This window comes from Janthinobacterium sp. EB271-G4-3-2 (genome assembly GCF_020858035.1).
Taxonomy (GTDB): Bacteria; Pseudomonadota; Gammaproteobacteria; order Burkholderiales; family Burkholderiaceae_D; genus Janthinobacterium; species Janthinobacterium aestuarii.
The window spans coordinates 57,672-172,023 of sequence record NZ_JACYMG010000013.1 but is presented as its reverse complement, the minus strand read 5'-3'; the positions used below and the strand labels follow the sequence as shown (position 1 = coordinate 172,023).

Below are 114,352 nucleotides of genomic sequence, written 5' to 3'. Positions count from 1 at the left end.
CGACGGTTTCGTGCTCGACGGCGAGAAAAGCGTCGTCATCCATGGCGCCCAGGCCGGCGCGCTGATCGTCTCGGCGCGCAGCTGCGGTAGCCAGAGCGATACGGACGGCATTTCGCTGTTCTTCGTGCCTGTCGACGCGCCCGGCGTTTCCGTGCGCGACTACCGCACCATCGACGGCCAGCGCGCCGCCACGGTCACCCTCGTGCAAGTGGTGCTGGGGCAAGACGCCCTCATCGGCCAGGCGGGGCAGGGCTGGCCCGTGCTCGACGCGGCAGTGGATTACGGCGCCGCCTTGCTGTGCGCGGAAGCCGTGGGCGCCATGGACGCCATCTTTGCCGCCACGCTCGAATATTTAAAAACGCGCCAGCAGTTCGGCGCGCCGATCGGCAAGTTCCAGGCCTTGCAGCACCGCATGGCCGACATGTTCATCCATCTGGAGCAGGCGCGCTCGATGGCCATGCTGGCTGCCGCCAAGGCCGACAGCGACGATGCGGTTGAACGCCGCCGCACGGTCTCGGCCGCCAAGGCGAGGGTGGGACTGGCCGCCACTTTTGTCGGCCAGCAAGCCGTGCAATTGCATGGCGGCATGGGCGTCACGGACGAATTGCCCGCCGCCCACCATTTCAAGCGCCTCTCCATGATCGCCCTGACCCTGGGCGACGTGGAGCACCATATCGAGCGCTTTATCGCCCAGCCGGGCTTTTTGCCGACGGAGACCGCATGACCGCATCGCCTGCCATCACCCCGAAACACTGGTATTTCGAAGACTTTACGCAAGGCCTGGAAATCGACCTGGGCCAGCGCCATGTGACGGAAAGGGAAATCATCGCCTTTGCCACGGATTTCGACCCGCAGCCATTTCACGTCGACCATGACGCCGCCGAAAAGACCATCTTCAAGGGCGTCATCGCCAGCGGCTGGCATACGTGCGGCATGATGATGCGCCTGGTGGTGGATAACCTGCTCAAGCATTCGTCCAGCATGGGCTCGCCCGGCCTGGACAGCATCCGCTGGCTCAAGCCCGTGCGCGCGGGCGATACCTTGCAGCTGACTTACCAGGTCAAGGAAGTGCGCCCATCGAGCAGCAAGCCGGACCGCGGCATCGTCATTTCCGTGTGGAGCGTGCGCAACCAGCATGGCGAAGTGGTGACCACCGTCGAAGGCATGGGCATGTTCGGCCGCCGTCCGGCCGGAGAGCACCATGCGTGATATCGCCGGCATCGCCGGTTTTCAGGCCTTGGCGGGGCAGCACGTGGCCGTCTCCGACTGGCTCACCATCACCCAGCGGCGCATCGACACCTTTGCCGACGCCACGGACGACCATCAGTGGATCCACGTCGATACGGAACGTTGCGCACGCGAGTCGCCGTACGGCTGCACCGTGGCGCACGGTTTCCTGACCTTGTCGCTGCTGCCCGCCATGTTGCAGGGAGCATTGCACATGGCAGGCATTCGCATGGCCATCAACTACGGCTTGAATAAGGTGCGCTTTCCCGCGCCCGTGCCCGTGGGCAGCCGCCTGCGCGCGCGGCTCGACATCCTTTCCGTCGACGACTTGCCGGAAGGGGCGCAAGTGAACTGGGCCGTCACCATGGAGCGCGAAGGCGACACGAAACCCGTGTGCGTGGCGGAATTCCTGATGCGCTGCTATCCCTGAGCGGCAAACTGAGCCCATCGTAGGTCGGCGTAGGTCGGCTTGGCCCGCAGGGCGTAAGCCGACGCAGGTGCGCGCGCCCCTTCTTTACTCCCCCTCCGACGCGCAATATCTGTCCCGCCCCGTATGCTTGGCGCGGTACAGCAGGGCGTCGGCGGCGCGGATCAGGGCGCTGGGGTCCATGCCTTCCGTGGGCATGACGCTGGCCACGCCCAGACTGACGGTGACGTGCGGGCCGGCGCTCGACCTGGCGTGGGGAATTTCCAGCGCGCGCACTTCCTCGAGGATGCGCTGGGCCACCACTTCGGCGCCGTCGCGTGTTTCCTGCGGCAGCAGGATGATGAATTCCTCGCCGCCGTAGCGCGCCAGCAGGTCGGGCGGGCGCACGGCGCAGCGGCGCAGGGCGGCGCTTACCTGCTGCAGGCACAGGTCGCCCGCCTGGTGGCCATACGTGTCGTTGTAATCCTTGAAGTGGTCGATATCGGCCATGATGAGGGCCATCGGCATGCCGTCGCGCGCGCAGCGCCGCCATTCGCTGTCCATCGTGTCGTTGAAGCTGCGCCGGTTGGCCACGCCCGTCAGCGAGTCCGTCAGCGACAGTTCGCGCATGGCGTCGGCCTGCCGCTTGATGGTCAGCTGGCTGCGCACGCGGGCCCGCACGACGGCCGCGTTGAACGGTTTGGTGATGAAATCGACGGCGCCCGCTTCCAGCGCCCGCGTTTCGTCTTCGGGCTGGTTCAGGGCAGTGACGAAGATGACGGGAATGGCGCTGAGGATGGCCGACTCGCGCAGCGCATTGCAGACGGCATAGCCATCCATGCCGGGCATGACGGCGTCGAGCAGGATCAGGTCCGGCAGTTGATTGTGCGCGATTTCCAGCGCCTTCTCGCCGCTCAGGGCGAACAGCACGTCGTGTTCCTCGCGCAGCAGCTGGTGCAGGATCTGGATGTTTTCCATGGCGTCATCGACGATGAGGATGCGCCCGTTCATGGCAAGGTTGGTCCAGCTCACTTGTTTTCCTCTCGTTTCAGCTGATCGAGCACGAGTTTTTCCGCTGCGGAAAAATTCAGCGTTTCAATCGCGTTGGCCAGCGCCAGGGCCGTTTCCCGGTCCGACTGTTGCAGGGCGGGGTGCAGGACGTGGAACTGGGCCAGTGCCTTCAGGTTATTGTTGCGGATCAGCACGAGCAGCTCGGCCAGGCCGGCGCGCAGGTCGACCGGTGCGCCGCCGGGCGTGGCCTGGGCCTGCTGCCCGCGCCGCGGTGGCGAGGGCAGGGTGCGCGCCGCATCGATGACTTCGGCCATCGCCAGTTCCAGCTGTTCCAGCAGGGCGGCCGTAGCGTGCGATCGCCCTGTTTTCAGCGTTTTCTCCGTCTCGGCGGCCAAGCTGGCGACATGGGCCGCGCCCAGGTTGGCCGCCACGCCGCAGACGCGGTGCAGCAGTTGCGCCGCCTGCGGCGTCTGGCCATCGGCCAGCAGGCGCCGGGTTTCCTCGACGGCGTCGCCCTGCGAATTTTCAAAGCGCTTGAGCAGCGCCAGGAAGGCGCCGTAATCGCCGCCGAAGCGGTGCAGGGCGGCAGCCAGGTCGATGCCGGCTATCGAGGCCGGCATTTCCAGCACCTCAGTGGCGGTGCCGCCTGGCTGCGCGGCACCGCCGCCGCCACTGTGGGGCGCCGGCACCAGGCGGGTCAGGGTCTCGATCATGTCGTCGACGTCGATGGGCTTGGCCACGTGCGCATTCATGCCGCTGGAAATCGCGCGCAGGCGGTCCTCGTCCATGGCATTGGCCGTCATGGCGACGATGGGCAAGTCCGGCAAGCCCAGCGCGCGGATGGCCAGGGTGGCGTCGTAGCCATTCATGACGGGCATCTGCAAATCCATCAGCACCACGTCCCACGCTTGCGGGCTGTGCGCCAGCATGTCGACGGCCAGCCTGCCGTTGGTGGCCACGGCCACGTGCGCGCCCGAATGCAGCAGGATGTACTGCGCCACTTCCTGGTTGATTTCATTGTCCTCCACCAGCAAAACGCGCATGCCTTCCAGCAAGCCCGACAGGGGCGTGGACACGGGCAGCATGGATGGCGCGCTGCGGCCATTGCGTCCATCCCGCACGGCGGTGACGGCCGCCAGCAGGCGCGCCGGGGTGGCCGGTTTCGAGACGATGCCGGCCAGCATCAGGCTGTCGGCCAGGCGTTCGAGGTTTTCGCTATCCTGGTCGGCCACCAGCATGATCACGGGCGGCAGCACCAGGTGTTCGTCGGTGCGTGCCTCGGTGATCATGGAAATGCCATCCATGCCCGGCATGGCCGCGTCCAGCAGCACGAGATCGGCCGCCGGTTCGCCGCTGGCCTGGGCACGCAGCAGGGCCAGGCCGGCCACGCCGCTGTCGGCGCTGCGGCTGCGCCAGCCCTGTGCCGCGCACCAGTCTTCCAGCATGGCGCGCACGCTGGCGTTGTCGTCGATGATCAGCAGCGACAGCGCCCTGGACGCGCCCTTGCCGCGCGGCTCGGGCGGCGGCGCCACCTTGTCGAAGCGGCAGCTGAAGCGGAAGTCGGAACCCTGGCCCAGCGTGCTTTTCACGCTGAGTTGGCCACCCATCAATTCCACCATGCGCCGGCAGATGGCCAGCCCCAGTCCCGTGCCGCCGTATTTGCGGCTGGTGCCGCTGTCGCCCTGGGAAAACGCGTCGAAGATGTGTTCCTGCTCGGCCGCGCCGATGCCGATGCCCGTGTCGCGCACGGAAAACTCGAGCGTGGCGCTGGCAGCATCCTCGGCCGCCATGGTGATGGCCAGCACCACTTCGCCATGCGAAGTGAACTTGACGGCGTTGCCCATCAGGTTGATCAGGATCTGTTCCACGCGCAGGGCGTCGCCGATCAGTTCGTCCGGCACGCCGGGGTCGAGCACGAACACGGGCTCCACGCCGCGCGCCCAGGCGCTGCTGGCCAGCAGCACGCCGACGCTGCCCAGCATGCGTTCGAGCTGGAAGCGGCGCTGTTCCAGCACCATTTGTCCCGCCTCGATCTTGGAAAAATCGAGCACGTCGTTGACGATATGCAGCAGCGACTGCGTGGCCATCTGGATCTTGCCCACATAGCTGCGCTCGCGCCGTTCCAGCGGCGACTCTTCCAGCAGGCGCGCCAGGCCGATGATGGCGTTCATCGGCGTGCGGATTTCATGGCTCATGTTGGCGACGAATTCGCTCTTCGCCGTGCTGGCCGCCTCGGCCTTGTCGCGCGCGCGCACCATTTGCTCGTTCAGTTCTTGCAGGCGCAATTCCGTGCGCTTGAGTTCGGACACGTCCGAGGCCAGCACGAAGAAGCCGCGCACGCCGCCGCCGTCGTCGAGGTCGGGAATGTAATTGGTCCACGTATGGCACACTTTGCCCGTGGGGTCGGGCAGGTCGCGCTCGAAGCTTTGCGGCCGGCCCGCCAGCACGCCCTCGACGTGGGGTGCGTACACGTCGAACAGTTCCTGTCCCAGCAATTCGCTCATGTGGATGCCGGCCAGCTCGGCGCTGCTGCGGCCAAACCATTCATTGTAGAAATTATTGGCGAAGCGGCAACGCAGATCGGCGCCCCAGTACGACACCATGCCGGGCAGGTTGTCCGTGACGGTGCGGATGAAGCGCTCGCTCTGTTCCAGGCGCAAGGTGGTGGCGTGCAGCACCTCGGTGGCGCGCTTGCGTTCCGTGATGTCGATCGATACCCCCAGCACATGGCTGGCGCGCCCCGCGTCGTCGCGCAACACCACCTTGCGCGTGGTGAAGTGGCGCGTCGTGCCGTCGGCCGTGTTGATCGCCTCCTGTTCGATTTCCACCATCTGCCCCGTGGCCAGCAGCTTGCGATCGGCGCTGACGAAGGCGGACGCCTGCTGCGGCGGGAAGAAATCATGGTCGGTCTTGCCCAGCAATTGCTCGCGCGAGCGTCCCAGGGTCAGTTCCGCGTGGCGGTTGATCATTTCAAAGCTCAGCTTGTCGGCGCGCTTGACGAAGACCATGGCCGGAATGTTTTCGATGATGGTGCCGAACAGGTGTTTCGAACGGCGGAACTCCGCTTCGCTGCGCTTGCGCTCGCTAATGTCCAGCCACAGGCCCGATACGCCCAGCAATTGCTGCTCTGGGCCGAAGATCGGGTGAAACGAGACGATCCAGTGACTCGGATGCTCGCGCTGCCGCCCGCCATGGCCTTGCAATTCGAGGTCGACGATGGGCGTTCCCGTATCCAGCACCTGGCGCACGCAGCGTTCGACCTGCACGCGCACGGCGTCGTCGAACTGCATGGCGCCCACGGGCTGGCCCAGATGCTGCGCCACGCTGGCCCCGCTGATGGCGGCCAGGTAGTGGTTGATCATGACGATGCGCAAGTCCAGGCCCACGAACAGCATGCCGATGGGCGCCGTCGCGTACACGGTTTCCAGCAGGCACGTGGATTTTTCCAAGGCCAGCGTGCGTTCGGCCACCAGGCTTTCGAGCTGCGTGCGGTGGCGCCGCAAGTCGCGTTCCAGCGCGCCCAGGGCGCCTGCCATGTCGGCCGATTCGCGGTCCGTGTGGCGGTGCGAGAGCAAGGGCTTGCCCTGCGCCAGCGCGTGGATCTGCTGTGTCAGCTCCTGCAGGGTGCGGGCCAGGCGGCCGCCCACGCGCCAGGCCAGGGCAAAGCCGGCACCGAGCAGCAGGGCCAGGATCAGGGAACCGGTGACCACCGAGCCCAGCAGGGCTTCGGCCACCGTGCTGGTGCGCATGGTGACGGCCACCGTCCAGGCGTCGTCCGGCGCGCGGCGAAAGCCCGTATACACGTCGAGGCCTTCCAGGGTGGCATGGCGCAGCACGCCTTCGCGCGCCTGGCGTATCTGCTCGAGCAGGGGCGCCGCGGTGCGCCGGCCCACATAGCGCTGCGGCGCCAGGGTGCGCGCCACATTGATGCCATCGGCATTGACGATGGCCGCGCCCAGGTAGGTGGGCAGGTGCAGCTCGCGCAGCAGCAGGGGCAGGTAGTCGGACGGATACAGCGCCGTCAGCACATAGGCGGCACCCTTGTCACGTGGTAATGGTTGGTTCAGGGCCAGCCGCGGCACCTCGTCCGGCGCGATGAGCAAACTGGTCAGCCGTGGCTTGCCGGAGTCGCGCGTGCGCTCCATGCTGGCGGCCCATTTCTGCGGCAAGGGGGGCGGCGCCTGGCTGGCGGGCAGGGCTGTATTGACCAGCTGGCGTCCCTTGGTGTCGGAGATGATGAAGGCGCTGACGGCCAGGCCTGGCTGCAGCAGGCTGCCGGCCAGGGCGCGCAGGGCGCCGATGTCGTCGGCTTGCAGGGCGGGCGAGGCGGCCAGGATGCGCGCGGCCATCTGCGCGCCGCTCAAGTCGCGTTCGACGGCGGCCGTGACGGCGCGCGCCGCCTGCGCCGTTTCGCTGACGACATGGTCGCGTTCGCGCGTGTAGCTTTGCGCCACGAGCAGGAGAAACACGAGGGCCGTCGGAATGACCCAGGCAAGCACCAGCCATGAAATTCTTGAGCGTATCGAAGGCAAATCTTGCACCCGGAAAGCTCCCAGAATGGATGAGTCGACAGGCAGGCTCACGCTGGCGCTGGCTGACCTTGAATGAAAAGATGCTAGACGAAATTGATTGTTCTGACAAGCCTAGTTTCTGGAATGGAAAAAAGGTTGCGCAAGGCATACAGAAGAGGGGGACGCCCATCCCGCCATGGCGGCGGGATGGCAAGGCGGCTTACGGGACGACGGTCAGCACGTCGACATCGATTTCCGGGCTTTCCATGAAATCTTTTTCCACTTCGCCACGGATTTCCACGCGGGTCTTGGCGTCGATCTTGCGGTTCATGAAGACCTTGTCGTCGATGTCCACGCGGATTTCCGCCGTGCCGTCGGAAAACGTATATTTCTCGTTGCCCACTTTGCGCAGCAGGTTGCCACGCAGCACGACGGCCTGGTCGTCGACGGGATTTTTCAGGATGGCGGCCACATTGGCGGGCGCGGCCGGGCCGGTCGTCGGTCCCACGTATTGGGCTTGCGCGCTGCCGGCCAGCGCGGCGCAGGCGGCCAGGGAGACGATGAGTGTGCGGTGCAGTGACATGGTATTCCTTCGATAGTGACTGGTGGCTCAGAAAAATACGGCGGTGCGGGGAATGATAGCACCGGCATTGCCATAGGGCATGTTCGCCCGGACGCCGCCCGTGCTGGCCACGCCATCGTCGAGTTTGCTGTCGATCTGCTCGGCGTAGCTTTCGGGCAGGTTGTCGAAACGGATGCCGTTGCCGGCCCGGCCGCCCACTTCGTCGTTGTACAGGTAGACGGCACCGCCCTGGGCGCTGGTCATGAATTGCGAGGTGCCGTTGAACGAGCCGGTGATGAAGCCGCCCAGCGCAAGGTGCTGCGGCGCCAGGGTGAATTCGCGCGGCTGGCCGTCGCCGATCTGGCCATCGCCATTGCCGTTGCCGGCCGAATTGGGCACGTGCACGGTGCCCTGGATATCGTCGCCGGGCAGGGCGCGGAACTTGTCCTGGTAGGCGTTGACGGCGGCCGTCAGCGCATTCGACTGCTGGATGATGTTTTTCACCTTGGCGCTGTCGATCAAGCCTTGTCCCTTGAGCACGCCGCCGAGCAGCAAGCCGATGATGACCAGGACGATGGCGATTTCTACGAGCGTAAAGCCGTGCTGGCGGCGTGGGAGCATGGGATTTCCTTGGAAAAAAGTGCTGGTGCTTGGTATGGCAGCTTCAGGATCGCAGTTTACTGCAAATGGTGCCGCGCGCGCAGGGCATTTCGGACGGTGGCTCATGGCGCCGCCTTTTTCTTTTGGGCCAGTTCGTCGAGCTTGCGCGCGAGGAAAGCGAGCTCGTGCGGGTCGCTGATCTGGCCGCTGGCGATCAGCCCGCCGATCACCAGGCGGGCGCCGTCGAGCTGGTCCATGTCTTCCAGGATGAACGCTTCCATCTCGCGTACCCACGGCGGCACGTGCGGCCCAGTCGCCAGCTGGCGCAGAGCGCGGGCATAGCCGAGCGCCAGCGGCAGGTCGTGCAGCTGGTGCTTCGCCACCAGCACCGCCTGCGCCATGGCGGGCCAGCGCTGCTGCGGGTCGGCAGCGAAGCTGGCGGCGACAAAGGCCAGCATGCGCCGCGCGCGCTGTGGATCTGCCACGCCCGCGTACACTTCGCCGGCCGCCACCAGCGCGTAGCGGCTGCGCGGATCGAGCGTTTGCGCTGTTTCCAGCCAGCCGGCCAGGCGGTCATAGTCGAGTTCGCGCCACGGCAGGCTGACGCCGGGCTGGTCCTCGAACGACTGCAGGTACAGCAGCATGGCCTTCGACATGGCCAGCGGTTCGCCCAGGCTGGCCAGGCGCGCCACGCCAGCCGGCGGCGCGGCGGGCAGGGGCCGCGCCTGTGCCGGTGAGTGCTGCTGCGCCAGGCGCCAGCCCAGCTGCAGCAGCAGGCAGGCCGCCAGCAGCCAGCACAGGGGGCGCGGCACGCTGCTCCAGGGACGCTGGGCGGCGGCCATCAAATGTTCCTGCGGTAAAAATCGCACAGCGCGCAACTGGCCAGCAAGGCCACATAGATGGCCGTTTGCGCCGCCACGCCGGCCAGGGCTTGCCAGTCGCCGGTCGCGTACAGCAGCCACTCCGTGCGCGTAAAGGCGTCGAGGCGGGGCAGCAGCAGGGCCAGCACGTCGATGGCGCCGGCCGTGGCCCGCTGCGGCCATGACTCGCCCGCCTGGGGGCCGTGCGCCAGCAGTTGCAGGCTGCCCAGCATGCGCGCCAGTACATAGAAGCCGCCGGTGGCGGCCAGCGCCGGCAGGGCCTGCTGCAGGCTGGCCGCGCACAGCAGGCTGAAGGCGGCGACGATCCACAGTTCGCCCAGCAGGGACAGGGCCCACAGCGCGCTTTGCGCGGGCGCGGCGAACAGCGCCATCAACAGGCCGAACAGCACGGCGGGCACGGCCGCCAGCGTCCCGTAGCCCAGCAGTTTGCCCAGCAGGTAGGCCGCGCGCGGCATGGGCAGAGCCAGCAGCAATTCGAGGCCCCGGTCGGCCGCTTCGCGCGCCATGCTGGTGATGATGAACGTGGCCAGCAGGAAGACGCTGGCCAGGCGCAAGGCGGCGGCCAGCAGGGACGCCTGCACGGCGCCGCTTTCCGTCAGCGCCAGTTGCTGCAGGAAGCCGGCCAGGCCGGCGCAAGCGCAGGCCACCAGCACGAACAGCCACGGCAGGCGGCTGCGCAGCGCTTCGAGCAGCGTGTAGCGGGCGATGGTGAGGGCGGGCCGGAGCATGGGCATCAGCGGGGCAGTCTTTGCGCCGCCACCATGCGGTTGAACAGGATGTTGGGCGACAGCCAGACGATGATATCGTCGAACTCGCCGCCGGGCTGCTGCGGGCCGCTGGCGGCGCGGCTGATGACGGTGGTGGCGTTCGATGCATTGTTGCGCTCGTCGACATTGTTGCCGAAAGGCACAGCCTGGCGCTGGCCCTGCACGCCTGTGGCGCCGAAGCCGTTTTTCCCATGCGACATGATCATGGCGGGGATGTCCCGCAAGGCCGTCGCCTGCAGCAGCGCGCCGCCGTTGCGCGTGACGATGCTGATGTCGCGCGGCGTGCCCAGGTCGAACTGCTGCTCGCTGTCGCTGAAGGCCGGCGTGACGCTGTAGCGGAACAGATTGTTCCAGCTGTCGCCCGGAAGCAGCCCCAGGGTGGCCCAGGGCAGGAAACCGGCGCGTTTTTCGCCCGTGCAGCGCGCGCCGCGCCGGTCTTCCAGGCCGCTCGTGGCGGAAATGGCGGGACACGGCAGATAGCCGTAGCGCAGCGCGTAGCCCGTCAGCGCTTCCTTCGCCTCATTGAGCGCCTGCTGCGTCTCGGCCACCTTGCGCTGTTCCAGTTGCACCGTCAACGGCGTGACCAGGCCGCCTATCATCAGGCCGACGATGACGAGCACGATGGCGATCTCGATCAGGGAAAAGCCGCCCTGGCGGCGTGGATGGAGGGCGCTCATGGCAGGTTGCGCGCGGCGCGCATGCGTTGGTACAGGGCAGGCAAGGTAATCCAGGTGAGCATGTCGTCAAAGGCGCCGCCGGGCAGCGTGGCAAGGTCGGTGGCGGGGCGGGTGATGAAGCTGCGGCTGGCGCTGTCGTTGGCCGCTTCATCGATATTGCCGCGCGCCATATTGATCTGCGGCACGCCGCTGGCGGCCGTGCCATAGTGATCCTTGCCTTGCGAGAACAGCACGACGGGCAGGCATTGGGCGCTGACGTCGCACTGCTCCTGTCCCGCCACGAAGGAGATGGCGCCGCGGCCGTCGCGCGTGACAACGACTCTGTTGGCGACGGCGGAAAACGAGACGATGGGCGCGCGCGCCATTTCCGGCGTGACGCTGTAGCGCAGCAGCTTGCCCCAGGCATCAAGGCCATCCACGCCCAGCGCCACCCACGGCAAAAAGCCGCTGCATTCGGCGTCGTTGGCGCAGTCGGCGGCCCGTTCGCGCCCGTCGAGGGCGGAGGCGGCCGGACGGGGCAGGCGGCCATTGGTCGCCGCAAAGCCCAGCAAGGCGTCGCGCGCCTGCGCCAGGGTGGCCAGGGTGCGCTGCTGGCGTTCGGCTTCGCCCGTGTTGCGCCCGAAGGCGCTGATCAGCAGGCTGGCCGTGCCCAGGCCCAGCACGGCCACCAGCAGCAACAGGGCGGCGCCGCGCTGGCGACGAAGTTGGCGATGCGGTTGGCGAGGCGTCATGGCGGCGCCTCGGTGACCGTGCCGCTGGCCGGATCGTAGCGCTGGCCGGGTTTGAGCAGCAGCACCTGGCCGTTCGACAGGCGCAAGGTCAGGGTGCCGGGCGTGCCCGACTTGTCGCGCGCGAGATGGTTGTGCGGCTCGTTCTGCGCTTCCTGGTTCAGCCAGACGGTGGTGCGGCCGCTGCTGCGCTGTACCACGCCATTCAATTCCACCGGTGGGGCGGGCGGCGGTGGCGGCGGCGGGGACGGGGGGGGCGCCAGGGCCGGATCGGGCGCCGGCGGGCCGTAGCGCTGCGCGTCGAGCTGGGCGCGCTGCTCGGGCGACAGGAACAACCGCCCCAGCTGCGGTGGCTGCGCCTGCGCCGTGAGCGCGGCGCCAGCCAGCAGCACGCTGAGGACGAGGGCGCGCAGGAGGAGGGGGCGCAGGACGAGGGGGCGCAGGACGAGGGGGCGCTTCATGGCCGCCCCGGCACGGGCGTGCTGCCCAGGGTCAGCCACAGCAGCTCGCATTCGGCGCCCAGGGCGGGCGCCATGGCGCCCGTAGCGATTGCGTTGCCTGTGCCTGGACTCGCGCCGGCCGCGGCATGCCGCTTGAGCGTGCAATCCTGCACGGCGAAATAGCCGGCCTGGCGCAAATCGTCCAGCAGGTTCAGCAAATCCATCTCGTGCAGCAAATCCATCTGCAGGCGCATGCGGCTGCCGCGCAGCTGATATTGTCCCATCACCATGGGCAATGGCACTTGCAGCCCTTGCTGCGGGCTGATGTCATAGCTGATCGGCAGCAGTTTGCGCTGTTCCTGGCTGCGGCGGATGGCGTCGATCCAGGCGAGGCGGTTTTCCTCGCCGATCAGGCCGCGCTGGCGCAAGGCGAGGAATCGCGGTTCGTAGGCGCGGATTTCCTGCTTCTCCGCCTCCACGTGGTTGAACAGCATGGCGGCCGCCGAACGCGTGCGCTGGGCCAGGTCCAGTTGCTGCGCCTCGCGCTCGCGGTAGGCGATGCTCAGGCTCAGCAGCACCAGGCCGGCCAGCATGGTCAGGGTAAAGCACAGCAAGGCGCGGCGTATCAGGTGCAGTTCGCCCAGCCAGGCGGGCAGGGCGCGCGCGGGCGTGCCGGTCCGTTGCATGCCGGGCAGGGGCGGCTGTTTGACGGGGCCGCTCATGGCTGCCACGCAAGCAAGAGGGTGAAGCGGGCCTGGCTGGCTGGCGCCGGCACGGCGCTCTTGCCGGACAGGGCCGCGCTGGGGCGCAGGTCGAGCGGCGTTTCCTCGATCGTCACCTGCAAGCCCGGCTGGCGCGCCAGGGTTTGCGCGAAGGCCGTGATGGCGGCCAGGGCCGCGCGGTAATCGTTGTTCGGCATGGCCACGTCCGCTTCCAGGCGCAGCGCCTGCGGCGGCGCGACGGGAATGCCGGCCATGGCGCTGCCGGTCGGCCCGCCCGTACCTTGCTGCTGCTGTTGCGGCGGCTGATTGCCGGCCGCGCGTGCGGGCGCCTGGCCCGCATGCCAGTGCAGCTGGCCGAGCGCCACCTGCGGCGCCTGGTCCAGCGCGGCGCTCAGCATGCCCAGCAGCCGGCCCGGCTCCGGCGCCTGGCTGGCGATCATGTGACCGAGGGTCACGGCCACTTTCATGTTCTGCGTCTTGGCCGGCGCCGGCGGCTGGGTCGACATGACGCTGCGGTAACGCTCCTGATAGGTCGCCGTTTCCTGCGCCAGGCGTTTGATGGCGGCCCCGTCGGCTATGCCGCCAAGCAAGTTAATCGCGCACCACAGGGCTGCCGACGCGCCGATCAGCGTGCTGGCGCCATACAGCGTCTTGCGCGCGCGCTGGAAGTGGTAATAGCGGGCCAGCGCGCCTGGCGGATAGTGGCTGGGCGGCGGATGCTTGCCCAGCAAGGTCAGCAGCAATTCATCGGCCAGCGCCGGCGTCCGGCGCAAGCCCACCCGTTCGCCGGCCAGCTGCAGGTCGATGAAGTGATACGCCACTTCGACGCCGTTATCGCACAGCAGTTCGAGCTTGGAGATCTGCGCGGCCGGCGCCAGGATGACGGTATTCAAGACGTCGCCGCGCGCCAGCATGCGCGTGCTGGTAAGAAATTGCCGCGTCTTTTCCGTTTCCAGCGCAATATTCACGGCCACGCCATCGAGCGCGATGGTGGCCGTCTGGCGCGAAAAGCGCAGCTGGCCCTTTTCATAGTAACTTTGCCGCAAGCCGCCCGACTGCTGCGTCACGAGCAGCAAGTGTTCATGCGCGATCGACAGTTTTTTGACCAGCGCGATACTGAGCAGGCTGGTCGAATAAATGCCGGCCACGGGCACGCGCAAGTGCTCGAGCGCCTCCGTCCACGGCTGCAGCAAGGATGGGTTGGTCAGCGCGAAGAACAGCACCTGGTCGTCGTGGCGGCCCGTGCTTTCACGGCCCAGCAAGGTGCTGCCCCGGTACGGCGTGTCGCGGTGCAATTGCTGCTTGCGCCGCTCCAGCAAGGCACGGCCCGCCTTGCCGCGCACGTGGGGCAGCAGCTGGCGCTGGAAATCTTCCTCGATCAAGTCCGTCAGCAGGTAGGCGGGCACGTCGAGGCGGTGCGCCTGCGGGTCTTCCAGCCACGCGGCGAAACCGTCCAGCCCGGCCGCGCTGGCGGGAAAGGCCTGGCCCGGGCCCAGCACGCCATGGTCCCAGTCGTAGGCGCACAGGGCGTCGCTGGTGATGTAGAGTAATTGTTTGCGGAACACGGCGGTCTCAGGTCTCGGGTCTCAAGTTTTAATCGTGCTGATGGTGTCGTAGATCGGCCCCAGCACCGACAGCATGATCCAGCCCAGCAGCAGGCCCAGGATGACCGTCATGGTCGGCTCGATCATGGCTTGCACTTTTTCAATCAATTCCTTCACTTCGCGGTTGTAAAAGTAACTGACATTGCGCAAGGCCGTGTCCAGCGAGCCCGTGGCCTCGCCCACCTTCAGCATGCGGATCACCAGCGGCGGGAAGATGCCCGTGTGCTGGAAGGCGGCCGTCACGCCATGCCCCTCGCTGATCAGCTGGGCGGCGCGGCGCAGGCCGGCCGCCACCACCTGGTTGCCGGCGATGCCTTCGGACAGGCGGATGCATTCGAGTATCGTGATGCCGGAAGCATACATCAGGGCGAAAAACGTGGCGAAGCGGGCCAGGATGATCTTGTGCAGCACGGGTCCGACCAGCCACAGCCGCAGCTTCAAGCCGTCCCAGGCATAGCGGGCCGCCTCGCTGCGGCGGATGAGCGCGCGCAGCCCGAAGAACAGCAGCACGGGCAAGGCCAGCAGCACATACCAGTATGCGATGAAGACATTCGACACGGCAATCAGCACGCGCGTGTGCAGCGGCAGCTCGCCGCCCATGTTGCGAATGAACGCCGTCAGCTGGGGCACCAGATAAATCATCAGGAAAAACGTCACGGCCGCCACGACGATGGCGACGATGACCGGGTACATGATGATCTTGCGCGTTTGCGACGCCAGCTCGTCCTGCCATTTCAGACTTTCGGAGAGGTTCTTGAAGACTTCGGCGATCTTGCCGCTCTGTTCACCCGCCAGTATCAGGCTGGTGAACGTGGCGTCGAAGATGTCGCCATGCTGGGCCAGCGCGCCCGACAGGGGCAGGCCGCCCTCGATGCTTTCGATCAGATCCGTGACGACTTCGCGCAGGCGTGGGTGGTCCGTGCTTTCGCGCAAGTCGTTCAAACCGTCCAGAATGGGGACGCCCGCGCCCGTCAATTGCTCCATGTGGAAGCAGAAATTGATCAGATCGCGGCGGTGGATGACCCGCTTGCCCAGCAGCACCAGATACTGGCCCGTGATCTTGCAGTCGATCAAGTCGAGCTGCATGCGGTGCAGGCGCGCTTCCAGATCCGGCACGTTGGCCGCCTCCATGCTGCCGGGAATCAATGTGCCGGCGGCATCCATGGCGCGGTAGACATATTGCGCCATCAGGCCAGCCTTTCCGTCAGGTCGACCACGCGGCCCACTTCTTCCAGGGTGGTGACGCCTTCCATCACGCGGCGCATGCCGTCGTCGACGAGGCCCTTGAAGCCGGCCGTGCGCGCCGCGTTCTTCAATTCGCGGCTACTGGCGCGGCGGGCCGTCAATTCATCGAGTTCGGCCGTCATCTTGAGGATTTCCATGATGGCCAGGCGGCCCTTGTAACCTTGATGCGCGCAGCGCTCGCAGCCGACGGCGCGGCAGATGGACACGGGAGCATCGTCTATTGCCAGGCCCAGCAGGCGTCGCTCGACGTCGTCGGCGATCGCGGTTTCCTTGCAATGCGGACACAATCGACGCACGAGGCGCTGCGCCACGATGCCGATGATGTTGCCGGCCATGATGTCGGGCAGGATGCCGATATCGAGCAGGCGCGAGATGGAGCCGATGGACGAGTTCGTGTGCAGGGTGGAATACACCTGGTGGCCCGTCATGGCGGCGGCAAAGGCCATTTCCGCCGTTTCGCGGTCGCGGATCTCGCCAACCAAGATGATGTCCGGGTCTTGCCGCATCATCGAGCGGATGCCGTCGGCAAAGCCCAGCTTGACGGATTCGTTGACGGAGGTCTGGCGTATCATGTTCATCGGATACTCGACCGGGTCCTCCAGCGTCATGATGTTGACGCTTTCCGTATTGATGTGATTGATGATCGAATACAGGGTCGTGGTCTTGCCGCTGCCCGTCGGGCCCGTCACGAGGATCACGCCGTCGGGCCGCGCGATCATCAGTTTCAGCAAGTTCAGTTCCGCCTCGGCCAGGCCCAGGGCATCGAGCGGCACGATGCCTTTCTGGCGGTCCAGCACGCGCAGCACGAAGTTTTCGCCATGCGTGGTGGGCTGCGCCGAGGCGCGAAAGTCGATTTGTCGCCCGGAAAACTTGATGCTGATGCGTCCATCCTGCGGCGCGCGCGCCTCGGCGATATTCATGTTCGACATCACCTTCAGGCGCACGGCCATGGCCGGCCAGTACGATTTGTGCAGGCTGCGGATTTGCCGCAGGATGCCATCGATGCGGTAGCGGATGCGCAGGAACGACTGTTCCGGTTCGAAATGGATGTCCGAGGCGCCGTTTTGCACGGCATCGGCCAGCAGCGCATCGATCAGGCGCACCATGGGCTGGCTGTACTCGTCCGACGGCGAGGCCATGCTTTGATAGCTGACTTCGCCCGTTTCGATTTCGTGCAGGATGCCGTCGATCGACAATTCAAAGCCATAGTACTGGTCGATGGCGCGCGAAATATCGGACTCGTTGACGAGCACTGTGGAAATCGTGATGCCTTTGACCAGCATGGCGCTGATCTGGTCGAGCGCGACGATGTTGCTGGTGTCGGCCATGGCCAGGATCAGATTGTCCGCCTGCCGTTCATACACGATGGGGAACACGCGGTAGCGCTTGGCGACGTCCTTCGGGATCAGTTTCAGGGCGATGGCGTCGACCACCAGGCTCGACAAGTCCGCGCTGACCTGTTTCAGGTTTTCGCTGAGCGCCTCGCGCACGGTCGCTTCCGTAACGAAACCCAGGGTGATCAGCAGCTTGCCCAGCGGTTCGCTGCTGCGCCGCTGCTCGATCAGGGCGATGCGCAGCTGGTCTTCGCTGATCACGCCTTTCTGGATCAGCAATTTGCCCAGCGGAAGTTTTGCCTGTTCTGCCATTAATGCTTATTCCTGACGGGGGGGGATGGTGGCCGGCTCGGCCGCGGGTGCCGCCGCCGGCGCGGGGGCCGCCAGTTCGCGCAAGCGCGTTTGCACGACGGCCTGGTCGAACGCGGCCGGCGTGGTGTGCGCCAGGGTCAAGGCGCGCTGGTAATAGGTGGCGGCCAGTTTCGGCTGGTTCAGCCGGTCCAGGCCCACGGCCAGGTTGAAGGCGTAATCGGGATTGCCGGGCGCGGCGCTGTAGGCGCGGAAAAATTGCTGCTGCGCTTCATTCCAGCGGCGCTGCTTGGCGTACACATTGCCCAGGGCAAACAGCACGGGGCCGCTGTCGGGGGTACGCGCCAGGATGGCTTTCAGTTTTGCCTCGCTCTGCACGACGTCGCCCTGGCGCAGGCCGATCAGGCCGGCCAGCGCTACGCCATCATCGGGATTGATTTCCAGCAAACGCACGTACAGCGACGCCGCCTGAGCGCCCTGGTTTTCGCGCTGGGCCACGGCAGCCAGGCCCAGCAAGGCGTCGCGGTTGTTGGCGTCCTGCCGCAGCACGCTTTCATATTGCTGGCGTGCCGCGCCCAGCTGGCCTCCGTTAAAGGCCTGGTAGGCTTGCTGCACGCCGGGGTTGATCTGCGGCGCCGTATCGTTGCGTACAACCTGGATCTGGCTGTTGTCGGGCGCGGCCACCGGTGGCAGGCTGGGCGGCGCAGGCGGCTGCAGTTGCGCCAGCTGGGCGGCCACGGCCGCTTGCGCGGCGGCCTGTATCATCGCCTGCTGTTCCGCCGCGCCGGCCGGCTGGCGCTGTTCGCGCGGCATGTCCTGCGGCAACGGTGCGGGGGCATCCGGCAGGACGCCGCCGGCCCCGGGCAACACCACGATGGGACCGGCAACGCCGGCCGTGCCCGGGGCGTCCGTCAGCGGCATGGGCACGCCGGGCAGGTTGGCGCCCGCGCCGGGGCTGCTGCTGGCGCGCCAGTACCAGTAGGCCATGGAACCCGCCACCAGCAGCAGGATCGCCAGCAGCACGGCCAGGCGCACGGTGGCCGGGTCGACGCTGATGGGACCGGTGGGACCTTTCGGCGGCGGATTGCTGCGGCTGGCGCGCGGCTTGGCGGGCGGCGGTTCCGGACGGGCGCGCGGTGGCTCGGGGGGCGGGCCGGCTTGCGGAGCGGGCTGGACGCTGCTCGGCTCGGGCTGCGGCGCGGGAGCGTCCGTCAGCGGTTCCAGGCGCAAGGTGCTTGCCGGCTGCACGGGCGATGGCGCAACTGGCGCCGGACGGGGCGGCAGGGCGTCGGCCGGCGCCAGTTCCAGCACCTGGTCGTAGGCTTCGGACGGCTTTTCCAGTTCCTCGTCGGAAAGGCTGTTCTGCTTGGCGCGCTCGGCTTTCTTGAGCGCCTGCATCAGCAAGCTCATGGGACGTCTCCCTGCAGGCGCGCCTGCGGCTGGACGGCGGGCGCCGGCGGGCCATCCGTGTACGGCTGGCTGTTGAGCTGCGCCTGGCCGGGCAGCAGATAACGGTAATCGCGGTAATCGCCCTCGACGCTGGCATCCTTGACCACGACGGGGCGCATGAAGATCACCAGTTCCGTCTTGCTGCTTGCCTCGTTACGATAGGTAAACAAATTGCCGACCAGGGGCAGGCTGGACAGGCCGGGCACGCCATCCTTGGCATTGTCGACGGAGTCCTGCATCAGGCCGCCCATCACGGCGATCTGGCCATTGCCCACTTTCATGATCGATTCCAGCTCGCGCGCCTGGATCACGGGCACGCGGCTGATCACGGCTGCCAGGGCCGGATTCGGGTCTTGCACGTAGCCGACGATGCGCGTGATGGTGGGGCGCACATTCAAGGTCACTTCGTCGCTCTCGGAAATCTGCGGCGTGACGCTCATGACGAAGCCGACGGGCACCGTTTCCAGTTTCGACTCATACGTTGCCGGCGTGGTGATGGTGCCCGTGGAGCTGATCACGGCGGGCGTCACCTTGATGGTGAAGAAGACATTGTTGTCGACCACCTTCAGCATGGCCGTTTGATTGTTGAGCACGCTGATCTTCGGACTGGACAGTACTTTCACCTTGCCGAACGATTCGAGCAGCTGGATGGTCGTGCTGAAACTGTCCTTCAGATAATTGAGCACGAAGATGCCGGGCGTGGCGCCGGGCGTGACGCCGCTGCTGAGCGCCTGGGTGCCCACTTGCTTCTGCGTCAGGCTCAGGCTGCCCGTCAGGCGCGACCAGTTGATGCCTTGCTGGTATTCATTGCTCAGGCGCACTTCGATGATGGTTGCCTCGATGAGCACCTGGCGCTTGGCGCTGTGCAATACCGCATCGAGGAATTCGGCGATCTTTTCATGCTGCCGCCCCGTGGCCCGCACGGCGATCAAGCCGCCTTCCACGTTGACGACGACGGACGAGGGACTGCCCTTGTTGGCCAGTTTCAGCAGCGGCATGCCGTTCGCGTCGAGCGGCTGGGACGGGGGCGCGTTGGCGTTGCCCTGCTGCTGGCCTGGCGCATACTGGCCGCCGGTCTGCATCGGCGCCTGGCTGCCATATTGATTGCCGGCCTGATTTTGCTGCTGGCCAGGCTGGCCTTGCTGCCCCTGCTGCCCTTGTTGTCCCTGCTGCCCTTGCTGTCCTTGTTGACCGGGCATGCTCGTCAATTGCTGGTTCAGCTGCGCCAGCGGGTCCACCTGCACGTCGTTGAGCGTGGTCTCGCGCAGCAGGTCGCGGATATTCTTTTCCAGGCTGTACCAGAAATTATTTTCCGAACGATTGACGACCAGGGTGGTCGAGTTGTTGTTGCCGCCGCTGCCGCTGGCGCCGCCTTGCGTGCCGCCGACGGGGTTGCTGGCGCTGTTCGACCCGCCGCCCGCCGTGGAAATTTGTGTGGCGATATTCACGCTGCTGTTGGTGCTGCGCGCCATGTTGACGTAATCGACCTTGTAATTGCGCCATACGGGCGCATCGGGCAGCACCGTCAGGTTCTTGCCATCGATTTCGTAGCGCATATCGACTTGCTTGCCGATACGCGTCAGCAGTTGCGGCAGGGTCTGGTTCAGCGCATTCAGGGTGACGCTGCCTTCGATCTGCGGGTGGATGTCGACATTCATTCCCGCGTCGCGCGCCAGCGCAAACAGCAGCGATTGCACGGGCACCTTGTGCACGGTGACGCTGTAGGTTTCCACTTTGGGCGCAGGCAGGGGCGCGGCCAGCGCGCTGCTTTGCTGCACCGGTTCGGGAATGCCGCCGACTGGGCGGGGAGGGGCATTGATGTGGGCAGGCGACAGCGGCGTTTGATGCGTGGCGCAGCCGGACAGCACGGTGCCGCAGGCGAGGGCGACCCAGGAGGCCAGCACAGGAATAGGGTGTTGATTCATGAAAAGTTCGCCCTTTGAGTCGTGTTGTGCTTTTGCAATTTTACCCAGCATGATCGCTTAAAAGCAATCGGCTATGCGGGCCCCGGAGGCAATATACCGAAATAAAGTCAGGGGGCGCCACGCCCCGTGTGTGCCGGTGCCGTGGCATTAATTTCCGTGCGGATACTGCCTATGTCATTCAGCAATATTTTCTGTGACGACGTTGGGGCCAGTCTGGCCCAAACGGCTTCGGCGCTGGCCCGGTCGGCGAAGCTGCCGTAGACGATGTCCAGGCGCCCGGCGGCGCTCGCGGACGCCGCGCCAGGCAGGCGAAACACGTGGAGGTCGCGCAAGCCGATGGCTTGCTGCGCCTGCTGCAGGAAAGTTTCCGCCGCGGCCGTTTCCGTGGCGGGCAAGCTGGTGATGTGCAGCACCAGTTGCCGCGGTCCTTGCCGTGCCAGCCAGTCGCGCGATTCGGCCAGCTTGCTGTCGAGCAGCGTCGACGGCGTTGGCGGCGGCGCGCGCGGGACCGCTGCCAGGGCCGGGATCGCCGCTCTCGTCCCCGGCGTCAGCCATTGCCACAGCAGCGCAGCGGCCAGCAGCAGCATCAGTGCGCTCAAGGCGCCCGCCACCAGCTTGCCCGCATGCCAGGGCGGGCGGTGAAATGGGCTGTCGGCAATGGCCAGGCGCACGTGGCGCGCGCCGATTTCCTGCGCATCGTCCGCAAACGCGGCCAGCAAGGCCTTGTCGGCCAGGATATTGATCCTGCGTACGATGCCTTGCGCCGCACGCGCCAGCCGGCGCAGCGCGGCCGGTGTGAAAATGAGCGGCGCCGTGCGGCCGGCGGCGGCCAGGCGGCAGGCCAGATAATCGTTCAGCAACGCTTGCGGCAGGCGCGGCACGGTGAAACTGTGGGTGATGCGCTCCTTCAATTGGCGGAACTGGGGCAAGTCCAGCGTGTGCTGCAATTCCGGCTGGCCAAACAGGACGATCTGCAGCAGCTTGTGGCTGGCCGTTTCCAGGTTCGTCAGCAGGCGCAGCGCTTCCAGGGTGGCGCCCGGCATGGCTTGCGCTTCTTCGGCCAGCAGCACCACCTGGCGCCCCGCCGCATGCCGGGCGATCAGCTCGCCATGCAGGGCGCGCAGCACGGCATCGGCGCGGCAGTCGTCCAGTTCCAGGCCCAGTTCGGCGGCGATGGCGTGCAGGACTTCGTCCGGCTCCAGGCGGGGATTGAGCAAATACAGCACGTCGACCTGTGGCGGCAGGCGCTCGGCCAGCATACGGCACAGCATGGTCTTGCCGCTGCCTACTTCGCCCGTCAGCTTGATGATGCCTTCGCCTTGCGTGACGGCATACAGCAGCGCATCGAGCAGTTCGCCTCGTGTATTGCCCGTATAAAAGAAGGCCGGGTCCGGCGTGATGCCGAACGGCGCCGTGCGCAAGCCGAAATGGCGCAGATACATGCCGTGCGGCGATGGCGCGTAGTGGCTGGAAACCTGCGTGTCGGCGTTCATGTCGCGATGCAATTGAGGAAGGCCTGCTCCAGGCTGGCGTCTTCCGCGCCGCCATGGCGGGCGCGGCATTCGGCGGGCGTGCCCGTAAATACGATGCGGCCCGCATGCAGGATGGCCATGCGGTCGCACAATTCTTCCACGTCGGCCAGCGCATGCGAAGTGAGCAGGGCGCCGCGGCCCTGCGCCCGCGCTTGCCGCAGCACTTGCTTGAACTGCGCGCGCGCTTTCGGGTCGAGTCCGCTCATCGGTTCATCGAGCACCAGTTGCCGCTTGCCCGACAGCAGGCAGGCGGCCAGCCCCAGTTTCTGCATCATGCCTTTCGAATATGCGCGCGCGGGGCGCAGCAGGGCGTCCGGCGCCAAGTCCAGCGCATCCAGGGCTTGCCGCACGGCTTGCGCATCGGGGTGTGCATCGTGCAGGCGCGACAGGTAGCGCAGGAAGTCGCCGCCCGTCAGGTAATAAGGCGCCTGGAAACGTTCCGGCAGAAACGACAGCGGCTGGCGCGCCGCGCCGTGCCGGTGCGGCTGGCCGAAGATGGCGATGTCGCCACGCTCCGGTGTGCAAAAGTCCAGCAGGCATTTCAGCAGGCTTGTCTTGCCCGCGCCATTCACGCCGACCAGGCCGAACAGTTCGCCCGCGCGCACCCGCAGGTCGACGCCGCGCAGCACGGCGCTGCCCGCCAGTTGCAGATGCACGTTGTGGAACTCGATGGCGCAGGCATTCATAGGGGCAATGGTCGGCAGGGAAGGCGGTGAACGACCGCCATTATTGCCATGGGCGCAGGTGGGCGGCAAGCGTTTCCTTGCAGTGTGTTGAAATGCGCAAAAATCAAACGTTGGAATGTATTTTCTTTAAGAAACAACAGGTTCTGGAATAAAATACCCCCGCGCGCCGCTGGCGTGTATCGTCTGTGGAATTTGTTTGTCGAGGAGCATGCAATGGCAAGGCCAGAGAAAGTCCGGCTCGGTGAAATTTTGGTGCAGCAGAAATTGCTGACGGAAGAACAGTTGGGCCAGGCCTTGACGGAACAGAAGCGTTCGGGACGCAAGCTGGGCCGCGTTTTTGTCGAGCACGGCTTCGTCACGGAAGAGCAGATTTCGGGCGCGCTGGCGCGCCAGCTCGACATTCCCTACATCAACCTGAAGTTTTTCAACATCAATCCCGAACTGGTGCGGCTGCTGCCGGAAACCCAGGCGCGCCGTTTCCGCGCGCTGGTGCTGGAAGACCGCCGCGAAGGCTTGCTGGTCGGCATGTCCGATCCCACCGACCTGTTCGCGTACGATGAAATTTCCCGCCTGGTCAAGCGCCAGATCGAACTGGCTGTCGTCAATGAAACGGAGGTGCTGGCCGCCATCGACCGCATCTACCGCCGCACGGAAGATATTTCGACCCTGACGCGCGAGCTGGAGCAGGACCTGGGCGACGTGTCCGTCGACTTCGGCGCGCTGGCCGCCAATCCGGGCCTGGAAGAGGCGCCCATCGTCAAGCTGCTGCAATCCGTGTTCGAGGATGCCACGCAGGTGCGCGCTTCGGACATCCACATCGAGCCGCAGGAAGGCCGGCTGCAGATCCGTTTCCGCATCGACGGCGTGCTGCACCTGCAGACGGAAGCGGACAGCAAGATCGCCAGTTCGCTGGCGCTGCGTCTGAAACTGATGTCGGACCTCGATATTTCCGAGAAGCGCCTGCCGCAGGATGGCCGTTTCGCCATCCGCGTGAAAAACCAGCGCATCGACGTGCGTATTTCCACCATGCCCACGCAGTATGGCGAATCGGTCGTGATGCGCTTGCTGAATCAGGGCGGCACGACCTTGCGCCTGGACGCCATCGGCATGCCGCCTGCGCTGGTGGCGCAGTTCCGCGCCATCGTCAGCCGCCCGAACGGCCTCGTGCTGGTGACGGGGCCGACCGGCAGCGGCAAGACGACGACCTTGTATTGCGCCTTGTCCGAACTCAATTCGGTGGAAAAAAAGCTCATCACGGTGGAAGACCCCGTCGAGTACCGCTTGCCCGGCATTAACCAGGTGCAAGTGAACGACAAGATCGAGCTGAACTTTGCCAGGGTGCTGCGCTCGGCCTTGCGGCAAGATCCCGACATTGTGCTCGTCGGCGAGATGCGCGACCAGGAAACGGCGCAAATCGGCCTGCGCGCCGCCATGACGGGTCACTTGGTGCTGTCGACCCTGCATACGAACGACGCCATCAGCACGCCGCTGCGCCTGATGGACATGGGCGTGCCCCGCTACATGGTGGGCAGCTCGCTGCAAGCCGTGCTGGCGCAGCGCCTGGTGCGCGTGATCTGCGAAAGCTGCAGCACGCCGTACCAGCCCACGCCGAACGAATACGAATGGCTGCGCCTGGAACTGGGCGAGCTGGTCGAGCGCAACCAGTATTTCCACGGCAAGGGCTGTTCGCATTGCAACGGCATGGGTTACCGGGGCCGCACGGGCGTGTACGAATTGCTGGAAATCACGCGCGCCGTGGCCGACGCCGCCAACCATGCCGACCCGTCGCACTTCATGAAGGTGGCGACGGCGCAGATGGCGGGCGAAACCTTGCGCCGCCACGCCGTGCAGCTGGTGGTACAGGGCCGCACGACGGTGATGGAAGCGATGCGCATCAGCAACCAGAGCGAGGATTGAGGTGCCGTTTTTCTCCTACAAGGCACGTAGCGCCAGCGGCGAACTGCTGACCGGCGTGATGGAAGGCGCAGACAGCGGCGCCGTGGCCGACCAGTTGATGGCGGGCGGCAGCACGCCCGTCGATATCAGCGCGACGAAACAGACGGTGACGAAGGCCGGCGCCAACCAGCTGGGCTGGTGGGCCAGGCTGACCGAGAAAAAAGTCACGCCCATGGACGTGCAGCTGTTCAGCCGCCAGCTGTACACCCTGCTCAAGGCGGGCGTGCCCATCATGCGCGGCCTGGCCGGCTTGCAGGAGTCCGCCATCAGCCCCGCGTTCGGACGCATCATCAAGGATGTGCGCGAATCGCTCGACGCGGGCCGCGAACTGTCGGCCGCCATGGCGCGCCATCCCACGATCTTCACGCCGTTTTACTTGTCGATGGTGCGCGTGGGCGAAATGACGGGGCGCCTCGACGAAGTGTTTTTGCGCCTGTTCAACCACCTGGAATTCGACCGCGACATGCGCGCGCGCGTGAAAACGGCGACGCGCTACCCGACCTTCGTCGTCTTCGCCATGCTCGCCGCCATGATCGTGGTGAATATCTTCGTCATTCCCCAGTTCGAGAAGGTATTCGCCAGCTTCCACGCGGAACTGCCCCTGATGACGCGCATCCTGATCGGCACCTCGCGCTTCACGGTGACGTACTGGCCCATCCTGCTGATGCTGGGCGTGGGCGGCTTTTTCGGCTGGCGCGCCTGGCTGCGCACGAAAGAGGGTTTATATAAATGGGACCGCGCCAAGCTGCGCCTGCCGATCGCCGGCAAGATCATCCTGAAGGGCACGATGGCCCGCTTTGCGCGCAGTTTCGCCTTGTCGAGCACGAGCGGCGTGCCCATCGTGCAGGCACTGACGGTGGTGTCGCAAACGGTCGACAATACTTACCTGAGCGCGCGCGTGGAGCAGATGCGCGACGGCGTCGAACGGGGCGAAAGCATCTTGCGCACCTCGGTGGCGGCCGGCGTCTTCACGCCCGTGGTGCTGCAGATGATCGCCGTGGGCGAGGAATCCGGTTCGCTCGACGACCTGATGGACGAGATCGCGGACATGTACGAACGCGAAGTCGACTATGAATTGAAGACCCTGTCGGCGCAGATCGAGCCGATCTTGATCGTCTTCCTCGGTGCCATGGTGCTGGTGCTGGCGCTGGGCATCTTCCTGCCGATCTGGGATCTGGGCCGGGCGGCCCTGCACTGATGGCACAACCGTTCCGCCAGCGCGGTTTCACCCTGTTCGAGCTGGCGGTGGTGGCGGGCGTGTTCGCCATCCTGGTGGCGGTATTGTTGAACCGGGTCGGCTATTACCAGCAGCAGGCGCAGCAGGTGGCCGTGGCGCAGATGCTCGGTATCTTGCGCACGAGCTTGCGGGTGCAGGTGCTGCAGCTGTACCTGGCCGACCAGCGCGCAAAGATGCCGGCGCTGGCGCGGCAAAACCCGTTCGACTGGCTGGCCGACAAGCCAGCCAACTATCTGGGCGAGTTCGCGCAGCCGGACCTTGCAAAATTACCAGCGGGGAATTGGTTGTACGACAAAAAAGAACAAAAAATTATCTATTTGTTTAGTAATGGCAATATTTTTCCGACTACAAGGGTTGATTCAGTGAAATTTAATGTAACCTTGCCGGGTGCGGATGCCGATCTTGGCAAGCTCGCCCGGGAGCCCGATATCGTGGTGTGGAAATCGCCGGACCCGGCAGCCAACTGACGCGCTTTCTGGTCCGGTGCGGCGACAGTTTCATGGCGTTGGTTTTGATGTTTTTATTTGATTTTGGAGAGCAAGAATGAACAAGTCTTTACGTAGTATGAAAAGCGGCGCCCAGGCAGGTTTTACCCTGATCGAACTGATCGTCGTCATCGTGATCCTCGGCATCCTGGCGGCGACGGCGATTCCTAAATTTATCGACATGTCGACTGATGCGCGCATTGCCAAGATGAATGCGGCGGTAGGCGCCATGAAGGCAGGTGCGGCGCTGTACCATGCGCAGTGGCTGGTCAAGGGTTCCGTCGATACGCCGAAGGTGCAGATGGAAGGCAAGGAGATCGAGGGTGCATTTGGCTACCCGACAACTGCCGGTATTATCGAGGCGGCTGGCTTGACCGATCCTGATTACAAGTTTTCCGGTGGTGTAGTGACGCCTGATGCAACGCGTACAGGGTGCAAGGTTACCTATGTCGCCCCTACTGCTGCAGGTGGAGCACCGATCATTACGCCCGCTCTGGCGACTGCAGATTGTAAATAATTTGTACTGACTTGCAAGGATGACCAGGTAATACTCGGCCTTCCTTGCGCACCACCAGCCCAACCCCAGGCGCCAGCCCGTTGGGCTTTTTTACGGGCCATCCATTGCAGCAGCCACCGACAGTTTTTCCGCATCGTCAAGCAGGGCCGCCAGGCCGCCTGCGGCGTTCGGCTGCGCGCGGCTTCACCTTGATCGAGCTGGTGGCCGTGCTGGTGCTGGCGGGCTTGCTGGCGACCTTTGCCGTCAACCGGTTTTTCCAGCGCGACACGTTCGACGCGCGCGGTTTTGCCGACCAGGTGACGAATATCGTGCGCTACGGGCAAAAGCTGGCGGTGGCGCAAAACCGTGCCGTGTTTGTCAGCATCGATACCAATAAGGTGGCCCTGTGCTTCGACGCCGGCTGCAGCGATGCGCAGAAGGTGGTGCCGCCGACGGGCAGCAACAGCGGCAGCAAGGAGACGCTGCAGCATTGCCTGGCTAGCAATTGGCTGTGCGAAGGCCGTCCTTCCGGCGTTACCATGTCCACCGATCCCGTCAAGTCGGCAAGTTTTTATTTCGACGCGCTGGGCCAGCCGTATGCGCTGGCCAATGTGTTTCCTGACGCATCGACCTTCCCGGGCCCGCTGCAAATCAGCATCCAGAGCAACGGCCTGACGCGTACCGTCACGGTTGAGGGGGAGACCGGCTATGTCCATTAGCCAGCATCGCCGGCGTGAACGTGGCGTGACCCTGATCGAACTGGTGCTGTTCATCGTCATCGTCGGCCTGGCTTCGGCCGCCATCCTGGGCGTGATGAGCCTGACGACGCAACACAGCGCCGACCCGCAGCTGCGCAAGCAGGCGCTGGCGATTGCCGAAAGCATGCTGGAAGAAATCCAGTTGGCGCGATTTACCTATTGCGATCCGCAAGACCCTGCCGCGGAAACGGCCGCCAACCCCGCCGGCTGCGCCATCCCGGAAGTGGCCGGACAAGAGGCGGGCGGCGCGGGGCGTCCTTTCGACAACGTCAACGATTACGTGGGCGCGTATGGCGCGGCCACGGCTTACACGACGGATGCGCAGGGCGCCGTCTGGGCCGCCGGCTCCCCCCAGGCATATGTTGCATCGGTAACGATCACTCCCGTAGCCCTGAATGGCTTGCCTGCCACGGAAGGCCTGCGTATCCAGGTGGTCGTGCCGTATGCCGACCAGCAGGTCGTGCTCGACGGCTATCGCGTGCGCTATGCGCCGAACAGTATTCCATGAAAAATTTCCTCAACGCCCAGCGCCGTTCGCGCGGCTTTACCCTCGTCGAGATGGTCATCGTGATCGTCATCACGGGCATCATCGGCGCCATGGTCGCCGTCTTCATCCGTGTGCCGGTGCAAGGCTATATCGACACCACCGCGCGCGCGGCGCTGGCCGACACGGCCGATACGGCGGCGCGCCGCCTGACGCGCGACGTGCGCCTGGCCCTGCCCAACAGCGTGCGCGTGACGGGCGGCGGCCAGTTCCTGGAATTGCTGCTGACGAAGACGGGCGGGCGCTACCTGAGCGACAGCGATCCGGCCGGCCTGGGCACTGTGCTGAGTTTCGATACTCCTCCCGCCGCCGGCGTTCCGGCGAGTTTCACCGTCGTCGGCGCCATGCCCGCCAATGGGCTGGGCGCGCGCCAGGCGATCAGCGTGGGCGACCAGATCGTCGTCTACAACCTGGGCGGAGCTTACGCGCCGAACAATGCCTATTTCTGCAGCGCGGCAAACGGCTGCAACCGCGCGCCCGTGACGGGCGTGGCCGGCAGTGTCGTCACGCTCGGCAGCTATCCTTTCACGACGGCGCCCGCGCCGCTGCCGTCGCCGTCGAACCGTTTCCAGGTGGTGTCGACGCCCGTCACCTATGCCTGCAATCTGACGGACGGCACCTTGACCCGTTACGACGGCTATGTGATCCAGGCTGCCCAGCCGGCTGTGGAAGGCACCGCGCCGCTGGAGGCGAAGAAAGGAGCCCTGCTGGCGCGCCAGGTGACGGCGTGCGCTTTCAGCTATACGGTGCTGGCCAATGTGCAGCGGGGCCTGGTGAATATCAGCCTGAGCCTGGGCGCGGCGAACAGCAATACGGGCGTGCTGCGCCTGGTGCAACAGGTGCAGGCGAGGAATACGCCATGACGCGCTTGCTGCGCCACCGCGCGCGCCGCATGCGCGGTTTCAGCCTCGTCACGGCCATTTTCCTGCTCGTGGTGCTGGCCGCGCTGGCGGCCGTGATGGTGAATATGTCCACCTTCCAGCAGACGGAATCGGCGCTGGACGTGCAGGGCGTGCGCGCCGAGCAGGCCGCCCGCGCCGGCCTTGAATGGGGTTTGCAGCGGCAGATCCGCGCCGGCCTGACCGCCGGTGCGGCGTGCATCGGCGCCACCACGTTCAGTTTGCCACCTGGCACGACCCTGTCGGCGTTCAGCGTCAGCGTGCAATGCAACACGGCCACGGGGCCCGGCACCTTGGCCAGCTGGACCATCACGGCCACCGCTTGCAACCAGCCTGGGCCTGCCGGCTGCCCGAACGCGGGCAATAACCCCGATTACGTCCAGCGCCGCCTGCAAGCCGTGTTGTCGCAGTAAGGTCAACTGCGTGAAAAAAAGATCGCTAATTTATTGTTTTTACACAATAAAGTTGGCTTCATGAATTAAAATTGGCTGGATGCATTAACTGCGCGACAAGATCGGGCAGGCACTTACACTGGATAGTTCGCATGGGTTTATTCGCAAGAGCAAAGAAGTACGATGGCTGGCTGGCCACGGCGTTCGGCCGCGAGGGCGTCAGCGCTGTCGTTGTCGAGCGTCCCGCCGGCGGCATGCCGCGCGTGCTGCGTGCCAGCTATCAGGCGGCCGCACGGCCGGCGCCGGCCGAGGTGCTGGAAAAACTGGGCAAGGAACTGCAGGCCCCATCGCGCCACTGCACCAGCGTGCTGGCCGGCGGCGAATACCAGCTGCTGTCGCTGGAAGCGCCGGCCGTGCCGCGCGAGGAGTTGAAGACGGCCGTGGGCTGGCGCCTGAAGGACATGCTGGACTTTCCCCTGGCCGACGCCACCATCGACGTGTTCGACATTCCCGGCGATCCGAACGGCACCCAGCGGGGCAGCAGCGTGTTTGCCGTCGCCGCGCGCAACAGCGCCGTGTCGCGGCGCCAGGCGCAGTACGCCGAATGCAAGGTCGGCCTGTCCGTGATCGATATCCCCGAAATGGCGCAGCGGAATATCGCCACCTTGCTGGAAACGCCGGGACGCGGCATCGCCGTGCTGTTTTTCGATGGCGACGGCGGCTTGCTGACCATGAGTTTCAATGGCGAGCTGTACCAGGCGCGCCGCATCGATGTGACCCTGGCGCAATTGCAGTCGCCCGATGCCAGCCAGTACTACGATCGCGTCACCTTGGAACTGCAGCGCTCGTTCGACCACTTCGACCGCCAGTTCCACTTCATTTCGCTCTCGCGCCTGATGCTGATGACGGGCGCCAGCGATGGCTTGCACGCCTACCTGGCGGACAATCTCTACATGCCCGTCGAGCAGCTGGACCTGGCCGCCGTGCTGGACTTGTCGCAGGCCGCCGAATTGCGCGACCCCGCCATGCAGGCGCGCTACTTCCTGGCCATCGGCGCGGCCTTGCGCGAGCTTGGCCCGCACCCGGGCAAGCATGAAGGGAAGGGCGCATGAGCCAGCAGATCAATCTGTTCAATCCCCGGTTTGAACTGAAAAAACACCATATGTCGGCGAGCACGGCCGGCCTGGGCCTGAGCGCGCTGGCGCTCGTCTTGCTGGTCCTGGGCGTGCTGGCCGGGCAGGCAATGGCCGGCCTGGAACAGCGCGAAGCGGGCGTCAAGGCGGCGCTGGCGCAAGTCGAGGCGAAGCGCGACCAGATTTTGCGCGATTACCCGCCACGCAAGAAAGATCCGGCCCTGGCGCAGGAACTGGCCGCCGTCGAGGCGCAGCGCCAGTTGCTGCAAGACGCGGCTAGCATGCTGGACAGCGGCAAGCTGGGCAATACTCTCGGCTATGCCGGCTATTTTCGCGCGCTGGCGCAGGCCAGGGTCGAAGGCGTATGGCTGACGGGCGTGGACATCGCCGGCGCCGGCAATGACTTCGGCTTGCAGGGCCGCGCCTTGCACGCGTCGCTGCTGCCCGCGTACATCACGCGCCTGGGCCAGCAGGAAGTACTCAAAGGCAAGAGCTTCGCCAGCCTCGACATCAGCCAGCCCGAGCAGCCGGCCGTGGCCGAGGGCAAGGCGGCCAGCCTGCCTTACGTCGCGTTCAGCCTGCGGTCGGCGGAGCGTGCCGCCACGCCGCCCAAACCTGTTGCGGGAGGAACACGCTGATGCTGCCCTTGCTGAAAAAATGGGCCGCCGCCTTCGACGCCCTCAGCCTGCGCGAGCGGCTGATGGTGTTTGGCGCCGCTGCGGCCGCCATCCTGTTCGTATTTTATTTCATGAGCCTCAATCCCTTGCTGGCGAAGCACGCAGCGCTGGAAGCGAGCATTGCGCAAAAGCAAAGCCTGTTGACCGCGACGAACAAGGAAATCGAGCTGACCATGCTCGCCCATGCCACCGATCCCGACAAGGAAGCGCGCGCGCGCCTGCTGGCCCTGCAGGCGGAAACGGCATCCCTGGCGCAGGCGCTGCGCGAGAAGCAGCATGGCCTGGTGGCGCCCGAGCGCATGGTTACCTTGCTTGAGCACCTGCTGCGCCGGCACGCGGGATTGCGCCTGGTGTCGCTGAAAACCTTGCCCGGCAGCGCAGTCGGCGCACATCAGGCTGAAACCGCGAACGGCGATGCGGCGGCCAAGGCGGATGCCGCCAAGGCGCCGGCCCCGGCGCCGTTGCTGCACCAGCATGGCGTGGAAGTGGTGCTGCAAGGCAGCTATGCGGACATGCTGCAATACATGCAGGCGCTGCAAGCGATGCCGACGCGCGTCTTCTGGGGCGCCGCCCACCTCGATGCGGCCACTTACCCAAGCGCCACCCTGACCCTGACTTTACATACCCTCAGCATGGACGACACATGGATCGCACTCTGACCTTTGGTCCCGCGCTGCTGGCGCCTTTGCTCATGCTGAACCTGGCATGGCCGGGCGCGCAGGCGCAGGCGCTCGACGATCCGACGCGTCCGCCCGCGGCCCTGTGGGCGCCCGCCAGCGCCGCGCCCGTCGTTGCGGCCCGGCCTCAGCTGCAATCGGTGCTCATTTCCACCCAGCCGGGCGGACGCCGCCTGGCCGTCATCGATGGCCAGACGGTCAAGGTTGGCAGCAAGGTGGGCGACGCCGTGGTGACGGAAATCCACGACACGGCAGTGCTGTTGCGGCGTGGCAAATCACTGGAAACCTTCAAGCTGTACCCGAGCAGCAAGACCGATAACAAGGCCGATCGCAAGACCGATAGCAAGACCGGCAGCAAGCAGGAGTAGAAGAAGTGGCCAAGCAACTCAATCAACACAAGGCGAGCATGTTCAAGATCAGTACGATGGCGGCTGTCATCAGCGTCAGCCTGGGCCTGGGCGGCTGCAATGTCGCGCCCGTCAAGCGCGACACCTACAATGCGATCACCGATGCCGTCAAGGGCGCGGCGGCCACCACGGCGCCAGCGGCCCAGCCCGATGCCGTGGAAGCGGCGCTGCTGCCGCCCGTGGCGGCCCTGGCCCAGCAATTGCCAAAGGCCCGCGCCGCGCTCGACGAGCGCTTCAACGTGGCTTTCAACAATGTGCCGGCGCGCCAGTTCTTCACTTCCATCGTGGCCGGCACGCGCTACAACATGCTGGTCCATCCCGACATCGGCGGCACGATTTCCGCCAACCTGAAGGACGTGACCCTGTTCCAGGCGCTCGACGCCGTGCGCGAACTGTATGGCTACGATTACAAGGTCGAGGGCACGCAGATCTACATCAAGCCCTTGACCATGCAGACGCGTCTGTTCCACGTCAATTACCTGACGGGCGCGCGCCGCGGCAGTTCGAACTTGCGCGTCTCGTCGACGTCCGTGGGTTCGGTGGGCTCGACCAATTCGGGCGGTTCGGGCAGCAATAACAGCCAGGGCAATAACCAGGGCAACAACCAGAATAACGAGCAGAACCAGCAAACCAATGGCGGCCAGGGCGGCCGCACCCTGGACAGCAGCAACCTGACCACCTCGTCCACGGCAGATTTCTGGCCGGAATTGAGAGCGGCGCTGGAAGCTATCGTCGGCAGCACCGAAGGCGGGCGGCAAGTGGTGCTGAGTCCGCAGTCGGGCGTGATCGTCATCCGCGCCATGCCGGAAGAGTTGCGCAATGTCGACATGTACCTGAAGGCCACGCAATTGTCCGTCGACCGCCAGGTCATCCTGGAAGCGAAAATCCTCGAAGTCGAGCTCAACGACAACACGCAGACGGGCATCAACTGGGCCTCGTTCGCCTCGATCAAGAGCGGTCACACGAACCGCATCTCGACCGGCTTCATCCAGCCGGGCGGCACCCTGGCGCCGCTGCCGTTCAACGGCGGCCAGCCGCCCAACATGACCACCGGCAATGGCTTGACGGCCAGCAGCGGCTTTGGCCTCAGTTCGGCGGCGACCTCGGCCGGTTCCATGTTCGGCCTGGCTTTCCAGACAGCCAATTTCGCCGCCATGATTTCCTTCCTGGAATCGCAAGGCTCCGTGCACGTGCTGTCGAGTCCGCGTATCGCCACCATGAACAACCAGAAGGCCGTGCTGAAGATCGGCACGGACGAGTTTTACGTGACGGGCGTGTCGACCACCACCAACACCACGGCCAGCGGCGCCACCACCAGCCCCAACGTGACCTTGCAACCGTTCTTTTCCGGCGTGGTGCTGGACGTGACGCCGCAGATCGATGCGGACGGCAACATCATCCTGCACGTGCATCCGTCCGTCAGCCAGGTGTCGACCATCAGCAAGGAGATCGACCTGGGCAGCGCCGGTTCGCTGAAACTGCCGCTGGCCGCCTCGAGCACGTCCGAAATGGACAGCATGGTGCGCAGCCAGGATGGCCGCATCGTCGCCATCGGCGGCCTGATGCGCCAGGCTACGACGGCGGACCGCTCGCAAGTGCCGGGCGCGGGCGATCTTCCAGTGCTGGGTGCGCTGTTCCGCAACACGGGGCAGGTGATCCAGAAGCGCGAGCTGGTGGTGCTGATCAAGCCGACCATCGTCGATGGCGCCAACAGCTGGAACGAGGACTTGCTCGATTCGGGCAAGCGCATCGAGGCGCTCGACCCGCGCCGACCGTCGGAGCGGCGCTAAATGTACCAGGCCCATTTCGGCTTGCGCGAGGCGCCGTTCGGCCTCACGCCCGATACCAGTTTCTTCTTCAACGGCCCGCAGTCGCAAAAGGCGCTCAATACCTTGCTGGTGGCGGCGCGCAATGGCGAGGGCTTCATCAAGATCACTGGCGAAGTGGGTACCGGCAAGACTTTTCTTTGCCGCAAGTTCATGCAATCGCTGGGGCCGGATTTCGTCACGGCCTACATCCCGAATCCGAACTTGCCGCCCCGTTCGCTGATCCTGGCGCTGGCGGACGACCTCGATGTATTGCTGGAGAAAGATGCTGATCAGCATCAGTTGCTCAAGTCCCTCAACCTGCGCCTGCTCAACCTGGCGGCGCAGGGCAAGCGCGTGCTGCTGTGCCTGGACGAAGCGCAGGCGATTCCCGTCGACAGCCTCGAAGCGCTGCGCCTGCTGACGAATCTGGAAACGGAAAAGCGCAAGCTGCTGCAAATCGTGCTGTTCGGCCAGCCGGAACTCGACGTCAAGCTGGCCCTGCCGGAAATCCGCCAGCTGGCACAGCGCATCACCTTTCACTACCACCTGGGTCCCTTGTCGCGCGACGACGTGGATTTCTATGTGGCGCACCGCCTGCGCGTGGCCGGCTTCGATGGTGCGCGCCTGTTCAGCCGTGGCGGCGTGCGCAAGCTGTACCAGGCTTCCGGCGGCATCCCGCGCCTGATCAACATCATGGCGCACAAGGCGCTGATGGTGGCGTATGGCGAAGGCCGGCAGCAGGTGAGCGGCCGCCACGTGGCGCTGGCCGCCAGCGATACCCTGGCCAGCAAGCCGCGCTTCTGGCAAAAGCCCTGGCCATGGCTGGCCGGCGCCGGCGTGCTGGCCGCCGCCTGCGGCGTGAGCTGGACTTTATTGAACCGATGACGAAGATGAGCCTGTAGATGAGCCTGATTAACAAGATGTTGCAAGACCTCGATGCGCGCGGCACCCCCGATGGACGCGGCGACGCGGCCGGCATCCGCTCCGTGCCCGAACGCGAGCGGGGCCTGCCGCGCGCGCTCGTCTTCGGCGGCGCTGCCGGCCTGACGGCCGCCGCCATCGCCCTGGGCTGGGTCTACCTGAAGCGCCCGGCCGTGCCGCCCATGCTGGTCAATGTGGCCAGTACGCCTGGTCTGGCTCCGGCACCGGCGCCGGTGCCTGTCGTTGCACCGGCTCCCGTGGTGACGGCACCAGTTGCGCCCGTCGTGGCGGCGGAACCCGAGCCCGTGTTCCAGGCCGAGGAAGTTACCCCCGCGCCAGCCAAGGCGCGGCCCGCCGAATTGCGCCGCATCGCGGAAAAAGCCGCCAAGCCTGCCGCTGGGCCCGTGGTAAAAACGCCGGCACCGGCCGCCAGCGAGCGCATCATCGACGGCAAGCACGTCACTGCGCAGCAGCGCGTGGAGAATGAATACCGGCGCGCGCTGGCCCAGTTGCAGGATGGCCGCGTCTCCGAAGCGTTGCCCGGTTTGCAGCAGACCCTGCAGCTGGACCCGCGCCACCAGGGCGCGCGCGAAACCCTGGTGCGTCTGCTGCTCGAAGCGCAGCGCCCCGACGAGGCGGCCCGCCAGTTGCAGCTGAGCCTGGCATTGGACCCGAAACAGCCGGCGCAAGCGATGATGCTGGCCCGTCTGCAGCTGGACAAGGCCAACGGCGGCGCGGCCGCCCTCGAAACTCTCACGCGCAGCTTGCCGTACGCGACCGACAACGGCGAATACCACGCCTTCCTGGCCGGCGTGCTGCAGCGCGAGCAGCGCTACCGCGAAGCATCGGAACATTATCAGCAGGCCCTGCAGACGGCGCCCGACAACAGCGTCTGGTGGATGGGCCTGGGCATCGCCTTGCAAGCGGACAACCACCCAGCCCAGGCGCGCCAGGCGTTCGAGCGGGCCAAGGGCTTGCAAACCCTGTCGCCGCAATTGCACGCGTTTGTCGAGCGCAAGCTGGTGCAGCTGACGGCGGCTGCGGCGAAGTAACGTTTACCTCCATGAAAGAGACCATCTTGAAGCCTTTCAGTCTGCTCGTCGTCCTTTGCTGTCTGGCCAGCAGCGTGCTGGCCGCCCCCGCCGGCACGCCTGCCAGCTACGTTCTTGAGAATACGGAAGTGCGCGACATCCGTGCGCAAGCCCTGAAACGCGATTACCAGCTCTATGTCGCCTTGCCCGATTCCTATCGGCAGGGGAATAAACGCTACCCGGTGCTGTTCGTCGTCGACGCCAATTACTCGTTCGCCATCGTGCGCAATATCGCGCAGCGCCTGAACAAGCATGCGGGGATGGAAGAAGTCGTGGTGGTCGGCCTGTCGTACGCCAACGGCGATGGCGGGGTGTACAGCCGCCGCCGCGACTACACGCCCACCACGCCGCGCAAGCACGATTACCGCTCGGACATGCCGGGGCGCCAACCGGCGTTCGGCGAAGCGAAGGCGTATGGCCAGTTCATCTCGGGCGAGGTGTTTCCCTTTATCGCCAGTAACTATCGCGTGAACATGCAGCGCAAGGTCTTCATCGGCCATTCCTACGGCAGCCTGCTGGGTCTGCAATTTTTGCTGACGGAACCACGCACTTTCGAGCACTACATCCTCGGCAGCCCGTCGCTGTGGTACGACGCCGGCGTCATGTTCGACCGCGAGCAGGCGTATGCCGCCAGCCACAAGGACTTGCCCGCGTCCGTGTTCTTCGGCATCGGCGGCCTGGAAAAGCTGGCGGCTGGCAAGAAGCGTTCGCGTTTGGAGGAAGAGGCCGACATGCTGGCCGACTTGCGCGAGTTCGATGGCAAGCTGAAATCGCACAAGTACCCGGGCCTGAAGACGCGCTTGCGCGTGTTCGAGGATGAAGACCATGCGAGCGTGTTTCCCTTTGTCCTGACGCATGGATTGCGGGCCTACCTGAAGTCGCCGGGCAAATAATTGGCAGCATCCCGTCCGGGCGGCAAGCCTGCGATGGGGGCGCTAAAACGGCGTTTCAGCACCCCGATCAAGCCGCCTGTCGCAATGGCAGGCGGCAGAAAACGGCGGCGGGTTAGCATACATGTGGATATCCGCGTCATGGCTATCCACAGGCGAGCGTTCGATCCTGAGGAGGCCAGGCAGAGATCGGATGCTTCTCAATGACCTCGATCAGGATGACATACGCATGAAATTATATCTTTCACACATTTTTACGACCTGCCTGCTGGGCGCCTTGGGCGCGATGGGTGGCGCGCAGGCGGCTCCCGCCGACGCCGAACTGCTGGCCCTGGCGCAGCGCCATGCGCAGGCCCAGAGCAGCTTCGATCAAGCCACATTGAAAGCCATTACGGCCGAGAATTATGTGGAAATATCGCCGGTCGGCGAGGTGGACGGGCGTGAAAAAATGCTCTCCTTCTATGCGCCGGAGCAGAAGCGGCCGAGCCCTCAAGTTCAGGTCGATGAGCCGGTGGTGCGTATTTTTGGCGATACGGCGCTCATCTCGGCACGGCTGTCCTACCGCGTCAACCAGGAAGGAACTGCCCGCACCTTCGCCATGCGCGCCGGGTATGTCGCCCAGCTTGTCGACAAGCAATGGCTGCTCGTCAGCGCACAGTACACGGGCATCCGTCCGCCGAAACCGTGAAATAACATTGTGCGGGGCTGGCCAGCCAGACTACAGCCGCGCCTCATCCCCCCACACATGCCGCATGCTGAAGCGTACGCCCGCATCATCTTCGTGCAGCGACGAAACGATGGCGAACTGGCTGTCGCCCGTGTCGCGCGGCGTCATTTGCGATAGCTGGGCGGCGGCCAGCGGCGCGCCCAGCGGGTCGCTGAGTGGATGCACGTGGCCGGCGCCCCGTTGCGTGACGACGCCCAGTTCGCCGCTGCGCAGGCGCACCAGAGTGCCCGGTGGATATTTTCCCAGCAGGTTGACGAACTGTTCTCCCAGCAGCGGATCGATGGGCACGCCCTGGTCGAGGAAGATGTGCCGCAGCGCCTGGTCGGGCACGATGGAGCGCCGGTAGTTGCGCGCGGAAACGCGGGCGCAATAGCGGTCCGCCAGGCCGATCAGCTTGGCATTTTGCAGGATTTCATCGGCCGTGCGCCCCTGCGGGTAGCCGCTGCCGTCGTCGTTTTCATGGTGCAGCAGCACACAACTGAGCCACTCCTCGTCGTCGACACCGGCGCAACGCAACAGTTCCGTGCTTTCCTGTGGATGCTGGCGCACGATGCGCATTTCTTCGTCATTCAGGGGGCCGCGCCGGTCCTGGAAGCTGTCGTGGTGGCGCAGCATGCCCACGTTCATCGTCAGCGCGGCCGCGCCGATCAACAATAATTCATCGTGGGACTTGTGCATGCTGCGTCCCACCAGCATGGCCAGCAAGGCCGTTTCGATGCAGTGGCGCACGGCGTAGCTGCCGGCGATCTGGTTGAGCAGGATGCTGGCCAGGGCGATATCGGCATCGTGTTCGAGCGCGCGCAGCAGTTCGCGGGCGATGTCGCGCACGTCGCGCTCGGCATTGTTTTCGCTGCGCAAGGCCAGCAGCAAGCGTTCCAGGCGCTGCGCCGCTTCGTTGAGCAGACGCAAGACGGACGGCTGGTCCGGTGCGCCCACGTACAGGCCCAGCTGCATTAGCCGCCCCAGCTGCGCGCCATCCGTGATGATCTGGCCCTTGCGCAATTGCGGGCCGGCGCTGTGGTCGGCCAGAAACAGATCCCAGGGCAGGGGTTCGCCGGGAACCAGGTCGGCCGGGCCGATGCGACGCTTTACCATCTGTCATCCTTTGCCCCGCCGCAGCGAAGCCATGTTCAGTGCTCGGTTATATGCTGCGCAGGCGCTCGAGCGCCAGGCGCAAGGTCTCGTCTTTCTTGGCAAAGCAGAAGCGCACGATGCCCGACTCCTTGCCCTGCGTATAAAACGCGGACACGGGAATGGCGGCCACCTTGATTTGCGTCGTCAGCCATTCGGCGAACTGCGCTTCGGTCTCTTGCGAAATGGCATCGTAGCGCACGCACTGGAAATACGTGCCGTCGGCCGGCAGCAGGCTGAAGCGGCTGCCCGCCAGGCCGTCGCGGAACAAGTCGCGCTTGCGCTGGTAAAACGCGGGCAAGTCCAGGTAGGGCTGCGGGTCGGCCATGTAGCCGGCCAGGCCGTGCTGCATCGGCGTGTTGACGGTAAAGACGTTGTACTGGTGTACCTTGCGAAACTCCACCGTCAGTGCCGCTGGGGCGGCTACATAGCCGACTTTCCAACCCGTCACGTGATACGTCTTGCCGAAGCTGGACACGATGAAGCTGCGCGCCGCCAGTTCCGGGTTGCGCGCCAGCGACTCATGGCGCACGCCGTCGTACACCATATGCTCGTAGACTTCGTCGGACAGTATCAAGATTTGCGTGCCGCGCACGATGTCGGCCAGGGTGGCCACGTCGGCGGGGCGCAAAATGGTGCCCGTCGGGTTGTGCGGCGTGTTGATGATGATCAGGCGCGTCTTGCTGCTGACGGCCGCGGCCAGCTTGTCCCACGGCACGCTGTAGCCGTGTTCACCCACCTCCATGGAGACGAGCACGGGCACGCCGCCGGCCAGCGCGATGGCGGGCAGATAGCTGTCGTAGGCCGGTTCGATGACGATGACTTCGTCGCCCGGGTGCACGCAGCACAGGATGGCCGTGGTGAGCGCCTGCGTGGCGCCGGCCGTGACGGTGATTTCCGTGCCGGCATCATAGCTGTGGCCGTACAGGCTGGCGACCTTCGCGGCGATGGCCTCGCGCAGGGGCGCGGTGCCCGTCATCATCGGATACTGGTTGTGGCCGGCGCGCATGGCGTTGCTGACGAGGTCGACCAGTTCAGGCGCGCAATCGAAGTCGGGAAAGCCCTGGCCCAGGTTGACGGCGCCATGCTGGGCCGCCAGGCTGGACATGCGGGTAAACACGGTGGTGCCCACGAGAGGCAAGCGGGTGGTCAGGGCGGGAGTCGTGTAGGGCAGGGACGGGCTGTTCATGAACGGTAGGGGCGCGGTGCGGAAAGTGGAATCGTGTCCCATTCTAGCGCAGCGCGCCCCGTCGCGTGCGGGGCTTTAAAGGCTCAGCCTGGCAATGCCCAGCCTTCCGGCACCATGATCTTGAACATGCCGGCCTTGGCCGTCTTGCGGGCCAGTTTCAGCAGCGCCTTGTCCTTGGTGATGAGGATGTCGGCGTTGGCGTCGCGCGCCAGTTCGAGGAATTTCTGGTCATCCTTGTCCGTGCAGACGGGCAGGCGCACGCCGGAGACGGGCGGCGCCACGACTGTGATGTGGGCGTCGAAGCGGGCGGCGGCAACGGCACGGCTCGCTTCATCGAGCGGCAAATGCTTGTAGTGCAGCACGACCAGATATTCCGCGCGGCAATCTTCGCGCGTGATGGCATATACGGCGCCGCTTTCCATGGCCGCCAGCAGGCCCGCCCAGCGCGGGTCGTTGAAGACGAAGAGGTCGAGGCAAACGTTGGTGTCGAGGACGAGTTTTTGTGGAGCAGGTATCATGTCGGCAATTCTATTCTGTAGTGATAATTTATGTTGATCGTGCTTTCGCCCGCCAAGAGTCTCGACCTGGAGACGCCGCCAACAACCTCGTTGCACAGCACTCCCGATTTTCTCGCCCATTCCGCCCAGCTCATAGCCCGCATGCGCCAGTTTTCGCCGGCCGAAGTGGGCAGCCTGATGGGTATTTCCGACGCCTTGTCCGCCCTCAACGTGGCCCGCTACGCGTCGTGGACACCCCAGCTTGATGACGCGCGCCAGGCCATCATGGCCTTCAATGGCGACGTGTATGCCGGTTTCGAGGCGCGCAGCCTGCAGCCGGCCCAGCTCGACTATGCCCAGTCGCGCGTGCGCATCCTGTCGGGCCTGTACGGCTTGCTGCGCCCGCTGGACCTGATCCACCCGCACCGCCTGGAAATGGGCACGCGGCTGTCGACCACGCGCGGCAAGGATTTGTATGCGTTCTGGGGCGACACCATCACCAACGGCCTGAACCGCACGGCGAAGGAGCAGGGCGCGAAAGTGCTGGTCAACCTGGCTTCCGAAGAATATTTCAAATCCGTCAAGCCGCGCCAGCTGGACGTGCCCGTCATCGCACCCGTGTTCGAGGACTGGAAGAATGGCAAATACAAAATCATCTCGTTCTACGCCAAGCGCGCGCGCGGCATGCTGGCCCGCTATGCGGCCGTCAACCAGATCCGCGATCCCGAGCAGCTCAAGCAGTTCGACGTCGATGGCTACGCGTATGTGCCGGAAGCATCGAACGATACGAGCTGGGTGTTTCGGCGCAAGGTCGGTGAATAAGTAAAAAAACCGGGCTAGCCCGGTTTTTTCTTATCTTACTGCCAGAATTTCCACCACTTGCGTTCCTTGTTCACCCCTTCCGGGCTGAGGAATGCCGTGTTAGGGTAGTTCTTGGTCAGCACGCGCAAGGCATCGTCGCGCAGATCGGTCAGGCCCAGCTTGTCATACGAGCGGTACATGATGAACAGCGCTTCTTCGATGGCCGGCGAGGCGGAAAAGTCGCTGATCGTCGTTTGCGCGCGGTTGGCGGCGGCCAGGTAGGCGCCGCGGCGGTAGTAATAGCGCGCCACGTGTACTTCGTATTTCGCCATGGCGTCGATCAAATAGTTCATGCGGGCCAACGAATCGGGCGCATATTTACTATTCGGGAACTTGTCGACCAGTTGCTTGAAGGCGGCAAACGCTTCGCGCGTGGCTTTCGGATCGCGCTCGGTCGGGTCTTGCTCGTACAGGAAGTTCAGGAAGCTGATCTGGTCGTTAAAGCTGATCAGGCCACGCAAGTAGTACATATAGTCCACATTGGCGTGGTTCGGATGCAACTTGATGAAGCGTTCGACGGCAGCCAGTGCCTGCGCCTGGTCTCCCGACTTATAATACGCGTAAGCGATCTCCATCTGCGCTTGCAGAGCATAGTTGCCGAAAGGATAGTTAGCCTCCAGCTTCTGGAACAGGCCGATTGCAGCTTCATAGTGCTGCCCGGCCATTTCTTCACGCGCCTCCGAGTATAATTTCGTAACGGACCAGTTTTTGGTCTCATCCACTTTTTCAGGCAACAAGCTGCAAGCGGACATGCCGAGCAGAACGACTGAAGCGACTACCAACGATAATTTTTTTTGCATGACGTTTTGCAAGAAGGTTTTAACCAAGATTTTACAATAGGCTGATTATAGCCGATGGGAATGCTGTGATATTAACTCCGAAGCCTAATTTGGCTGACCCCGCGTTTGACTCCCTTTCTGACCATGCTGCCGAAGAGGCGTTTGACGGCGATTTTGCCGCCGACGACGTCTTCGAGGAAATGGCCCCGATTACATTGGAACTGACGCCGGACGCCTGCGGCCACCGCCTCGATAAAGTCATCTCCAAGCTGGTGCCGCAATACTCGCGCAGCCGCTTGCAATTGTGGCTGGAAGCCGGTTTCGTGACCGTCGATGGAAAAGTTGCCAAACGCAACATGACCGCCTATGGCGACGAGAAGATCGTCATTCTGCCGCAAAGCGCGCCGGAAGACGAGGCTTTTAAGCCGGAAGCGATGGAATTGAACATCGTGCACGAAGATGAGCATATCATCGTCATCAACAAACCGGCCGGACTGGTCGTGCATCCGGGCCCCGGCAACTGGTCGGGCACCTTGCTCAACGGCTTGCTGCACCACTGTCCGCAGCTGGCTGGCGTGCCGCGCGCGGGCATCGTGCACCGCCTGGACAAGGATACGAGCGGCCTGATGGTCGTCGGCAAGACCCTCGCTTCGCAAACGGACCTCGTGCGCCAGTTGCAGGCGCGCACCGTCAAGCGCGAGTATTTCGCGCTCGTGTGGGGCACGCCGAAAATGGCGGGCACCATCGATGCGTCCATCGCGCGCCATCCACGCGACCGGGTCAAGATGGCCGTCTCGGAGAATTTCACGGCCAAGCCCGCCATCACGCACTATGAATTGATCGGCAGCGGCGAACTCGACCGTCGTCCCGTGAGCCTGATGCAATGCCGCCTGGAAACAGGCCGCACGCACCAGATCCGCGTGCACATGCAGCATCTGGGCTTTGCGCTGGTCGGCGATTACGTGTACGGCAAGCAGCACCTGGTATCCGTCTTCTCGCGCCAGGCGCTGCAGGCGCGCCGCCTGGGTCTCGTGCATCCGGGCACCCTGGAAGCGTGCGAATGGATCGTGCCGCTGGCCGATGATTTCGCCGAGCTGATCGCCACGGCCGGCATTCCCGAGCCGGAACAGGTCTGATGATGGCGCCGTTGCCTTGCCTTCTACCCGATTGGCCCGGCTTGCCCGCGAACGTGGGCGCGCTGGCGACCGTGCGCGCGGGCGGCGTGAGCCAGGGGCTGTATGGTGACGGGCAGGGCGGCGGCGGCTTGAACCTGGGCACGCACGTGGGCGACGAACCCGCGCACGTGGCGGCCAACCGCGCGCGGCTGGCTGCCATATTGCCTGCCGAGCCCGCCTGGCTGTCGCAGGTGCACGGCGTGGCCGTGGCCGATGCTGGCAAGCTGGCCGGCCACGTGCCGGACGCCGACGCCAGTATCGCCGCCTTGCCTGGCGCCGTGTGCGTGGTGATGACGGCCGATTGCCTGCCGGTGCTGTTCTGTTCGACGGATGGCCTCGTCGTCGGCGCGGCCCATGCGGGCTGGCGCGGCCTGGCCAGCGGCGTCTTGCAGCGCACGGTGGACAGCATGCGGGCGCAGGGCGCGACGGACATCCTTGCCTGGCTGGGGCCGGCCATTGGTCCGCAGCAATTCGAAGTGGGTCAGGATGTGCCGCAAGCGTTCCGCGACGGCGCGCGCGACGACGCCGAGCGGCAAGTGTTGAGTTCGGCCTTCGTCGCCATCGCTGGCAAGCCGGGCAAATACCTGGCCGACATCTATGCGCTGGCGCGCACCATGCTGCTGCGCGATGGCGTGGCGCAAGTGGCGGGAGGGGAATATTGCACCGTCAGCGATGCGGCGCAGTTTTACTCGTACCGGCGCGATGGCGTCACGGGAAGGCAGGCCAGCTTGATCTGGCGCAAATAATCTGCACGGCAGACACTTATGTGTCTGCCGTTTTTGTTTTATCGTCTGCTGAGGCTTGGGCGCGCGCCTTTTGTTCCGCGATGCGCGCCGCCTTGCGTTTGCGTCGCCGCGAGCCCGTCAGATAGAATAGGATGGACAGGGGGATGACGCAGTACAGCAAGAAGGTCATCACCCCGGCGACGATGGACGGTTCCGTCAGCGCCATGAGGCCGACGACATAGATCCAGGCAACAGCGGTCATGAGCATCATTGGTATTGGCAATCAGTAAGAGTTTGCATGCAGTTGATATTAAAGTTTTCTATTTTTCGACTACGTTTCGACGCCGCGCAAAACCGTAGCGAGCGGAAGGGAGAGGTGGCTAAGAAGCGCAACCGTACGAAGGTACGGTGAGCATCGCAGGCCGCCTATACCGACGCGCAGTAGGTTTTGTTCGGCGTCCCCAATTCTTGAATGGACTTATATAGCTATGAATATGCCCGATCCTCAAATGATGACCAAGGAATGGATGGCGCAGATCAGCAATCCTGAGCAGTGGAAGACGTGGTTCAACATGGTACCGCAGCCCCAGGGCAATCCGATTGCCGGCATTTTGCAGGATGCGGGCGCCAGCATCAAGCCGGAAGCGATCGAGCAACTGAAAAATGCCTACGTGGCCAAACTGACGGGCTTGTGGGCCGACTTTATGGCCGGCAAGGCGCCGGAACTGAAAGACCGCCGCTTCGCCGCGCCCGCCTGGCACGCCAGCCCCCTGTCGGCCTTCAATGCGGCGGCCTATCTGCTGAATGCGGAGTTTCTCGGCGCCATGGCCGATGCCGTGGAAGCGACGCCGCACCAGAAGCAAAAGATTGCGTTTGCCGTGCAGCAAATCGTCGACGCCATGTCGCCCGCCAACTTTCTCGCCACCAACCCCGATGCCCAGCAAACCCTGATCGAGACCAAGGGCGAAAGCCTGGCCAAGGGCTTGAGCAATATGCTGGCCGACATGCAGAAGGGCCGCATTTCGCAGTCCGACGAATCGGCCTTCGAAGTGGGCCGCAACGTGGCCACCACGCCGGGCACGGTGGTGTTTGAAAATGCCCTGTTCCAGCTGATCCAGTACACGCCAAGCACCCCCACGGTACACCAGCGGCCGCTGTTGATGGTGCCGCCGTGCATCAATAAATTCTATATCCTTGACTTGCAGCCGGAAAACTCGCTCGTACGCTACGCGGTGGAGCAGGGTAATACCGTGTTCCTGATGTCCTGGCGCAATCCCGACATGAGCATGCAGCACCTGACGTGGGACGATTACGTCGAGCAAGGCGTGATCGAAGCCATCAAGGTGACGCAGGAAGTCTCGGGCCAGGACAAGCTCAATATGTTCGGCTTTTGCGTGGGCGGCACCATCGTCTCGACGGCGCTGGCCGTGCTCAAGGCGCGCGGCGAGAATCCGGCCGCCAGCCTGACCCTGTTGACCACCTTCCTCGACTTTTGCGACGCGGGCGCGCTCGACGTCTTTATCGACGAGCCGCAAGTGGCGCTGCGCGAGCAGACCCTGGCCAAGGGCGGCCTGATGTCGGGCCGCGACCTGGGCAGCACTTTCTCGAGCCTGCGGCCGAACGACCTCGTGTGGAACTACGTGCAGTCGAACTACCTGAAGGGCAAGGAGCCGCCCGCGTTCGACTTGCTGTATTGGAATGGCGACGGCACGGGCTTGCCGGGTCCCATGTTCTGCTGGTATCTGCGCAACACGTACCTGGAAAACAGCCTGAAAGTGCCGGGCAAGCTGACGGTGGCCGGTGAGCAGGTCGACCTGGGCAGCATCGACGCGCCCGCTTTCATCTACGGTTCGCGCGAAGACCATATCGTGCCCTGGGGCGCGGCCTACGCCAGCACGGCCTTGCTGAACCCGAAAAAACCGAAAGCCAACCGTTTTATCCTCGGCGCTTCGGGCCATATCGCTGGCGTGATCAATCCCGCCTCGAAGAAAAAGCGCAGTTACTGGAGCAATGACAAGCCACGTACGGCGAAAGCCAAGCCTTTGACTGCCGAACAGTGGATGGAAGGCGCGACCGAGCACGTGGGCAGCTGGTGGCCCGAATGGGCGGCTTTCCTGGCCGAACACGGTGGCACCCAGGTGAAGGCGCCAGGCAAACCGGGCAACAAGCGCCACGCGGCAATCGAGCCGGCGCCAGGGCGGTATGTTAAAGTCAGGGCGGACTAGTTTACAAAAGCTTCTCGCCTGACAAGAACGGCGTAATCTCCGGTCTTGTCAGGAATCTACTTTTAGTTGCGTTGCAATAAATGCGGGAATCTACTACCCTGATGTGCAATGGAGCCGTTTTCCACTCTATAATGGAAAACGTAGGCAGGTGCGAAAGCGGACCCTCGTTCGCTTTTTTTTCGGATTAACTCAGTATGCGCTGCGGCGCAATAAGTGGAACTTGTGATGAGTAGTGCAAAAAAAAGTATAGACCGCCTGATTAAAAAATATCCCAACCGTCGTCTGTACGACACGCAAACCAGTTCCTACATCACCTTGACGGACGTCAAGCAGCTGGTGTTGGACAATGAGGTGTTTACCGTCGTCGATGCCAAATCCAATGAAGATTTGACGCGCAGCATCTTGCTGCAAATCATTCTGGAAGAGGAAGCGAACGGCGCGCCGATGTTCTCGAGCAGCGTGTTGTCGCAGATCATCCGCTACTATGGCCACGCCATGCAGGGCATGATGGGATCCTACCTGGAAAAGAACGTGCAAGCGTTCACCGATATCCAGCACAAATTCACGGGCACGTCGGCCGGCAGCTTCGAAGGCAAGCCATTCAGCCCTGAAATGTGGACCCAGTTCATGAACGTCCAGGGCCCGATGATGCAAGGCATGATGAACAACTACATCGACCAGAGCAAGAGCCTGTTCGTGCAAATGCAGGAACAGATGCAGAGCCAGAGCAAGAATCTGTTCGGCACGTTCCCGTTCGTTCCGCCGGTGCCGCCAACCGACAAAAAGTAAGCCGCGGCCCATGCGGTCCACGCAACGGCACAGGAACTCCTGTGCCGTTGCGCTTTGCGGGTGCCACGCCGGCGGCTGCCGATGGCGAGTGCGGAAGCGCCTATCGTTTCAGTTGTTGCAGCGTGGAGAGCAGATCCTGGTTTGAATGCTCGAGCTTCCATTTCCTGGCATTGTCCATGGAGCTGTAAATGCTGACGTTACCCTTGAAATCTTCCTGGATGCTGAGAGCGAGGCCGGAGGGGAAAATCAATGGGGCGTGGCGCAGTGTGTATGGCGCATACGGCCCCCAGGTTTTACCTTCGTCGCTGCTGACCAGCAGTGCGCCCTCGTTATACATGCCGGCCTCCATCAGCAATCTGCCGTCATTGAGGGGCGCCACGGGCGACATCAGGACCTTGAATGGCGACACGATAGGCGTCCAGTCCTGGCCGCGATTCCGTGAAACATAGGCGTCCGGAAACCGTCCCGCCAGACCAGCCGCTACCAGAACGCTTTGCGTGCCATTGGCTTGATGGATAAACTCTGTCAAGCTTTTCTTGTGCGGGCTAGAGCGCTCGGTCAACTTGCCCGTGCTGTAGTCGAATTCGCCGATCACGCCGTTTTCCAACGCATAGCCGATGTGGCCCGCGTCTTGCCAGGTCCACAACAAGCCTGGGCCATGCAGCCACGACCCAGGCAAGGTGGAATGGTGCACGGATCGCCAGTCGCCAGCCTCCAGTTGATTCGCATGGAAAATGTTCAATGCGTTCCCCTTGCGATGCATCACGTACCAGCCATCCTTGGGGTTGCCACCGATGCGCAGCAGGTTGCCGGGCGGCAGGTTGCCTGCATCGACAGGGAACAGCTTGTCACTGTCACGCGCCTTGCGTAGCAGGGAGCCGGATTCGCCTACCGCGATCAACTCGGCATTGGGCAGGTCTACGGGAAACACGCAAGACAGCGACTCCACCGATGGGGCATTGATGATCTTCCATTGACCTTGCGTCGAGCGCATCAGGACAGCGCCCATGCGGCTGGCGGCAGCCACCCGGCCATCGGGCATTTCGGTGACGCACTCGGCCCCGGCCGGGTGGGCGCGGGCAAATTGCTCGACATTGTCCCGCGCGTGGTGTGGGGTGCTCCAGCCTGGGCTGGCAGCGGCGCCGAATAGCTTGCTGTAGTCGGGGGCAAAGCGCTGGATCAATTCCGCATTGGATACCGCCTGCGCGCTGCGACCGTATTGCACGCCGAAATCGCCGCGTGTCACAATCAGCCGCCCCAGATCCGCCGATCTTCCTGCTTCGATTTTGAAGCTTCCCACGATGGTCGAGTACACATGCAAGAGCTTGTTGGCCCGGGTGTCGATCAGTTCGACAAACTCATATTCGCCAGGCGGCAGGGCGCCAATAAACAGGGACGTATCGCCTGTCATCGCGCTCTCGACCTTTTTCATCACCAGGTTTGCGGAGACCAGCTTGAAATCACTGCGCTGTTCGCCCGCCACCACCCGGCGTAACTTGATCGTATTGAATCCGTAAATATCTTTGGTGTTCGACGTGATGCTGACCACCACCGGGGTCTCACCCGATTGTGCGCTCATTTTCAGTGGGTCAACGACCGACGTGTTGACGACGCAGCCGCTCAGCAGCAATACAGACATGCCGCAAGCCGCGGCAGCCATACGTCGCGCTTTCAGATTGGTAAAGGAAAAAGACATGGGGTGATTTAGTTTTTTAAAAAACAATTATATGTCAGGCCATTAATTTCTCTAAGGCATTATTTTTAATTTCTTGATACCGGTGATGCATGGTGGGGCCTTGTTCGGCCACTGCCTCGATGGCAGCGGCCGGAACAAAACGGCAGTTACAGCGTTGCAGATGCGCCAGCAAAAGAAGCCGGCCCTGACAGCAAGGGGCTGCTCGGGGTACAATAACCGATTCGCCTCACCATTTTACTAGCTGCCAACTATGTCTGAAATTCACCGTATTCCCGTTCCTTCCGCCCAGCCCGAGGCCATGCTGGCCATGCCAGGTGCGGCGCCGAAAGTGGGCTTTGTCTCGCTCGGCTGCCCGAAAGCGCTGGTCGACTCCGAACAAATCCTGACCCAACTGCGCGCCGAAGGCTACGAAACGGCGAAATCCTACGCTGGCGCCGATCTGGTGATCGTCAATACCTGCGGTTTTATCGATGCTGCCGTGCAAGAGTCGCTTGACGCCATCGGCGAAGCGCTGGCCGAAAACGGTAAAGTGATCGTCACCGGCTGTCTGGGCGCCAAGAAAGATGCTGCCGGCGACGACATCATCATGAAGGTACACCCGAAAGTGCTGTCCGTCACGGGCCCGCACGCCTTGGCCGAAGTGATGGATTCCGTCCACTTGCACCTGCCGAAACCGCATGCGCCATTCCTCGACCTCGTGCCGCCGCAAGGCGTCAAGCTGACGCCGAAGCACTATGCCTACCTGAAAATTTCCGAAGGCTGCAACCACCGCTGCAGCTTCTGCATCATCCCGTCCATGCGCGGCGACCTCGTCTCGCGCCCGATCGGCGAATTGATGATCGAAGCGGAAAACCTGTTCAAGTCCGGCGTCAAGGAATTGCTGGTCATTTCGCAAGACACGTCGGCGTATGGCGTGGACGTGAAATTCCGCTCCGGCTTCTGGAATGGCCGTCCCGTGAAAACCCACATGACGCAGCTGACGGAAGCGCTGGGCGAGCTGGCCAAGTCCTACGGCGCCTGGGTGCGCTTGCATTACGTCTACCCGTACCCGCACGTGGACCAGATCATCCCGATGATGAGCGGCGGCCACATCCTGCCATACCTGGACATTCCGATGCAGCATGCGCACCCTGACGTCCTGAAACGCATGAAGCGTCCGGCCAGCGGCGAGAAAAACCTCGACCGGATCCAGGCCTGGCGCGCCATCAACCCGGACCTGACCATCCGCTCGACCTTCATCGCCGGATTCCCAGGCGAAACGGAAGCGGAATTCGAGTACCTGCTCGACTTCCTCAAGGAAGCGCAGATCGACCGCCTCGGCTGCTTCGCCTATTCGCCTGTCGAAGGCGCGACGGCCAACGCCATCGCCAACCCCGTGCCGGAAGAGCTGCGCGAAGAGCGTCGCGGCCGCGTCATGCTGCTGCAGGAAGAAATTTCCAAGAAACGCCTGCAAGCCAAGGTCGGCAAGACCGTGCGCGTGCTGATCGATGAAGTCACCCGCTCGGGCGGCGTGGGCCGCTCGTCCGCCGACGCGCCGGAAATCGATGGCGTCGTGTATGTGAAGCCGCCATTCGAACCGCACCGCAAGCTGGCCGTGGGCCAATTTGTTGACGTGACCATTACATCAGCCGACGCGCATGACCTGTGGGGCGCTGCGGAATAAAAATTCTTCGCAGGTGTAACACTCTGTCATACGTACGGCAAGCAAGGGCATAAGCCCTTACAATCAAGGCGGATCAGCACAGGCTGATCCGCCTTTTTTTATTTCCCGACGCCATGACCACACCCAAATCTCCGCAAACCGCGCTGATCCACAGCGATTACCAGGCGCCGCAAGGCTTTGCCGCGTTCCCGAACGCTATCCACCATGCATCGACCGTGCTGTTCAAGGACGTGGCGGCCATGCGTTCGGGCGACTGGAAAGACAAGAACGCCTATACCTACGGCTTGCACGGCACGCCCACCACGTTCACCCTGGAAGCGCGGCTGGCCGAAATCGAAGGGGGCAAGTACTGCCTGCTGGCGCCGTCGGGCCTGGCGGCCATCGCCATGGCGGACTTCGCCCTGCTGAAAACGGGTGACGATGTGTTATTGCCGGAAAATATCTACAATCCGAACCGCGAGCTGGGGCGCTGGCTGTCGCAGGACTTCGGCATCACGGCCCGCTATTACGATCCGCTCATCGGCGCCGGCATCGCCGCCCTGATCCAGCCAAACACCAAACTGATCTGGACGGAAGCGCCCGGGTCCGTGACGATGGAAGTGCCGGACTTGCCCGCCATCTGCGCGGCCGCCCATGCGCGCGGCGTGCTCGTCGCCCTGGACAACACCTGGTCGGCCGGCCTGGCCTTGCGCGGCTTCGACCTGGGCGTGGACGTCATCATGCAGGCGCTGACGAAATACCAGTCGGGCGGCTCCGACGTGCTGATGGGCGCCCTGATCACGCGCGAGCGGGCGCTGCATGACCGCCTGGCGCGGGCGCATATGCGTCTGGGCATGGGCGTGGGGGCGGACGATGCCTATCTGGTGCTGCGCGGCTTGCCCACCATGAAGCTGCGCTTCGACGCGCACGACGCGGGCGCGCGCACGGTGGCCGCCTGGCTCAAGGGGCGCGGCGAGATCGCCACGGTGCTGCATCCGGCGTTCGCCGATTGCCCGGGCCACGCCATATGGCAGCGCGATTTCACGGGCGCGGGCGGCCTGTTTTCCGTGCTGTTCGATGCCCGCTACACGGAGGCGCAGACGGACCGCTTCGTCGATGCCTTGCAGTTGTTCAAGATTGGCTACAGCTGGGGTGGCGCGAACAGCCTGGTGATGCCGTACCGCATCGCCTCCATGCGCAAGGGCTGGCAGTTGCCGGGCCAGCTGGTGCGCCTGAACGTGGGACTGGAAGATCCGCAGGATTTGGTCGCCGATATCGAACGGGCGTTCGCGGCGATGTAGGCGGCGGCAAGCCGTTGGCTTGCCGCGAAGCACCTGTTACATGGGTACGGGCTTGTTGTTGTTCAGGTCAAGAAAGCCGCGCAGCAGGCGGTACGCTTTCCACAGCCAGGCCACGCCCCACACGATGATGGCCAGCGGAATGCCGATCAGCGTGACCCACAGGATGGCGCCGACGACGACCCAGGCCACATACCACCAGAAGGAACGGATCATCCAGCTGTGATGGCTGTGCACGAAGGTCCCGGCCGCCTCGTCCCGCTTCACATAATTGATGATGAGCGGAATGAAGGAAAACGCGCCCAGCGAAAACACGAAGCTGGCGCCATGTATCAGGTACAACCACCAGGCCAGGTTTTTGGTCTGCTGGAGTTGGGTATCCAAAATAATATCTTGTGACATAAAAGCTCCCGTCGTTGCTCAATTTTTAATTGTAACAAGCAAAGCGGCGCAGGAGCGCAGTCCATGGAAAAAGGCGGAATACATTGTTGAAACGAGATCGATATCCCACCTTTGCCGCGCGCGCCAGGTCGTGGCTGCAGCGCGCCGTGCCGGCCTTGCTGCTGTGCTGTGCCACCGTGGCTCATGCGGCCGGCCCCACCCTGGAGGCGGAGTTTGCCGCCGGCTTGAAGGACGAGGGTCTGGCGGGCGCCGTCTGGAGTGAAGTCTTGCCTGACGGAACAGTCAAAGTCGGCGCGTCCGGCTTGCGCGATGCCGCCAAGAACATACCCATGCAGGCGGATACGCGCATGCAGGTGGGCTCCGTGGGCAAGGTGGCGCTGGCGCTGGGTATCTTGCGCCTGGTTAGCGAAGACAAGCTCACGCTCGACACGCCCCTGCGGCAGGTGCTGCCGGAACTGGCGCTGAAAAACCCGTGGCAGGCCAGCGACCCCGTGCGCATCCGCCACCTGCTCGCGCATACGTCGGGCCTCGATAACGTGCGCTTCTGGCAGGCGTTCAGCCTGAACCCGGCGCCGGAGACGCCGCTGGCCGAGGCGTTTGACGGCGGGCGCAATCTGCTGCGCGTGCGCGCGCGGCCCGGCAGCCGCTATGCGTACTCGAACATGGGCTATGGCTTGCTGGGCATGGTGATCGAGAAGGTCACGGGCCAGCCGTATGAGCGCTATCTCGACGCGCAGCTGCTGCAGCCGCTGGGCATGGCGGACAGCACGTTTGCCTATGTTACGCAAATGAGCACCCAGGCGGGATCGCATGCGGACCCGCGCCTGGCCATGGGCCACTTCGAGCATGGCGTGGCGCAGCCGGCCGTACCCCAGTATCTGCGTCCGGCCGCGCAATTTACCACCACGGCGGCCGACATGGCCAGGCTGGCGCAGTTCCTCATGGGCGACGGCAAGCTGCAGGGCGCGCAGTTCATCGACCTGGCCCTGATGGGCGCCTTGTCCGAACCGGCCGGCACGGATGCGGCGCAGGCGGGCCTGGCAACGGGCCACGGCCTGGCGCTGGCCGTGCGCGACCGGCATAACGTGGTGGGTGCCTGCCATCCCGGCACGACTGTCGGTTTTCGCGCCATGCTGTGCATCTACCCGGAGCAGGACAGCGCCTTCTTCGTGGCCTTTAATACGGATGCGGAGCGGGCCGACTATGAACGCTTCAACCGCCTGCTGCTGCGCGACCTGGAACTGCCGCTGCGCGCGCCGGCCCCACGCGGCACGCCCGCGCCCACGGTGGAAAACTGGCAGGGCGTCTACGTGCCGTCGCCCAGTCCCATGGCCAGCATGGCCTGGGTCGACGCCGTCTTCGGCTTTACGCGTGTGAAATGGGATGGCGAGTCGCTGTTCCTGATCCCGTTCCAGGGCGAGCCGAAGGAACTGGAGCCGGTGGGCGGCCTGCTGTTCCGCGCCAGCGACCGCAGCACGCCATCGCACGTGCTGATGCAGGAGGATGGCAAGCATGTGCTCAGCGATGGCTTGCGCAGCTATGAGCGCGCGTCGATGCTGCGCATGCTGGTGCTGTGGGGCAGCCTGGCCTTGGGCGTGGCGGGCTTGCTGTACGTGCTGCTGGTGGGCGTGTGGCGCGCCGCGCGGCGCAGCCTGGGACGGGGCGACCACCTGTTCGCGCCTTTGCTGGCCATGCTGGCGCTGCTCTTGCCGCTGCCGTTTTTCTATTTCCAGTCCTACCTGCGCTTGGGCGACGTCACCAATGCCAGCGTGTTGCTGGCATTGGCGACGGGCGCGCTGCCGCTGGCGACGGCGTTCGGCCTGGCCCGCTGCTGGCGCAGCCGCGGCACGGCGGCCGCGGCGGGCCCGCTGGCGAAATGGGATTGGGTGGCCTTGCTGGCGGCCCTGCAACTGCTGCTGGTGCTGGCGTGGTGGGGACTGCTGCCGCTGCGGCTGTGGCAGCTGTAGGCTGTCAGGTCCAGGCGGCCAGCAGCTTGCGCCACCAGCGTTGCGCTGGTTTCGTCTGGCCACCGCGCCCGGCGCGCTTGGCGCGGTAGCTCGCCGCCGCCATCTGCAGGCCGATGCGGTCCATCGCCGCCATCGCCTCCGCTTCCTGCGGCGACAAGCCATGCAGCAAGGCTTGCGCACGGGGCTCGAGCAGGAAGGCGGCACGCAAGGCGTCGTCCGTGTACAGCCTTGCCAGGTACGTTTCCAGCGCGGGAGAACTCATGCGGCTCGCCCCGCGCGCAAGGCCGCGCGCGCCAATTCCAGCTGGCCCAGCACATGCCCGAACGACGGGTAATTGCCGTCGCGTTCGACGATCACCGTCAACGGTTGCGGTGCATGGCGCGCCAGCAACGTCAATAAATCGAAGACTTCGGGCGGCACGTCGTGCAGGTGGTCGTCCAGCAGGCGCTGGCCGCCGCCCGGCGCAGCGATCCAGTGGCCGCCGCTCAGGTGCACGGCGCCGACCCTGTCCAGCGGCAGGCGCAGCAGCAGTTCCTGCGGCGACTCGCCGGCATTGACGGCATTCGCATACAGGTTGTGCAGGTCGAGCAGCAGCGGCGCTTGCGCGCCGTGGATAATCTGCGCCACCCAATCGGCTTCGTCCATGGTGCTGGCCGGCGGCTGGACCAGGGTGGCGATGTTTTCCATCAGCGGCGTGCTGCCGACGATGCGCGTGGCCAGTGCGATATTGGCGATTGCGCCGGCGGCGCTGCGCGGCGTGCGCGGCGGTGCCGCCAGGTGGCCGATCTCGACGCCGCCGGCGCGCACGAAACTCAGGTGCTCGGACCACGATTCCGCCTGCACCGCTTGCATCAGGCGCGCCATCGCATGCAAGCGGCGCGGATCGGCGGGAATCGTCGAGGCCAGCCCCATGCCGACGCCATGCAGGCTGACCGGCACCTGGCGCGCCAGGCTGCGCAAGGCCGCGATGCCGGCGCGCGAGGCGCCGTAATAATCGTCGGCGATCACTTCCAGCACATCGATCCGCGCCAGGTTGGACAGGATGCCGGCGGCCAGTTCGCCGCGCCAGCCCAGGCCGACGCGGTCGCGCGTGGCGTCCTTGCTAACTGCCACAGCCGCCGCCACCGCCGCAACCGCCGCAGCCGCTGCCGCCGCCGTCACCGCCGCCGCCCGATGACGAATCGCCCGAGTCGCCCGTGCTGCTGGACGAGGAGTCGCCGCCGCCGTTTTGCCGCGGCACCGGATACAGCTCGGCGACATACGCGTACACGGACAAGGGCAGGGCGCCGATGCCGAAAATGGCGGCCAGCAGGGCCATGTCGGCGCTGCTGCTGCCCGCCTGCAGGCGCGCCGAGCGCATGTTCAGGCGGCCGAACAGCATGCGCAGGTCGGTCAGCAGCCGCTGCGCGCTCCAGCTGCTCGCCTGGGTGCGCAAGCCGCGCAGCATGAGGAGAAAAATCGCCAGCAGGACCGCCAGGAACAGCAGATTGTAGTGCTGGCGGCTGATGGCGATGACGGCTTTGACGCCGGCCACCGTCAGCAGCAGCCAGTGCGCGGCCCAGGTGATGCGTTCGCGCCGGCGCAGCAGCGGCGGGCCGACCAGCAATTCCTGCTGCGTCAACGCCTCCTGGTAGGCGCGGCACGACGGCAGCATGTCGGCCTGCACGGCCAGTTCCTTGCTGTGGCCCTGGCGGCCCAGGTACAGCCGCAGCACGTCGCGTTCGATGTCGTGGCTGGCAAAGCGCAGGCTGTCGGCGCTGGCCGTTTCCAGCAGCGGGCCGTCGGCGCGCAGCAAGCCGCGGTCGACCAGCACGATGGCGGCGATTTTCACGGCTTCGAGGGCGCCGCCACGCAAAAAAGCAATGCGGTAGGGATCATCGGCCAGCGACAGCTGGGCGTGCGGATTGCGCAATTCCATGCGGATCAGCAGCTCGCGCGCCAGGTAGTACACGAGCGCGCCGAAGATCAGGTAGGCCAGCAGGAATGATGGCCCGCTCCAGTCAAAAGGATTGAAGCCGTTCACCGCATCTGCTCCGCGTGCTCGCGCAGGCGTTCGGTAAGCGTCATCAAACCCGTAAAGGCGGGCAGGGCCTGCCCCGGCGCCAGGCGCGCTGTTTCGCGCGCGGCCGACATGGTGTGCAAAGCCGCGTGCAGGGCCGGGTCGCCCAGCTGGTCGACAAACGCTTCGAGCGCCTGCTTGCCGGACTGCGCAGGTTTGCCCTCGAGCTGCGCCAGCGAGGCCGCCGCCGAACGCAGCGGGCCGGCCGCGTCGGCGACGGCGCCGGCCAGCTGTTCTTCAGTCAGGCTCAATAGCATATAGCGTTCGCGCATGCGCAGCTGCTGGTTCAGCAGCACTTGCCGCAGCCGGCGCAGCACGGCGTCGCGGCTCGTGTGCAGGCTGGCGAATGGGTCAACGCCATGCAGCACCCGGTGGCGCGCGATGATGTCGGCGAACTTGACGGCGAAGGCGTCGGCGGCCTGCGGCAATTCGCTTTCGAGCAGGAACATCACTTGCAAATCGATGGCGGCGTGCGCCAGGCGCAAGGGGCCGCGCAGCGCATCGGCCGCCTGCGGCGTAAAGCGCTTGAGCAGCAACAGCAGGTTGACGTCGGAGGTGGCGCGCAGCTGGCCATCGGCGGCCGAGCCAAACAGCACGGCGGCGGCCAGGTCGGCGCCGAAGGCCGTTTGCGCGGCGGCGACGAATATATCGAGGTGGCGTTGTATTTCTTCTGGCAGCGGTGGCGGCATGCGGTGTTCTTTCACGATGGGCTGGCGGGGTGATCACAAGTTTGCAATATAGCAAACTTGTGCCACCGCGCGCGCACCGCCCACCCGATAGCCCTAACCTGGCGCCGGCTCAGCTCAAGACGTTCAGCAAACCGTCGAGTCCGACAAAGTTCAGCGCCACGTCGGCCTGCGAGCGCACCACGGGCTTGGCGCGGAAGGCGACGGACAGGCCGGCGATGCCCATCATTTTCAAGTCATTGGCGCCGTCGCCCATGACGATGGCCTGCGATGGCGTAATGCCCATCTCCGCGCACACGCGCTCCACCGTGCGCTGTTTTTCCTCGGCGTCGACGATGCCGCCCAGGACTTTGCCCGTCAGCTTGCCGTCGACGATTTCCAGTGCGTTCGCATGCGTGTAGTCGAGGCCCAGGCGTTCCTTCAGGCGTTCGGTGAAGAAGGTAAAGCCGCCCGACACCAGCAGGGTTTTCAGGCCGGCCTTTTGCACGGCCGCCAGCATGGCTTCCGCGCCCGGCGACAGCTTCAAACGTTCGTCGTAGACGCGCTGCAGGGCCGACGCATCGAGGCCTTCGAGCAGGGCCACGCGCTGTTTCAGGCTGGCCGCAAAATCGAGTTCGCCGCGCATGGCCGCTTCCGTGATGGCCGCCACTTGCGGTTTCAATCCCTGCATGTCGGCGATTTCATCGATGCACTCGATGGTGATCAGGGTCGAATCCATGTCCATCGCCACGAGCTTGAATTCGCTGAGTTCACGCTGTCCCATCATGTAGGTGGCGTCCAGCTGCGCCGCCTGGGCCGCCACTTCGATCGTGGGGCGCAGCGCGGGCGAATAGGCGATCTGTTCGCAGCGCACGGCGTTCGGACCGAGGCGCGTGACGGACGTCGGCGCGGCCAGCGCGGCGATGCGTTCGAGGCGGGCGCTATCGCCGTCCAGGCCCTGCAGGATCAGATTCATGGTGATGGTCTTGGTATTGGTCATGGGACAGTCCTGCATTAATTATCGAAATGGTCTACACCGTCAATTGCTTGATGGTGGTCTTGATCTGCGTCACGCGCGCGGCCAGGTCCGGCATGGCGGCCGTGATTTTCAGCTTGTCCTGGCCATGCAGCTTGATATGGCGGTTTTTCTGGATCAGGTCGATGATGCGCATCGGATCGATCGGCGGCTTGGCCATGAATTGCAGGGTGGCCGCCTCGCCATGCACGTCGATCTTGACGATGCCCACGGTTTTCGCCGCGATGCGCAGCCGGTGCGTCTCGACCAGCGCCTTGACGGCGTCGGGCAGCTTGCCGAAGCGGTCGATCAGCTCCTCCTGGATATCGTCGATCTTTTCTTGCGTGGCGCAGTTGGCCAGGCGCTTGTAGATCGACAGGCGCTCGTGCACGTCGCCGCAGAAGTCCGCGGGCAGCAGGGCCGGCACGTGCAGGTTGATCTCCGTGGTCGAGGCCAGCGGCGCGGCCAGGTCCGGCTCCTTGCCCGCTTTCAGCGAGCGCACGGCTTCGTTGAGCATGTCCGAATACAGCTGGAAGCCGATTTCCGTCATTTCGCCCGACTGGCTCTCGCCCAGCACTTCGCCGGCGCCGCGGATTTCCAGGTCGTGCATGGCCAGGTAAAAGCCGCTGCCCAGTTCTTCCATCTGCTGGATGGCGTCCAGGCGGCGCTGTGCCAGCTTGGTGAGTCCCTGCACGTCGTGCACCAGCAGGTAGGCGTAGGCCTGGTGATGCGAGCGTCCCACACGGCCGCGCAGCTGGTGCAGCTGCGCCAGGCCGAACTTGTCGGCGCGGTGCATGATGATGGTGTTCGCCGTCGGCACGTCGATGCCCGTTTCAATGATGGTCGTGCACAGCAGGATGTTGAAACGCTGGGCGACGAAGTCGCGCATGACTTTTTCCAGGTCGCGCTCGTGCATCTGGCCGTGCGCCACGGCGATGCGCGCCTCGGGCAGCAGTTCCGTCAGCATGGCCAGGCGGTTCTGGATGGTTTCCACCTCGTTGTGCAGGAAGTAGATCTGGCCGCCGCGTTTGAGTTCGCGCAAACACGCTTCGCGGATGATGGCTTCGCCCTCGCTGCGCACGAACGTCTTGATGGCCAGGCGCTTTTGCGGCGCCGTGGCGATGATGGAAAAGTCGCGCAAGCCTTCCAGCGCCATGCCCAGGGTGCGGGGGATGGGCGTGGCCGTCAGGGTCAGCACGTCCACTTCCGCGCGCAAGGCTTTCAAGGCTTCCTTCTGACGCACGCCGAACCGGTGTTCCTCGTCGATGATGACGAGGCCCAGGCGCGTGAATTTCACGTCGTCCGACAGCAGCTTGTGCGTGCCAATGACGATGTCGATGGTGCCGTCGGCCATGCCCTTGAACGCCTGCGTGATCTCCTTGCCTGTGCGGAAGCGCGACAATTCCGCGATGCGCACGGGCCAGTCGGCGAAGCGGTCGGCAAAGGTTTGCGCATGCTGCTCGGCCAGCAGGGTGGTGGGCGCCAGGATGGCCACCTGCTTGCCGCCCATGACGGCGATGAAGGCGGCGCGCAGCGCCACTTCCGTCTTGCCGAAGCCGACGTCGCCGCAGACGAGGCGGTCCATCGGTTTGCCCGAGGTCATGTCCTTGATGACGTTGTGGATGGCTTCTGCCTGGTCCGGCGTCTCGTCGAAGCCGAAGCTGTCGGCAAAGCGCTGGTAGTCGTGCGACGAGAATTCGAACGAGTGGCCCTGGCGCAGCGCGCGGCGCGCATACAGGTTGAGCAGCTCGGCGGCCGTATCGCGCACCTGTTCGGCCGCGCGTTTCTTCGCTTTTTCCCACTGGCCCGAACCGAGCGAGTGCAGCGGCGCGTCTTCCGGCGACGCGCCCGAATAGCGCGAGATCACATGCAGCTGCGACACGGGCACGTACAGCTTGGTGTCCTTCGCGTATTCGAGATGCAGGAACTCCGTCTCGCCTTCGCCCAGGTCCATGCTGGTCAGGCCCATGTAGCGCCCGATGCCGTGGTTGATGTGCACGACGGGGTCGCCGATTTTCAGCTCCGACAGGTCGCGTACCATCGACTCGACTTGCGTCACGCCTTCCTGTTTCTTGGTGCCGACCCGGCGGCCGGAACCGGCGTACAACTCCGTCTCCGTGATGAAGGCCAGATTGCCCTCGGGCCGGAACAATTCGAAACCCGCGTGCAGCGGCGCCACGCCCAGCATCAGCTTGGCGTCGGATTGCAGGAAGCCGTCGCTGCCTTCGACGGGCGTCAGGTGCAGATCGTATTCGGTGAAGTATTGCTGCAAGGTTTCGCGGCGGCCGTTCGATTCGGCGCAGATCATCACGCGGCGGCCCGATTGCAGCAAATAGCTGCGCAGATTCGCCAGCGGATCGTCGGCGCGGCGGTTGACGGCGATGTTCGGCACGGGCGCCGACAGTTCGGACGCCAGCGCGTCGTTCGACTTGGCGATCGCCAGGCGCGCATACGGCTTGGCCAGGCCGAAGAACTGCTCGTCGGACAGGAACAGCGATTCGGGCGGCAGGATGGGCCGCTCGCGGTCCGCCTTCAGGAAGCGGTAGCGCGACTGGGTATCGGTCCAGAAGCGGCCAATGGCGGCGTCGATCTCGCCCACCAGGGCCAGCGAGGCGTCGGGCGGCAGATAGTCGAACAGGGTCGCCGTCTGCTCGAAGAACAGGGGTAAATAATATTCGATGCCGGCCGAGGCGATGCCGCTGCTGATGTCCTTGTAGACGACCGAGCGCGATGGATCGCCTTCGAACTGTTCGCGCCAGCGGTTGCGGAAGGTGGTGCGGGCCGCTTCGTCCATGGGGAATTCGCGGCCCGGCAGCAGCCGCACTTCGTGCACGGGATACAGCGAGCGCTGGGTGTCGGCGTCAAACGTGCGGATGGTCTCGATGGTGTCGCCGAACAGGTCCAGGCGGTAGGGCAGGCTTGAGCCCATGGGGAACAGGTCGAGCAGGCCGCCGCGCACCGAGTATTCGCCCGGCGACATCACTTGCGACACATGACTGTAGCCGGCCAGGGTCAGCTGCGACTTCAGCCGCGCTTCGTCAAGCTTTTCGCCCTTCTTGAAGAAGAAGGTGTAGGCGGCCAGGAACGATGGCGGCGCCAGGCGCACGAGCGCCGTGGTGGCCGGCACGATCAGCACGTCGCACTGGCGCGTCTGGATTTCATGCAAGGTGGCCAGGCGCTCGGAGACCAGGTCCTGGTGCGGCGAAAACGCGTCGTAGGGCAGGGTTTCCCAGTCCGGCAGCAGATGGCAGCGCAGCTCCTTGCCGCCAAACCACGGGATTTCATCGAGCAGGCGCTGGCCGTCGCTGGCCTGCGCCACCACCACGGCCAGCATCTGGCCCCGCGCTTTCAAGGCCAAAGCGGCCAGCGCCAGGGCATAGGCGTCGGATGAACCATACAGGGCGGGCAGCGCATAGCGGTTGCCGGGCTTGGGGAGGGCTTTTGTTAAGTCTAAGGACATGCAGGCGATGACACTAGTGGCAGAGGCAGTTGAATGGGACAGCTGTGGTGCGCGCCGCGCCGCCAGTGACGGCGCTGACAGGCAGGATTATAGACCATCGCCCGCGCGCGCATTGGCAACGCCGAAGGGAACATGCACCATCGGGATGGTGCCGCCCGCCGATTTGAGGTGGCTCAGCTGGTCGTCGAAGAAGATATGCGGCTTGAATACGGCCAGCACGCGCGACTTGTCCATGCCGCCGAGGAAAAACGTCTCGTCGGCCGCCACGCCCCAGCTTTTCAGGGTCGTCACGACCCGTTCGTGCGAAGGCGCGTTGCGGGCCGTGAGGATAGCGATGCGCAGGATTTTTTTATAGCCGGGGTCGCGCCGCTGCGCCCTTTCTTCCAGGCGCTGCATGGTGGCCAGCTTCTGGAACAGGCCGGCCAGCGGGCCGGGGCGGTGCGGCGTGCCCACGTTCAGGGTTTCATGGGCGTGGAATTCGTCGACGTCGTTGTTGCGCTTGAAGACGGTTTCCGCTTCGTCGTCGGCGATCACGCCGTCGAAATCGAAGGCCACGCGCAATTCCTCGTCGTCCTCGTCGTCTTCCGTGCGCGACGGCAGCACCAGGCCGGCCGGGTAGTCGCAGGCCAGGGCGCTGCGCACGTCGCTTTCATTCGCGCTGAGGAACAGCGAGGCGTTGAAGGCGGGCAGGTAAGGGTAGGGCGACTTGCCCGTCATGAAGGCGGCGCGTGAAATGTCCAGGCCGTAGTGGGCGATTGAATGCATGACGCGCAAGCCCGTTTCCGGCGAATTGCGCGAAAACAGCACCACTTCCACGGGCGACTGGCGCGGATGGTGCTTGTTGATGTTCAGGAAACGGCGGATGAAGGGGAAGGCCACGCCGCGCGGCAGGACCGTGTCGATATGCGTTTCCTGATACTTGCGGTACTCCTCGGGGCCATTGTCGAGGTAGACCTGGTGCGATTCGGCCAGGTCGAACAGGGCGCTGGAAGCGACCCCGATCACCAGTTTGTGTTCGATAGGATAAGCCATGGTCTGCCTGTTGTTTGCTTGTTGCTCATCTTATACGACTATCAACTGCGTAGCCAATAGTGAAGCACGGTCACTTTTTGCACCAAAGCGGGGCGCCATGTCAATTTTTTTGACCGCTGTGCAATACGCGCCACAGTAAAGAAATAAATCTTGTCTTGTATCAAGTATGAGGCAGCCAGCGCGCCCGTTTTCCACTATGCTTCCACTTATGAAATCTCGCCAATTGTAACGAAGCGTACGCCCTATCCCCGCCGCCTTTATACAAGTGTCAGCTGTTTTACTCGAACATGCCAGCCCCGACTTCGCCAGCAGTCTTCGTGACTTTATAAAGGACCTAGCCATGTTTAAGAATTTACTGATCAAATGGAAGCTGGCGACGCTTGTCGCCGTGATGATGGTGGCATTGCTGGTGGTGGGCGTCAGCGGCTATTCGGGCATCGCCACGGTCGGCCGCGCCGTCAATGAAATCGGCGTGGTGCGCCTGCCGTCGATCCAGGGCCTGATGATGATGAGCGAAGGCCAGACGGCCGTCGCCGCCGCCACCCTGACGGCCGCCATCTATGAAAACAATTACCAGGCACAGGACAAGTTCGCCGAAGCGCTGCAACTGCGCACCAAGGCCTGGGCGAATATCGAGGCGGGCCGCAAGCTGTACGAGCCGCTGCCGCAAACCCCCGAGGAAGCCGTGCTGTGGCAGCGCTTCCAGGGCGAGTGGGCGGCCTGGAAGGGGGACGACGACAAGGTGCGCGCCATCTTGCGCCAGCTGGCCGACAACCGCGACGAGCAGCGGCAGAAAGAGCTGTTCGTGGCCTTCTACCAGCAGTACCAGGATTCCCGCAGCCTGTTCGTCAAGGCCGAGGGCACGCTCAACGAGATCATCAAGCTCAATAACGGCGTGGCCGATGCCAGCGTCAAGGATGGCAGCGCGGCCGTGATCCGCTCGGAAAGCCTGATGGTCATCCTCGGCTTGCTGGCTTCCGCGCTGGGCATCGGTTGCGCCGCCTACATCACGCGCGCCATCACGCAGCCGATCAATGCGGCCGTGAAAGTGGCGCAGACGGTGGCCTCGGGCGACCTGACCAGCCAGATCGAAGTGCACACGACGGAAGAAACGGGCCAGCTGCTGCGGGCGCTGAAGGACATGAATTCCAGCCTGGTCAACATCGTCGGCCAGGTGCGCAGCGGCACGGATACCATCGCCACGGCGTCGTCGGAAATTGCCAGCGGCAACCTGGACCTGTCCTCGCGCACGGAAGAGCAAGCCAGTTCGCTGGAAGAGACGGCGTCGTCGATGGAAGAACTGACGTCGACCGTGCGGCAGAACGCCGACAATGCCCAGCAGGCGAATCAGCTGGCGCTGAACGCCTCGGGGGTGGCGGTCAAGGGCGGCGCCGTGGTGGGCAAGGTGGTCGAGACCATGGACGCCATCAACGATTCGTCGCGCAAGATCGTCGACATCATTTCCGTCATCGACGGCATCGCCTTCCAGACGAATATCCTGGCGCTCAACGCCGCCGTGGAAGCGGCGCGCGCGGGCGAGCAGGGGCGCGGTTTCGCCGTGGTGGCCACCGAGGTGCGCAATCTGGCGCAACGCTCGGCGGCGGCCGCCAAGGAAATCAAGACGCTGATCGGCGACTCCGTCGTGGCCGTCGATACGGGCAGCAAGCTGGTGGCCGAGGCGGGCAGCACGATGGCCGAAATCGTCGCCAGCGTGCAGCGCGTGACGGACATCATGGCGGAAATCAGCCTGGCCACGCAGGAGCAAAGCTCGGGCATCGACCAGATCAACCAGGCCATCGGCCAGATGGACCAGGTGACGCAGCAAAATGCGGCCCTGGTGGAAGAGGCGGCCGCTGCGGCCGAATCGCTGCAGGAGCAATCGGGCCAGCTGGCCCAGGTGGTCAGCGTCTTCAAGCTCGATGGCGCGCAGGCGCCTGCCGCGCGCGCAAACGCAAAGCCGGCCGCGCCACGCGCCGTGGCCGCCAGCGCCGCGCTGAAGCGTCCGGCACCGCGCCCCGTATCACCCCCCAATTCGGGCCGCCCGGCCCTGCACGCCGTGACGTCCCAGCGCCAGAGCGCGCCGCGCGACGACGAGTGGGAAGTGTTTTGATCGATTGACGGCGCCCGCATGCGCTACCGGACGGCCGCCTTGCGCGGCCGTTTTTACAGGCGTGCACAGATGCGTACTGCGGTTACTACTTACTAAAAAAACAGCGTTATAAAAATAGCTGTTTTGTCATCTAAGCAAATCTTTTCAAAACTTAACGCGACATTGCCTGTGAGATAACTCACACTGCCAGCCGTACCACCCTTGTTCCCGCCTCGGCCACATCCCGGCTGACCCTTCCGCCTGCTGCGTCCGGCCATACCTGGCAGGCGGCAGCCATTGCCGTCAGCCTTGCATGCGAGCCCGGCGCGATGACCGATGCACCACACTGAAGGATGCGAATAAAGATGGCAAATATGAAAATCGGCACACGCCTGCGCTGCGCCTTTGCATTGTTGACCTTGCTGTTGCTGGCGACCGCCGTGCTGGGCATGCTGCGCCTGTCCAGCCTGGAGCTGCGCATGCGCGACGTGATCGATGACAAATATCCGAAAACCGTGCTGGCCAACGACATCATCAAGAATGTCAACATCATCGCGCGCTCTTCGCGCAACCTGCTCCTGATGACGGAACCGCAGCAGCTGGCGCAGGAACGCGCCGCCATCGCCAGGGCGGGCGGCGAAACGGAAAAAAGGCTGGCGCAGCTGGAAAAGGCGGTGCAGTCGCCGCAGGGCCGCGAGCTGATGGCGGCCGTGACGCAGGCGCGCGCCGCGTTCAACGGCGGGCGCGACAAGGTACTGGCCCTGCTGGAAGAGGGCGTGCGCGATGAAGCGACCAGCTTGCTGCTCGGCACGGTGCGCGGCGAGCAGCTGCGCTACATGGCGGCGCTGGAAAGCCTGATCGCGTACCAGCATGAGCTGATGGAGGAGGCGGGCGCCCAGGTGCATCAAGAATACGCGACGGCGCGCAACATGATGCTGGCGCTGAGCGCGCTCGCCGTGCTCTTTTCGCTCGTCACGGCCTGGCTGGTCACGCGCAGCATCGTCGATCCGCTGCGCCATGCCTTGGCGGTGGCGCAGACCGTGGCCGCCGGCGATTTGACGTCGACCTTCGGCCGCCACGGCGGCGATGAAACGGGCAAGCTGCTCGACGCGCTGTGCATCATGAACGGCAACCTGCTCGACATCGTGCAGCGCGTGCGCAGCGGCACCGACACCATCGCCACGGCTTCGTCGCAGATCGCGGCCGGCAATATCGACCTGTCCTCGCGCACCGAGGAGCAGGCCAGCTCGCTCGAACAGACCGCGTCGGCCATGGAGGAACTGAGTTCCACCGTGCAGCAGAACGCGGACAATGCCCGCCATGCGAGCGTGCTGGCCGTCGAGGCGGCGAACATCGCCGGCGCCGGCGGGCAAGCCGTGGGCCAGGTGATCCATACGATGGACGCCATCAGCGCGTCGTCGGCGCAGATTGCCGACATCATCGGCGTGATCGACATGCTGGCCTTCCAGACGAATATCCTGGCCCTGAACGCGGCCGTGGAAGCGGCGCGCGCGGGCGAGCAGGGACGCGGCTTTGCCGTCGTGGCAACGGAAGTGCGCAACCTGGCGCAGCGCGGCGGCGGCGCGCGATATCCGCGCCCTGATCGCCACCTCGACGCAGCAGGTGGACGCGGGCGCGGCGCTGGTTGCGCAAGCCGGCGCCACGATGCGGGAAGTGGTGGCGGCCGTGGGGCGCGTGAGCCAGATGGTGGCCGACATCACGGCGGCCAGCGCCGAGCAAAGCACGGGCATCGGCCAGGTCAGCCAGGCGGTCGTGCAGATGGACGAAGTGACGCAGCAGAACGCGGCCCTGGTGGAGGAGGCAGCGGCCGCCTCGCAATCGCTGGAAGGCGAGGCGGCGAATCTGCTGCAGGTGGTCAGCGTGTTTCGCCTGCGCCAGGGGCCGGCGGTTCTGGCGGGCCGCCCTGCGCCTGCCGTGCCGCGCCTGCTGGCCTAGTGGCGCGCCTGGCAAGGTTCTGGCACGGCGCGCTGGCGCTGCTGTGCTGGGCGCCGACGCGCGGCCGGGAGTTGCAGGGGCGCCTGGACAGGGCCATCGTCGATGGCGAATTCTGCTTTCACTACCAGGGCAAGTTCGATACGGCGCAGCTGCGCCTGGTCGGCCTGGAAGCGCTGCTGCGCTGGAACCATCCGCGCCACGGCCTCGTCTACCCGAACGAATTCATCGGCCTGGCCGAGCGGACGAACGCCATCGCCGCGCTGGGCAACTGGGGCATCGACGCGGCCTGCCGCCAGCTGGCGCAGTGGCGCGCGGCGGGCCTGCCTGTGGTGCCTGTCGCGGTGAATGTCTCGGCGCGCCAGCTGTGCCAGCCGCAGTTACCCGATTTTGTGCTGGGCTGCCTGCGGCGCCACGCCATTCCGCCCGGCCTGCTGGAGCTGGAAGTGACGGAAAGCTGCTGCATCGACGACATGGCGCAGGCGACGCAGGGATTGCGCCGGCTGCGCGCGCTGGGCCTGTCCATTTCGCTCGACGATTACGGCACCGGCCATTCGGGCCTGAGCCATGTCAGGATGCTGCCGATTCACACCATCAAGATCGACCGCTCCTTCATCCACGACGTGGCCAGCGGCGGCCGCGACGCCGTCATCGTCGCCTCGACCCTGGCGCTGGCGCGGGGCCTGGACTTGCAGGCGCTGGCCGAGGGCGTGGAAAACGGTGAACAGCTGGCGCAGCTGCGGCGGCTGGGCTGCCCGCAGGTTCAGGGCTTTTATCTGCACCGCCCGGCGCCCGCGGCCGACGTGGCCGCGCTGCTGGCCGCGGGCGCGCCGGCCGGCCTGGTACGGCCTGGCGCGGATGCTCAGTAGAATATGGCCACTGCAAGCCGCGTGCTTTAACACCTACTCCCCCACGCAAGAATGATAAACAGTCCTGCCCCGGCCTATGTCTTCGGCCCGTTTCGCCTTTTGCCGCTGGAGCGCCTGCTGTTCGAGGGCGAACGCGCGCTGCGCCTGGGCAGCAGGGCGATGGACTTGCTGCTGGCCCTGCTGGAGCGCGCCGGCGACATCGTCGACAAGCATGAACTGGTGGCCATCGTCTGGCCCAATGCCGTGGTCGACGACGCGACCTTGCGCGTGCATCTGGCGGCGCTGCGCAAGGCGCTCGGCGATGGCCGCGATGGCCAGCGCTACATCACCACCATTCCCGGGCGCGGCTACGGCTTCCTGGCGCCGCTGGCGCACACGGGCCGGCCGGCGCCCGGTACGGCCGGCACCGAGCCACGGCACAATCTGCCCGTCATGCTGACGCGCATGCTGGGGCGCGCCGAGGTGCTGCAGACGATGGCCAACCAGTTGCTGCAATTGCGCCTGCTGTGCATTGCCGGCCCGGGCGGCATCGGCAAGACCACCCTGGCCGTCGTCCTGGCCACGCGCGTGCTGCGCCGCTATGCCGACGGCGTGTGTTTCGTCGACCTGTCGCCGCTGGAAGAGGGGCGCCTGGTGCCGCTGGCGCTGGCCACGGCGCTGGGCGTGGCCGTGGCGGCCGGCGACGCCATGCCGGTGCTGCTGGCCTACCTGCGCCCGCGCCACATGCTGATCGTGCTCGATAACTGCGAGCACGTGATCGGCGCGGCCGCCGCGCTGGCCGACGCCTTGCTCAAGGGCGCGCCGCTGCTGCACGTGCTGGCCACCAGCCGCGAGCCGCTGCGCATCACCAGCGAGCAGTTGCAGCGCCTGCCCGCGCTGGAATTGCCGCCGGCCGATGCCGTGCCCGATGCGGCGGCAGCCCGCCATTTCGCCGCGGTGCAGCTGTTTTGCGAACGTTGCGCGGCCGTCGACGATGCTTTCGTGCTGGCCGACGCCGACGTGCCCGTGGTGGTGGACATCTGCCGTCGGCTCGATGGCATCCCGCTGGCGCTGGAGCTGGCGGCCGGGCGCATCGGCCATTTCGGCCTGCACGAATTGCGCCGCCAGCTCGACGACCGTTTTCGTTTGCTCACGCGCGGCGCGCGCAACATGCCCTTGCGCCACCAGACACTGCGCGCCACCCTCGACTGGAGCTACGGCTTGCTCGACGCGCAAGAGCGCCAGGTGCTGCAGGCGCTGAGCGTGTTCAGGAGCCGCTTCCGCCTCGAGTCGGCCAGCGCCGTGGCCGGCTGCGACGTGTTCGACACCTTGGCCGACCTGGCGGCCAAGTCCCTCGTCAGCATCGAGTTTTGCCGCCAGTACGTGTATTACCGGCTGCTCGACACCACGCGCGCCTATGCCGGCGCGCTGCTGTCGGCGGGCGGGGATGCGGGCGCCGTGCTGCTGCGCCACGCGCGCCATTGCCTGGGCCTGGCCCAACGCATCGCGGCCGACTGGGGCAGCATGCCGCCGGCCAGCTGGAGCGCGCGCTACGGCCGCCATGTCGACGACCTGCGCGCCGCCATCGACTGGGCTTTCGGCGAGGAGGGCGACGTGGCGCTGGGCGTGTCCCTGACCCTGGCCGCGCAAACCCTGTTCTATCAGCTGTCGCTGATGGACGAATACCGCGTGCGCGTCGGGCGGGCGCTCGAGCGCCTGGCCGCGCATGCGCTGGACGACCCGGACAGCGAGATGCGGCTGCATGCCTCGCAGGCGCACCTGCTGCTGCATACGCAGGGCATCACCGGCACCATGCTGCGTTCGTTCCAGCACGGCTATGCGCTGGCCATGCGCACGGACGATGGCAGCCGCCGCTGTGAGGCGATTTGCGGCATGTGGATCTGCAGCCTGAAGCTGGCCGATTTCCAGCGCGCCGACAGTTACGCCACCGAGCTTGCCGTCCTGTGCGACACGCGCGGCGACACGCCGATGCGGCTGGTGCTGGCGCGCATGCGCTCCGTGGGCGAGTATGTGCAGGGACGCTACGCGCAGTCGGCGGCGCTGGCGCGCATGGTGCTCGCCCATCCCGAGGGCGCGCGGCCGCTCGGCTTCAATCATGCCTTGCTGGCCGATCACCAGGTGTGCCTGCGCGGCACGCTGGCGCGCTGCCTGTGGATGCAGGGCCGTCCCGACGACGCCCTGGCGCTGGTGCGCGAGGCGGTGGCGGTGGGCTTCGAGCACAATGGCGTCACGCTGTGCGTGGCGCTGGCCGTCAATGCCATTCCCGTCGCCCTGTGGTGCGGGCAGCGGGAACTGGCGCATGCGTGGACTTGCCTGCTGTGCGAGCATGCGGCCCGCTATGGCTTGCTGTACTGGAGCGCCTGGGGCGCCGCCTACCGGCGCCTGCTCGACGGGGGCGAGGCGCTGACGCAGTTCCCCTGGCCTGCGGTGCGCAGCTGGCCGATACAGGTCGATTTGATGGCCACCCTGCACGACGCGGCCGCTGATAGTCAGGCGCTGCGACGCGCGCGCATGGGCATGGCGCCGTGGAGCGCGCCGGAAGTGCTGCGCCGCGACGCGCACCACCGCTGGCGGGCGCTGGCGCAAGACGATGCCGCCGGCCTGGAAGCGGTGCGGGTGCAGCTGGAAGAAGCGCTGCGGCTGGCCAGGGGCCAGCAGGCGCCTGGCTGGGAGCTGCGCTGCGCCACTAGCCTGGCGGCCGTGCTGCAGGCGCAAGGCCGCCGCGCCGCCGCGCATGCCGTGCTGGCCCCCGTCCATGCGGGCTACCGGCAGGGGCGCGACACGGCGGACGTGATGGCGGCGGCGGCTTTGCTGGCCCAGCTGGCTTGAACGCTATTCGTAGGCGCCCAGCCGGCGCTGTTCGTCCGGGGTAAAGCTGGCGTCGCGCAGCTGCTGCAGGGCTGCCGCATCCTGCGCGCCGCCGGGCAGGCTGGCTTTCTGAGCTTTGAGCGCTTGATAGGCGATGATGCGCTGCTGCCACTGCGATTCTTCGCGGTCCAGTTCCGCCAGGCGCGCGGCCGCCGCCGGCGTGAAGGTGCTGGCGCGCAGGCGGTAGACTTCGTTGTCGCCGCCGCCCTGCGCCCGCAAGGTCCTGACGGAGGCGTCCAGCTGCGCCACCCGCAGCGGCGCGTCACGCGCGGCGCGCTGGGCGGGCGTCATTTTTTGATCGAGCGCCGTCAGTTGCGCCTGGCGCTGCGCTTCATCGAGCGTGGTATCGCCGAGGATGGTCATGCGCGCCACGGCATCGTCGTCATACGCGTCGCTGGCGCCGAACAGGCCCGCGCTTTCCTCTGGTGTAAAGTAATTGCCGCGCAAGGCGCGCATGGCTTGCAGGCGCGCGCGCGCCGCCAGGGCCGCATCGGCTTGCGCCGGCAAAGCCTGTTCCGCGCCGGCCAGCGCCTGCTTGTAGGCCAGGTATGCGCCCAGCAGGCGCTTGGCTTCGCGGGCGGGGACGGGCGCCAGGCGCCGGTCCAGTTCCGCCTCGATCTGGCCGCGGATGGCGGCCAGCGGCTTTTCACCGAGGCCCGCCAGGTAGTAGTCGAACAGGTGCGCCAGTTCCGCGTCGACCACCAGCTTGTCGCCGGTGGCCACCGTCACGTTGCCGTCGGGCCGCGTGCCTTCCATCGAGCGCACGAACGCGAACAGGTCCGGTTCCGCCTTTTCCGGCGGCGGGGCCGGCGCTTCGCCAGGGCGCAGCGCCAGGTACAAGGCCAGGGCCGCCAGACTGCCGCCGATGATCCATTTCGCGTGCATGCGCTTCTCCTTACAGTCCCAGGCCTTGCAGGCGGTTGGCCTGCTGGCGGAAGACGGTGACGGGGTTCGTTTCGAACAGGTTGACGATGCCGACGAACTGGTTGACTTCATCGAGGTGGTTCATGGCGTAGTCGTCGCGGATCACCTTGCCCAGGTGGCTGGAGCAGCTGCTGACCAGGCCATCGTTCTTGGCGCCGCCGAAGGCCAGGCTGATGGCGGCCAGCAGCGGGTCGCCCACGTCGAGCACGTTCGTGTACGGCTGCGCGCCGCTCCACGAAAAGTAGTGCACGCCCTGCACCTGGTAGGCGCCTTCGCCGCAGGCCGAGGTGGGTACGCCTTGCGGGTGGCGGCTGTTGAAGGCCAGCGAACCGGCCGTGGACAGCGACGCCAGCGACGCGCCCGCGTTTTGCGGCAAGCCCTTGTTGCCCGACAAAATGCCGATCAGCGAGGCCAGCGCATTGCCCAGCGCGTTGCTGGTGTTGGGAATGGCGCCGCTGAGGATATCGGCCACCTTGGAGCCTTTGTTCACGCCGGCCACGCTGGTGACGGACGCCACCAGGTCGGGGCGCACGGAAGCGACATAGCGGGCCGTGGGGCCGCCGTGGCTATGGCCGATCAAATTGACCTTGGCCGCCCCCGTGGCGGCGAGGATTTGCCGCACCTGCGACAACAGCTGCTCGCCGCGCACTTCCGTGCTGTTGGCGGCCGACACGGTGGTCACATACACTTGTGCGCCGCCGCTGCGCAGGGCGTCGGAGACGCCATAAAAATAGTCGACGGGACCGAGCTTGTCGAAGCCGAACAGGCCGTGCACGAGCACGATCGGATACTTCGTTTGCGTGTAGCCGGCGGCGCTGGCGCTGCCGGGCAGAATGGCGAGGGTGAACAGCAGGGTCGATAGCAGTTGCCAAAAGCGAGTCTTCATTTTGTCTCCGTTATTTGAATAATATGGAAATGTCGATGCTGTAGCGGTGAACCGTGCGCTCCTTTACATTCTCGATGCATTAAAAATAGCGAGCGCTCGGTTTTTAGAATGTAGCACCGCTGGATTTAAATTGCAGTGAATTGCATGATGCAGCGCAATAACTGTGGGTATTTGGCGTGGCTTATGCGCCCATTGCATAGTTGAAAAGTAAAATAGTTGTTTTCCTGAGCTATAATCGGCCCCGCATCAGCCGTCCCGCCGTCTTGCAGTGCCTTGCCCAGGCATTGCATGGATATCGTTCTTACACCGTTATTTGGGAATGCACTTGTCGACCCATTTTAATTTTGAACAGTTTCAGCAGATGACGCCTTTAAATGGCGAAAACATCTGGGAATACATTCTTGACCGCCACGCGGAACGTATCGGCGTCAAGCGCCGCAAGCCGGCGCTGGAAAATCTTGAGCGCATCTTCGTCGCCACCTTCCGCCTGGCCAATGACGTGGGCTTCCGCGCCATGAGCTTGCGCGACCTGTGCCGCGAGACGGGGCTGTCGATGGGCGGCCTGTATGGCTACATCACCGGCAAGGATCAACTGGCCGAAATGATCGAGGACGTGGTGCGCCACGCCACGCAAGCCTTGCCGCTGCTGTTCGTCGACGTGAAGTCGCCGCTGGACCGCCTCGAAGCGATGATACGCTCGTCGATCTACCTGTCCGAAGTGCTGCAGCCGTGGTTTTATTTTGTCTTCATGGATTCGCGCGTGCTGCAGGTCGAGCAGCGCAGCATGGCGAAGAATTCGGAATTGTATGTGCAGACCCTGATCGCCGCCACCATCGCCGAAATCGAACCGAAGCCGCAGGGCGATCCCACCTTGCTGGCCGCGCACTGCCTGGCCCTGTTCCAGGACTGGTACGTGAAACGCTGGAAGTACCGCGCGGCGAAGGTCAATGTCGACGATTTCGCCGATAGCGTCGTCAGTACGGCGCGCGGGTATTTGAGCATGGCCAAGGCGCCGGAAGTAGGTCGGATTAGCGAAGCGTAATCCGACAAGAGCCGACTGCGGCTTGTCGGGTTACGTCGTTCCTCTTAACCCGACCTACGGATCCATCAGTTCGTGGTTTCCACCGGCAGCGTCTCCGGCACGGCAGCCGGATCCGTCGGCGTCTCCACGTCCATATCCAGGGTCCTGATCCCGTTCATGTCGATGAATTCGTCGTACAGCCACTCGCCGTCGACCTGGCTCAGGCCCTCCGGCACGGCGCGCGTGATTTGCGGGCGCGTCGACAGGGCCGTGCGCATGTAGTCGATCCAGATCGGCATGGCCAGGGTGGCGCCGAATTCGCGTCCGCCCAAGGACTTGGGCTCGTCGTAGCCCATCCACGCCACGGCCACGATGCCGCCGCTGTAGCCGGCGAACCAGCCGTCGACGGCGTCGCTGGTGGTGCCCGTCTTGCCGGCGATGTCACTGCGTCCCAGTTTTTTCGTTGCCGCCGCGCCCGTGCCCGTGCGCGCCACTTCGCGCAGCATGCTGTCCATCACGAAGGCGTTGCGCGGGTCCAGCGCCAGGGTCTTGTCGTCGTTCGGCACGGGCGGTTTGGTCTGCATCAGGATGGTGCCCTTGGCGTCGACGATGCGGTCGATCAGGTAGGGCTCCACCTGGTGGCCGCCATTGGCGAACAGGGCGTAGGCGCCCGCCATCTGCACGGGCGTGACGGAACCCGTGCCCAGCGCCATGGTCAGATTGTTCGGCTGGCGGGCCGGGTCGAAGCCGAATTTTTCCATGAAGTCGTGCGTGGTCGACACGCCCAGCGCGCGCAGGATGCGCACCGAGGCCACGTTCTTCGATTGCGCCAGCGCATAGCGCATGGTGATGGGGCCGTCGAACTTGAAATCGTCGTTCTGCGGCGCCCACACCTTGCCGCCCGCCTGCAGTGCCAAAGGCACGTCGTTGATCAGGGTGGCCGGCGAAAAGCCTTTTTCCAGCGCCGCCGAATACACGAAGGGCTTCATGGCCGAACCGGGCTGGCGCCACGCTTGCGTCACGTGGTTGAATTTTTGCAGGTTGTAATCGAAGCCGCCCACCATGGCGTGGTAGGCGCCCGTGTCCGCGTCGAGCGAGACAAACGCGGCGGCCACCAGCGGCACTTGCGTGATGGCCCAGTTGTCCTTGCCATCTTTGGTGATGCGAATCACGGCGCCCGGGCGCAGCTTGATGCCGGCGCTCGCTTTGGCGGAGAGGGCGGGGGCGGCAAAGCGCAAGCCGTCGCCCGTGATGGTCTTGGCGTCGCCGTCGCCCGTATCGGCCACCACCTTGCCGCTGGCCACCTCCGTGACGACGGCGGCGATCAGGCCGTCGCTGTCCGGGCGTTTTTGCAGCGCCGCATCGATGGCGTCGTCGCGCTGCTCCGGATCGGCTGGCATGTCGATGAAGGTTTCCGGGCCGCGGTAGCCGTGGCGCTGGTCGTAGGCGATGACGTTGCGGCGCGTCGAGGCATAGGCCGCGTCCTGGTCCGCTTTCAGGATCGTCGTGTAGACGCTGATGCCCTTGGTGTAGCTGTCCTCCTTGAGCTGCGCATACACGGCCTGGCGCGCCAGTTCGGCCACGTATTCGGCGTGCGTGTCGAAACCCTGCTTGCCGCGGCTATTGATCTGCAGCGGCTGGGCCAGCGCCTGCCGGTACTGGCCTTCGCTGATGTAATCGAGTTCGCGCATGCGTTTCAAGACCAGCCGCTGGCGCGCGTGCGCCTTTTTCGGATTGCTGATCGGGTTGTGGCGCGACGGGTTTTGCGGCAGGCCAGCCAGCATGGCCATTTCCGCGATCGACAGTTCATTGAGCGGTTTGCCGAAGTAGGTCTGCGCCGCGCTGCCGAAGCCGAACGAGCGCTGGCCCAGGTACATCTGGTTCATGTACAGCTCGAGAATCTGGTCTTTCGACAGGGCCGCTTCGATCTTCAGGGCCAGCATGATCTCGTTGAGCTTGCGCGAGGCGACTTTTTCGCGCGTCAGGAAGAAGTTGCGCGCCACCTGCATGGTGATGGTGGAGCCGCCGCCGTGGCCGAAGCCGTGGCGCAGGTTCGACAGCACGGCGCCGCCGGCGCGCACGAAGTCGATGCCGTGGTGTTCGTAGAAGCGGCCATCCTCGATGGCCAGCAGGGCCTTCTTCATCATTTCCGGCACTTGCGCAATCGGCACGAAGTCGCGGTGCTCTTCGCCGAATTCGCCGATCAGCACATTGTCGGCCGTGTACACGCGCAGCGGTATCTTCGGCTGGTAGTCGGTGATGACGCCCAGTTCGGGCAGGCGGGGGCGCACGTACAGGAACAGGTAGGCGGCCAGCAGCAGGGCGGCGGCCAGCGCGGCGCAACCGGCGATGATGATGGCGCGCACGCTGGCGCGGCGGGAAGGCCAGGGGAATCCGGTTCGTTTGGCAGTCAAGGCAGTCTCACGTGAGCGTGCAAGGCACGGTGGCAGCGATTATAGACCAATGCGGCGGCGCTCCCGGCGCCGGGACCGGCTGCAAAAAACCTTTTCATCGAAACGCGGCTGTGCGATAGTCTCGGCTTCAAGCAAATAGCCCGGGCCTAAGTAACCCCCAATAAATTATTGTGATTTCTGACTTCCATAACCGGTGCTCCGCGGCGTTGCTCGCTGCTAGCAGTGCTCGCACTGCGTCGCAGCGAGCGCCTTGCATAGCATCCGGTTCTGTTTGTCATAAATTCACACTAATTTTCCGAGGATTACTTAGATCCGGGCTGTTTATTTTAAAAGATTAAGGATTGATTTATGGCAAAAGATGCAATGCCGAGCGCCGTGAAGTCGTATATTCCGGCCGATGCGAAACTGCCCGAGATGACCTTCCGCGCGCTGTTCATGGGCGTCATCCTGGGGATGGTCTTTGGCGCCTCCTCGCTCTACCTGGTGCTGAAAGTGGGCCTGACCGTCAGCGCGTCAATCCCCGTCGCCGTGATCGCCATTACCCTGTTCGGCCTGGCCAAGAAGGTGGGCGGCAAGGATTCGTCGATCCTGGAAAACAGCATCACGCAAACGGCCGGTTCGGCCGGCGAATCGCTGGCCTTCGGCCTGGGCGTGACCATGCCCGCGATTTTGATCCTCGGCTTCGACCTGGAAATCTCGCGGGTCATGCTGGTCGGCGTTCTTGGCGGCCTGCTGGGCATTTTGATGATGATCCCGATGCGCCGCACCATGATCGTCGACCAGCACAAGGAACTCAAATTCCCCGAAGGCACGGCGTGTGCCGAAGTGCTCAAGGCGGCCGCCACGGAAGAATCGCGCATCGCCGCCGGCGAAAGCATCGAGAAGGATTCGGCTGCCGCGCTGGACGCCAAGCGCCGCGCCAAGATCATCTTCGGCGGTTTTGCCGTCGGCTTGCTGTACAAGGTATTCAATATCTCGTTCAAGGGCTGGAAGGATACGCCGGGCGTGGAATTTGCCGCGCCGCTCAAGGGCGGCTCCATCGGCGCCGAGATTTCCCCTGAATTACTGGGCGTGGGCTACATCATCGGCCCGCGCATCGCCGCCACCATGGCGGCCGGCGGCGTGCTGTCGTATCTGCTATTGATCCCGATGATCAAGTTCTTCGGCGACAGCCTGACCACCGTGCTCTCGCCGGGCACCAAGTTGATCAGCGAAATGGGCGCGGACGATGTGCGCAGCGCCTATGTGCTGTACATCGGCGCGGGCGCCGTGGCCGCCGGCGGCCTGATTTCGCTGGTGCGCGCCATGCCCATGATCTGGCGCAGCCTGTCGGCCGGCCTGAAGGGCATCGGCAAGGGCGTCAAGAGCAATTCCACCTTGCGCACGGACCAGGACATCCCCCTGAAATGGGTCGTCATCGGCTGCCTGTCCATCATCGCCGTGATCACCTTCGCCACGCCGCTACACATGAATTTCCTCGGCGCGCTGCTGATCCTCGTCTTCGGCTTCCTGTTCGCCACCGTCTCGTCGCGCCTGACGGGCGAAATCGGCTCGTCGTCGAACCCGATCTCCGGCATGGCCGTGGCCACCTTGCTGTTTACCTGCCTGATCTTCCTGATCATGGGCTGGACGGGCGGGCGTTACTATGTGACGGCCCTGTCGGTGGGCGCCATTGTCTGCATCGCCGCCAGCAATGCGGGCACCACGTCGCAAGACTTGAAAACCGGCTACCTGGTGGGCGCCACGCCGCGCCTGCAGCAGTACGCGATCCTGGCCGGCGCGCTGTCGTCCGCGCTGATCCTCGGTCCGATTCTGCTGAAACTGAACGAAGCGAGCACCGTCTACGTGCCGGCCGCGCAAGTGGCGCCTGGCCTGACGGTCGATGCGTCGAAGCTGACCGTGACGGGCGAGCTGCATGGCCCGCAAGCCGATACCGACCACAATACGTACAAAGTCTGGCAAAAGACCGATACCGTGGGCGGCCCGGCCGGCAAGTATTTCGTCAAGGAAGACGGCCAGCTGGCTTATCTGGTCGACCCGGGCATCAATGGCCATTACAGCAAGCGTCCGGACGGTTCGGAAGTGAGGAAATACGATGCGCCGAAAGCCGTGCTGATGTCCTACATCATCAAGGGCATTCTCGACCAGCAACTGCCGTGGACCCTGGTGCTGTTCGGCGTGATGATCGCCGTGGTGCTGGAAATGGCCGGCATCCCGTCACTGGCGTTTTCGGTGGGCGTGTACCTGCCGCTGTCGTCGACCTTGCCGATCTTCGTCGGCGGCCTGGTGCGCTGGCTGGCGGACCGCCGCAACAACAAGCTGGAACACAATGCGAAACTGAACGAGGAAGAGCGCCAGCTGGCGGGCGACCGCAGTTCTGGCGTACTGCTGGCATCGGGCTACATCGCCGGCGGCGCGCTGGCCGGCATCATCATCGCCATCACGGCCGGCGTGCTCACCCACTTCGACCAGATGATGGCCGACTGGGCCGAGCACGGCAACCCGTTCTACGCGGGCCTGCACTCGGACGCGCTGTCGCTGCTGCCGTATGCCGTCATCATCGTGCTGCTGTATATCGTGGCAAGAGAGAAGAAGACGGATCGTCCGCAGGCTTGATGTCCTCGCTGATCTAATGAGAGCCGCCCGGTGTCATGACGAACCGGGCGGTTTTTTCATGCGCGCCGGATGGGCCGTGCCGCCAGCTGCGCCGCTGTGGCGTAGATCGTCACGTCGTCGGACGCGAGCCGGCCCAGGTGCGCATAAAACGCCTGCGCCGGTATCAGCCACGACGCCGCATCGCCCACTTGCCCATTGACGCGCAGGCCGGCCGCGTCGAATTCACGGTGGAAGTAGTCGCGCAGGTCGGCGCGGCCGGGATGGTCGATGCGGCGCTGGGCGACTGCCGAATCGAACGGGCGCACGGGCACTTCCCAGCGCCGGCCCGCATGGTCCAGGCAGGCCAGCAGCTGTGTCTCGTCTTCCCATACGGGCACGGGAAAGGCGCCGCCCATGGCGTCTTCCAGCGCGTGATAGAACGTCACGGGCCCCATGGAAATGCCGAGGCCCAGCACCTTCGCCTGATCGCAGCCGATGAAGCGCTGCCACGGCGAGTCCATGCCGAAGATCGAGGGCGCGTGGTGATGCGCCTCGGTGAGATCGGCGGCGTGGCGGCCCCACGCGGACACGGAGTGGGTCGGGTGGATGCTGCGCCGGACATTGGCGCTGGCAAGGAAGGCTTCGGGCAGGCGCCCCATGTGCGTGCCATGGCGGCGCGGGTCGAACACATAGTCCGGCATGGCGCAGGTGGCGCGCACCGTGCCGCCCGGCAGATAGTAGGTGGGCAGCAGCAGGGTGCCTTGCGGGCCGACGGCGTCCTGCAGGGCTTGTACGACGGCCGGCGCGCCGCCTTCCACGTAGCCGAGGCTTTTCAGCGATGAATGGATGAACAGCGTATCTCCGTGCGCGATGCCCAGCCGCGCCAGATCGGCGGCCAATCCGGCGCGCGTCACATGGGGCGCGTTCTGGCGCACGTGCCGCGCGCTGGCGGTGCGGCGCCATGTTTCCAGCGCGGCCCTGGCGGCGCGTTTGGCCTCGTCAAGCATCTCCGATTTCCATTTCCAGCAGGTTGGCATCAATGCAGAACTTGGCGGCCCAGTTCAGGTAAGCCCAGGTGCCGTAGTCGCCATCGACGGGAAACGAGCCCTTGACGCCGCCGCGCGCGTGCGCGGGGCCGTCGATGCTGACCGCGCGCCGCACGTAACTATTCAGGCGGCGTGCCGCGTCGAGGTAGCGCCGCTCGCCCGTGAACTGGTACAGCAGGAACAGGCAGTGCGCGTTTTGCGCGGAACCCGTGAGGCAGGCGTAGCCGGCCCCCGGCTGGAAGTCCGGACCGAGGCGGCCCGCCAGGTAGCCGTCGTCCCTCACGGCCTTGGCGACGCTCGTGCCGGTGCGCGCGGCGGCGTCCAGCAGGCCGGCGCGCGCGGAAAAGCGGTGGGCTTCGAGCAGGCCGCGCAAGGCGTAGCCGATGGTGTGAGTCAGGGGCAGCAGCGGGTTGTCCAGGCAGTTCGAAGCGAACCAGCCGTTGGGGCGCTGCTTGGTCAGCGCCCAGTCGACCTGGCGCAGGCCGGCCGCGCCATAGCCGTGGCCCGGTACGACGCGCTCCGCTTCGAACAGGCCCCACGCCACGTGCGTTTCATAGGCCTTGTCGCCGGCGCTGGCGAACGGCGTCGGATGCCTGCGCCAGCAGCCGTCGGCATCCTGGCTATCGCGCAGCCAGCTTGCCGCGCGGCGCATGGCGTCCTCGTAGGCTTCGCCGTACGCTGCCACGCCGGCGGCCAGGCCAAGCAGTATCTGGCCCGTGTTGAAGGTGACGGGCACGCGCGGCGTGGAATCGATTTTCCCGCCCTGGAAACCACCCTCCGGGAACTGGATGGCCACGCACCAATCGAGCATGCGCCGCGCGCGTCCGTGCAGCGCGGCGTCGTCCGCGCGCTGCGCCAGGGCGATGACGGTGGGGATGATGTAGCCGGTGGTCTCCGGGTAGGAACTCGACCAGCCTGTCAGCAGGCTGTAGTCGCGCGCGACGCCGCCGTCGTGTGAGCTGGAGTGGTCCTGCGCCGCGCACAGCCAGGCCGTGCAGGCCTTGACGACGGCGTGCGGCCCGGGGTCAAGGGCGGGCAGGCCGCGCCGGTCCGACAGCCGCTCCATGCGCGCCGCGGCTGGCAGACTTGCCTGCGGCGCCAGTGTGTTCCGTATCTTCGTGAGCAAGGTGCGCATGGCAGTGATGGCGTAGTGGTGGGTTCCGGCTACTGTAGCGCCGGCAGCCGGCACGGCTATTGACTTGCCGCAAGGATCAGCCGCCGCATCGCCGTGGCCGGAATTGACGCATAATGGATGCATAATCGACGCTACAGCACCATCGACGAGGCCCGCCATGAACAATGTCACGCTTGAGTACTCGGTCGTCACCAATCCCGACTCCTTTGTCGGCTTCAAGTATTACGTCAAGGCGGGGCAGGCATTCGATGCCGATGATTTCGCCTATTCCTACAAGCTGAAACGCTCCGACCTGGACCCGGACAGCGTGCTGGCCACGCGCGAGGCGGCGGCGAACCTGCAGCCGGGCGAGTGGCTGACGGTGTCGCATTCGATTGCGGCGTAGCCGGCAGCGCATTGTTTCTCTGCCTAGATACCGAACACTTTCAATATCGCGTCCGTCAATCCCTCGAACCAACTGCCCACCTTGCCCGGCTGCTTGCCGTGGCGCGGGGTTTCTTCGTACAGGTAGACGCCGTTGTCGCCATCGAAGCGGTCGTTGAGCAGCGCTTGGTGGCCGCGCAGGTAGGGGATGAAGGTTTCGCTGCGCAGAGTCGAATACAGCACGTCGGTGCTGAAACCCAGGGTGGCGGACTGGCTGATGGAGCGCCCCTGGCCGGCCCGTTCCAGGCGCACGCCGCGGCAGCCGCGCACGATCAGGGTGACGGGGCCGCGAAAGACGATGAAGCGCAGCTGCAAGGTGAGCCAGGCGTGCAGGCTGCGCAGGCGCCAGTGGCTGCTGATCGCCAAAGGCTGGCCCGCATCGGCAATCAATCCGACCAGTCCCCGCGGCTGGAACACGAGGGCGCTGCCGGCCGGCAGGTGGACGATCGCCACTTCCAGCAGCGGATCGTCGCTGGCGGAAATCGTCACGGATGCCGGCTCGCCGCTTTCCAGCCGGGTCAGCGCCACCATGCCGGCGGCCAGGCTGGTGAATGGAAAGCGCCAGTCCAGCAGCCACTGCGTGCGCTTGCGTGTGCTGACGGGCGACGATTGCAGGTATTCGGGATGGATCAGCATCCGCTGGCCCGGCTGCAGCAGCAAACCCTGCGAGACGGCGGAAATGCGCGATTCGCCATGCGGCGGCAAGGGGAGGGAGCTGCCCGCCATCTGCAGCTCGCGCGCGATCGACAGCGGCGGCAAACGGGCAGCGATGGGCGCCAGCACGAAGTAAAAGAAGACCTTGATCGCCACGGGCAGCAAGATGGCCGACAGCACCAGCAGGGCGGCCGTGGGCGCCACGTCCATGATGGGCGCGCGCCAGCGGGCGATCCAGTTGCGCGCCAACTGGCTTTCGCCGGCCGCGATGGCCTGTTGCACGGGCGCCAGCGCGCCGGTCAAGGCTTGCGTGTCGATGGAAAATGGGGCGGGGCGGGCAGAGTGGGTGGCACTGGTGCGGGCGCGCTGCGCTGCCCAGGCCTGGTACGCTTGCAGGTTGATCTCGCGCAAGCGCTGGCCTTGCGCTTCGAGCTGCGACAGCTGCGCGTAGACGTCGCTGCCGGGCAGGCGGGCCGCCAGCGGGTGCTGCGCTTCCAGTTGCCGGCGCTGGCGCAGGTTGTGCTGCAGCGCCGCATACGCGTGCACGTGCTCCGCATGCAGGCGCGCCAGGGTTTGTCGCGCATCTTCGCCGCTGATTGCCGCTTGCAGGGCGGTCAGATAGCGGGCTTCCTGCGCCAGCACTTCGATCTCCACGCGGCGCGCGGCTTCCTCCTGCGCATGCAAGGCCAGCGTGTGCGTGTCGGGCAGGGGGAGGGTGAACAGCGAAGGCTGCCGCCGCGCGTGCAAGCCTGTCAATTGGGCCTGCACTTCCTTCAGGCGGGCGGCGATGGCCGTGTGCGGGACGTGCCGCAGGGCGTTGACCCGCGCCGTGGCGGCAGCGGCCAGGCCGGCGCCGTGGCTATCGGCGCCTTCGGCGGCCAGCCTCAATGCCGCCACAGTTTCGCTGCCGGCGCTGTACGCCCGCCATTCGGCCAGCAGCATGCGTCCTGCCAGCAGGATGACGATGAACAGGGCGAACTGCAGTGCATGGCGCAGCAGGAAGCGCAGGGTGGCCGTCAGCAGCTGGCGCAAGGAGGAATCGCCTTAGGTCGCCGCGCTATTGGCGTCGGCGCAGCATTTCTTGTACTTCTTGCCGCTGCCGCAGTGGCACGGGTCGTTGCGTCCCGTCTTCGGCAGTTCGCGCAGCACGGTGGCGCCGGGCTGGCTGTGTGCCTGGCTTTTCAGGTGGCGCTGGCGCGCCCAGGCCGCGTTGATGGCGATGACGGCGGGAATCACGCCATCCATGGCCGCTTCGGCCGCATCGTCATCGAGTTCGCCAGCCGTGGCCAGGTGCTGGAACGGCGCCAGGTACTGCGGGTGGCTGACGGCCAGCGCGGCCCACTGGGGCTTGTCCAGGCTCGTGCCCAGGATAAAACCTGCGCACCAGGCGGGCACGCTCCATTCCGGGCCGCAGACGTAGATGGGCTCGAAGCTGTCCGGGTCCTTCGCCAGCCATTCGACCATATAGGCGTGATGGCGCTGCCCCAGGCTGGCCGCCCGTTCGCTGGCCTCGTCCTGTGCTGGCAAGGCGCTGCCGGCCGCCTTGTCCCACACCCATGGCAGCCATTGTTCCGGCGCGATCTGTTTCGGGCTCAGGGCGACGGCCGTGAGAAAACCTTCCAGCATCGACACGTCCATGGCACGGCCGGCCAGGGCAGGCGCGGCCAGCAGGGTGTCGAGTTCGGCGTATTCGTCGTCGGAGAGGGGCGTGGTGGGGGAGATGCTGGACATAATATTCTTTGCTGATGTGAGTGGAGTGGCCGGCGGCCCTGGCCGTATTGTACCGCCCGGCAAGGGGAAACCCGGCGCTGGAATGAAAAACGGCGGCCCGCAGGCCGCCGTTGTCAGCTAAGGCGGAAGCTTACTTCACGCCGTGCATCAGTTTGTTGATCAGCGGTGCGATCAGGAACAGCACGACACCGGCGCCGAGCAGGGACCAGAAGCCGAAGGTGTAGCCGGACAGGGCCGACTGCACCGACATGCCGCTGGTGCCGCTGACGTGGCTGGCGAAGATGCCCGACAGGTTGTTGCCGATACCGGTCGACAGGAACCAGCCGCCCATGCCCAGGCCGACCAGGCGCACCGGCGCCAGCTTGGTGACCATCGACAGGCCGATAGGCGACAGGCACAGCTCGCCGATCGATTGCAGCACGTACACGGTGGTCAGGGTCCAGAACGGGATCTTGTTATCGGCGCCAACCAGGCTCGACAGAGCGAAGATCAGCAGGCCGAAGGCCAGCGCATTGCCCAGCAAGCCCAGGCCGAATTTGCGCGGGATCGAAGGATTGACGTTGTGGCGCGCCAGGAAAACCCAGACGGCGGCGATGATCGGCGCGAAGACGATGATGGCGACCGAGTTGACGGTCTGGAAGTAGGCGGTCGGGAAGATCCAGAAGCCCAGGTCGCGGTTGACGATCTTGTCGGCCAGGAAGGTAAACGAGCTGCCAGCCTGTTCGAAGAACATCCAGAACAGGATGTTGAAGACAAAGATCAGCAGCATGGCGATGACGCGGTCACGCGCAACTTTACCGTTGCGTATGCCTTCGATCATCAGCATCACGGCCAGGCCGACGAACAGCACGGTCAGGACGATTTGCAGCTTTTCAGCGCCGACGGTCAGCAGGAAGTACATCAGCGGGATCACGCACAGGGAACCGACGGCCACCCAGACGACGCGCATCGGGTTGCCGGAACCGGCTTCAGGAGCGCCGATGCCTTTCAGGGCGCGGCGGCCGATGGCGAACCATACCAGGCTGATCAGCATGCCGAAACCGGACGCCATGAAGACCATCTTGTACGATGGCATGGCGCTGGTGCCGAAGATCGACTCGGCCAGCCACTGGGTGAAGACAGGGGCAACCATGGCGCCCATGTTGATACCCATGTAGAAGATCGTGAAGCCGCTGTCGCGGCGCGGATCGGCTGTCGTGTACAGCTTGCCGACCATGGTCGAGATGTTCGGCTTGAACATGCCGTTGCCGACGATCATGGTGGCCAGACCCAGGTTGAAGATGTCCTGGTTCGGTACCGAGATGCAGAACAGGCCTGCAGCCATGAAAACGGCGCCCAGCAGGATGGAGCGCTGGTAACCGATGACACGGTCGGCGATGTAGCCGCCGAACAGGGCGCCGGCGTACACCAGCGCGAGGAAGGAACCGTAGGTAAGGTTGGCCGCTGCCTGTCCCGAACCGTCGCCAGCGTGGAACTGGGCCACGATGTACAGGACCAGCGCCCAGCGAACTCCGTAGAACGCGAAGCGTTCCCAGAATTCAGTCATGAACAACATCCACAATGGGCTTGGATGGCCCATAATCTGCTTGAACTCGGGAATAACGGCTTCCTTGTTGGGCGTAGTCGCACCGCTCATGCGGTTCCTCCTGAAAAATTATTATAGTCAATCGATACAACGAACTTATGGAAGCCTGCGGGCGGCGGGGACTCTCATGAAGAACCTCACGCACGGGAATTCCAATAGGCTGGCATTCTAATCTACAAATTGCGCTGAGCGAAGGTTTCGATTCGCATTAGCAAGAATGACTGTTTCATATTAGTCAAACCGGTTTGCAGGCAAGGGCGGGCCCGGCGATTTTGCGGCGGCACAGCACAACTTGCCTGACTTGTCGTATATTAAGGCTGCAAGACCTTCGAGCATCGATTTTTAAAGGGATTTTTCGCATTATGGAACACGACGTTATCGATACTCTGGTTTCACCGGAAGGCCGCCTGGACGTGCTCTCCAAGACTGAAGTCAACAAACTGCTCGACACCAGCCAGGGCGGCCTGTACAACACCTTCCGCCGCTGCGCGCTGGCGGTCTTGAATTGTGGCAGCACCATCGACGATGGCCGCGCCCTGCTGGAGCGCTACCAGTCGTTTGAAATCTCCATCATCCAGCGCGAGCGCGGCATCAAGCTCGACATCAAGGGCGCGCCGGCCATCGCCTTTGTCGACGGCAAGATGATCAAGGGCATCCACGAGCACCTGTTTGCCGTGCTGCGCGACATCATCTTCGTCAGCGATGAAGTCACGGGCAACCCGAAATTCGACTTGCAGAGCACGGAAGGCGTGACGGACGCCGTCTTCCATATCCTGCGCAACGCCAATGTACTGCAAACCCAGCTCAACCCGAACCTGGTCGTGTGCTGGGGCGGCCACTCGATCAACCGCGCCGAATACAATTATTCGAAGGAAGTGGGCTACCAGCTGGGCTTGCGCGGCCTCGACATCTGCACGGGCTGCGGCCCGGGCGCCATGAAAGGCCCCATGAAGGGCGCCACCATCGGCCACGCCAAGCAGCGTTTGCACAATGGCCGCTACCTGGGCATCACGGAGCCGGGCATCATCGCTGCCGAGTCGCCGAATCCCATCGTCAATGACCTCGTCATCATGCCGGACATCGAAAAACGCCTGGAAGCGTTCGTGCGCGCCGGCCACGGCATCGTGGTGTTCCCGGGCGGCGCGGGCACGGCCGAAGAGATTCTGTACATCCTCGGCATCCTGCTGCACCCGGACAATGCCGAGATTCCCTTCCCGCTGATCTTCACGGGACCGGAAACGTCGCGCGAATACTTCGTGCAAATCAACCAGTTCATCCACGACACCCTGGGCCCGGAAGCGCAGCAGCGCTACAAGATCATCATCGACGATCCGGAACTGGTGGCGCGCGAAATGCTCGAAGGCATACGCCAGGTGCGCGAATTCCGCAAGGCGCACAGCGACGCGTATTATTTCAATTGGCTGTTGAAGATCGACCACGAGTTCCAGAAACCGTTCCATCCCACGCATGAAAACATGCGCAACCTGAGCCTGCACAAGAACCAGCCCACGCACTTGCTGGCGGCCCAGTTGCGCCGCGCGTTTTCGGGCGTGGTGGCGGGCAACGTCAAGGATGACGGCATCCGTTCGATCGAAAAGTACGGCAACTTCGAGATCCACGGCGACAAATCCATCGCCGGCCCCATGGATGCGCTGCTCGCGTCGTTCGTGGCGCAGCACCGCATGAAACTGGCGGGCACGGCATACGTGCCGTGCTACACAGTGGTCCAGTAAACAGTCTTGAAACCACCGCGCCGCCCGCTCCCTGCGTTTGCCGGGGGCGGGCGGCGCTTTTCCATTGATGCCCCATCTTGTTCCTTCGCCGCCACAGGCAATCAAATCGCTTGCGTCATCGATTCGTGGGTGCTATCTTTGGAACCGGTTCCAAAATAAAAATATGCAGGTCAACAGGTAGTGGAGAACAAGCTTGGATTCAGTACGCGGCAGTAAAAAAACAGTTTCCGGCGAGCCGGCAAGGCCCGTGACCATCGCCCAGGTCGCGCGCGAGGCGGGCGTGTCGAAGACGAGCGTGTCGCGCTTTCTCGGCGGCGAACTCGATGCTCTGTCCGAGAACATCCGCCAGCAGATCACCAGCACCATCGCGCGCCTCGGCTACCAGCCGAACCAGATGGCGCGCGGCCTCAAGCGGGGCCGCACGCGCCTGATCGGCATGGTCGTGGCGGACATGCTCAATCCCTACACGGTGGCCGTGCTGCAAGGCGTGGAAGCGGCTTGCCAGCAACATGGCTATACCCTGATTCTGTGTAACACAGGCAATGACGAACAGCGCGAACGCCAGTCGCTTGCCGCGCTGCGCTCGTACAGCGTGGAAGGGCTGATCGTCAACACGCAGGGGCGCAATATCCAGTCGTCCGACTTGCAGCAGGCGGACATGCCCATCGTGCTGGTCGACCGCCGCATCGAAGGCGCTGATTTCGACCTGGTGGGCCTGGACAATGTGCAGGCGGGCCGACTGGCCACGGCGCATCTGATCGAGCAGGGTTTCGACGCCATCGCCTTCGTCGCGCCGCCCTTGACGGGCGTCAGTTCGCGCCTGATGCGCGCCGACGGTTTCCAGTCCGTGATGGCCGAGCATCCGGGCTGCGTGGGCGAAGTGCTGGCCGTGGACCTGGACGACCGGCCCGCTATCGACGCGCAGGTGCGTCTATGCCTGGCGCAATGGCGCGGCCGCCGCGTGGCGCTGCTGGCCTCGAACGGCATGGTGGCGCTGGAACTGGCGCTGATGCTGCAGCGCCTCGCATTGCGCATGCCGCAGGACGTGGGCTTGCTGGGCTTTGACGAATTGCCATGGTCGCCGCTGGCGGGCCTGAGCACGATCGAGCAGCAGACCTATGAAATCGGCTTTTCGGCGATGACGTGCATGCTGTCGCGCCTGCAGGGCGAGCAATGCCCGCCGCGCGAGGTGCTGTTGCCAGGCAAGCTGATTGTGCGCAACTCCACCCGGGGCGGCGACTGACGGGGGAAAGGGCCTTGCCCTTTTTTTTGGGAAGGTTATGGAACCGGTTTCATAGATGGTATTCAGCCAGGAAAGGGGCATGGATAGACTGGTTGGCAGGAGCTTGAAAATAAGTTGAAACGACACGGCAAGAGACGAAATAAATCGTCCATTTGACAATATTCCCGGAAGTGCCTCGACGAGGCCGGTACCGGGATCACAGGAGACTGAGCATGAAGATGACTACACTGTTTTACGCGAAATTCGTGGCCTGCGCGCTCGCGGCAACGTGCGCCCTCGGTGCGGCGGCCGACGCCGGCGCCCAGACGCTTGGCGACTTGATCAAGAAGGGCAAGCTGACCATCGGCGTGGTCAGCGGCACGCCGCCGTTTGGCAGCATCGACGCCAAGGGCGTGCCCGTCGGCTATGACGTCGATGTCGCCAACCTGATCGGCAAATACCTGAACCTGCCCGTGGAAATCGTCCCGTTGACGGCGCCGTCGCGCGTGCCGTCGCTGGAAGCGGGCAAGGTCGATTTTCTCGTGGCGACCCTGGCGCCCACGCCGGAACGGGCCAAGACCTTGATGTTCACCATGCCCTACAGCGCCTTCGAGCTGGCCATCGTCGCGCCGGTCGGCGGCAAATTCAAGGCCCTGGCCGACTTGAAGGGCAAGAAGGTGGGCGTGACGCGCGGCACCACGAATGACACGGCGCTGAGCCGCATGGCGCCGGCCGGCACCAGCATCGTGCGTTTCGAGGATGACGCCACCGTCACCCAGGCCTTGCTCAGCAAGCAGGTCGACGCCGTCTCGATCCCCAGCACGATGGCGCTCGACATCATCAAGACGCGCGGCGCCGGCAAGATCGAGGTCCGCTTCTCCTACTCGCTGCAGCCGAACTCGATGGCCGTGCGCCGCGGCGACTTCGAGCTGCACCAGTGGCTCAACAACTTCATCTACTACGTCAAGCTGAACGGCGAACTCGACGCCATCGCGCGCAAGTGGAGCGGCGCGCCGCTGCCGGCGCTGCCGACTTTCTGATACCGCCACCCGCACAGCGATAGTGCTCGTCCGCACGGCGCGCCGCCACGGTGGCGCGGCCGGGGACGCGCACGTAGAAAGGAGTTGAGTATGCCGTATGAATTTCATTTCGAACTCGTCATGCAATCGCTGGACCGCCTGTTGTGGGGCGCGGCGCTGACGATACGCCTGAGCGCCCTGTCCATGGTGCTGGGGCTGGCGGTGGGCGTGTGCGCCGCCGTCATCCTGAAGAACGGTCCCGCCTATGCCCGCGCGGTGGTGCGCGCCTATGTCGAGATCATCCGCAGCACGCCGTTCCTGGTGCAGCTGTTCATCATCTACTTCGGCTTGCCGTCGCTGGGCTTGCAGCTCGACGCGAACGGCGCCGCGCTCGTCGCCATGACGGTCAACCTGGGCGCCTACGCGGCCGAGATCGTGCGGGCCGGCATCGGCGCCGTGCATCCGTCGCAGCTGGAAGCGGCGCAGGCGCTGGGCATGACGCGCTGGCAGGTAATGCGCCACGTGGTATTGCTGCCGGCGCTGGAAAAAGTGTATCCGGCGCTGGCCAGCCAGTTCACCTTGATGATGCTCGCTTCGAGCGTCGTGTCGGCCATTTCCGCCGAAGAGCTGACTGCCGCCGCCCATTTACTTGACTCCGAAACCTTCCGCAGCTTCGAGATCTACATCGTCGTGATGGTGCTGTACATCGTGCTGGCCCTGCTGTTCCGCTTCAGTTTCTGGGTACTGGGCCAGATCGTCTTCAAACGCCGCCGCCGTCTGGGCGCGGTGCGCATGGGAGCATGACATGATCAGTGACTTTTCCTGGGATAACCTGCAATTCCTGCTCGAGGCCACGCGCTGGACCATCGGCCTGTCGCTGATCGTCTTCATCACGGGCGGCATCGCCGGCTTCGCGGTGGCGCTGCTGCGCACGGCGCGCAGCCCGTTCCTGCGTTTCATCAGCGCCCTGTATATCCAGCTGATCCAGGGCACGCCCGTGCTGATCGTGCTGTTTTTGACCTATTACGGCCTGGCCCTGTTCGGCTACAAGCTGTCGCCGGTCATCGCGGCCGGCGCGGCGATGACGATCTTTGCCAGCGCCTACCTGGGCGAGATCTGGCGCGGCTGCATCGAAGGCGTGCAGCGGCAGCAGTGGGAAGCGTCGGCCGCGCTGGCGCTGAACCGCTACCAGCAGCTGCGCTACGTCATCCTGCCGCAGGCGCTGCGCCATTCGCTGCCGCCGACCGTGGGCTTCATGGTGCAGATCATCAAGAACACTTCGATCACCTCGATCATCGGCGTGGTGGAACTGACGCGGGCAGGGCAACTGGTCAGCAATGCGACCTTCCTGCCGTTCATCGTCTTCCCCATCGTCGCCCTGATCTACTTCGCGATGTGCTATCCGCTGTCGCGCTACAGCCATTCACTGGAAAGGAAATTCCATGCCCATCGTTGAAATCGACAATATCAGCAAGAGCTTCGGCGCCAACCACGTGCTCAAGGGCGTGTCGTTCGCCGTCGAGCGGGGGCAGGTGATCGCCGTGATCGGCCGCAGCGGCTCCGGCAAGAGCACCATGCTGCGCTGTATCAACGGCCTGGAAACCATCGACAGCGGCAGCATCGTCGTGGCCGGCCATACGCTGACGGCGCGCCAGGAACACCTGCTCGACTTGCGCAAGGACGTCGGCATGGTCTTCCAGAGCTACAACCTGTTCCCGCATCTGACCGTGGAAGAAAACGTCATGCTGGCGCCGCGCATCGTCAAGAAAGTACCCGATGCCCAGGGCCGCGCCACGGCGCTGCGCGTGCTCAAGCAGGTGGGCCTGGACCACAAGCGCGAAGCCTATCCCGAGCAGCTGTCGGGCGGCCAGCAGCAGCGCGTGGCGATCGCCCGGTCGCTGGCGATGGAGCCGCAAGTGATGCTGTTCGACGAAGTGACGTCGGCGCTCGACCCGGAACTGACGCAGGAAGTGCTGAAAGTGATGGAAGAGCTGGCGCAGGCCGGCATGACGATGCTCTTGGTGACGCACGAGATGGAGTTCGCGCGGCGCATGGCCGACGTCACCGTCTTCATGCACCAGGGATTGGTGTGGGAAAGCGGACCGTCGGAAGCGTTTTTCAGCAATCCGCAAACGCCCGAAGCGCGCCAGTTCGTCGGCGCGGGAGCGATCAAGTGAGCCCCGTCCTGGTGGCGGCGTCGGCCTACGGCGCAAGCAGGGTAAGGCAGCTGGGGCAAAGCCATTTCATCGACGTGGTGGCCGATGCGGGCGGCGCCGGCATCGAGATCCGCCGCGAACTGTTCACGTCCGACTTGCCGGACCTGGCGCGCATGGGCGCGGCGGTGGCCGCGCGCGGCCTGTACTCGGTGTATTCCACGCCCATCGAATTATGGGACGCGGACGGGCTGCTGCGGCACGAACTGCTGCAACAGATGCTGGACGAGGCGGCGCGCCTGGGGGCGCGCTACCTGAAGGTGTCGCTGGGCCATTACCCGGCCGCGCCGGACCTGCAAGTATTGAAAGCCCAGCTGGCGGGCGCGCCCGTGGCGCTGCTGGTGGAAAACGACCAGACGGCCCACGGCGGCAAGCTGGCGACGATCGCGCGCTTCCTGGCGGCGGCGCGCGACATCGGGCTGCCCGTGGGGCTGACCTTCGATATCGGCAACTGGCGCTGGGTGGGCGAGGATGCGCAGCAGGCGGCGCGCCTGCTGGCGCCGTACGTGCGCTATGTGCATTGCAAGGCGGTTTTTGACGACGGGGGCCGCTTGTCCGCCTGCGCCGTCTCCGAGGCCGATCCGGCCTGGCGCGCCGTCTTCGCGCACTTTGCGCCGGGCGTGCAGCGGGCCATCGAATTCCCGCTCGAAGGCGCCGACCTGGTGGCCGAAACGGGCCGCTACATTCAAATTCTGGAGGCTGCATGATGAAGCTTGACGTTGTTACTTACGGCGAGGCGATGGCGATGTTCGTTGCCGAGCAAATGGGCGACCTGGCGACCGTGGCGCACTTTACGCGCCGCCTGGCCGGCGCCGAGACGAATGTCGCCATCGGCCTGGCGCGCCTGGGTTTGAAAGTCGGCTGGCTGAGCCGCGTGGGCGACGACTCGTTCGGCCGCTTCATCCGCGCCAGCGTGCAGGCCGAGGGCGTTGATTGCAGCCGCGTCGTCGCCGTCGCCGGCCAGTCCAGCGGTTTCCTGCTCAAGGAGAAGGCCGAGAACGGCGCCGATCCGCTGGTCGAATACTTCCGCAAGGGTTCCGCCGCCAGCCGGCTGGCGCCCGAACACTTCGACCCCGCCTATTTCCTGTCCGCGCGCCACTTGCACGCCACGGGCGTGGCCGCGGCGCTGTCCGAGACCAGCCTGGCGTTCGCCGGCCAGGCGCTCGATTTCATGCGCGCCAACGGCCGCACCGTGTCGTTCGACCCGAACCTGCGGCCCTCGCTGTGGCCGTCGCAAGCCGTCATGGTCGAACAGATCAACCGCCTCGCCGCCAAGGCGGACTGGGTGCTGCCCGGCCTGGGCGAGGGAAAAATCCTCACCGGCCACGATTTGCCGCACGACGTCGCCGGCTTTTATCTGCGGCAGGGCGCGCGCCTGGTGGTCATCAAGCTGGGCGCCGAGGGCGCCTATTACCGCACGGCCGACGGCGACAGCGGCATGGTGCCGGGCGAGCGCGTGGTCAACGTGGTCGACACGGTGGGCGCCGGCGACGGCTTCGCGGCCGGCCTGGTCAGCGCCTTGCTGGAAGGCTTGCCGCTGGCGCAGGCGGTAGGGCGCGGCAACCGGGTCGGCGCCTTCGCCATCCAGGTGGCCGGCGACATGGAAGGCTTGCCGACCCGGGCCCAGCTCGACGCGCTGGTCCCATCTTGAACCGTACAGGGGAAACACTCGTGAAAAAACATGTGGTTGTGTATAAAAAGCTGGCCGAGCCGCTGCTGGCGCGCTTGCGCGCCGAATGCGACGTGACGTACTTCGAGGCGATCGATGCGGACAACCGCGCCGCGTTCGCCGCCGCCATCCGCGGCGCGCATGGCTTGCTGGGCGCCAGCGTGCGCCTGGACCGCGAACTGCTGGACCCGGCCTTTGATCTGCGCATCATTTCCACCATTTCCGTTGGCGTCGACCAGTTCGACGTCGACTACCTGCGCGAACGGGGCATCCTGCTGGCCAATACGCCGGACGTGCTGACGGAAACGACGGCCGACACGATCTTCGCGCTGATCCTCGCCAGCGCGCGGCGCGTCGTCGAACTGGCTGAATTCGTCAAGGCCGGACGCTGGACGCGCAGCGTGGGCGACAGCCAGTACGGCGTCAACGTGCACGGCAAGACCATCGGCATGCTGGGCATGGGCCGCATCGGCCGCGCCGTCGCCCGCCGCGCCGCGCTGGGCTTCGGCATGCAGGTGCTGTACGTGAACGGCGAAGCGGTGCCCGAAGTGGAGGCGGCGCTGGGCGCGCGCCAGGTGGCGCTCGACGAGCTGCTGGCCGGCTCCGATTTCGTCTGCGTGGTGCTGCCGCTGACGGCGCAGACGGAAGGCATGATGGGCCGGCGCGAGTTCGCGCTGATGCGCCCCGGCGCCATCTTCATCAACGGTTCGCGCGGTCGCATCGTCGACGAGGCGGCGCTGATCGAGGCGCTGCGGCAGGGCGCCATCCACGGCGCCGGTCTCGACGTGTTCGAGCGCGAACCGCTGGCGCCGGACAATCCGCTGCCGCACATGGCCAACGTGGTGGCGCTGCCGCACATCGGCTCTGCCACGCACGAAACGCGCTACGCCATGGCGCAGCAGGCCGTGGACAACCTGCTGGCCGGCTTGCGCGGCGAGCGTCCGCGCCACCTGGTCGGCTAAGAACAGTATCGATAAAAAGACAGACAGGGAAAGACATGAAGAACAAGGTAGCAAGGGCAATGATCATCGGTGCCGGGGCCTGCGGCGGCCTGTGCTCGGCGCAGTCGAACGTGGCCATGTACGGCATCGCGGACCTGGGCGTGGTGTCCGAGAACGGCGGCCCCGGGGGCCGGGTGCTCAAGCTGACGAGCGGCATCGCCAACGGCTCGCGGCTCGGTTTCAAGGGCAGCGAAGACCTGGGCGGCGGCACGACGGCGATATTTACGTTTGATGCGGGCATCCTGGCCGACACGGGCGCATCGGCCCAGGGCGGCCTGCTGTTCGGACGCCAGGCCTTCGTCGGCCTGGCCGGCGCGGCGGGCACCTTGCGGCTGGGTCGCCAGTACACGTTCATCGATAGCAGCCTGGGAGCGCTGGACCCGTTTTACCTGGGTTTTGCGGGCAGGATCAGCAATGTCTTCACGGCCGGCTACATCAGCCGCGTCGACAACAGCCTCACCTACAGCTCGCCCGTGCGCGGCGGCCTTTCCGGCGAACTGGCATACGGCTTCGGCGAAGTGCCGGGCGATGCCTCGGCCAGGCGCTACATGGGTGCGGCGGCCACCTATGCCAGCGGGCCGCTGTACGTGCGCATGGCGCACCAGGACGCCAATACCCTGTCAAGCGCGCTGGTGGCGGGCAGGGCGCGCAACACGGTGCTGGGCGCCACCTGGGACTTCGGCGTCGTCAAGGCGCATGGCGCCGTTGCCGTCAGCAAGAGCACGGCGGGCGCCGCCACCACGGTCGACAGCGCGGACCTGATGCTGGGCGCCACCGTGCCTGTCGGGCCGCACAGAGTCCTGTTCTCGTACGTGCGGCGCGACGACCGGCGTGCCGCCAACGGCGACGCTTCCCAGATCGGCATCGGCTACACCTACGCGCTGTCGAAGCGCAGTACCTTGTACGCGGCCTACGCGCATATCGACAACCGCAACGGCGCCGCCTACGTGGTGGGCAACGCCACCGACAACGGTACCGGCAACCAGGCCTGGAACCTCGGCCTGCGCCACACTTTTTAACGGGAGAATCGAATGAAGAAAACCGGATGGATTTTGGTCGGCGCGAGCACCGTGGCGCGCGAATGGATGGTCGACGCGATCCGCCAGCAGGGCGACGCCGAGGTGCTGGCCGTGGTCAGCCGCGATGCCGCGCGCGGCGCCGCTTTTGCCGGGAAGTTCGGCATCGCCGCCAGCTACACGGACCTCGATGCGGCGCTCGCGCATCCGGGAACGGATGCCGTGTACATCAGCACCACCAATGAGTTGCACATGGCGCAGACCTTGCAGGCGGCGCGCGCCGGCAAGCACGTGCTGTGCGAAAAGCCGCTGGCGCTGAACCTGGACGACGCCCGCCGCATGGTCGACGGCTGCGCCGAAGCGGGCGTGGTGCTGGGGATTAACCACCACCTGCGCAACGCGGCCAGCCACGGCAAGGTGCGCGAGCTGATACGCGCCGGCGAGATCGGCCAGCCCCTGTATGGCCGCGTGCTGCACGCGAACAACCTGCCGCAGCACCTGCGCGGCTGGCGCCTGGATGCGCCGGAGTCGGGCGGCGTCACGCTCGACATGTTCGTGCACGATGTCGATACCCTGCGCTTTCTGCTGGACTCGGAGCCGCGCCACGTCACCGCCTGCGCCACCAGCGGCGGCATGACGGTGGCCGGGCTGGAAGAGGGCCTGATGGCCGTCATCGAGTTCGACAACGGCGCCTTGGTGCAGGTGCACGACGCGTTCAACGCGCCGCATTCGCTGTCCGGCGTGGAAATCATCGGCACGAAGGGCACCATCTTCGCCACCGGCGTGATGACGCAGCGCCCCGTCGGCAGCATCAGCCTGACGCGCGACGGCGGCAGCATCGACATCCCCGTCGAGCATGAAAACCTGTACGTGCGCTCGGTGCGTGCCTTCCAGCGCGCCATGCGCGGCGAAGGGCAGCCGGCCGCCACCGGTGACGACGGCATGCGCGCGCTGGCCACGGCGCTGGCGGCGCAGCAGGCCAGCCGCAGCCACCAGCGCGTGACCGTGGCCGGCTGACGGCCTCGGACGTAAAAAAGCCGCCTGATCGCAAAATCAGGCGGCTTTTTATCGGCTTGCGTCCGTGATTATTCTTCGCGGCGCAGGTGAGGGAACAGCAGGACGTCGCGGATGTTCGGCGAATCCGTGATGATCATCATCAGGCGGTCGATGCCGATGCCGCAGCCGCCGGCTGGCGGCATGCCGTACTCGAGCGCGCGGATGTAGTCGGCGTCGTAGAACATCGCCTCTTCATCGCCGGCGTCCTTGGCGGCGACTTGCGCCAGGAAGCGGGCCGACTGGTCTTCCGCGTCGTTCAACTCGGAGAAGCCGTTGGCGATCTCGCGGCCCACCATGAACAATTCAAAACGTTCGGTGATGCCGGCCACCGTGTCGGAAGCGCGCGCCAGTGGCGACACTTCTACGGGATAGTCGATGATGTAGGTCGGTTCCCACAGCTGCGCTTCCGCCGTCTCTTCGAACAGCGCCAGTTGCAGCGCGCCCAGGCCGGCCGTGGCGAACGGCTTGACGCCGAATTTCTTCAGCTCTTCCTTGATGAAGTCCGCATCGTTCAACTGCTCCGGCGTGTAGCCCGGCGCGTACTTGTTGATCGCTTCGACGATGGTCAGGCGGTGGAACGGTTTTGCCAGGTCCAGCTCGCGGCCGCCGTAGGTCAGGGTGGCGGTGCCGTGCGCGTCGATGGCGGCCTGGCGGATGACGGCTTCCGTGAAATCCATCAGCCATTTGTAGTCGGTGTAGGCCGCGTAGAATTCCATCATCGTGAATTCAGGGTTGTGACGGATCGACACGCCTTCGTTGCGGAAGTTGCGGTTGATCTCGAACACGCGGTCGAAGCCGCCCACGACCAGGCGCTTCAGGTACAGCTCGGGCGCGATGCGCAGGAACATCTGCATGTCCAGCGCATTGTGGTGCGTGATGAACGGCTTGGCCGCCGCGCCGCCAGGGATCGTGTGCAGCATCGGCGTTTCCACTTCCATGAACTCGTTCTTTTCCATGAAGCGGCGGATCGACGAGATGGCGGCGGTACGCGCCTTGAAGGTGCGGCGCGTCTCTTCGTTCATGATCAGGTCGACGTAGCGCTGGCGGTACTTCGTTTCCTGGTCGGCCAGGCCGTGGAATTTGTCCGGCAGCGGGCGCAGCGATTTGGTGATCAGACGCAGTTCCGTGACCTTGATGGTCAGTTCGTCCGTCTTGGTCTTGAACAAGGTGCCTTGCACGCCCAGGATATCGCCCAGGTCATAGTGGTGCAGGGCGGCCATGGCCGCTTCGCCGGTCAGGTCCAAGGTGGCGTAGATCTGGATGCGGCCGTCGGCCTTCGGGCCGGAAGCGTCTTGCAGGGTGGCGAAAGCGGCTTTCTTGCCCGCTTCGCGCTTGAGCATCATGCGGCCTGCCAGCACCACGGTGACAGGTTCGGCTTCCAGCTCTTCGCGCGTCTTGCCGCCGTATTGCGCGTGCAGATCGGCCGCCTTGTGCTCGGGGCGGAAATCATTCGGGAAGGCGACGCCTTGTTCGCGCAGTGCGGCCAGCTTGACGCGGCGCTCGGCGATGATCTTGTTTTCATCGGGTGCGGCGGCTTGTTCTTGGATATCCGTAGTCATGGTGTTCTTCGTTGGTGATTATTGATGATGTGGTGCCAGCGCTGGCGCCACGCTGGCAAACAGTGCGTCGACGTCGAGCGAGGAGAAATCCGGCACGATGGCAATGACGTTGTCGAAGGCGGCAAATGCCTCGGCCGGCAGGGTGGTGGTGAGTGCCACGACGCGCATGCCGGCACGGCGCGCCGCTTCCACGCCCAGGGGCGCGTCTTCAAAGACGATGCAGTTGTGCGGCAGCGCGCCGGCCAGCAGCGCGCCTTTCAGGAAAACGTCCGGGTGCGGCTTGCCCCGTTCCACGTCGGCGGCGCCGACGATGGCGTCGAAGCGGTGGCGCAGGTCCAGGCCGTCGAGCGTGAACGCGATATTCTCGTCTGGCGCGGCCGTGCCCACCACCAGCCCCACGCCATGCTGGCGCGCGCTGGCGATCAGCCGGTCGAAGCCAAGCACCGTGGCCAGGTGCGGGCCATACAGTTCGCGGTAGACGACTTCCTTTTCAGCCAGCAGGGTGACGTGGTCGGCATCCTCGCCCAGGTACTTGGCGATGATTTCATGTCCCTGCCGTCCCGCCGTGTCGCGGAAAAAGGCATCCGCGTCCAGCGCATGGCCGTGGCGTTCAAAGAACGCCAGCCACGACGTCGTGTGGAAGGCCATGTTGTCGACGATCGTGCCATCCATGTCGAACAGGAAGGCGCGCTGCGCTGGAGCGGACGTATTCATCCTTATACGCCTTGCTTGAGCGAAGCGGAGATGAAGTCGTCGATGTCGCCATCGAGCACGCCCTTGGTATTGCCCGTCTCGAAACCGGTGCGCAAGTCCTTGATGCGGGACTGGTCCAGCACGTAGGAGCGGATCTGGTGACCCCAGCCCACGTCCGTCTTCGAGTCTTCCAGCTTTTGCTGTTCGCTCATGCGCTTGCGCAGTTCATGCTCGTACAGCTTCGCTTTCAGCATTTCCATCGCTTCGGCGCGGTTGCGGTGCTGCGAACGGTCGTTCTGGCACTGCACCACGATGCCGGTTGGCGCGTGGGTCATGCGGACGGCGGAGTCGGTTTTGTTGATGTGCTGACCGCCGGCGCCCGACGCGCGGTAGGTATCGACGCGGATGTCGGCCGGGTTGACGTCGATCTCGATCGAATCGTCGACTTCCGGATACACGAACAGCGACGTAAACGAGGTGTGGCGGCCGTTGGCCGAGTCGAATGGCGACTTGCGCACCAGGCGGTGCACGCCCGTTTCCGTGCGCAGGAAGCCGTAGGCGTGATCGCCCTCGACCTTCAGGGTGGCCGTCTTGATGCCGGCGACCTCGCCGTCGGACTGCTCGAGGATTTCGACCTTGAAGCCCTTGCGTTCGCAATAGCGCAGGTACTGGCGCAGCAGCATCGAAGCCCAGTCCTGGGCTTCCGTGCCGCCGGCGCCGGCCTGGATGTCGATGAAGCAGTTGTTCGGGTCCATCGGATTGTTGAACATCCGGCGGAATTCCATGCTTTCGATGACCTTACGGATTTCCTGCACGTCCTGCTCGATCGCTTCGAGCGTGTCGTCGTCGCCTTCTTCGCGGGCCATGTCGAACAGGTCGCGGGTGTCGCGCAGGTCGGCATCGGCCTTGGCCAGGGTGAATACGATGGCTTCCAGCGCCTTCTTCTCTTTACCGAGGTCCTGGGCGCGCTTGGGATCGTTCCAGACGGTTGGATCTTCCAGTTCTTCGTTGACTTGCTCTAGTTTCTCCGACTTGACAGTGAAGTCAAAGATACCTCCGAAGTTCGGCTTCGCGGACCGTCAGGTCGTTGAGCAGGGCGGAGATGATATTGATGCGTTCGGCTTCCATAATGTTCTGGTCTTCTATGGTGAAATCAAACCCTGAATTATACGCGAGCGCGGCGCGTTTCTGATGCCGAGGGCGCCGAATCGATGCCGGACAGGGCAATAAAATCATCATTTCGCTGTATTTGCGACAATATTTTTGCCTTGATAGGGGCTGCCGTGCTGCGTATGATGCTGGCGATATTGTCTTTCCACAGGAATACATCATGCTTCAACTTCCCCGTCTCGCCCTGTTACCGTTGCTGCTGGCCGGCTGCGGCGCCTTGCCGCCCACCGCCACCGGCCCGGTCCAGCCATCGGCCGCGCCGGCCGGCAGCAGCGCCACCCTGGCCCTGCTCGAGACGACGGACTTGCACGCGAATGTGCTCAGTTATGATTACTACAAGCTGCAGGCGGAGCCGTCGATCGGCCTGGAACGCACGGCGGCCCTGATCGCCCAGGCGCGCGCGCAGTTCCCGAACAACCTTTTGCTCGACAACGGCGACACCATCCAGGGCACGGCCCTGGCCGACTACCAGGCCCTCGTCAAACCGCTGGCCTGCGACCAGACCCTGGCCATCTACAAGGCCATGAATCTGCTGAAGGTGGACGGCGGCGGCATCGGCAACCATGAATTCAACTACGGCCTGGCGTTCCTGAGCCAGGTGACGGGCAACCGCTTCGACGTCGACAGTGTCGACGCCAGCAAACCGCGCTGCGCCGGCCCCACGTTCCCGCAAGTGCTGGCCAACGTCTACAGCGTCAAGACGGGTAAACCCCTGTTTGCGCCATACCACATCATCGACAAGCAAATCACGGCCACCGGCCCCGATGGCAATCCCGTGACGAGCAGCGTGAAGGTCGGCATCATCAGTTTCGCGCCGCCCACCATCATGGCCTGGGACAAGCGCTGGCTCGAAGGCCGCGTCTACACGCAGGGCGTGCGCGAGACGGCGGAAAAATTCATCCCCGAGATGCGCGCCAAGGGCGCCGAACTGGTGGTGGCGATCTCGCACGGCGGCCTCGATGACAGCCCGTATTCGCCGACCATGGAAAACGGTAATTACTACCTGTCGCAAGTGCCGGGCGTGGACGCCATGCTGATCGGCCATTCGCATCAGCTGTTCCCGAACGCGGCCAGCACGGTGCCGCAGTTTAATTTGCCCGGCGTCGACAAGGCCCGTGGCCTGGTGAACGGCGTGCCCACCGTGATGGCCAATCTGTGGGGCAAGCACCTGGGCGTGATCGGCCTGCGCCTGCTCCACGACGGCAAGCGGTGGGTGGTTGACAAGAGCGCCACGACGGTGGAAGCGCGCGGCATCCAGAACGCGGACAAGAGTTACGTCCAGCCCGATCCTGCCATCGCCACATTGGTGGCCGAGGAACATGCGGCGACGATTGCCTACGTGCAGACGCCCGTGGGCGCGACGGACTTCCGCATGTCGACGTATTTCGCCGACGTGGGCGACGTGAGCGCCATCGAGGTGGTGAACCAGGCGCAGGCGGGCTATCTGGCCGCGTATGTGAAGGCGAACCTGCCGCAGTACGCGCACTTGCCCGTGCTGTCGATGTCGTCGCCGTTCAAGAGCGGCTCGGCCGGCGTGTCCGACTACACGGACGTCAAGGCGGGCAATGTGGCGCTCAATAACGCGGCCGACCTGTACTTGTATCCGAACGCGCTGTACGGCGTGAAGATGAATGGCGCGGACCTGAAAGCCTGGCTGGAACAGTCGGCGCGGCGCTTCAATACCATCGATCCGCACAAGCTGGAGCCGCAGGAACTGGTCAACACGGCCCACCCGAGCTACAACTTCGACGCGATCACGAGCGCCGACGTGCGCTACCAGATCGACGTTACGCAAAAGCCCGGCCAGCGCATCAAGGTGCTGAGCTACAAGGGCAAGCCGGTGGATTCCAGCCAGGAATTTTTGATCGCGACGAATAACTACCGCGCCAGCGGCGGTGGCAACTTCCCTGGCCTCGACGGCAGCAAGACGGTGGTGGCCTCGCCCGACAACAACCGCGAACTGCTGATCGCCTACGTCACGCAGCAGAAAAACCTGACACGCGCGAAAAACGGTTCGGCGCGCAGCTGGCGCTTCGCCAGGGTGGCCACGAAAGGCCCGGTGGTCTTCCATTCGGCGCCGAACGTGATCGACCTGGCGCAAGCGGCCGGCATCGACAACGTCGCGCAGCTGAAGGCTGACGACGGCGCGGGCAAGGGCTTTGCGCTGTACCAGGTGGATCTGTCGAAATGAAGCTATGGTTGTTTGCCATCGCCTTGGCCGGAACGCCGCTGGCATCGGCAGGGCCGGACGTCACGGCCCGGGCCAAGGTTCTGATGCGCGCAGGAGAAGCGGCCCAGCCGCAGGCGCGCGCCCTTTTTGAACAGGCTGCGGGGCAGGGCAGCGGTCCTGCCGCATACTACCTGGGCCTGATGCACAAGAACGGCATGGGCGGCCCGCAAGACGGCGCCGCCGCGCTGCGCTGGCTGGAACTGGCGGCGCAGCGCGGCGTGGCGCCGGCCATGTTCATCGTGGCGAACATGCTGCTCGATAGCGACGAAGCCAGGGCGCGTTACTGGCTCGACGCCGCCTGCGACCTCGAATACCCGGAAGCGCTGCAGCAGAAATCCGCGGCCCTGGCCGAAGGGCAGATGGGTTATGCGCACAACGAGGAGCAATCGTTCCTGTACTTGAAGATGGCCACGCACGCGATGGGGCACCGGGCTGGCGAGCCCTGAGAGCGCCGCCGGCTATCCGTGTTTGTCATTTGACGGTACTTATTGGCTTTTTTATAAAATTATGTGGCACTATTTGCCATATGGTTTTTTTATTAACTGGATGATTCCGGGAGCCCGAGTGCAAAGTCAAATGATTCGCCAACAGAAAACAATGTTCAAGCAGCGCCGAAGCGTTTTGCCGTCCTTGCCCAGGAAAATGGCGCATGCCATGCTGGGTGCTTTTTGCCTGCTTGCCACTTCCGCGATGGCGCAATTGCCCGCGCCCATCAAGCAGGGCCATCCGCGGCTATTCGTCAATCAGGCCAGTTTCGATGTGCTGAAACCGCAGTTGCCGACTCTGCCTGCCGCATTTCCCGCCGCAGGCGGCAGCATCAGCCTGGAGCTGTTCGCCAGGCGCAAGGATCCACTCGATAGCGGCAACCAGGCGATTTTTGGCGAATTCAACCCGAGCCGCAATGGCTTTTTCATTCGCCACGTTGATTCCTACGATAGCCCGGCCGGTGCGGTCGGGGAAAGCATCGGTTTCCAGGTCGGCTTCCAGGTCAATGGACTGGCCCAGTATCTGTCTGTCGCCAGGATCGATTTAAAAGCCGATGTCTGGTCGACCATCCAATTGTCATGGAATAGCCAGACCCATAAAATTGATTTGAAAGTCAATGGTGTTGTCGTGTCCACTGGCTGGAGAACGGTCGATGGCACGGGTGCCACGCCGCCAATGGAATGGCAGGCGGATGGGCAGACAAGCAGGATAGGCATGCGGCGCAATGAAACCATGCGCAATTTCCGCTTGCTCGATGCCGGTGGCCAGCAATTGTGGCAGGCCCCTGCGATGGATGCTTCGCTCAACAAGGCCTGGTACGGCTTCCTGGAGCGTGTCAATGGTCGGGTGGCCACGCTTCAGGCTTGCCCGCTGCTTCCCCCTTCCGGCGGCGGGCCGGAGCTGTGCAACGTGGCCACCGGTAGCCGCGGCACGATTTATGAAACTGCGCAGATGCTGGCCATGGCGTACCGCCTGACAGGCAATGCGAAGTATCTGGATGGCGCCCTGAATTACCTCGACAAGCTGCTGGTGACGGCCCCCGTTGCCGGCGGCGAGTGGTCGATGGGCGGGCGGGTGGGCGCGATGGGCATCCTGTACGACTGGCTGTTTGCCGAGACGGGCACCCGCGCCGTTCCCGATGCCGTGGGCTTTGGCAGCTACCGCGACCTGATGGCGCAGAAAATCAAGGAAACGATCGCCGCCGATACGGGCAAGGGGCACGAGAATCTGTTTGTCTCGATGTGCGGCTATCAGCAGCTGTATATCACCAGTACCAGTTTTGATTGCAAGAAAAAGCCCGTGTATGAACAGTGGGACCGCAGTGAATCGAAGCCTTCCATCGCCAATTTCTATATCAGCGGGCACCCGTTTAGCGCCGTCAATAATGTCACCGTTGGCTTGCTGGCCATCGCTGACGAGCATCCTGAAGTGTTGCCGATGATCGAAACGTCATATGCGCACTACGAAAAAGGCTTTCTTGCGGCGCGCGCCCTTATTTCAGCCGATGGCGGCCACCATATGGGCTTTGCCTATGGCGTATCGAGCATCCCCGAGCGCCTGCTCCTGTGGCGCAGCGCGCTGGAAAATACGGGGACGGCCCCGTTGCTGCAGGCCGACTGGCAAGCCAGGCTGATTTATCCGTATATCTACGGCTTGCGCCATGACGGCAGCTTTCCCGCCAGCGGCGATAATTTCACGACACCGCTCGGCAGCACGTTAATAGGACAGCTGGCGCTTGGCGCGGTCACGGATACGGCCGATGGCGTGGCCGGGAAGTTTTATCGCGAACATGTCGTGGCGTCGCGCAGCTCGCACGATGCCTTGATACTGGAGCGGCTGTTGTGGCCCGTTGCACTGCCTGCGGCGCCGCTGGAATCGCTGGAATTGTCGCGCCATTTCAGGACGTCGGGCCAGGTGCTGATGCGCGATACCTGGGACTATGCGAATGCCACTTTGCTGGAATTCAAATCGACGTCCTTTATCGCGGAAAATCACCAGCACTTCGACCAGAACAGTTTCTCGCTCAATTACAAGGCTCCGCTGCTGCTCGACACCGGCTTGTATGAAGAATATGGCAGCAGCCACTGGTGGAATTACTACACGCGCAGCATTGCCCATAATACGCTGCTGATATTCGACAAGAACGAGCGTTTTACGCGAGGTGACAGGGAATTCAGCAATGACGGCGGCCAATGGTTCTATGCGCCGAGACAGGGCTACCCGACGATAGAGGAAATCAGCCCTGCGGGACCGAATGCGCTCGACGGCATCGTCCGCTACGAAAATACGCCGCAGTACACCTACACCAGCGGCAACGCAAGCAAGGCCTATGCCTCGAGCAAGCTTGATATGGCCAACGGTTTTGTGCGCAATGTGCTGTTCCTGCGCTCGCCATCGTTCTGGGGCAAGCCGGTCACGGTCGTCTTTGACAGCGTGCGCAGCAAGCAGGCCTTGCCGGCCACCTTCCTGCTGCACACGGCAAATGATCCCGTCTCCGGCGCGCCAGGGACGACGGCGCTGGGCAATGGCCAGTATCAGTTCGGTTACAGCGCAGGCCAGGAGCGCATCGTCACCATCCGCAATGGCGGCGGCATGCTGACGGCGCAGACGATCCTGCCGCTCGATGCCAGCGTGCGCAAGGTGGGGGGCGGGCAGGAGGGCGGGAGCGGCTGCGCGCAGACCAATCTCGGCACGGGCGAGGTTGCCGCTAATGGCGCCGATTGCCGTTTCACCGTGCGCCGGCGCCAGGCCGATGGCAGTTACCTGTGGCGCAATCAGACGCCGCTGGTCAGCACGCAGCAATCCCTGACCAGCGATGTCGGTGCCTGGCGCCTGGAAGTGGCGGCTCCCGTGGCGCCTGCGCTGAACGCGCCCGAGTACTTCCTGCACGTGCTGGCCGTTGCCGACAATGATGGCGGCACGGGGCCAGCCGCCGCGCCGAGCGCGACGCGCCTGTCAGCGGCGGCCAACACGGAGGCGCTGCTGCTGGGTGGGCAGTTGCACACCTTGTTCAACCGCGAAGTGGCTCCCGCTGCCCGCCTGGACTGGGTTTCTCCCCTGGCCAGCGGCGCCATCCTGGCGACAGGACTGAAACCGGGCGTGCATTATGCGTTGACGTCCGCGCCGGCGGCCGGCGGCTACGCCTGGAGCCTGGCCGAGGCGGCAGAGGGGGCAGCGACGTATCTGAGTTCGGACCAGGGCGTACTTAGCATAGAGTAACTGCCGCACAGGCCGGCGGACTCAGACAGTCTGTCCGGCCGGCGCGTCCTTCTTCGGCTTGGCCCGCAGGCTGGCTGCCGCCTCGCCGATGGCGTACGGGTCGCGCGACAGGATGGCTGCGCCCAGGTCGACCAGCCTGGCCGCCGCACCGATGGCGGCTTTCACGTCGGCGATGCGCTTGAGCTGCAGCTTGCCCTTGGCGATGGCGCCCTCGATATCGCCGCGCGCCTGTTCCGCGCCTTCGGCCGTCAGATAAATGCCATACGCGCGAAACAGGGACACCATCTGGTCCAGGTGGTCTTCATATTGCTCCAGCAGCGCGCGCTCGTCCGGCGCCAGCGCCTCGCGTTCGCGGATGCGCAATTCCAGCACCAGACTCGATGCCTGCGCCAGACTGTCGGCGATGGCGTAGCTTTGGTCTTTTGTCAGTTCGGTCAGTTGGGCCATGGGATACTCCTGTGTGTGCGCCGCTTACCAGCGGGCGGGGCCATAGAAAACAGCCTGTTTTTGCAGCGTCTCGACCTGGCGTGAAAACTGCGCCAGCTGCTGTTCCAGTTCGGGCGCCTGCAGGCGGTCGAGATTGGCGCGCAGCGCGGCCACGCTCGCTTGCAGCGCGTCGACGGCGGCAACGTACGCGGCGACGATCTTTTCCCTTTCCTGCAATTGCCGGCCTTCCAGGTGCAAGCGGGTGCGGATGTAGTTGGCGGCCAGCGGCTCGCGCGGCGCGGCCTTGTCGACGGCGCCACGCAGCAGGTCCAGGTCGCGCAACTCATCCTGCAAGCCGGCGCGGTAGCTGCGCTGCGCATACTCCTTGAGCGCATTGCTGACGATGTCGACGGCTTCCTGCTCGTCGAGCAATTCGCGCAAGGCGGATTTCTGCAGGCGCTGCGTGGCGAGGCGGCTCAGGTGTTCGCTCAATTTGACGACTTTCGACAGCTTGCCCGCATCGAGCAGGGGCGCGCCGCCACCCGGCTGCGCCAGGCCGCCCAGGGCATCGCCGAGTCCGGCAAACTCTTCCTTGTAGACAGGCAGCTTGTCATCGGCCAGCGCCGCCAGGGTACCGGCATAGCGCAGCAGGAGGTCGTTCAGGCTGGCGATCGAGGCGCTGGCTTGCGCGATCGCGGCGCAATCGGCGCGCGCCGCCTGTTCGCTCGCTTGCGCATCGAAACGCTCGGCCAGGATCAGGCGCTTGCGCATGGCTTTGTCCATGCAGCTGTGGACGCCGCCCGCCAGCATGGGTTCGAAATGGAGCGACATCCTTTGCGTCTGTTCGGCAAACGTGCGCACGGGCGCCAGGTTGGTGGCGCAGCCGCCCAGCAGCAGGCTGGCGATGGCGCCAAGTAGCAGGGGAGAAATGGACGAGTTCGAAGGGCGCTGCATATCGCCTCCATGCGGTGGGAGTGGCTGATCGGACCTGCGCGTACGCGCTGGCAAGGGCGACGTTAGCATGCTGGACAGTGCCAGTATTGCGCCAGATCAGCGTCCTGATGAATCGCCGAGCTCGCCTTTTGCCTGTCGCGTTTTGCCACAGCAGTGTTGCCCGATGGCGCGAGGTGCGCCAATTTGCGTCATATTTTCCTTACAAAAGGCTGACATCGGGCCAGCAATTGGCGCTTTTCTGCATGTTGCGACGCGTCATATGTAGTTGTTGCTGGGGCATGTTTACTCACCTACAATGATTTATCGATGGGGCGGTTATCCAGCGTACGACAATAAAAATAAGTGGCATTAAAAACGTTGTAACAGAGGAGATGACAATGAATTTGAAACAGAAATTGCTCGTGGCAAGTTTGGTTTTGGGTTTCTCGCAGGCGGCGGTCGCAGCCGACCCCATCAAGATCGGCGTGTCAGGTCCGTTCACCGGCGGTTCCGCGCCGATGGGCGTGTCGATGCGCGACGGCGTCAAGCTGGCCGTCGCGGAAATCAATGCCAAGGGTGGCGTACTGGGCCGTTCCTTGCTGCTGATCGAGCGCGATGACGAAGCGAAGAACGAACGCGGCGTGCAGATCGCCCAGGAGCTGATCAACAAGGAAAAGGTCGCCGCCACCGTCGGCTACATCAACACGGGCGTGGCCCTGGCCTCGCAGCGCTTCTATCAGGAAGCGAAAATTCCCGTCATGAACAATGTGGCGACGGGTTCCATCGTCACCAAGCAATTCGCCGACCAGCCGGAAAACTACATCTTCCGCAATGCGGCCAATGACACCATCCAGTCCGGCATGATCGTGCATGAGGCGATCGAGAACCGCAAGTTCAAGAAAGTGGCGATCCTGGCCGACTCCACCAACTACGGCCAGCTGGGCCGCGAAGACCTGGAAAAGGCGCTCGACAAGAAGGGCATCAAGCCCGTTGTCGTGGAAAAATACAACATCAAGGACGTCGACATGACGGCCCAGTTGCTGAAAGCCAAGCAGGCGGGCGCGGAAGTCGTGCTGACCTACGGCATCGGCCCGGAACTGGCGCAGATCGCCAACGGCATGGAAAAACTGGGCTGGAAAGTGCCGCTGATCGGCAGCTGGACCTTGGCCATGGGTAACTTCATCGACAACGCGGGCAAGAACGGCAATGGCACGCGCATGCCGCAAACCTTCATCCAGGATGCCAGCACGCCGAAGCGCAAGGCCTTCATCGACGCCTACGTGGCCGCCTACAAGCCATCGGGCGGACGCATGCCATCGGCCGTCTCGGCCGCGCAAGGCTACGATTCCATCTACCTGCTGGCCGCCGCCTTCAAGCAGGCGGGCGGCACGGACGGCCCGAAAGTGCGCGCCGCGCTGGAAAACCTGAATGAAAAAGTGGAAGGCGCCGTCACCACCTACAACAAACCATTCAGCAAGACCAACCATGAAGCGATCACGGCCGAGCTGACAGTCTTCGGTGAAGTCAAGGACGGCAAAGTCGTCCTCGCGAAATAAGCCTGGCGGACATTCGCCGCGCAGTGGCCAGCCTTGAGGAATCAGGACTGGCCATTTTTTCATCGTTCGTCTTCCGGGGAATACCATGGAAATCTTCCTGCAGCTCGTCTTCAGCGGCATCGCGCTGGGCATGATCTATGCCGTCATCGCCTTCGGCTACCAGCTGACCTTTGCCACTTCCGGCACCCTCAATTTCGGCCAGGGCGAATCCCTGATGCTGGGCGCGCTCGTGGGCCTTTCCCTGGTGGGCACCATCCACGGCGGCCCGTACATGAGCTATCTGTTGATGATCCCCATCGTCATCGTCTTCGGCGCCTTGCAGGGTGTGTTCGTCGAATGGATAGGCGTGCGGCCCGCCATCAAGATCAAGTCCGAATTCGGCTGGATCATGTCGACCATCGCGCTGGCCATCATTTTCAAGAACGTGGCGGAAAACATCTGGGGCAAGGATGACCTGATGTTCCCGTCGCCGCTGTCGGCCGCGCCGTTCCAGGTGTTTGGCGCCAACGTGCAGCAGATGCAGGTGGCCGTCATCGTCGGCGCGCTGGCCATCATGCTGGCCGTCGAAGTATTCAACCGCAAATCGATCTACGGCAAGGCCGTGGTGGCGACAGCCAACGACCGCGACGCGGCCGGCCTGATGGGTATCAACACGGGCATGGTCATCACGTTTTCCTACGCGCTGTCGTCGGCCACGGCCGCCTTTGCGGGCGTGCTGGTGGCGCCGCTGACCTTGACGGGAGCCACCATGGGCGCGTCGCTGGGCTTGAAAGCGTTTGCCGTGGCCATCATCGGCGGCCTGACGTCGGGCGTGGGCGCCATCGTCGGCGGGCTGATCCTGGGCATCGCGGAAACGACCACCGGCTACTACATCTCCACCGGCTACAAGGAAGTGCCTGGCCTGCTGCTGTTGCTGCTGGTGCTGGCCGTCAAGCCGTCCGGCCTGTTCGGCAAAGCCGCGATCAAGAAAGTCTGAGGACGACATGAACAAGAAAATCACCATGCTGGCGCTGAGCGCGGCGGGACTGGCCGCGCTCGCACTGTTCCCCATCGTCATCCCGAACCCGTATTACATCCACCTGGCCGAGACCATCCTGATCTACGCCATCCTGCTGTTCGGCCTCGATATCGTCGTCGGCTACACGGGACAGGTGTCGCTGGGCCACGCGGGCCTGTTCGGCATCGGCTCCTACGTCACGGGCGTGCTGGTGTTCAAGCTGGGCGTGTCGTTCTGGCTGGCCATCCCCGCCAGCATCCTGGGCGCGGCCGTGTTTGGCGCCATCCTGGCCTTGCCGGCCCTGCGCGTGACGGGACCGTACCTGGCGATGGTGACCCTGGCTTTCGGCACCATCGTGCAAATCCTGATCAATGAAATGAGCTTCCTGACGGAAGGGCCGATGGGCATCAAGATCCACAAGCCCGTCCTGTTCGGCCACAAATTGACGGAAGTGGAGTACTACTACATGGTCGCCGCGCTGCTGGTGATCTCGCTGGTGGTGGTGCACCGCATCTTGAAATCGAATCTGGGCCGCGCGTTCGAAGCCTTGCGCGACAGCCCCATCGCCTCGGATTGCATGGGCGTGTCCGTGTACCGCTACAAGGTGTACGCCTTCGTCATCAGCGCCGGTTTCGCGGGCCTGGCCGGCAGCCTGTATGCGTATTCGGAAGAGTATATTTCGCCCAATACCTACAACTTCGAGCTGACGATATTGTTTCTGCTGGCCGTCATCATGGGCGGACGCAAGACCCGTTCGGGCGCGCTGATCGGCGCCCTGATCGTCGTCATGCTGCCCAGTCTCTTGTCGGACATCGAATTGTTCCGCAAGATCGCCGTCGGCGCCGCCGTGCTGGGCGTGATCGGTTCCGCCTTCATGCTGGCGAAAAAGCGCTCCACCGTGCGCGGCGTGATCGTGCCCCTGGTGGCCACCATCGGCCTGGCCGCGTTTTCCTACAAACTGGAAAACATGGTCGACTGGCGTTTGACCATCTTCGGTTTGATGACCCTGTTCGTCGTGTACTACCTGCAGGACGGCATCGTCGGCTTCTTGATGAGCTTTATCGGCAAGGGCCGGCGCCATGTGCAAGCCGTCGCTTCCCATGGTGTGGCGCCGTTCGACCACGCCCAAGGCGGGCAGCAGGGCGCGACCCTGCTGCGCGTGGACCAGGCCCTGATGCAGTTCGGCGGCCTGAAAGCGCTGAACCAGGTGGACCTGAACGTCACGCAAGGTTCCGTGCACGGCTTGATCGGACCGAACGGCTCGGGCAAGAGCACGATGATGAACGTGCTGACGGGGATCTACAAGCCGACGGCGGGCAAGGTGGAATTTGCCGGCGCCGTGATCTCCGGCCGCACGCCATCCGAGATCGCGCTGGGCGGCGTGGCGCGCACCTTCCAGAACGTGCAGCTGTTCGGCGAGATGACGGCCACCGAGAACGTGCTGGTGGGCCTGCACAACACCTTCAAGTCGAACGTGCTGGACGTGATGCTGCATACGCCGCGCTACAAGCGCGAAGAGACGGCCGCGCGCGAACGGGCCGCCAGCATCCTCGAGTTCGTGGGCCTGGCCGACCTGGCCAACGAAGAGGCGCGCAATCTGCCGTATGGCAAGCAGCGGCTGCTGGAAATCGGCCGTGCGCTGGGTCTCAACCCGCGTTTGCTGCTGCTCGATGAACCGGCGGCCGGCTTGACGGCGCCCGACATCAAGGAGCTGATGGCCATCATCCGCAAGATCCGCGAGCACGGCATCACCATCATCCTGATCGAGCACCACATGGACGTGGTGATGGCGCTGTCGGACGTGGTGACGGTGCTGGACTTCGGCCAGAAGATCGCCGAAGGCGCACCCGCGCTTGTCCAGAGCGACCCGAAAGTGATCGAAGCCTACCTGGGCGGCAGCGCCGAAACCCTGGCGCCAGCGGCGCATTGAGAGGAAGACCATGCTGACCATTCATAATCTGCACGCCGCCTACGGCAAAGTCGAAGTCCTGCACGGTATTTCGCTCGACGTCCCGAAGGGCAAGCTGGTGACGCTGATCGGCTCGAACGGGGCCGGCAAGACCACCACCATGCGCGCCATTTCCGGCATGCTGAAACCGAAGTCCGGCACCGTCACCCTGGGCGGCAAGGACGTCACGGGCCTCGATTCGCACAAGATCGCGCGCGCGGGCCTGGCCCATTCGCCGGAAGGCAGGAGGGTGTTCGCCTCGATGTCGGTGACGGACAACCTGCTGCTGGGCGCGTTCCCCCGCTTCACGCGCTCGCGCCCGAAAGGCGACATCAAGCGCGACCTGGACAAGGCCCTGGAGCTGTTCCCCCGTCTGAAGGAGCGGCGCGAGCAGCTGGCCGGCACGCTTTCGGGCGGCGAGCAGCAGATGCTGGCGATGGCCCGCGCCGTGATGCTGAACCCGGAAGTGATACTGCTGGACGAGCCGTCGATGGGCCTGGCGCCGATTCTGGTGGAAGAAGTGTTCCGCATCATCACGCGCCTGAAGGGCGAAGGCGTGACCATGCTGCTGGTCGAGCAATTCGCCGCCGCCGCCCTGAACGTGGCCGATTACGGCTATGTGCTGGAAAACGGCAGCATCTCCGTGCATGGGCCGGCCGAGAGTCTGAAAACCGATCCGAAGGTGATCGCGGCGTATCTGGGGGGAGGGCACTGATGATGGCCTGACAATGCGCTTGCTGCGCATTGTCAAACCTGCCGCGCTGCGCCTGCTGTTCGGGCGCAGCCTTTAGTGCTTCGTCGGTTTTTCCTGCTGCACCAGGATGAACGGGCTGACGACGACGGCCCACAGGGCCGCGTCGGCCGCCTGCCAGTCCAGCGCCTGCTGGTCGGAGACTTTGGCCACTTTGCCGTCGGCCATCCATTGCGTGATGGTGGCCTTGTCGTCGTGCGAGATGCGCACGGCCACTTCGACCAGGTCCAGCTCGTTGGCGACCCAGACGACATTGCCTTGGGCGAAGTGCTTTTCCAGCTCGCTCCAGGCCAGGCGGGCCGTTTCGCTGTTTACTTTGAGGCGCAGTTCGGTGTCTTTTTCAGGATTGGTTTGCATGTGAGATCAGGTTGCGGTGAGTCGGGTGCCGATGCGCGAGGTTTATTTGCCCGGGAGGGCTTCCACGTGCGGTATCGGCGTACCCCGCCATGTTAACCGATAGGCGGTGCCTTTGCGAACATTGCCGACCAGGGCAGGGCGGAAGCAGGCCAGGTTGGTGCCGCCGGCCAGCCGCGTGCTGGGGAAGATGATGCCCATGGAACCCGCTTCCAGAAGGATGGCGGCCAGGTCTTGCGAAGCGATGTAGCTGGCCGGGTCGAGGCAGGCCGTATAGCGCTCCTGGCCGCGCAAGTCGTGGAAGCTGGCGGAAAAATCGGCCAGCAGCGACTGGTAGCTGACGCTGTCGCCGAAATAGTCGATTTCCTGGTATTCCACGGTCTTGTGGAAAATGATCTCGGCCAGCGCCGTTTTCATGTCGAAGGCGCAATACCAGGCGCCCCGTTCGCCATCGTTGAAACGCGCCCCTTCCGGCCGGGCATAGGTGTAGGCGGCATTGATGATGCGAAAGTGCGGCACGCCAAAAACCAGTTCGTCCACGCCAATTCCTGGCGCGCCGCCGTACTCGGCCACCAGGCGGGCATTCGTCGCGTTATCGAGCTCGAACAGTTCGCGCAGGTGCTCGTCGTCCTCGGCCAAGGGCGCCAGCACGGAGTCTTCCATGTCCGCGAAGCGCGATGGAATCAAACGGCACGTGTCGATCTGGCGCAGCGCGGCCAGCGGCGGCAGCTGTGCTTGCGGCGTGGTCGGCACGATCACAGTCCTCCGCGGCGCGCGTCGAGCAGCTTGCGCACCGTCTGCATGGCCAGCAGGCCGCCGGCCAGCATCTGCGACAGGGGCGTGCGGCCGCCAAACACGGGATTCTTGTTGGGCAGGCTGACCCATTCGTCGGCCAGCTTGTCGCCGTACAGGATGTGCAGGGCCTTGTAGATGCCCAGCAGGTAGGAAATGCGCGTGATGCGGTCCACTTCCAGCACGCGGTCCGGGTGCTTTTTCCACTCGTACCAGGCGCTGCTGGACAGGCCGCCCAGCAGTTCGCGCGCATCGTCGTCGCGCAGTTTCCAGGCGGCGGCCAGCTTGAAAAACCCCTTCAAGGCCGCCTGCGACAATCGCTCGCGCTCGGCTTTGGCGTTCAGGTCGACGAGCACGGCCGGTTCGAAGCGGCTCTTGGGGTAGGCGTAGGCAAGATTCATGATGAACTCCTTTTATGGAATAATATTACTCCTTTTCGGGAATTTGTGCTGTCCTCGTCCAAATGTGCGCGCCCATATCCTTAGCCGTCAAACAATTGCATGCCCGCATAGGGCGCCGCCCGGCAGGCTGCCAGCCGCTGCGCCAGGCTGCCCGCATGGGCTTCCAGCCGGTGGCCGTCCGGATCGAGAAAATACAGGGAATCGCCGTCGCTGCGGTTTTGCTGCCATTCGGGCACGCCGGCGGCGCGCAGGCGGGCGGCAAACGGGGCGAAGTCGGCGGGCGCGATGGAAAACGCGTAATGCGTGTAGCCGGGGCTGGCCAGCACAGGCGTGTCTTGCCCGTCAAGCGACAGGCACAGCCACAAATCACCGGCCGACAGGTACGCGCCCCTGTCCCAGCGGGCATGCAGGCCCAGGCCCAGGGTGTCGCGGAAAAAGACGATGCTGCGCGCCAGGTCGCGCACGGACAGGGTGAGGTGGTTCAGGCCGGTTAACATGGCAGTTTGGACTGTTTTCAGGTGGCAGTGGTCGCCAGCGGCGGCGTTTGCGCTGCGCGGGCGGGGAGTTTGACGACGATCGTGCCGGCCATGAAGTCTTGCAGGGCGCGGCGCTTCTTGTTAAATAATAGCACCACGAATTCGCTGTATATCCATAGTTGCGCCAGCGTCTCGAGCATCCCGGACCAGCTTGGTTTGAAACGGGCCATGTGGGTGGATATTTGCGTGAATGTCATGGCAGCGTAGGCGTTCTCGTCGATGCGCAAGATGCCGATAATGCCGGCAATGGCGGTCAGTGTCGTTAGTGTGAGTAGTACGGAGTAGCGCAGCAGCGCCGCCTGGCGCGTGACGGGACTGCCATCGAGCATACGCACGCGCAATTTGCACAGTAACTGGCCGGGCGTGCCGCCGAATCGGTTGACGAGAACCACATTGTAGGCCAGGCTCAGTGCCAAGCTAGGCAGGAACCAGTACAGCAGGAAAGACTGGCTCCAGGGCATTCCCAGATAAACGATGGGTACCACGAGCGGCAGCATGATGGCCATATCAATAAAAAACGCGCCCAGCCGGCGCCAAAATCCCCCGTATTCCATGCTATGTCTCCTAGTCAAGGCAACCGGCGGCTGCCTGTATGACTAGATACGCTATTGTTTATGGGAAATGTTGGCTATCCGGCGCGCCATTGAGGTGGGGCAATAACACTAGAAACATTGCGACACTTGACAACACCGTAGCGAACGACAGTGAGGCTCGGTGCCTCCTTGTGGCCACGTGGCACTCCAGGGCACGGGGGGGCGAGCCGGTGAGCATCGCCGGCCGCAAAGCGCTTCGCGCAGTAGGTCGTGTCAGGTGTCACTACGCAGGTTCGGCATGTTCTACCATCAGCTGAACTTTCGT

The 114,352-nt window shown here is 64.5% G+C and carries 103 protein-coding genes and 1 pseudogene (2 of these 104 only partly in view); 53 read left to right on the top strand and 51 right to left on the bottom strand.

Annotated elements, in window-relative coordinates; translation table 11 throughout:
- The 3 genes in view from IGS55_RS23640 to IGS55_RS23630 are tightly spaced (each overlapping or abutting the next) and all read left to right on the top strand, a layout consistent with a single transcriptional unit that may run on beyond the window.
- Positions 1 to 724 carry the 3' portion of an acyl-CoA dehydrogenase family protein gene (locus IGS55_RS23640; protein WP_230517759.1) on the top strand. 422 nt of this gene lie to the left of the window's left edge, so only the last 724 of its 1,146 coding nucleotides appear in the window; its start codon lies off the left edge, out of view; its stop codon occupies positions 722 to 724.
- Positions 721 to 1,209 carry a MaoC family dehydratase gene (locus tag IGS55_RS23635; RefSeq protein ID WP_230517760.1) on the top strand — a complete coding sequence of 163 codons (489 nt, stop codon included), beginning with the start codon at positions 721 to 723 and terminating at the stop codon, positions 1,207 to 1,209. Before IGS55_RS23640 ends, IGS55_RS23635 begins: the two co-directional genes overlap by 4 nt.
- Positions 1,202 to 1,657 (top strand): MaoC family dehydratase, encoded by a 456-nt coding sequence (locus tag IGS55_RS23630; protein WP_230517762.1) that lies wholly within the window; start codon positions 1,202 to 1,204, stop codon positions 1,655 to 1,657. The genes IGS55_RS23635 and IGS55_RS23630 overlap by 8 nt, the downstream gene beginning before the upstream one ends.
- Before the next feature lie 84 nt (positions 1,658 to 1,741).
- Here the strand turns inward: IGS55_RS23630 and IGS55_RS23625 are convergent, their stop codons facing one another.
- The 17 genes from IGS55_RS23625 to IGS55_RS23545 all read right to left on the bottom strand — a co-directional run bounded on the left by IGS55_RS23625 (position 1,742) and on the right by IGS55_RS23545 (position 22,685).
- A complete protein-coding gene (locus tag IGS55_RS23625; protein ID WP_230517763.1) occupies positions 1,742 to 2,665 on the bottom strand; it encodes a diguanylate cyclase domain-containing protein in 924 nt (307 codons plus the stop codon).
- Entirely contained in the window at positions 2,662 to 7,143 is a 4,482-nt protein-coding gene (locus IGS55_RS23620) for a PAS domain-containing protein (RefSeq protein ID WP_230517765.1), read from the bottom strand. Before IGS55_RS23620 ends, IGS55_RS23625 begins: the two co-directional genes overlap by 4 nt.
- Before the next feature lie 232 nt (positions 7,144 to 7,375).
- Positions 7,376 to 7,738, bottom strand: a complete 363-nt coding sequence (locus IGS55_RS23615) for a YgiW/YdeI family stress tolerance OB fold protein (protein ID WP_128142801.1) — start codon at positions 7,736 to 7,738, stop codon at positions 7,376 to 7,378.
- Between the two features lie 27 nt (positions 7,739 to 7,765).
- Positions 7,766 to 8,338: a prepilin-type N-terminal cleavage/methylation domain-containing protein gene (locus tag IGS55_RS23610; RefSeq protein WP_230517766.1), complete on the bottom strand. Its 573-nt coding sequence runs from the start codon at positions 8,336 to 8,338 to the stop codon at positions 7,766 to 7,768.
- 101 nt (positions 8,339 to 8,439) lie between these two features.
- Positions 8,440 to 9,159 (bottom strand): hypothetical protein, encoded by a 720-nt coding sequence (locus tag IGS55_RS23605; protein WP_230517767.1) that lies wholly within the window; start codon positions 9,157 to 9,159, stop codon positions 8,440 to 8,442.
- On the bottom strand, positions 9,159 to 9,932 hold the full coding sequence (locus IGS55_RS23600; RefSeq protein ID WP_230517768.1) for an ABC transporter permease: 774 nt from the start codon (positions 9,930 to 9,932) through the stop codon (positions 9,159 to 9,161). The genes IGS55_RS23605 and IGS55_RS23600 overlap by 1 nt, the downstream gene beginning before the upstream one ends.
- The gene (locus tag IGS55_RS23595; protein ID WP_230517769.1) at positions 9,932 to 10,642 is read right to left on the bottom strand and encodes a type II secretion system protein; all 711 of its coding nucleotides are present in this window, start codon (positions 10,640 to 10,642) and stop codon (positions 9,932 to 9,934) included. The genes IGS55_RS23600 and IGS55_RS23595 overlap by 1 nt, the downstream gene beginning before the upstream one ends.
- Positions 10,639 to 11,373, bottom strand: a complete 735-nt coding sequence (locus IGS55_RS23590) for a hypothetical protein (RefSeq protein WP_230517770.1) — start codon at positions 11,371 to 11,373, stop codon at positions 10,639 to 10,641. The genes IGS55_RS23595 and IGS55_RS23590 overlap by 4 nt, the downstream gene beginning before the upstream one ends.
- Positions 11,370 to 11,831 carry a hypothetical protein gene (locus IGS55_RS23585; protein ID WP_230517771.1) on the bottom strand — a complete coding sequence of 154 codons (462 nt, stop codon included), beginning with the start codon at positions 11,829 to 11,831 and terminating at the stop codon, positions 11,370 to 11,372. Before IGS55_RS23585 ends, IGS55_RS23590 begins: the two co-directional genes overlap by 4 nt.
- The gene (locus tag IGS55_RS23580; RefSeq protein WP_230517772.1) at positions 11,828 to 12,532 is read right to left on the bottom strand and encodes a hypothetical protein; all 705 of its coding nucleotides are present in this window, start codon (positions 12,530 to 12,532) and stop codon (positions 11,828 to 11,830) included. The genes IGS55_RS23585 and IGS55_RS23580 overlap by 4 nt, the downstream gene beginning before the upstream one ends.
- Positions 12,529 to 14,097, bottom strand: a complete 1,569-nt coding sequence (locus IGS55_RS23575) for a hypothetical protein (protein ID WP_230517773.1) — start codon at positions 14,095 to 14,097, stop codon at positions 12,529 to 12,531. Before IGS55_RS23575 ends, IGS55_RS23580 begins: the two co-directional genes overlap by 4 nt.
- A gap of 21 nt (positions 14,098 to 14,118) precedes the next feature.
- On the bottom strand, positions 14,119 to 15,324 hold the full coding sequence (locus tag IGS55_RS23570; protein ID WP_230517774.1) for a type II secretion system F family protein: 1,206 nt from the start codon (positions 15,322 to 15,324) through the stop codon (positions 14,119 to 14,121).
- Complete coding sequence (locus tag IGS55_RS23565) at positions 15,324 to 17,027, bottom strand: GspE/PulE family protein (RefSeq protein WP_230517775.1); 1,704 nt, start codon at positions 17,025 to 17,027, stop codon at positions 15,324 to 15,326. The genes IGS55_RS23570 and IGS55_RS23565 overlap by 1 nt, the downstream gene beginning before the upstream one ends.
- Positions 17,028 to 17,033: 6 nt before the next feature.
- Complete coding sequence (locus IGS55_RS23560) at positions 17,034 to 18,434, bottom strand: tetratricopeptide repeat protein (protein ID WP_230517776.1); 1,401 nt, start codon at positions 18,432 to 18,434, stop codon at positions 17,034 to 17,036.
- The gene (locus IGS55_RS23555) at positions 18,431 to 20,398 is read right to left on the bottom strand and encodes a type II secretion system protein GspD (protein ID WP_230517777.1); all 1,968 of its coding nucleotides are present in this window, start codon (positions 20,396 to 20,398) and stop codon (positions 18,431 to 18,433) included. The genes IGS55_RS23560 and IGS55_RS23555 overlap by 4 nt, the downstream gene beginning before the upstream one ends.
- 107 nt (positions 20,399 to 20,505) lie before the next feature.
- Entirely contained in the window at positions 20,506 to 21,891 is a 1,386-nt protein-coding gene (locus IGS55_RS23550) for an ExeA family protein (protein ID WP_230517779.1), read from the bottom strand.
- Positions 21,888 to 22,685 (bottom strand): ABC transporter ATP-binding protein, encoded by a 798-nt coding sequence (locus IGS55_RS23545; protein ID WP_230517780.1) that lies wholly within the window; start codon positions 22,683 to 22,685, stop codon positions 21,888 to 21,890. The genes IGS55_RS23550 and IGS55_RS23545 overlap by 4 nt, the downstream gene beginning before the upstream one ends.
- Positions 22,686 to 22,829: 144 nt before the next feature.
- Between IGS55_RS23545 and IGS55_RS23540 the strand changes: the two genes are divergently transcribed.
- The 17 genes from IGS55_RS23540 (at position 22,830) to IGS55_RS23460 (ending at position 37,675) form a co-directional block, all read left to right on the top strand.
- The gene (locus IGS55_RS23540; protein WP_230517781.1) at positions 22,830 to 24,533 is read left to right on the top strand and encodes a GspE/PulE family protein; all 1,704 of its coding nucleotides are present in this window, start codon (positions 22,830 to 22,832) and stop codon (positions 24,531 to 24,533) included.
- Between the two features lies 1 nt (position 24,534).
- Positions 24,535 to 25,770, top strand: a complete 1,236-nt coding sequence (locus tag IGS55_RS23535) for a type II secretion system F family protein (protein ID WP_070305054.1) — start codon at positions 24,535 to 24,537, stop codon at positions 25,768 to 25,770.
- A complete protein-coding gene (locus IGS55_RS23530; RefSeq protein WP_230517783.1) occupies positions 25,770 to 26,276 on the top strand; it encodes a type II secretion system protein in 507 nt (168 codons plus the stop codon). Before IGS55_RS23535 ends, IGS55_RS23530 begins: the two co-directional genes overlap by 1 nt.
- A gap of 76 nt (positions 26,277 to 26,352) precedes the next feature.
- Positions 26,353 to 26,811 (top strand): type II secretion system protein, encoded by a 459-nt coding sequence (locus tag IGS55_RS27995; RefSeq protein WP_329958147.1) that lies wholly within the window; start codon positions 26,353 to 26,355, stop codon positions 26,809 to 26,811.
- A 158-nt stretch (positions 26,812 to 26,969) separates the two neighbouring features.
- Complete coding sequence (locus IGS55_RS23520) at positions 26,970 to 27,509, top strand: pilus assembly FimT family protein (RefSeq protein ID WP_268991963.1); 540 nt, start codon at positions 26,970 to 26,972, stop codon at positions 27,507 to 27,509.
- Positions 27,499 to 28,056, top strand: coding sequence for a type IV pilus modification PilV family protein (locus IGS55_RS23515; RefSeq protein WP_230517785.1), 558 nt, complete (start codon positions 27,499 to 27,501; stop codon positions 28,054 to 28,056). The genes IGS55_RS23520 and IGS55_RS23515 overlap by 11 nt, the downstream gene beginning before the upstream one ends.
- Complete coding sequence (locus IGS55_RS23510; RefSeq protein ID WP_230517787.1) at positions 28,053 to 28,955, top strand: prepilin-type N-terminal cleavage/methylation domain-containing protein; 903 nt, start codon at positions 28,053 to 28,055, stop codon at positions 28,953 to 28,955. The genes IGS55_RS23515 and IGS55_RS23510 overlap by 4 nt, the downstream gene beginning before the upstream one ends.
- The gene (locus IGS55_RS23505) at positions 28,952 to 29,404 is read left to right on the top strand and encodes an agglutinin biogenesis protein MshP (protein WP_230517788.1); all 453 of its coding nucleotides are present in this window, start codon (positions 28,952 to 28,954) and stop codon (positions 29,402 to 29,404) included. Before IGS55_RS23510 ends, IGS55_RS23505 begins: the two co-directional genes overlap by 4 nt.
- 131 nt (positions 29,405 to 29,535) lie before the next feature.
- Positions 29,536 to 30,495, top strand: a complete 960-nt coding sequence (locus IGS55_RS23500) for an agglutinin biogenesis protein MshI (protein WP_230517789.1) — start codon at positions 29,536 to 29,538, stop codon at positions 30,493 to 30,495.
- The gene (locus IGS55_RS23495) at positions 30,492 to 31,154 is read left to right on the top strand and encodes a PilN domain-containing protein (protein ID WP_230517790.1); all 663 of its coding nucleotides are present in this window, start codon (positions 30,492 to 30,494) and stop codon (positions 31,152 to 31,154) included. The genes IGS55_RS23500 and IGS55_RS23495 overlap by 4 nt, the downstream gene beginning before the upstream one ends.
- A complete protein-coding gene (gene gspM / locus IGS55_RS23490) occupies positions 31,154 to 31,852 on the top strand; it encodes a type II secretion system protein GspM (protein WP_230517791.1) in 699 nt (232 codons plus the stop codon). Before IGS55_RS23495 ends, gspM begins: the two co-directional genes overlap by 1 nt.
- On the top strand, positions 31,837 to 32,238 hold the full coding sequence (locus IGS55_RS23485; protein ID WP_230517792.1) for an MSHA biogenesis protein MshK: 402 nt from the start codon (positions 31,837 to 31,839) through the stop codon (positions 32,236 to 32,238). The genes gspM and IGS55_RS23485 overlap by 16 nt, the downstream gene beginning before the upstream one ends.
- 38 nt (positions 32,239 to 32,276) lie before the next feature.
- Complete coding sequence (gene mshL, locus IGS55_RS23480) at positions 32,277 to 34,067, top strand: pilus (MSHA type) biogenesis protein MshL (protein ID WP_230517793.1); 1,791 nt, start codon at positions 32,277 to 32,279, stop codon at positions 34,065 to 34,067.
- Positions 34,068 to 34,970 carry an ExeA family protein gene (locus tag IGS55_RS23475; protein WP_034755331.1) on the top strand — a complete coding sequence of 301 codons (903 nt, stop codon included), beginning with the start codon at positions 34,068 to 34,070 and terminating at the stop codon, positions 34,968 to 34,970. It begins immediately after the preceding gene.
- Between the two features lie 17 nt (positions 34,971 to 34,987).
- Positions 34,988 to 36,058 (top strand): tetratricopeptide repeat protein, encoded by a 1,071-nt coding sequence (locus tag IGS55_RS23470; RefSeq protein WP_230517794.1) that lies wholly within the window; start codon positions 34,988 to 34,990, stop codon positions 36,056 to 36,058.
- A 26-nt stretch (positions 36,059 to 36,084) separates the two neighbouring features.
- Positions 36,085 to 36,990, top strand: a complete 906-nt coding sequence (locus tag IGS55_RS23465) for an alpha/beta hydrolase (RefSeq protein WP_230517795.1) — start codon at positions 36,085 to 36,087, stop codon at positions 36,988 to 36,990.
- A 190-nt stretch (positions 36,991 to 37,180) separates the two neighbouring features.
- Positions 37,181 to 37,675: a nuclear transport factor 2 family protein gene (locus tag IGS55_RS23460; RefSeq protein ID WP_230517796.1), complete on the top strand. Its 495-nt coding sequence runs from the start codon at positions 37,181 to 37,183 to the stop codon at positions 37,673 to 37,675.
- A gap of 30 nt (positions 37,676 to 37,705) precedes the next feature.
- On the opposite strand, the gene IGS55_RS23455 is transcribed toward IGS55_RS23460, so the two are convergent.
- From IGS55_RS23455 to IGS55_RS23445, 3 genes are all read right to left on the bottom strand, one after another.
- Positions 37,706 to 38,809 carry an HD-GYP domain-containing protein gene (locus tag IGS55_RS23455; RefSeq protein WP_230517797.1) on the bottom strand — a complete coding sequence of 368 codons (1,104 nt, stop codon included), beginning with the start codon at positions 38,807 to 38,809 and terminating at the stop codon, positions 37,706 to 37,708.
- Positions 38,810 to 38,855: 46 nt separating this feature from the next.
- Complete coding sequence (locus IGS55_RS23450) at positions 38,856 to 40,034, bottom strand: pyridoxal phosphate-dependent aminotransferase (protein ID WP_230517912.1); 1,179 nt, start codon at positions 40,032 to 40,034, stop codon at positions 38,856 to 38,858.
- Between the two features lie 83 nt (positions 40,035 to 40,117).
- A complete protein-coding gene (locus IGS55_RS23445; RefSeq protein WP_230517798.1) occupies positions 40,118 to 40,552 on the bottom strand; it encodes a putative toxin-antitoxin system toxin component, PIN family in 435 nt (144 codons plus the stop codon).
- A 30-nt stretch (positions 40,553 to 40,582) separates the two neighbouring features.
- On the opposite strand from IGS55_RS23445, the gene yaaA reads away from it, so the two are divergent.
- Entirely contained in the window at positions 40,583 to 41,353 is a 771-nt protein-coding gene (gene yaaA / locus IGS55_RS23440) for a peroxide stress protein YaaA (RefSeq protein ID WP_230517799.1), read from the top strand.
- A 35-nt stretch (positions 41,354 to 41,388) separates the two neighbouring features.
- On the opposite strand, the gene IGS55_RS23435 is transcribed toward yaaA, so the two are convergent.
- Positions 41,389 to 42,192 (bottom strand): outer membrane protein assembly factor BamD, encoded by an 804-nt coding sequence (locus tag IGS55_RS23435; RefSeq protein WP_086140734.1) that lies wholly within the window; start codon positions 42,190 to 42,192, stop codon positions 41,389 to 41,391.
- Between the two features lie 89 nt (positions 42,193 to 42,281).
- On the opposite strand from IGS55_RS23435, the gene IGS55_RS23430 reads away from it, so the two are divergent.
- Together IGS55_RS23430 and pgeF are read left to right on the top strand one after the other, a co-directional pair.
- A complete protein-coding gene (locus IGS55_RS23430; RefSeq protein WP_034755341.1) occupies positions 42,282 to 43,307 on the top strand; it encodes an RluA family pseudouridine synthase in 1,026 nt (341 codons plus the stop codon).
- The gene (gene pgeF, locus IGS55_RS23425; RefSeq protein ID WP_230517801.1) at positions 43,307 to 44,092 is read left to right on the top strand and encodes a peptidoglycan editing factor PgeF; all 786 of its coding nucleotides are present in this window, start codon (positions 43,307 to 43,309) and stop codon (positions 44,090 to 44,092) included. Before IGS55_RS23430 ends, pgeF begins: the two co-directional genes overlap by 1 nt.
- A 16-nt stretch (positions 44,093 to 44,108) precedes the next feature.
- Here pgeF and IGS55_RS23420 read toward each other — a convergent pair whose 3' ends face one another.
- Positions 44,109 to 44,342 carry a hypothetical protein gene (locus IGS55_RS23420; protein WP_329958148.1) on the bottom strand — a complete coding sequence of 78 codons (234 nt, stop codon included), beginning with the start codon at positions 44,340 to 44,342 and terminating at the stop codon, positions 44,109 to 44,111.
- Positions 44,343 to 44,559: 217 nt separating this feature from the next.
- Between IGS55_RS23420 and phaC the strand changes: the two genes are divergently transcribed.
- A complete protein-coding gene (gene phaC / locus IGS55_RS23415; RefSeq protein ID WP_230517802.1) occupies positions 44,560 to 46,296 on the top strand; it encodes a class I poly(R)-hydroxyalkanoic acid synthase in 1,737 nt (578 codons plus the stop codon).
- A gap of 225 nt (positions 46,297 to 46,521) precedes the next feature.
- A complete protein-coding gene (phaR, locus tag IGS55_RS23410; RefSeq protein ID WP_010399000.1) occupies positions 46,522 to 47,085 on the top strand; it encodes a polyhydroxyalkanoate synthesis repressor PhaR in 564 nt (187 codons plus the stop codon).
- 100 nt (positions 47,086 to 47,185) lie between these two features.
- Here phaR and IGS55_RS23405 read toward each other — a convergent pair whose 3' ends face one another.
- Positions 47,186 to 48,781 (bottom strand): hypothetical protein, encoded by a 1,596-nt coding sequence (locus IGS55_RS23405; protein WP_230517804.1) that lies wholly within the window; start codon positions 48,779 to 48,781, stop codon positions 47,186 to 47,188.
- Positions 48,782 to 49,088: 307 nt separating this feature from the next.
- On the opposite strand from IGS55_RS23405, the gene rimO reads away from it, so the two are divergent.
- Both rimO and IGS55_RS23395 read left to right on the top strand, forming a co-directional pair.
- Positions 49,089 to 50,444, top strand: a complete 1,356-nt coding sequence (rimO, locus tag IGS55_RS23400) for a 30S ribosomal protein S12 methylthiotransferase RimO (protein ID WP_128143344.1) — start codon at positions 49,089 to 49,091, stop codon at positions 50,442 to 50,444.
- A gap of 113 nt (positions 50,445 to 50,557) precedes the next feature.
- Positions 50,558 to 51,724 carry a cystathionine beta-lyase gene (locus IGS55_RS23395; protein WP_230517805.1) on the top strand — a complete coding sequence of 389 codons (1,167 nt, stop codon included), beginning with the start codon at positions 50,558 to 50,560 and terminating at the stop codon, positions 51,722 to 51,724.
- A gap of 36 nt (positions 51,725 to 51,760) precedes the next feature.
- On the opposite strand, the gene IGS55_RS23390 is transcribed toward IGS55_RS23395, so the two are convergent.
- A complete protein-coding gene (locus tag IGS55_RS23390; protein ID WP_128142837.1) occupies positions 51,761 to 52,123 on the bottom strand; it encodes a DUF4870 family protein in 363 nt (120 codons plus the stop codon).
- An 86-nt stretch (positions 52,124 to 52,209) separates the two neighbouring features.
- Here IGS55_RS23390 and IGS55_RS23385 point away from each other — a divergent pair, with 86 nt between their 5' ends.
- Positions 52,210 to 54,090 carry a serine hydrolase domain-containing protein gene (locus IGS55_RS23385; RefSeq protein ID WP_230517807.1) on the top strand — a complete coding sequence of 627 codons (1,881 nt, stop codon included), beginning with the start codon at positions 52,210 to 52,212 and terminating at the stop codon, positions 54,088 to 54,090.
- Between the two features lie 4 nt (positions 54,091 to 54,094).
- Here IGS55_RS23385 and IGS55_RS23380 read toward each other — a convergent pair whose 3' ends face one another.
- From IGS55_RS23380 to IGS55_RS23350, 7 genes are all read right to left on the bottom strand, one after another.
- Positions 54,095 to 54,352, bottom strand: a complete 258-nt coding sequence (locus tag IGS55_RS23380) for a hypothetical protein (protein WP_230517808.1) — start codon at positions 54,350 to 54,352, stop codon at positions 54,095 to 54,097.
- Positions 54,349 to 55,203 carry a DUF692 domain-containing protein gene (locus IGS55_RS23375; protein ID WP_230517810.1) on the bottom strand — a complete coding sequence of 285 codons (855 nt, stop codon included), beginning with the start codon at positions 55,201 to 55,203 and terminating at the stop codon, positions 54,349 to 54,351. The genes IGS55_RS23380 and IGS55_RS23375 overlap by 4 nt, the downstream gene beginning before the upstream one ends.
- Positions 55,193 to 56,113, bottom strand: a complete 921-nt coding sequence (locus tag IGS55_RS23370) for a TIGR04222 domain-containing membrane protein (protein ID WP_230517811.1) — start codon at positions 56,111 to 56,113, stop codon at positions 55,193 to 55,195. Before IGS55_RS23370 ends, IGS55_RS23375 begins: the two co-directional genes overlap by 11 nt.
- Positions 56,110 to 56,838 (bottom strand): nucleotidyltransferase domain-containing protein, encoded by a 729-nt coding sequence (locus IGS55_RS23365; RefSeq protein ID WP_230517813.1) that lies wholly within the window; start codon positions 56,836 to 56,838, stop codon positions 56,110 to 56,112. The genes IGS55_RS23370 and IGS55_RS23365 overlap by 4 nt, the downstream gene beginning before the upstream one ends.
- Positions 56,839 to 56,947: 109 nt before the next feature.
- Positions 56,948 to 57,790: a phosphoserine phosphatase SerB gene (gene serB, locus IGS55_RS23360; protein WP_230517914.1), complete on the bottom strand. Its 843-nt coding sequence runs from the start codon at positions 57,788 to 57,790 to the stop codon at positions 56,948 to 56,950.
- A 55-nt stretch (positions 57,791 to 57,845) separates the two neighbouring features.
- Positions 57,846 to 61,289, bottom strand: coding sequence for a transcription-repair coupling factor (gene mfd / locus IGS55_RS23355; RefSeq protein ID WP_230517814.1), 3,444 nt, complete (start codon positions 61,287 to 61,289; stop codon positions 57,846 to 57,848).
- Between the two features lie 87 nt (positions 61,290 to 61,376).
- Complete coding sequence (locus IGS55_RS23350) at positions 61,377 to 62,321, bottom strand: 5'-nucleotidase (protein ID WP_230517815.1); 945 nt, start codon at positions 62,319 to 62,321, stop codon at positions 61,377 to 61,379.
- Positions 62,322 to 62,661: 340 nt separating this feature from the next.
- Here IGS55_RS23350 and IGS55_RS23345 point away from each other — a divergent pair, with 340 nt between their 5' ends.
- The 4 genes and pseudogenes from IGS55_RS23345 (at position 62,662) to IGS55_RS23325 (ending at position 70,061) form a co-directional block, all read left to right on the top strand.
- Entirely contained in the window at positions 62,662 to 64,431 is a 1,770-nt protein-coding gene (locus tag IGS55_RS23345) for a methyl-accepting chemotaxis protein (protein ID WP_230517816.1), read from the top strand.
- Positions 64,432 to 64,763: 332 nt separating this feature from the next.
- A pseudogene (locus IGS55_RS27990) lies at positions 64,764 to 66,366 on the top strand (methyl-accepting chemotaxis protein).
- Positions 66,366 to 67,232, top strand: a complete 867-nt coding sequence (locus IGS55_RS23330) for a putative bifunctional diguanylate cyclase/phosphodiesterase (RefSeq protein ID WP_230517817.1) — start codon at positions 66,366 to 66,368, stop codon at positions 67,230 to 67,232. Before IGS55_RS27990 ends, IGS55_RS23330 begins: the two are co-directional and overlap by 1 nt.
- Before the next feature lie 51 nt (positions 67,233 to 67,283).
- Entirely contained in the window at positions 67,284 to 70,061 is a 2,778-nt protein-coding gene (locus IGS55_RS23325) for an ATP-binding protein (protein ID WP_230517818.1), read from the top strand.
- A gap of 3 nt (positions 70,062 to 70,064) precedes the next feature.
- Here the strand turns inward: IGS55_RS23325 and IGS55_RS23320 are convergent, their stop codons facing one another.
- Together IGS55_RS23320 and IGS55_RS23315 are read right to left on the bottom strand one after the other, a co-directional pair.
- Positions 70,065 to 70,985 (bottom strand): lipase secretion chaperone, encoded by a 921-nt coding sequence (locus IGS55_RS23320; protein WP_230517820.1) that lies wholly within the window; start codon positions 70,983 to 70,985, stop codon positions 70,065 to 70,067.
- Between the two features lie 10 nt (positions 70,986 to 70,995).
- The gene (locus IGS55_RS23315) at positions 70,996 to 71,910 is read right to left on the bottom strand and encodes a lipase family alpha/beta hydrolase (protein ID WP_230517822.1); all 915 of its coding nucleotides are present in this window, start codon (positions 71,908 to 71,910) and stop codon (positions 70,996 to 70,998) included.
- Between the two features lie 361 nt (positions 71,911 to 72,271).
- Here IGS55_RS23315 and IGS55_RS23310 point away from each other — a divergent pair, with 361 nt between their 5' ends.
- Positions 72,272 to 72,952, top strand: coding sequence for a TetR/AcrR family transcriptional regulator (locus tag IGS55_RS23310; protein WP_230517824.1), 681 nt, complete (start codon positions 72,272 to 72,274; stop codon positions 72,950 to 72,952).
- 65 nt (positions 72,953 to 73,017) lie between these two features.
- On the opposite strand, the gene IGS55_RS23305 is transcribed toward IGS55_RS23310, so the two are convergent.
- Positions 73,018 to 75,345, bottom strand: a complete 2,328-nt coding sequence (locus IGS55_RS23305) for a penicillin-binding protein 1A (protein ID WP_230517826.1) — start codon at positions 75,343 to 75,345, stop codon at positions 73,018 to 73,020.
- 348 nt (positions 75,346 to 75,693) lie between these two features.
- On the opposite strand from IGS55_RS23305, the gene IGS55_RS23300 reads away from it, so the two are divergent.
- Positions 75,694 to 77,961 carry an OPT family oligopeptide transporter gene (locus IGS55_RS23300; protein ID WP_230517827.1) on the top strand — a complete coding sequence of 756 codons (2,268 nt, stop codon included), beginning with the start codon at positions 75,694 to 75,696 and terminating at the stop codon, positions 77,959 to 77,961.
- 56 nt (positions 77,962 to 78,017) lie between these two features.
- On the opposite strand, the gene IGS55_RS23295 is transcribed toward IGS55_RS23300, so the two are convergent.
- Together IGS55_RS23295 and IGS55_RS23290 are read right to left on the bottom strand one after the other, a co-directional pair.
- On the bottom strand, positions 78,018 to 78,947 hold the full coding sequence (locus IGS55_RS23295) for an AAC(3) family N-acetyltransferase (protein WP_230517830.1): 930 nt from the start codon (positions 78,945 to 78,947) through the stop codon (positions 78,018 to 78,020).
- On the bottom strand, positions 78,940 to 80,121 hold the full coding sequence (locus tag IGS55_RS23290; RefSeq protein WP_230517831.1) for a prenyltransferase/squalene oxidase repeat-containing protein: 1,182 nt from the start codon (positions 80,119 to 80,121) through the stop codon (positions 78,940 to 78,942). The genes IGS55_RS23295 and IGS55_RS23290 overlap by 8 nt, the downstream gene beginning before the upstream one ends.
- A 157-nt stretch (positions 80,122 to 80,278) precedes the next feature.
- Between IGS55_RS23290 and IGS55_RS23285 the strand changes: the two genes are divergently transcribed.
- Positions 80,279 to 80,506: a hypothetical protein gene (locus IGS55_RS23285; protein ID WP_034755374.1), complete on the top strand. Its 228-nt coding sequence runs from the start codon at positions 80,279 to 80,281 to the stop codon at positions 80,504 to 80,506.
- 23 nt (positions 80,507 to 80,529) lie between these two features.
- Here IGS55_RS23285 and IGS55_RS23280 read toward each other — a convergent pair whose 3' ends face one another.
- The 3 genes from IGS55_RS23280 to IGS55_RS23270 all read right to left on the bottom strand — a co-directional run bounded on the left by IGS55_RS23280 (position 80,530) and on the right by IGS55_RS23270 (position 84,565).
- Entirely contained in the window at positions 80,530 to 82,230 is a 1,701-nt protein-coding gene (locus IGS55_RS23280; RefSeq protein WP_230517832.1) for a hypothetical protein, read from the bottom strand.
- A gap of 12 nt (positions 82,231 to 82,242) precedes the next feature.
- Positions 82,243 to 82,929 (bottom strand): UPF0149 family protein, encoded by a 687-nt coding sequence (locus IGS55_RS23275; protein WP_230517833.1) that lies wholly within the window; start codon positions 82,927 to 82,929, stop codon positions 82,243 to 82,245.
- Positions 82,930 to 83,059: 130 nt separating this feature from the next.
- Positions 83,060 to 84,565 (bottom strand): peptide MFS transporter, encoded by a 1,506-nt coding sequence (locus IGS55_RS23270; protein ID WP_230517834.1) that lies wholly within the window; start codon positions 84,563 to 84,565, stop codon positions 83,060 to 83,062.
- A gap of 311 nt (positions 84,566 to 84,876) precedes the next feature.
- Here IGS55_RS23270 and ppnN point away from each other — a divergent pair, with 311 nt between their 5' ends.
- From ppnN to IGS55_RS23215, 11 genes are all read left to right on the top strand, one after another.
- On the top strand, positions 84,877 to 86,247 hold the full coding sequence (ppnN, locus tag IGS55_RS23265; protein ID WP_230517835.1) for a nucleotide 5'-monophosphate nucleosidase PpnN: 1,371 nt from the start codon (positions 84,877 to 84,879) through the stop codon (positions 86,245 to 86,247).
- 247 nt (positions 86,248 to 86,494) lie between these two features.
- Positions 86,495 to 87,490 (top strand): LacI family DNA-binding transcriptional regulator, encoded by a 996-nt coding sequence (locus tag IGS55_RS23260; RefSeq protein ID WP_230517836.1) that lies wholly within the window; start codon positions 86,495 to 86,497, stop codon positions 87,488 to 87,490.
- A gap of 212 nt (positions 87,491 to 87,702) precedes the next feature.
- Positions 87,703 to 88,509 (top strand): transporter substrate-binding domain-containing protein, encoded by an 807-nt coding sequence (locus tag IGS55_RS23255; RefSeq protein WP_230517837.1) that lies wholly within the window; start codon positions 87,703 to 87,705, stop codon positions 88,507 to 88,509.
- Between the two features lie 90 nt (positions 88,510 to 88,599).
- Positions 88,600 to 89,292, top strand: a complete 693-nt coding sequence (locus IGS55_RS23250; RefSeq protein WP_128142858.1) for an amino acid ABC transporter permease — start codon at positions 88,600 to 88,602, stop codon at positions 89,290 to 89,292.
- A 1-nt stretch (position 89,293) separates the two neighbouring features.
- Positions 89,294 to 89,944: an amino acid ABC transporter permease gene (locus IGS55_RS23245; RefSeq protein ID WP_230517838.1), complete on the top strand. Its 651-nt coding sequence runs from the start codon at positions 89,294 to 89,296 to the stop codon at positions 89,942 to 89,944.
- The gene (locus tag IGS55_RS23240; RefSeq protein ID WP_034755389.1) at positions 89,931 to 90,665 is read left to right on the top strand and encodes an amino acid ABC transporter ATP-binding protein; all 735 of its coding nucleotides are present in this window, start codon (positions 89,931 to 89,933) and stop codon (positions 90,663 to 90,665) included. The genes IGS55_RS23245 and IGS55_RS23240 overlap by 14 nt, the downstream gene beginning before the upstream one ends.
- Entirely contained in the window at positions 90,662 to 91,408 is a 747-nt protein-coding gene (locus IGS55_RS23235; protein WP_230517839.1) for a sugar phosphate isomerase/epimerase family protein, read from the top strand. Before IGS55_RS23240 ends, IGS55_RS23235 begins: the two co-directional genes overlap by 4 nt.
- Positions 91,405 to 92,352: a sugar kinase gene (locus tag IGS55_RS23230; protein ID WP_329958149.1), complete on the top strand. Its 948-nt coding sequence runs from the start codon at positions 91,405 to 91,407 to the stop codon at positions 92,350 to 92,352. The genes IGS55_RS23235 and IGS55_RS23230 overlap by 4 nt, the downstream gene beginning before the upstream one ends.
- 20 nt (positions 92,353 to 92,372) lie before the next feature.
- Positions 92,373 to 93,332, top strand: a complete 960-nt coding sequence (locus IGS55_RS23225; RefSeq protein ID WP_230517841.1) for a 2-hydroxyacid dehydrogenase — start codon at positions 92,373 to 92,375, stop codon at positions 93,330 to 93,332.
- Between the two features lie 35 nt (positions 93,333 to 93,367).
- Entirely contained in the window at positions 93,368 to 94,390 is a 1,023-nt protein-coding gene (locus IGS55_RS23220) for a porin (RefSeq protein WP_230517842.1), read from the top strand.
- Between the two features lie 12 nt (positions 94,391 to 94,402).
- Positions 94,403 to 95,404, top strand: coding sequence for a Gfo/Idh/MocA family protein (locus tag IGS55_RS23215; RefSeq protein WP_230517843.1), 1,002 nt, complete (start codon positions 94,403 to 94,405; stop codon positions 95,402 to 95,404).
- Between the two features lie 68 nt (positions 95,405 to 95,472).
- Here IGS55_RS23215 and lysS read toward each other — a convergent pair whose 3' ends face one another.
- The 4 genes from lysS to IGS55_RS23195 form a co-directional block, all read right to left on the bottom strand.
- Entirely contained in the window at positions 95,473 to 97,002 is a 1,530-nt protein-coding gene (lysS, locus tag IGS55_RS23210) for a lysine--tRNA ligase (protein ID WP_046682996.1), read from the bottom strand.
- Positions 97,003 to 97,020: 18 nt separating this feature from the next.
- Complete coding sequence (locus tag IGS55_RS23205; protein WP_230517845.1) at positions 97,021 to 97,716, bottom strand: HAD family hydrolase; 696 nt, start codon at positions 97,714 to 97,716, stop codon at positions 97,021 to 97,023.
- A 2-nt stretch (positions 97,717 to 97,718) separates the two neighbouring features.
- A protein-coding gene (gene prfB / locus IGS55_RS23200; protein WP_115057524.1) for a peptide chain release factor 2 occupies positions 97,719 to 98,823 on the bottom strand; the annotation gives its coding sequence in 2 pieces (ribosomal slippage) (positions 97,719 to 98,741 and positions 98,743 to 98,823; 1,104 coding nt in all).
- Entirely contained in the window at positions 98,740 to 98,934 is a 195-nt protein-coding gene (locus tag IGS55_RS23195; RefSeq protein WP_230517917.1) for a hypothetical protein, read from the bottom strand. The genes prfB and IGS55_RS23195 overlap by 84 nt, the downstream gene beginning before the upstream one ends.
- 91 nt (positions 98,935 to 99,025) lie before the next feature.
- On the opposite strand from IGS55_RS23195, the gene IGS55_RS23190 reads away from it, so the two are divergent.
- The 3 genes from IGS55_RS23190 (at position 99,026) to IGS55_RS23180 (ending at position 104,800) form a co-directional block, all read left to right on the top strand.
- Positions 99,026 to 101,056, top strand: a complete 2,031-nt coding sequence (locus tag IGS55_RS23190; protein WP_230517846.1) for a bifunctional 2',3'-cyclic-nucleotide 2'-phosphodiesterase/3'-nucleotidase — start codon at positions 99,026 to 99,028, stop codon at positions 101,054 to 101,056.
- Positions 101,053 to 101,541 (top strand): tetratricopeptide repeat protein, encoded by a 489-nt coding sequence (locus IGS55_RS23185; RefSeq protein ID WP_230517847.1) that lies wholly within the window; start codon positions 101,053 to 101,055, stop codon positions 101,539 to 101,541. The genes IGS55_RS23190 and IGS55_RS23185 overlap by 4 nt, the downstream gene beginning before the upstream one ends.
- A gap of 208 nt (positions 101,542 to 101,749) precedes the next feature.
- Positions 101,750 to 104,800 (top strand): heparinase II/III domain-containing protein, encoded by a 3,051-nt coding sequence (locus IGS55_RS23180; RefSeq protein WP_230517849.1) that lies wholly within the window; start codon positions 101,750 to 101,752, stop codon positions 104,798 to 104,800.
- Positions 104,801 to 104,821: 21 nt separating this feature from the next.
- Here the strand turns inward: IGS55_RS23180 and IGS55_RS23175 are convergent, their stop codons facing one another.
- Both IGS55_RS23175 and IGS55_RS23170 read right to left on the bottom strand, forming a co-directional pair.
- Positions 104,822 to 105,247: a hypothetical protein gene (locus IGS55_RS23175; protein ID WP_230517850.1), complete on the bottom strand. Its 426-nt coding sequence runs from the start codon at positions 105,245 to 105,247 to the stop codon at positions 104,822 to 104,824.
- 24 nt (positions 105,248 to 105,271) lie between these two features.
- A complete protein-coding gene (locus IGS55_RS23170) occupies positions 105,272 to 106,180 on the bottom strand; it encodes a hypothetical protein (RefSeq protein WP_230517852.1) in 909 nt (302 codons plus the stop codon).
- 377 nt (positions 106,181 to 106,557) lie between these two features.
- Between IGS55_RS23170 and IGS55_RS23165 the strand changes: the two genes are divergently transcribed.
- From IGS55_RS23165 to IGS55_RS23150, 4 genes are all read left to right on the top strand, one after another.
- On the top strand, positions 106,558 to 107,715 hold the full coding sequence (locus tag IGS55_RS23165) for an ABC transporter substrate-binding protein (protein ID WP_152251978.1): 1,158 nt from the start codon (positions 106,558 to 106,560) through the stop codon (positions 107,713 to 107,715).
- An 85-nt stretch (positions 107,716 to 107,800) separates the two neighbouring features.
- Entirely contained in the window at positions 107,801 to 108,691 is an 891-nt protein-coding gene (locus IGS55_RS23160; RefSeq protein WP_010398938.1) for a branched-chain amino acid ABC transporter permease, read from the top strand.
- 7 nt (positions 108,692 to 108,698) lie between these two features.
- Entirely contained in the window at positions 108,699 to 110,642 is a 1,944-nt protein-coding gene (locus IGS55_RS23155; protein WP_230517853.1) for a branched-chain amino acid ABC transporter ATP-binding protein/permease, read from the top strand.
- Positions 110,643 to 110,652: 10 nt separating this feature from the next.
- Positions 110,653 to 111,375: an ABC transporter ATP-binding protein gene (locus tag IGS55_RS23150; RefSeq protein WP_230517854.1), complete on the top strand. Its 723-nt coding sequence runs from the start codon at positions 110,653 to 110,655 to the stop codon at positions 111,373 to 111,375.
- Between the two features lie 72 nt (positions 111,376 to 111,447).
- On the opposite strand, the gene IGS55_RS23145 is transcribed toward IGS55_RS23150, so the two are convergent.
- The 6 genes from IGS55_RS23145 to recJ form a co-directional block, all read right to left on the bottom strand.
- On the bottom strand, positions 111,448 to 111,768 hold the full coding sequence (locus IGS55_RS23145) for a DUF2288 domain-containing protein (protein WP_070304968.1): 321 nt from the start codon (positions 111,766 to 111,768) through the stop codon (positions 111,448 to 111,450).
- A 42-nt stretch (positions 111,769 to 111,810) separates the two neighbouring features.
- Positions 111,811 to 112,524: an RES family NAD+ phosphorylase gene (locus IGS55_RS23140; RefSeq protein WP_230517855.1), complete on the bottom strand. Its 714-nt coding sequence runs from the start codon at positions 112,522 to 112,524 to the stop codon at positions 111,811 to 111,813.
- Positions 112,521 to 112,958: an MbcA/ParS/Xre antitoxin family protein gene (locus IGS55_RS23135; protein WP_070254193.1), complete on the bottom strand. Its 438-nt coding sequence runs from the start codon at positions 112,956 to 112,958 to the stop codon at positions 112,521 to 112,523. The genes IGS55_RS23140 and IGS55_RS23135 overlap by 4 nt, the downstream gene beginning before the upstream one ends.
- Before the next feature lie 80 nt (positions 112,959 to 113,038).
- On the bottom strand, positions 113,039 to 113,455 hold the full coding sequence (gene fos, locus IGS55_RS23130; RefSeq protein ID WP_230517856.1) for a fosfomycin resistance glutathione transferase: 417 nt from the start codon (positions 113,453 to 113,455) through the stop codon (positions 113,039 to 113,041).
- Between the two features lie 17 nt (positions 113,456 to 113,472).
- Positions 113,473 to 114,048, bottom strand: a complete 576-nt coding sequence (locus IGS55_RS23125) for an RDD family protein (RefSeq protein ID WP_230517857.1) — start codon at positions 114,046 to 114,048, stop codon at positions 113,473 to 113,475.
- A 262-nt stretch (positions 114,049 to 114,310) separates the two neighbouring features.
- A protein-coding gene (gene recJ / locus IGS55_RS23120) for a single-stranded-DNA-specific exonuclease RecJ (RefSeq protein WP_230517858.1) crosses the window boundary here: on the bottom strand, positions 114,311 to 114,352 show its end. 1,659 nt of this gene lie beyond the right edge of the window; 42 of the gene's 1,701 nt are visible here — the last part of the coding sequence; its start codon lies beyond the right edge, outside the window — the gene reads right to left on this strand; the stop codon is at positions 114,311 to 114,313.

Coding starts and splice junctions, on each gene's coding strand:
- IGS55_RS23635 (WP_230517760.1), top strand. CDS start 721: ATGACCGCATCGCCTGCCATCACCCCGAAACACTGGTATTTCGAAGAC.
- IGS55_RS23630 (WP_230517762.1), top strand. CDS start 1,202: ATGCGTGATATCGCCGGCATCGCCGGTTTTCAGGCCTTGGCGGGGCAG.
- IGS55_RS23615 (WP_128142801.1), bottom strand. CDS start 7,738: ATGTCACTGCACCGCACACTCATCGTCTCCCTGGCCGCCTGCGCCGCG.
- IGS55_RS23610 (WP_230517766.1), bottom strand. CDS start 8,338: ATGCTCCCACGCCGCCAGCACGGCTTTACGCTCGTAGAAATCGCCATC.
- IGS55_RS23605 (WP_230517767.1), bottom strand. CDS start 9,159: ATGGCCGCCGCCCAGCGTCCCTGGAGCAGCGTGCCGCGCCCCCTGTGC.
- IGS55_RS23600 (WP_230517768.1), bottom strand. CDS start 9,932: ATGCCCATGCTCCGGCCCGCCCTCACCATCGCCCGCTACACGCTGCTC.
- IGS55_RS23595 (WP_230517769.1), bottom strand. CDS start 10,642: ATGAGCGCCCTCCATCCACGCCGCCAGGGCGGCTTTTCCCTGATCGAG.
- IGS55_RS23590 (WP_230517770.1), bottom strand. CDS start 11,373: ATGACGCCTCGCCAACCGCATCGCCAACTTCGTCGCCAGCGCGGCGCC.
- IGS55_RS23585 (WP_230517771.1), bottom strand. CDS start 11,831: ATGAAGCGCCCCCTCGTCCTGCGCCCCCTCGTCCTGCGCCCCCTCCTC.
- IGS55_RS23580 (WP_230517772.1), bottom strand. CDS start 12,532: ATGAGCGGCCCCGTCAAACAGCCGCCCCTGCCCGGCATGCAACGGACC.
- IGS55_RS23570 (WP_230517774.1), bottom strand. CDS start 15,324: ATGGCGCAATATGTCTACCGCGCCATGGATGCCGCCGGCACATTGATT.
- IGS55_RS23565 (WP_230517775.1), bottom strand. CDS start 17,027: ATGGCAGAACAGGCAAAACTTCCGCTGGGCAAATTGCTGATCCAGAAA.
- IGS55_RS23560 (WP_230517776.1), bottom strand. CDS start 18,434: ATGAGCTTGCTGATGCAGGCGCTCAAGAAAGCCGAGCGCGCCAAGCAG.
- IGS55_RS23555 (WP_230517777.1), bottom strand. CDS start 20,398: ATGAATCAACACCCTATTCCTGTGCTGGCCTCCTGGGTCGCCCTCGCC.
- IGS55_RS23550 (WP_230517779.1), bottom strand. CDS start 21,891: ATGAACGCCGACACGCAGGTTTCCAGCCACTACGCGCCATCGCCGCAC.
- IGS55_RS23540 (WP_230517781.1), top strand. CDS start 22,830: ATGGCAAGGCCAGAGAAAGTCCGGCTCGGTGAAATTTTGGTGCAGCAG.
- IGS55_RS23530 (WP_230517783.1), top strand. CDS start 25,770: ATGGCACAACCGTTCCGCCAGCGCGGTTTCACCCTGTTCGAGCTGGCG.
- IGS55_RS27995 (WP_329958147.1), top strand. CDS start 26,353: ATGAACAAGTCTTTACGTAGTATGAAAAGCGGCGCCCAGGCAGGTTTT.
- IGS55_RS23515 (WP_230517785.1), top strand. CDS start 27,499: ATGTCCATTAGCCAGCATCGCCGGCGTGAACGTGGCGTGACCCTGATC.
- IGS55_RS23510 (WP_230517787.1), top strand. CDS start 28,053: ATGAAAAATTTCCTCAACGCCCAGCGCCGTTCGCGCGGCTTTACCCTC.
- IGS55_RS23505 (WP_230517788.1), top strand. CDS start 28,952: ATGACGCGCTTGCTGCGCCACCGCGCGCGCCGCATGCGCGGTTTCAGC.
- IGS55_RS23500 (WP_230517789.1), top strand. CDS start 29,536: ATGGGTTTATTCGCAAGAGCAAAGAAGTACGATGGCTGGCTGGCCACG.
- IGS55_RS23495 (WP_230517790.1), top strand. CDS start 30,492: ATGAGCCAGCAGATCAATCTGTTCAATCCCCGGTTTGAACTGAAAAAA.
- gspM (WP_230517791.1), top strand. CDS start 31,154: ATGCTGCCCTTGCTGAAAAAATGGGCCGCCGCCTTCGACGCCCTCAGC.
- IGS55_RS23485 (WP_230517792.1), top strand. CDS start 31,837: ATGGATCGCACTCTGACCTTTGGTCCCGCGCTGCTGGCGCCTTTGCTC.
- mshL (WP_230517793.1), top strand. CDS start 32,277: ATGTTCAAGATCAGTACGATGGCGGCTGTCATCAGCGTCAGCCTGGGC.
- IGS55_RS23475 (WP_034755331.1), top strand. CDS start 34,068: ATGTACCAGGCCCATTTCGGCTTGCGCGAGGCGCCGTTCGGCCTCACG.
- IGS55_RS23470 (WP_230517794.1), top strand. CDS start 34,988: ATGAGCCTGATTAACAAGATGTTGCAAGACCTCGATGCGCGCGGCACC.
- IGS55_RS23460 (WP_230517796.1), top strand. CDS start 37,181: ATGCTTCTCAATGACCTCGATCAGGATGACATACGCATGAAATTATAT.
- IGS55_RS23455 (WP_230517797.1), bottom strand. CDS start 38,809: ATGGTAAAGCGTCGCATCGGCCCGGCCGACCTGGTTCCCGGCGAACCC.
- IGS55_RS23450 (WP_230517912.1), bottom strand. CDS start 40,034: ATGAACAGCCCGTCCCTGCCCTACACGACTCCCGCCCTGACCACCCGC.
- IGS55_RS23445 (WP_230517798.1), bottom strand. CDS start 40,552: ATGATACCTGCTCCACAAAAACTCGTCCTCGACACCAACGTTTGCCTC.
- yaaA (WP_230517799.1), top strand. CDS start 40,583: ATGTTGATCGTGCTTTCGCCCGCCAAGAGTCTCGACCTGGAGACGCCG.
- IGS55_RS23435 (WP_086140734.1), bottom strand. CDS start 42,192: ATGCAAAAAAAATTATCGTTGGTAGTCGCTTCAGTCGTTCTGCTCGGC.
- pgeF (WP_230517801.1), top strand. CDS start 43,307: ATGATGGCGCCGTTGCCTTGCCTTCTACCCGATTGGCCCGGCTTGCCC.
- IGS55_RS23420 (WP_329958148.1), bottom strand. CDS start 44,342: ATGATGCTCATGACCGCTGTTGCCTGGATCTATGTCGTCGGCCTCATG.
- phaC (WP_230517802.1), top strand. CDS start 44,560: ATGAATATGCCCGATCCTCAAATGATGACCAAGGAATGGATGGCGCAG.
- phaR (WP_010399000.1), top strand. CDS start 46,522: ATGAGTAGTGCAAAAAAAAGTATAGACCGCCTGATTAAAAAATATCCC.
- IGS55_RS23405 (WP_230517804.1), bottom strand. CDS start 48,781: ATGTCTTTTTCCTTTACCAATCTGAAAGCGCGACGTATGGCTGCCGCG.
- rimO (WP_128143344.1), top strand. CDS start 49,089: ATGCCAGGTGCGGCGCCGAAAGTGGGCTTTGTCTCGCTCGGCTGCCCG.
- IGS55_RS23395 (WP_230517805.1), top strand. CDS start 50,558: ATGACCACACCCAAATCTCCGCAAACCGCGCTGATCCACAGCGATTAC.
- IGS55_RS23390 (WP_128142837.1), bottom strand. CDS start 52,123: ATGTCACAAGATATTATTTTGGATACCCAACTCCAGCAGACCAAAAAC.
- IGS55_RS23380 (WP_230517808.1), bottom strand. CDS start 54,352: ATGAGTTCTCCCGCGCTGGAAACGTACCTGGCAAGGCTGTACACGGAC.
- IGS55_RS23365 (WP_230517813.1), bottom strand. CDS start 56,838: ATGCCGCCACCGCTGCCAGAAGAAATACAACGCCACCTCGATATATTC.
- serB (WP_230517914.1), bottom strand. CDS start 57,790: ATGAATCTGATCCTGCAGGGCCTGGACGGCGATAGCGCCCGCCTCGAA.
- mfd (WP_230517814.1), bottom strand. CDS start 61,289: ATGTCCTTAGACTTAACAAAAGCCCTCCCCAAGCCCGGCAACCGCTAT.
- IGS55_RS23350 (WP_230517815.1), bottom strand. CDS start 62,321: ATGGCTTATCCTATCGAACACAAACTGGTGATCGGGGTCGCTTCCAGC.
- IGS55_RS23345 (WP_230517816.1), top strand. CDS start 62,662: ATGTTTAAGAATTTACTGATCAAATGGAAGCTGGCGACGCTTGTCGCC.
- IGS55_RS23325 (WP_230517818.1), top strand. CDS start 67,284: ATGATAAACAGTCCTGCCCCGGCCTATGTCTTCGGCCCGTTTCGCCTT.
- IGS55_RS23320 (WP_230517820.1), bottom strand. CDS start 70,985: ATGCACGCGAAATGGATCATCGGCGGCAGTCTGGCGGCCCTGGCCTTG.
- IGS55_RS23315 (WP_230517822.1), bottom strand. CDS start 71,910: ATGAAGACTCGCTTTTGGCAACTGCTATCGACCCTGCTGTTCACCCTC.
- IGS55_RS23310 (WP_230517824.1), top strand. CDS start 72,272: ATGACGCCTTTAAATGGCGAAAACATCTGGGAATACATTCTTGACCGC.
- IGS55_RS23300 (WP_230517827.1), top strand. CDS start 75,694: ATGGCAAAAGATGCAATGCCGAGCGCCGTGAAGTCGTATATTCCGGCC.
- IGS55_RS23295 (WP_230517830.1), bottom strand. CDS start 78,947: ATGCTTGACGAGGCCAAACGCGCCGCCAGGGCCGCGCTGGAAACATGG.
- IGS55_RS23290 (WP_230517831.1), bottom strand. CDS start 80,121: ATGCGCACCTTGCTCACGAAGATACGGAACACACTGGCGCCGCAGGCA.
- IGS55_RS23285 (WP_034755374.1), top strand. CDS start 80,279: ATGAACAATGTCACGCTTGAGTACTCGGTCGTCACCAATCCCGACTCC.
- IGS55_RS23275 (WP_230517833.1), bottom strand. CDS start 82,929: ATGTCCAGCATCTCCCCCACCACGCCCCTCTCCGACGACGAATACGCC.
- IGS55_RS23270 (WP_230517834.1), bottom strand. CDS start 84,565: ATGAGCGGTGCGACTACGCCCAACAAGGAAGCCGTTATTCCCGAGTTC.
- ppnN (WP_230517835.1), top strand. CDS start 84,877: ATGGAACACGACGTTATCGATACTCTGGTTTCACCGGAAGGCCGCCTG.
- IGS55_RS23255 (WP_230517837.1), top strand. CDS start 87,703: ATGAAGATGACTACACTGTTTTACGCGAAATTCGTGGCCTGCGCGCTC.
- IGS55_RS23250 (WP_128142858.1), top strand. CDS start 88,600: ATGCCGTATGAATTTCATTTCGAACTCGTCATGCAATCGCTGGACCGC.
- IGS55_RS23245 (WP_230517838.1), top strand. CDS start 89,294: ATGATCAGTGACTTTTCCTGGGATAACCTGCAATTCCTGCTCGAGGCC.
- IGS55_RS23240 (WP_034755389.1), top strand. CDS start 89,931: ATGCCCATCGTTGAAATCGACAATATCAGCAAGAGCTTCGGCGCCAAC.
- IGS55_RS23230 (WP_329958149.1), top strand. CDS start 91,405: ATGATGAAGCTTGACGTTGTTACTTACGGCGAGGCGATGGCGATGTTC.
- IGS55_RS23220 (WP_230517842.1), top strand. CDS start 93,368: ATGAAGAACAAGGTAGCAAGGGCAATGATCATCGGTGCCGGGGCCTGC.
- IGS55_RS23215 (WP_230517843.1), top strand. CDS start 94,403: ATGAAGAAAACCGGATGGATTTTGGTCGGCGCGAGCACCGTGGCGCGC.
- lysS (WP_046682996.1), bottom strand. CDS start 97,002: ATGACTACGGATATCCAAGAACAAGCCGCCGCACCCGATGAAAACAAG.
- IGS55_RS23205 (WP_230517845.1), bottom strand. CDS start 97,716: ATGAATACGTCCGCTCCAGCGCAGCGCGCCTTCCTGTTCGACATGGAT.
- IGS55_RS23195 (WP_230517917.1), bottom strand. CDS start 98,934: ATGATGATTTTATTGCCCTGTCCGGCATCGATTCGGCGCCCTCGGCAT.
- IGS55_RS23190 (WP_230517846.1), top strand. CDS start 99,026: ATGCTTCAACTTCCCCGTCTCGCCCTGTTACCGTTGCTGCTGGCCGGC.
- IGS55_RS23185 (WP_230517847.1), top strand. CDS start 101,053: ATGAAGCTATGGTTGTTTGCCATCGCCTTGGCCGGAACGCCGCTGGCA.
- IGS55_RS23180 (WP_230517849.1), top strand. CDS start 101,750: ATGCTGGGTGCTTTTTGCCTGCTTGCCACTTCCGCGATGGCGCAATTG.
- IGS55_RS23175 (WP_230517850.1), bottom strand. CDS start 105,247: ATGGCCCAACTGACCGAACTGACAAAAGACCAAAGCTACGCCATCGCC.
- IGS55_RS23170 (WP_230517852.1), bottom strand. CDS start 106,180: ATGCAGCGCCCTTCGAACTCGTCCATTTCTCCCCTGCTACTTGGCGCC.
- IGS55_RS23165 (WP_152251978.1), top strand. CDS start 106,558: ATGAATTTGAAACAGAAATTGCTCGTGGCAAGTTTGGTTTTGGGTTTC.
- IGS55_RS23160 (WP_010398938.1), top strand. CDS start 107,801: ATGGAAATCTTCCTGCAGCTCGTCTTCAGCGGCATCGCGCTGGGCATG.
- IGS55_RS23155 (WP_230517853.1), top strand. CDS start 108,699: ATGAACAAGAAAATCACCATGCTGGCGCTGAGCGCGGCGGGACTGGCC.
- IGS55_RS23150 (WP_230517854.1), top strand. CDS start 110,653: ATGCTGACCATTCATAATCTGCACGCCGCCTACGGCAAAGTCGAAGTC.
- IGS55_RS23145 (WP_070304968.1), bottom strand. CDS start 111,768: ATGCAAACCAATCCTGAAAAAGACACCGAACTGCGCCTCAAAGTAAAC.
- IGS55_RS23135 (WP_070254193.1), bottom strand. CDS start 112,958: ATGAATCTTGCCTACGCCTACCCCAAGAGCCGCTTCGAACCGGCCGTG.
- fos (WP_230517856.1), bottom strand. CDS start 113,455: ATGTTAACCGGCCTGAACCACCTCACCCTGTCCGTGCGCGACCTGGCG.
- IGS55_RS23125 (WP_230517857.1), bottom strand. CDS start 114,048: ATGGAATACGGGGGATTTTGGCGCCGGCTGGGCGCGTTTTTTATTGAT.